The sequence below is a fragment of the Streptomyces sp. NPDC059166 genome (assembly GCF_042755185.1).
Classification (GTDB): Bacteria; Actinomycetota; Actinomycetes; order Streptomycetales; family Streptomycetaceae; genus Streptomyces.
In genome coordinates this window covers 1-112,819 of record NZ_JBHZCI010000016.1, presented here as the reverse complement: position 1 = coordinate 112,819, position 112,819 = coordinate 1, and the positions used below count along the sequence as shown (strand labels likewise).

97 protein-coding genes, 1 pseudogene and 1 riboswitch are annotated in these 112,819 nt (G+C 71.4%); of the genes and pseudogenes, 42 read left to right on the top strand and 56 right to left on the bottom strand.

What is annotated here, in order from left to right:
* Window positions 1–65: 65 nt before the first annotated feature.
* Window positions 66–1,664, bottom strand: a complete 1,599-nt coding sequence (locus ACFXOA_RS14700; protein ID WP_385027000.1) for an ABC-F family ATP-binding cassette domain-containing protein — start codon at window positions 1,662–1,664, stop codon at window positions 66–68.
* 243 nt (window positions 1,665–1,907) lie between these two features.
* Between ACFXOA_RS14700 and ACFXOA_RS14695 the strand changes: the two genes are divergently transcribed.
* The gene (locus ACFXOA_RS14695) at window positions 1,908–2,318 is read left to right on the top strand and encodes a VOC family protein (protein WP_385026997.1); all 411 of its coding nucleotides are present in this window, start codon (window positions 1,908–1,910) and stop codon (window positions 2,316–2,318) included.
* Window positions 2,319–2,342: 24 nt separating this feature from the next.
* Here ACFXOA_RS14695 and ACFXOA_RS14690 read toward each other — a convergent pair whose 3' ends face one another.
* The 3 genes from ACFXOA_RS14690 to ACFXOA_RS14680 form a co-directional block, all read right to left on the bottom strand.
* Complete coding sequence (locus ACFXOA_RS14690; protein WP_385027153.1) at window positions 2,343–3,641, bottom strand: hypothetical protein; 1,299 nt, start codon at window positions 3,639–3,641, stop codon at window positions 2,343–2,345.
* 185 nt (window positions 3,642–3,826) lie between these two features.
* A complete protein-coding gene (locus ACFXOA_RS14685) occupies window positions 3,827–4,966 on the bottom strand; it encodes an alpha/beta hydrolase (protein ID WP_385026994.1) in 1,140 nt (379 codons plus the stop codon).
* Between the two features lie 56 nt (window positions 4,967–5,022).
* Window positions 5,023–5,682 (bottom strand): class II aldolase/adducin family protein, encoded by a 660-nt coding sequence (locus ACFXOA_RS14680; RefSeq protein WP_385026991.1) that lies wholly within the window; start codon window positions 5,680–5,682, stop codon window positions 5,023–5,025.
* Between the two features lie 247 nt (window positions 5,683–5,929).
* Between ACFXOA_RS14680 and ACFXOA_RS14675 the strand changes: the two genes are divergently transcribed.
* The 7 genes from ACFXOA_RS14675 (at window position 5,930) to ACFXOA_RS14645 (ending at window position 14,302) form a co-directional block, all read left to right on the top strand.
* Window positions 5,930–7,180, top strand: coding sequence for an anion permease (locus ACFXOA_RS14675; RefSeq protein ID WP_385026989.1), 1,251 nt, complete (start codon window positions 5,930–5,932; stop codon window positions 7,178–7,180).
* Between the two features lie 12 nt (window positions 7,181–7,192).
* Complete coding sequence (locus ACFXOA_RS14670; RefSeq protein WP_385026986.1) at window positions 7,193–7,414, top strand: hypothetical protein; 222 nt, start codon at window positions 7,193–7,195, stop codon at window positions 7,412–7,414.
* 148 nt (window positions 7,415–7,562) lie between these two features.
* Window positions 7,563–7,692, top strand: a riboswitch (cobalamin riboswitch).
* Window positions 7,693–7,820: 128 nt separating this feature from the next.
* A complete protein-coding gene (locus ACFXOA_RS14665) occupies window positions 7,821–8,765 on the top strand; it encodes a cobalamin biosynthesis protein (RefSeq protein WP_385026983.1) in 945 nt (314 codons plus the stop codon).
* Window positions 8,762–10,330, top strand: a complete 1,569-nt coding sequence (locus tag ACFXOA_RS14660) for a cobyric acid synthase (protein WP_385026980.1) — start codon at window positions 8,762–8,764, stop codon at window positions 10,328–10,330. The genes ACFXOA_RS14665 and ACFXOA_RS14660 overlap by 4 nt, the downstream gene beginning before the upstream one ends.
* Window positions 10,327–12,363 carry a putative cobaltochelatase gene (locus ACFXOA_RS14655; RefSeq protein WP_385026977.1) on the top strand — a complete coding sequence of 679 codons (2,037 nt, stop codon included), beginning with the start codon at window positions 10,327–10,329 and terminating at the stop codon, window positions 12,361–12,363. The genes ACFXOA_RS14660 and ACFXOA_RS14655 overlap by 4 nt, the downstream gene beginning before the upstream one ends.
* Complete coding sequence (gene cobO, locus ACFXOA_RS14650) at window positions 12,363–12,962, top strand: cob(I)yrinic acid a,c-diamide adenosyltransferase (RefSeq protein WP_385026973.1); 600 nt, start codon at window positions 12,363–12,365, stop codon at window positions 12,960–12,962. The genes ACFXOA_RS14655 and cobO overlap by 1 nt, the downstream gene beginning before the upstream one ends.
* Window positions 12,956–14,302: a cobyrinate a,c-diamide synthase gene (locus ACFXOA_RS14645; RefSeq protein ID WP_385026970.1), complete on the top strand. Its 1,347-nt coding sequence runs from the start codon at window positions 12,956–12,958 to the stop codon at window positions 14,300–14,302. The genes cobO and ACFXOA_RS14645 overlap by 7 nt, the downstream gene beginning before the upstream one ends.
* Before the next feature lie 2 nt (window positions 14,303–14,304).
* Here ACFXOA_RS14645 and ACFXOA_RS14640 read toward each other — a convergent pair whose 3' ends face one another.
* Complete coding sequence (locus ACFXOA_RS14640) at window positions 14,305–15,027, bottom strand: ZIP family metal transporter (protein WP_385026967.1); 723 nt, start codon at window positions 15,025–15,027, stop codon at window positions 14,305–14,307.
* 89 nt (window positions 15,028–15,116) lie between these two features.
* Between ACFXOA_RS14640 and cobC the strand changes: the two genes are divergently transcribed.
* Entirely contained in the window at window positions 15,117–16,628 is a 1,512-nt protein-coding gene (gene cobC, locus ACFXOA_RS14635) for an Rv2231c family pyridoxal phosphate-dependent protein CobC (protein ID WP_385026964.1), read from the top strand.
* Window positions 16,629–16,699: 71 nt separating this feature from the next.
* Here cobC and ACFXOA_RS14630 read toward each other — a convergent pair whose 3' ends face one another.
* The gene (locus ACFXOA_RS14630) at window positions 16,700–17,821 is read right to left on the bottom strand and encodes an SCO1860 family LAETG-anchored protein (protein WP_385026961.1); all 1,122 of its coding nucleotides are present in this window, start codon (window positions 17,819–17,821) and stop codon (window positions 16,700–16,702) included.
* A gap of 321 nt (window positions 17,822–18,142) precedes the next feature.
* Window positions 18,143–19,243, bottom strand: coding sequence for an amidohydrolase family protein (locus ACFXOA_RS14625; RefSeq protein ID WP_385026958.1), 1,101 nt, complete (start codon window positions 19,241–19,243; stop codon window positions 18,143–18,145).
* A 103-nt stretch (window positions 19,244–19,346) separates the two neighbouring features.
* Here ACFXOA_RS14625 and ACFXOA_RS14620 point away from each other — a divergent pair, with 103 nt between their 5' ends.
* The 6 genes from ACFXOA_RS14620 (at window position 19,347) to ACFXOA_RS14595 (ending at window position 25,221) form a co-directional block, all read left to right on the top strand.
* Entirely contained in the window at window positions 19,347–20,453 is a 1,107-nt protein-coding gene (locus ACFXOA_RS14620) for a pyridoxal-phosphate-dependent aminotransferase family protein (RefSeq protein ID WP_385026955.1), read from the top strand.
* A 339-nt stretch (window positions 20,454–20,792) separates the two neighbouring features.
* Entirely contained in the window at window positions 20,793–21,317 is a 525-nt protein-coding gene (gene ectA, locus ACFXOA_RS14615; protein WP_385026952.1) for a diaminobutyrate acetyltransferase, read from the top strand.
* A 158-nt stretch (window positions 21,318–21,475) separates the two neighbouring features.
* Window positions 21,476–22,738 (top strand): diaminobutyrate--2-oxoglutarate transaminase, encoded by a 1,263-nt coding sequence (gene ectB, locus ACFXOA_RS14610; protein WP_385026949.1) that lies wholly within the window; start codon window positions 21,476–21,478, stop codon window positions 22,736–22,738.
* Between the two features lie 65 nt (window positions 22,739–22,803).
* Window positions 22,804–23,202 carry an ectoine synthase gene (locus ACFXOA_RS14605; RefSeq protein ID WP_073747901.1) on the top strand — a complete coding sequence of 133 codons (399 nt, stop codon included), beginning with the start codon at window positions 22,804–22,806 and terminating at the stop codon, window positions 23,200–23,202.
* 4 nt (window positions 23,203–23,206) lie between these two features.
* Window positions 23,207–24,100, top strand: coding sequence for an ectoine hydroxylase (gene thpD / locus ACFXOA_RS14600; protein ID WP_385026946.1), 894 nt, complete (start codon window positions 23,207–23,209; stop codon window positions 24,098–24,100).
* 113 nt (window positions 24,101–24,213) lie between these two features.
* The gene (locus ACFXOA_RS14595) at window positions 24,214–25,221 is read left to right on the top strand and encodes a VOC family protein (RefSeq protein ID WP_385026943.1); all 1,008 of its coding nucleotides are present in this window, start codon (window positions 24,214–24,216) and stop codon (window positions 25,219–25,221) included.
* Window positions 25,222–25,224: 3 nt separating this feature from the next.
* Here the strand turns inward: ACFXOA_RS14595 and ACFXOA_RS14590 are convergent, their stop codons facing one another.
* Window positions 25,225–26,784 (bottom strand): arabinogalactan endo-beta-1,4-galactanase, encoded by a 1,560-nt coding sequence (locus ACFXOA_RS14590; protein ID WP_385026940.1) that lies wholly within the window; start codon window positions 26,782–26,784, stop codon window positions 25,225–25,227.
* Window positions 26,785–26,836: 52 nt separating this feature from the next.
* Window positions 26,837–28,882 carry a beta-galactosidase gene (locus ACFXOA_RS14585; RefSeq protein WP_385026937.1) on the bottom strand — a complete coding sequence of 682 codons (2,046 nt, stop codon included), beginning with the start codon at window positions 28,880–28,882 and terminating at the stop codon, window positions 26,837–26,839.
* Window positions 28,883–29,071: 189 nt separating this feature from the next.
* On the opposite strand from ACFXOA_RS14585, the gene ACFXOA_RS14580 reads away from it, so the two are divergent.
* From ACFXOA_RS14580 to ACFXOA_RS14565, 4 genes are read left to right on the top strand one after another with little or no spacing between them, the layout of a single operon-like run.
* Window positions 29,072–30,385 (top strand): extracellular solute-binding protein, encoded by a 1,314-nt coding sequence (locus tag ACFXOA_RS14580; RefSeq protein ID WP_385026934.1) that lies wholly within the window; start codon window positions 29,072–29,074, stop codon window positions 30,383–30,385.
* Window positions 30,382–31,308 (top strand): carbohydrate ABC transporter permease, encoded by a 927-nt coding sequence (locus ACFXOA_RS14575; RefSeq protein WP_385026931.1) that lies wholly within the window; start codon window positions 30,382–30,384, stop codon window positions 31,306–31,308. Before ACFXOA_RS14580 ends, ACFXOA_RS14575 begins: the two co-directional genes overlap by 4 nt.
* On the top strand, window positions 31,305–32,165 hold the full coding sequence (locus tag ACFXOA_RS14570) for a carbohydrate ABC transporter permease (RefSeq protein ID WP_385026928.1): 861 nt from the start codon (window positions 31,305–31,307) through the stop codon (window positions 32,163–32,165). Before ACFXOA_RS14575 ends, ACFXOA_RS14570 begins: the two co-directional genes overlap by 4 nt.
* 42 nt (window positions 32,166–32,207) lie before the next feature.
* Window positions 32,208–33,242, top strand: a complete 1,035-nt coding sequence (locus ACFXOA_RS14565) for a LacI family DNA-binding transcriptional regulator (RefSeq protein WP_385026925.1) — start codon at window positions 32,208–32,210, stop codon at window positions 33,240–33,242.
* Between the two features lie 117 nt (window positions 33,243–33,359).
* Here ACFXOA_RS14565 and ACFXOA_RS14560 read toward each other — a convergent pair whose 3' ends face one another.
* From ACFXOA_RS14560 to ACFXOA_RS14545, 4 genes are all read right to left on the bottom strand, one after another.
* Window positions 33,360–33,821: a GNAT family N-acetyltransferase gene (locus ACFXOA_RS14560; protein ID WP_385027150.1), complete on the bottom strand. Its 462-nt coding sequence runs from the start codon at window positions 33,819–33,821 to the stop codon at window positions 33,360–33,362.
* 131 nt (window positions 33,822–33,952) lie between these two features.
* On the bottom strand, window positions 33,953–35,014 hold the full coding sequence (locus ACFXOA_RS14555) for an aminotransferase class V-fold PLP-dependent enzyme (RefSeq protein ID WP_385026922.1): 1,062 nt from the start codon (window positions 35,012–35,014) through the stop codon (window positions 33,953–33,955).
* 70 nt (window positions 35,015–35,084) lie between these two features.
* Window positions 35,085–35,825: a DsbA family oxidoreductase gene (locus ACFXOA_RS14550; protein WP_385026918.1), complete on the bottom strand. Its 741-nt coding sequence runs from the start codon at window positions 35,823–35,825 to the stop codon at window positions 35,085–35,087.
* A 105-nt stretch (window positions 35,826–35,930) separates the two neighbouring features.
* The gene (locus ACFXOA_RS14545) at window positions 35,931–37,397 is read right to left on the bottom strand and encodes an MFS transporter (RefSeq protein ID WP_385026915.1); all 1,467 of its coding nucleotides are present in this window, start codon (window positions 37,395–37,397) and stop codon (window positions 35,931–35,933) included.
* A gap of 172 nt (window positions 37,398–37,569) precedes the next feature.
* Here ACFXOA_RS14545 and ACFXOA_RS14540 point away from each other — a divergent pair, with 172 nt between their 5' ends.
* Complete coding sequence (locus ACFXOA_RS14540) at window positions 37,570–38,217, top strand: TetR/AcrR family transcriptional regulator (RefSeq protein ID WP_385027147.1); 648 nt, start codon at window positions 37,570–37,572, stop codon at window positions 38,215–38,217.
* A gap of 114 nt (window positions 38,218–38,331) precedes the next feature.
* On the opposite strand, the gene ACFXOA_RS14535 is transcribed toward ACFXOA_RS14540, so the two are convergent.
* The 3 genes from ACFXOA_RS14535 to ACFXOA_RS14525 form a co-directional block, all read right to left on the bottom strand.
* Window positions 38,332–38,529 carry an ATP-binding protein gene (locus ACFXOA_RS14535; RefSeq protein ID WP_385027144.1) on the bottom strand — a complete coding sequence of 66 codons (198 nt, stop codon included), beginning with the start codon at window positions 38,527–38,529 and terminating at the stop codon, window positions 38,332–38,334.
* 91 nt (window positions 38,530–38,620) lie between these two features.
* Entirely contained in the window at window positions 38,621–39,235 is a 615-nt protein-coding gene (locus ACFXOA_RS14530; RefSeq protein WP_385026912.1) for a DUF1349 domain-containing protein, read from the bottom strand.
* Entirely contained in the window at window positions 39,232–40,752 is a 1,521-nt protein-coding gene (locus tag ACFXOA_RS14525; RefSeq protein ID WP_385026909.1) for an aldehyde dehydrogenase (NADP(+)), read from the bottom strand. Before ACFXOA_RS14525 ends, ACFXOA_RS14530 begins: the two co-directional genes overlap by 4 nt.
* Before the next feature lie 155 nt (window positions 40,753–40,907).
* Here ACFXOA_RS14525 and ACFXOA_RS14520 point away from each other — a divergent pair, with 155 nt between their 5' ends.
* A complete protein-coding gene (locus ACFXOA_RS14520; RefSeq protein WP_365522816.1) occupies window positions 40,908–41,678 on the top strand; it encodes an IclR family transcriptional regulator in 771 nt (256 codons plus the stop codon).
* Between the two features lie 172 nt (window positions 41,679–41,850).
* Window positions 41,851–43,302 carry a peptidoglycan D,D-transpeptidase FtsI family protein gene (locus tag ACFXOA_RS14515; RefSeq protein WP_385026906.1) on the top strand — a complete coding sequence of 484 codons (1,452 nt, stop codon included), beginning with the start codon at window positions 41,851–41,853 and terminating at the stop codon, window positions 43,300–43,302.
* Window positions 43,303–43,361: 59 nt separating this feature from the next.
* Here the strand turns inward: ACFXOA_RS14515 and ACFXOA_RS14510 are convergent, their stop codons facing one another.
* Window positions 43,362–44,906: an NCS2 family permease gene (locus ACFXOA_RS14510; RefSeq protein WP_385026903.1), complete on the bottom strand. Its 1,545-nt coding sequence runs from the start codon at window positions 44,904–44,906 to the stop codon at window positions 43,362–43,364.
* 319 nt (window positions 44,907–45,225) lie between these two features.
* On the opposite strand from ACFXOA_RS14510, the gene ACFXOA_RS14505 reads away from it, so the two are divergent.
* The 3 genes from ACFXOA_RS14505 to ACFXOA_RS14495 all read left to right on the top strand — a co-directional run bounded on the left by ACFXOA_RS14505 (window position 45,226) and on the right by ACFXOA_RS14495 (window position 47,490).
* Complete coding sequence (locus ACFXOA_RS14505; protein ID WP_385026900.1) at window positions 45,226–45,798, top strand: SigE family RNA polymerase sigma factor; 573 nt, start codon at window positions 45,226–45,228, stop codon at window positions 45,796–45,798.
* Complete coding sequence (locus ACFXOA_RS14500) at window positions 45,798–46,508, top strand: hypothetical protein (RefSeq protein WP_385026897.1); 711 nt, start codon at window positions 45,798–45,800, stop codon at window positions 46,506–46,508. Before ACFXOA_RS14505 ends, ACFXOA_RS14500 begins: the two co-directional genes overlap by 1 nt.
* A gap of 124 nt (window positions 46,509–46,632) precedes the next feature.
* Complete coding sequence (locus ACFXOA_RS14495) at window positions 46,633–47,490, top strand: pectate lyase (RefSeq protein ID WP_385026894.1); 858 nt, start codon at window positions 46,633–46,635, stop codon at window positions 47,488–47,490.
* Window positions 47,491–47,671: 181 nt separating this feature from the next.
* On the opposite strand, the gene ACFXOA_RS14490 is transcribed toward ACFXOA_RS14495, so the two are convergent.
* The gene (locus tag ACFXOA_RS14490) at window positions 47,672–49,882 is read right to left on the bottom strand and encodes an arylsulfatase (protein WP_385026891.1); all 2,211 of its coding nucleotides are present in this window, start codon (window positions 49,880–49,882) and stop codon (window positions 47,672–47,674) included.
* Window positions 49,869–51,386, bottom strand: a complete 1,518-nt coding sequence (locus ACFXOA_RS14485; protein WP_385026888.1) for a sulfatase — start codon at window positions 51,384–51,386, stop codon at window positions 49,869–49,871. The genes ACFXOA_RS14490 and ACFXOA_RS14485 overlap by 14 nt, the downstream gene beginning before the upstream one ends.
* A gap of 140 nt (window positions 51,387–51,526) precedes the next feature.
* On the opposite strand from ACFXOA_RS14485, the gene ACFXOA_RS14480 reads away from it, so the two are divergent.
* The 3 genes from ACFXOA_RS14480 to ACFXOA_RS14470 all read left to right on the top strand — a co-directional run bounded on the left by ACFXOA_RS14480 (window position 51,527) and on the right by ACFXOA_RS14470 (window position 54,330).
* Window positions 51,527–53,005, top strand: a complete 1,479-nt coding sequence (locus ACFXOA_RS14480; RefSeq protein WP_385026886.1) for an MFS transporter — start codon at window positions 51,527–51,529, stop codon at window positions 53,003–53,005.
* Between the two features lie 57 nt (window positions 53,006–53,062).
* On the top strand, window positions 53,063–53,809 hold the full coding sequence (locus ACFXOA_RS14475; protein WP_385026883.1) for a GntR family transcriptional regulator: 747 nt from the start codon (window positions 53,063–53,065) through the stop codon (window positions 53,807–53,809).
* A gap of 161 nt (window positions 53,810–53,970) precedes the next feature.
* A complete protein-coding gene (locus tag ACFXOA_RS14470; RefSeq protein ID WP_385026880.1) occupies window positions 53,971–54,330 on the top strand; it encodes a hypothetical protein in 360 nt (119 codons plus the stop codon).
* Window positions 54,331–54,408: 78 nt separating this feature from the next.
* Here ACFXOA_RS14470 and ACFXOA_RS14465 read toward each other — a convergent pair whose 3' ends face one another.
* From ACFXOA_RS14465 to ACFXOA_RS14395, 15 genes are all read right to left on the bottom strand, one after another.
* Entirely contained in the window at window positions 54,409–55,497 is a 1,089-nt protein-coding gene (locus tag ACFXOA_RS14465; RefSeq protein ID WP_385026877.1) for a dienelactone hydrolase family protein, read from the bottom strand.
* On the bottom strand, window positions 55,494–56,609 hold the full coding sequence (locus tag ACFXOA_RS14460) for a pectinesterase family protein (RefSeq protein ID WP_385026874.1): 1,116 nt from the start codon (window positions 56,607–56,609) through the stop codon (window positions 55,494–55,496). Before ACFXOA_RS14460 ends, ACFXOA_RS14465 begins: the two co-directional genes overlap by 4 nt.
* Before the next feature lie 168 nt (window positions 56,610–56,777).
* Window positions 56,778–58,103: a polysaccharide lyase family 1 protein gene (locus tag ACFXOA_RS14455; protein WP_385026871.1), complete on the bottom strand. Its 1,326-nt coding sequence runs from the start codon at window positions 58,101–58,103 to the stop codon at window positions 56,778–56,780.
* A gap of 83 nt (window positions 58,104–58,186) precedes the next feature.
* On the bottom strand, window positions 58,187–59,014 hold the full coding sequence (locus ACFXOA_RS14450) for a rhamnogalacturonan acetylesterase (protein ID WP_385026868.1): 828 nt from the start codon (window positions 59,012–59,014) through the stop codon (window positions 58,187–58,189).
* A 163-nt stretch (window positions 59,015–59,177) separates the two neighbouring features.
* Window positions 59,178–60,512 (bottom strand): ABC transporter substrate-binding protein, encoded by a 1,335-nt coding sequence (locus tag ACFXOA_RS14445; RefSeq protein ID WP_385026865.1) that lies wholly within the window; start codon window positions 60,510–60,512, stop codon window positions 59,178–59,180.
* Window positions 60,513–60,793: 281 nt separating this feature from the next.
* On the bottom strand, window positions 60,794–62,344 hold the full coding sequence (locus ACFXOA_RS14440) for a family 43 glycosylhydrolase (RefSeq protein WP_385026862.1): 1,551 nt from the start codon (window positions 62,342–62,344) through the stop codon (window positions 60,794–60,796).
* Entirely contained in the window at window positions 62,341–63,165 is an 825-nt protein-coding gene (locus ACFXOA_RS14435) for a PmoA family protein (protein ID WP_385026859.1), read from the bottom strand. The genes ACFXOA_RS14440 and ACFXOA_RS14435 overlap by 4 nt, the downstream gene beginning before the upstream one ends.
* A complete protein-coding gene (locus ACFXOA_RS14430; RefSeq protein ID WP_385026856.1) occupies window positions 63,162–64,334 on the bottom strand; it encodes a Gfo/Idh/MocA family protein in 1,173 nt (390 codons plus the stop codon). Before ACFXOA_RS14430 ends, ACFXOA_RS14435 begins: the two co-directional genes overlap by 4 nt.
* A gap of 67 nt (window positions 64,335–64,401) precedes the next feature.
* The gene (locus ACFXOA_RS14425) at window positions 64,402–65,319 is read right to left on the bottom strand and encodes a carbohydrate ABC transporter permease (RefSeq protein WP_385026853.1); all 918 of its coding nucleotides are present in this window, start codon (window positions 65,317–65,319) and stop codon (window positions 64,402–64,404) included.
* Complete coding sequence (locus tag ACFXOA_RS14420) at window positions 65,316–66,254, bottom strand: carbohydrate ABC transporter permease (protein WP_385026850.1); 939 nt, start codon at window positions 66,252–66,254, stop codon at window positions 65,316–65,318. The genes ACFXOA_RS14425 and ACFXOA_RS14420 overlap by 4 nt, the downstream gene beginning before the upstream one ends.
* Window positions 66,255–66,375: 121 nt before the next feature.
* Entirely contained in the window at window positions 66,376–68,127 is a 1,752-nt protein-coding gene (araD, locus tag ACFXOA_RS14415; RefSeq protein ID WP_385026847.1) for an L-arabinonate dehydratase, read from the bottom strand.
* On the bottom strand, window positions 68,124–69,026 hold the full coding sequence (locus ACFXOA_RS14410) for a dihydrodipicolinate synthase family protein (protein WP_385027141.1): 903 nt from the start codon (window positions 69,024–69,026) through the stop codon (window positions 68,124–68,126). Before ACFXOA_RS14410 ends, araD begins: the two co-directional genes overlap by 4 nt.
* A 50-nt stretch (window positions 69,027–69,076) precedes the next feature.
* Window positions 69,077–69,733 carry a GntR family transcriptional regulator gene (locus tag ACFXOA_RS14405; protein WP_385026844.1) on the bottom strand — a complete coding sequence of 219 codons (657 nt, stop codon included), beginning with the start codon at window positions 69,731–69,733 and terminating at the stop codon, window positions 69,077–69,079.
* Window positions 69,734–69,978: 245 nt separating this feature from the next.
* Entirely contained in the window at window positions 69,979–71,163 is a 1,185-nt protein-coding gene (locus ACFXOA_RS14400; protein ID WP_385026841.1) for a hypothetical protein, read from the bottom strand.
* Complete coding sequence (locus tag ACFXOA_RS14395) at window positions 71,160–72,119, bottom strand: 5-dehydro-4-deoxyglucarate dehydratase (protein ID WP_385026838.1); 960 nt, start codon at window positions 72,117–72,119, stop codon at window positions 71,160–71,162. The genes ACFXOA_RS14400 and ACFXOA_RS14395 overlap by 4 nt, the downstream gene beginning before the upstream one ends.
* A 336-nt stretch (window positions 72,120–72,455) precedes the next feature.
* Here ACFXOA_RS14395 and ACFXOA_RS14390 point away from each other — a divergent pair, with 336 nt between their 5' ends.
* From ACFXOA_RS14390 to ACFXOA_RS14375, 4 genes are all read left to right on the top strand, one after another.
* Entirely contained in the window at window positions 72,456–73,265 is an 810-nt protein-coding gene (locus ACFXOA_RS14390) for an NAD-dependent epimerase/dehydratase family protein (protein ID WP_385026836.1), read from the top strand.
* Window positions 73,266–73,417: 152 nt separating this feature from the next.
* Entirely contained in the window at window positions 73,418–73,990 is a 573-nt protein-coding gene (locus ACFXOA_RS14385) for a dihydrofolate reductase family protein (protein ID WP_385026833.1), read from the top strand.
* A 66-nt stretch (window positions 73,991–74,056) separates the two neighbouring features.
* The gene (locus ACFXOA_RS14380) at window positions 74,057–74,290 is read left to right on the top strand and encodes a hypothetical protein (protein ID WP_385026830.1); all 234 of its coding nucleotides are present in this window, start codon (window positions 74,057–74,059) and stop codon (window positions 74,288–74,290) included.
* 65 nt (window positions 74,291–74,355) lie between these two features.
* Entirely contained in the window at window positions 74,356–75,564 is a 1,209-nt protein-coding gene (locus ACFXOA_RS14375) for a TerD family protein (RefSeq protein ID WP_385026827.1), read from the top strand.
* 111 nt (window positions 75,565–75,675) lie between these two features.
* Here ACFXOA_RS14375 and ACFXOA_RS14370 read toward each other — a convergent pair whose 3' ends face one another.
* The 7 genes and pseudogenes from ACFXOA_RS14370 to ACFXOA_RS14340 form a co-directional block, all read right to left on the bottom strand.
* Window positions 75,676–75,906 (bottom strand): hypothetical protein, encoded by a 231-nt coding sequence (locus ACFXOA_RS14370; RefSeq protein WP_356736297.1) that lies wholly within the window; start codon window positions 75,904–75,906, stop codon window positions 75,676–75,678.
* A 79-nt stretch (window positions 75,907–75,985) separates the two neighbouring features.
* Window positions 75,986–76,256 (bottom strand): annotated as a pseudogene (locus ACFXOA_RS14365) (TROVE domain-containing protein); the annotation flags it as partial.
* A gap of 94 nt (window positions 76,257–76,350) precedes the next feature.
* Window positions 76,351–77,835 carry an alkaline phosphatase PhoX gene (locus ACFXOA_RS14360; RefSeq protein WP_385026824.1) on the bottom strand — a complete coding sequence of 495 codons (1,485 nt, stop codon included), beginning with the start codon at window positions 77,833–77,835 and terminating at the stop codon, window positions 76,351–76,353.
* A 251-nt stretch (window positions 77,836–78,086) separates the two neighbouring features.
* A complete protein-coding gene (locus ACFXOA_RS14355) occupies window positions 78,087–80,402 on the bottom strand; it encodes an esterase-like activity of phytase family protein (protein ID WP_385026821.1) in 2,316 nt (771 codons plus the stop codon).
* 142 nt (window positions 80,403–80,544) lie between these two features.
* Window positions 80,545–82,011: a hypothetical protein gene (locus ACFXOA_RS14350; protein WP_385026818.1), complete on the bottom strand. Its 1,467-nt coding sequence runs from the start codon at window positions 82,009–82,011 to the stop codon at window positions 80,545–80,547.
* A 332-nt stretch (window positions 82,012–82,343) separates the two neighbouring features.
* Entirely contained in the window at window positions 82,344–82,979 is a 636-nt protein-coding gene (locus ACFXOA_RS14345) for a DUF4232 domain-containing protein (RefSeq protein ID WP_385026815.1), read from the bottom strand.
* Window positions 82,980–83,167: 188 nt separating this feature from the next.
* Window positions 83,168–88,096 (bottom strand): hypothetical protein, encoded by a 4,929-nt coding sequence (locus ACFXOA_RS14340; RefSeq protein WP_385026812.1) that lies wholly within the window; start codon window positions 88,094–88,096, stop codon window positions 83,168–83,170.
* A gap of 389 nt (window positions 88,097–88,485) precedes the next feature.
* Between ACFXOA_RS14340 and dapA the strand changes: the two genes are divergently transcribed.
* The gene (dapA, locus tag ACFXOA_RS14335) at window positions 88,486–89,370 is read left to right on the top strand and encodes a 4-hydroxy-tetrahydrodipicolinate synthase (RefSeq protein WP_385026809.1); all 885 of its coding nucleotides are present in this window, start codon (window positions 88,486–88,488) and stop codon (window positions 89,368–89,370) included.
* Window positions 89,371–89,417: 47 nt separating this feature from the next.
* On the opposite strand, the gene dapD is transcribed toward dapA, so the two are convergent.
* From dapD to ACFXOA_RS14320, 3 genes are all read right to left on the bottom strand, one after another.
* A complete protein-coding gene (gene dapD, locus ACFXOA_RS14330) occupies window positions 89,418–90,416 on the bottom strand; it encodes a 2,3,4,5-tetrahydropyridine-2,6-dicarboxylate N-succinyltransferase (RefSeq protein WP_385026806.1) in 999 nt (332 codons plus the stop codon).
* Between the two features lie 122 nt (window positions 90,417–90,538).
* A complete protein-coding gene (locus ACFXOA_RS14325) occupies window positions 90,539–91,087 on the bottom strand; it encodes a TetR/AcrR family transcriptional regulator (protein ID WP_385026803.1) in 549 nt (182 codons plus the stop codon).
* A complete protein-coding gene (locus ACFXOA_RS14320) occupies window positions 91,087–91,407 on the bottom strand; it encodes a DMT family transporter (protein WP_385026800.1) in 321 nt (106 codons plus the stop codon). The genes ACFXOA_RS14325 and ACFXOA_RS14320 overlap by 1 nt, the downstream gene beginning before the upstream one ends.
* Window positions 91,408–91,644: 237 nt before the next feature.
* Between ACFXOA_RS14320 and ACFXOA_RS14315 the strand changes: the two genes are divergently transcribed.
* Window positions 91,645–92,703, top strand: a complete 1,059-nt coding sequence (locus ACFXOA_RS14315; protein ID WP_385026797.1) for a hypothetical protein — start codon at window positions 91,645–91,647, stop codon at window positions 92,701–92,703.
* Between the two features lie 36 nt (window positions 92,704–92,739).
* Here ACFXOA_RS14315 and ACFXOA_RS14310 read toward each other — a convergent pair whose 3' ends face one another.
* The 10 genes from ACFXOA_RS14310 to ACFXOA_RS14265 form a co-directional block, all read right to left on the bottom strand.
* On the bottom strand, window positions 92,740–93,105 hold the full coding sequence (locus tag ACFXOA_RS14310; protein ID WP_385026795.1) for a VOC family protein: 366 nt from the start codon (window positions 93,103–93,105) through the stop codon (window positions 92,740–92,742).
* A 56-nt stretch (window positions 93,106–93,161) separates the two neighbouring features.
* Window positions 93,162–94,556 carry a hypothetical protein gene (locus tag ACFXOA_RS14305; protein WP_385026792.1) on the bottom strand — a complete coding sequence of 465 codons (1,395 nt, stop codon included), beginning with the start codon at window positions 94,554–94,556 and terminating at the stop codon, window positions 93,162–93,164.
* 140 nt (window positions 94,557–94,696) lie between these two features.
* A complete protein-coding gene (locus ACFXOA_RS14300) occupies window positions 94,697–95,050 on the bottom strand; it encodes a metal-sulfur cluster assembly factor (RefSeq protein ID WP_385026789.1) in 354 nt (117 codons plus the stop codon).
* Window positions 95,047–95,502 (bottom strand): Fe-S cluster assembly sulfur transfer protein SufU, encoded by a 456-nt coding sequence (sufU, locus tag ACFXOA_RS14295; RefSeq protein WP_385026786.1) that lies wholly within the window; start codon window positions 95,500–95,502, stop codon window positions 95,047–95,049. The genes ACFXOA_RS14300 and sufU overlap by 4 nt, the downstream gene beginning before the upstream one ends.
* 17 nt (window positions 95,503–95,519) lie before the next feature.
* On the bottom strand, window positions 95,520–96,788 hold the full coding sequence (locus ACFXOA_RS14290) for a cysteine desulfurase (RefSeq protein WP_385026783.1): 1,269 nt from the start codon (window positions 96,786–96,788) through the stop codon (window positions 95,520–95,522).
* Window positions 96,785–97,576 carry a Fe-S cluster assembly ATPase SufC gene (gene sufC, locus ACFXOA_RS14285; protein WP_385026780.1) on the bottom strand — a complete coding sequence of 264 codons (792 nt, stop codon included), beginning with the start codon at window positions 97,574–97,576 and terminating at the stop codon, window positions 96,785–96,787. Before sufC ends, ACFXOA_RS14290 begins: the two co-directional genes overlap by 4 nt.
* 7 nt (window positions 97,577–97,583) lie before the next feature.
* Window positions 97,584–97,901, bottom strand: coding sequence for a bifunctional 3-phenylpropionate/cinnamic acid dioxygenase ferredoxin subunit (locus tag ACFXOA_RS14280; RefSeq protein WP_014156911.1), 318 nt, complete (start codon window positions 97,899–97,901; stop codon window positions 97,584–97,586).
* A 1-nt stretch (window position 97,902) separates the two neighbouring features.
* Window positions 97,903–99,084 (bottom strand): Fe-S cluster assembly protein SufD, encoded by a 1,182-nt coding sequence (sufD, locus tag ACFXOA_RS14275; protein WP_385026777.1) that lies wholly within the window; start codon window positions 99,082–99,084, stop codon window positions 97,903–97,905.
* Between the two features lie 60 nt (window positions 99,085–99,144).
* A complete protein-coding gene (gene sufB, locus ACFXOA_RS14270) occupies window positions 99,145–100,566 on the bottom strand; it encodes a Fe-S cluster assembly protein SufB (protein WP_385026774.1) in 1,422 nt (473 codons plus the stop codon).
* Complete coding sequence (locus ACFXOA_RS14265; RefSeq protein ID WP_385026771.1) at window positions 100,563–101,321, bottom strand: helix-turn-helix transcriptional regulator; 759 nt, start codon at window positions 101,319–101,321, stop codon at window positions 100,563–100,565. Before ACFXOA_RS14265 ends, sufB begins: the two co-directional genes overlap by 4 nt.
* Before the next feature lie 289 nt (window positions 101,322–101,610).
* Here ACFXOA_RS14265 and ACFXOA_RS14260 point away from each other — a divergent pair, with 289 nt between their 5' ends.
* The 3 genes from ACFXOA_RS14260 (at window position 101,611) to ACFXOA_RS14250 (ending at window position 104,368) form a co-directional block, all read left to right on the top strand.
* Window positions 101,611–102,537 carry an ABC transporter ATP-binding protein gene (locus ACFXOA_RS14260; RefSeq protein ID WP_385026768.1) on the top strand — a complete coding sequence of 309 codons (927 nt, stop codon included), beginning with the start codon at window positions 101,611–101,613 and terminating at the stop codon, window positions 102,535–102,537.
* The gene (locus ACFXOA_RS14255) at window positions 102,534–103,301 is read left to right on the top strand and encodes an ABC transporter permease (protein WP_385026765.1); all 768 of its coding nucleotides are present in this window, start codon (window positions 102,534–102,536) and stop codon (window positions 103,299–103,301) included. The genes ACFXOA_RS14260 and ACFXOA_RS14255 overlap by 4 nt, the downstream gene beginning before the upstream one ends.
* An 80-nt stretch (window positions 103,302–103,381) precedes the next feature.
* Entirely contained in the window at window positions 103,382–104,368 is a 987-nt protein-coding gene (locus tag ACFXOA_RS14250; RefSeq protein ID WP_385026762.1) for a heme A synthase, read from the top strand.
* An 83-nt stretch (window positions 104,369–104,451) separates the two neighbouring features.
* On the opposite strand, the gene ACFXOA_RS14245 is transcribed toward ACFXOA_RS14250, so the two are convergent.
* Together ACFXOA_RS14245 and ACFXOA_RS14240 are read right to left on the bottom strand one after the other, a co-directional pair.
* A complete protein-coding gene (locus tag ACFXOA_RS14245; RefSeq protein WP_385026759.1) occupies window positions 104,452–104,814 on the bottom strand; it encodes a hypothetical protein in 363 nt (120 codons plus the stop codon).
* 101 nt (window positions 104,815–104,915) lie between these two features.
* Window positions 104,916–105,869 (bottom strand): heme o synthase, encoded by a 954-nt coding sequence (locus ACFXOA_RS14240; RefSeq protein ID WP_385026756.1) that lies wholly within the window; start codon window positions 105,867–105,869, stop codon window positions 104,916–104,918.
* 285 nt (window positions 105,870–106,154) lie between these two features.
* Here ACFXOA_RS14240 and tkt point away from each other — a divergent pair, with 285 nt between their 5' ends.
* The 5 genes from tkt to pgl are packed head-to-tail and all read left to right on the top strand — an operon-like array spanning window position 106,155 to window position 112,740.
* Window positions 106,155–108,242 (top strand): transketolase, encoded by a 2,088-nt coding sequence (tkt, locus tag ACFXOA_RS14235; RefSeq protein WP_385026753.1) that lies wholly within the window; start codon window positions 106,155–106,157, stop codon window positions 108,240–108,242.
* Window positions 108,243–108,276: 34 nt separating this feature from the next.
* Complete coding sequence (gene tal, locus ACFXOA_RS14230; protein ID WP_385026751.1) at window positions 108,277–109,395, top strand: transaldolase; 1,119 nt, start codon at window positions 108,277–108,279, stop codon at window positions 109,393–109,395.
* A gap of 5 nt (window positions 109,396–109,400) precedes the next feature.
* On the top strand, window positions 109,401–110,933 hold the full coding sequence (gene zwf / locus ACFXOA_RS14225; protein ID WP_362542840.1) for a glucose-6-phosphate dehydrogenase: 1,533 nt from the start codon (window positions 109,401–109,403) through the stop codon (window positions 110,931–110,933).
* The gene (gene opcA / locus ACFXOA_RS14220; protein WP_385026748.1) at window positions 110,930–111,961 is read left to right on the top strand and encodes a glucose-6-phosphate dehydrogenase assembly protein OpcA; all 1,032 of its coding nucleotides are present in this window, start codon (window positions 110,930–110,932) and stop codon (window positions 111,959–111,961) included. Before zwf ends, opcA begins: the two co-directional genes overlap by 4 nt.
* Complete coding sequence (gene pgl / locus ACFXOA_RS14215) at window positions 111,958–112,740, top strand: 6-phosphogluconolactonase (protein WP_385026745.1); 783 nt, start codon at window positions 111,958–111,960, stop codon at window positions 112,738–112,740. Before opcA ends, pgl begins: the two co-directional genes overlap by 4 nt.
* The last annotated feature ends 79 nt before the right edge of the window (window positions 112,741–112,819 follow it).

Below are 112,819 nucleotides of genomic sequence, written 5' to 3'. Positions count from 1 at the left end.
CGATGGGCCGAATGATCCAGACCCGCTGGATCACCGGGCCGGGCGAGAGGGCCGCGGGCCGTGGATCAGGCGAGGGCGACCAGGTCCCGGTAGTCCGCACCCCAGAGGTCCTCGACGCCGTCGGGCAGCAGGATGATCCGCTCGGGCTGGAGCGCCTCCACCGCGCCCTCGTCGTGGGTGACGAGGACGACGGCGCCCTTGTAGGTGCGCAGGGCGCCGAGGATCTCCTCGCGGCTGGCCGGGTCGAGGTTGTTCGTCGGCTCGTCGAGCAGCAGCACGTTCGCGGACGAGACGACCAGCGTCGCCAGGGCGAGACGGGTCTTCTCACCACCGGAGAGCACTCCGGCGGGCTTGTCGACGTCGTCGCCGGAGAACAGGAAGGAGCCGAGGGTCTTGCGGACCTCGACGAGGTCGAGGTCGGGCGCCGCGCTGCGCATGTTCTCGAGGACCGTGCGGTCCGGGTCCAGGGTCTCGTGCTCCTGGGCGTAGTAGCCGAGCTTGAGGCCGTGGCCCTCGATGACCTGGCCGGTGTCGGGCTTCTCGGCGCCGCCGAGGAGCCTCAGCAGTGTGGTCTTGCCCGCACCGTTGAGGCCGAGGATGACGACGCGCGAACCCTTGTCGATGGCGAGGTCGACATCGGTGAAGATCTCCAGCGAGCCGTAGGACTTGGACAGCCCCTCGGCCATCAGCGGGGTCTTGCCGCAGGGGGACGGTTCGGGGAAGCGGAGCTTGGCCACCTTGTCGGAGACCCGCACCGCCTCCAACCCGGAGAGCAGGCGCTCGGCTCGCTTGGCCATGTTCTGGGCGGCGACCGTCTTGGTGGCCTTGGCGCGCATCTTGTCGGCCTGGGAGTTGAGGGCGGCGGCCTTCTTCTCCGCGTTCTGGCGCTCGCGCTTGCGGCGCTTCTCGTCGGCCTCGCGCTGCTGCTGGTAGAGCTTCCAGCCCATGTTGTAGATGTCGATCTGCGCGCGGTTGGCGTCGAGGTAGAACACCTTGTTGACCACGGTCTCGACGAGCTCGACGTCGTGGGAGATCACGATGAAGCCGCCGCGGTAGCTCTTGAGGTAGTCGCGCAGCCAGACGATCGAGTCCGCGTCGAGGTGGTTGGTGGGCTCGTCGAGGAGCAGGGTGTCGGCGTCCGAGAACAGGATCCGGGCGAGCTCGACACGGCGGCGCTGACCACCGGACAGGGTGTGCAGGGGCTGGCCGAGCACCCGGTCGGGCAGGCTGAGCGCGGCGGCGATGGTGGCGGCCTCGGCCTCGGCGGCGTACCCGCCCTTGGTGAGGAACTCCGTCTCCAGGCGTTCGTACTTCTTCATCGCCTTCTCGCGGGTGGCGCCCTTGCCGTTCGCCATCCGGTCCTCGTTCTCCCGCATCCTGCGCAGGATCTCGTCGAGGCCGCGGGCCGAGAGGATCCGGTCGCGGGCCAGGACGTCGAGGTCGCCGGTGCGCGGGTCCTGCGGGAGGTAGCCGACCTCACCGCCGCGGGTGATGGTGCCGCCGGCCGGGGCGCCCTCGCCCGCCAGGCACTTGGTGAGGGTGGTCTTGCCCGCGCCGTTGCGGCCGACCAGGCCGATGCGGTCGCCCTTGGCGATGCGGAAGGAGGCGGACTCGATGAGGATGCGGGCGCCGGCGCGCAGCTCGATGCCGGAGGCGGTGATCACGGAAGTACTCCAGGGCGGAATGGACGGCGGAGGGACACGGGGCTCACGACTCGACGCCGTCTAGTGCACAAGGAGATTTGCCATGGGACTCAGTCTACTGGCGGTGTCCACCTGCTTTTCCGCGCGCACCGGGCGCCGCACCCCTGGCCTGCGGCGTCGGTGGCCGGGCGGCGGCGACCGGTGGAAGACTGAGACGCACATCACAGCGAAGTGGTGCGAGTCGCAGGAAAGAGGGTGAGCGCGATGGCACCGTCAGGCGGCCTTCCCACGGTCTTCCCGGCGCTGGTCTACGACGACGCCCGGGCCGCGATCCGGATGCTGACCACGGCCCTGGGCTTCACCGCGGAAGCGGTGTACGAGGGCGAGGACGGTTCCGTGGTCCACGCCGAGCTGTCCTGCGGCAACGGAAGGGTGATGCTCGGCTCGAAGGGGCACGGCGGCGCGTTCGCGGAGGCGATGGCCTCGGCGGGGCCCGCCGCGGTGTACGTGGTCGTCGAGGACGTGGACGCGCATCACGCGCGGGCCGCCGGGCACGGGGTGGAGATCCTGATGCCGCCCACGGACCAGGACTACGGCTCGCGTGACTACACGGCGCGGGACGCCGAGGGCAACGTGTGGAGCTTCGGGACGTACGCCCCGGGGGCTTCGGGCTGAGGGCCCCCGGGGCGGCGCGAGCGGTCAGACCCCGCCGGTGTGCACCTGGAACGCGGCGCGGCGCACCGCCTTGGCGAGGGCCGGATCGGGGTGCGCCGCGGCCAGGGCCACGAGGACCTGGACGGTGCGGGGGTGGCCGACGGCCCGGACCTCCTCCAGGAGCGCGGGGACCGTGCCCTGGACGGCGGAGTCGAGATGGCGCACCAGCAGACCGGTCTCACCGTGGTCGGCCACGGCGGCGGCGGTGTCGACCCACAGCCAGGTGGCCTCCTCACGGCTGAGGACGTCCTGGGCGTCGTCGGGGTCGGTGCCCTCGTACTCGGCGAGCCAGAGCAGCGCGTAGGGGCGCAGCGGGGTCTCTGTGACGACGGAGCGGACGACGGGCTCGGCGGGGGCTCCGACGACGCGCAGGGCCTCGAAGGCGAGTCCGCGCAGCAGGGCGTCCTCGCCCCGGGCGACGGCCAGCAGTTCGGCCACGGCGGTGCCGACGGTCCGGGCGGCGAGCCAGGCGCGGTACTCGGCACGGGCCGGTCCGGGGGTGAGGCGGGCGCAGCCGAGCAGCATGTCGGCGGCCGGCTGTTCGATGTTGCCCGCGGGGCTCTGGGCGGCGACACAGATCTGTTCGAGTTTGACCCAGACCGCCCAGTTGCCCAGCGGGGTGAGGGTGGCGTGCCCGGCGCCCAGGGTGAGGGCGCCGACCGAGGCGAGCCCTTCCAGGGCCCAGTCGAGCAGCAGGGCGTTCAGGCCGTCGGACCGCTCGCCCGCACGGGCGGGCCGCTCCTGCGGGCCGAACGGCACCTCGCACCGCTCCTCGTGGAGTTCCGCGACGCGCTGGCCCAGCAGGTCGAGGAGCGCGGGCACGGTGACGGGCCCCGCCGAGAGCTGGAGCAGGGAGAGGACCTGCGGTACGGCCTCGATGGCCTCAGCGACGGCGGTCGCCTCCACGCCCTCGGGCGAGGGGTGGACGAGCGACCAGGCGTCGAAGAGCGCGACCCAACCGCGGAGGACGGCGGAGTCGTCCCGGTCCCAGGCTCTCAGCCGCCAGCCCGGGCGGGCGGTGGTGCCGTGGATCTCGACCAGCCCGGCCAGCCTGGCACGGTCCCAGCCCGCCCGGACCTGGGCCGGGGAGAGTTCCAGCGCGGTGGCGGCGCGCTCCAGGGCCCGGGCGGCGAGCGGGGCGGAGCCGGGGCCCGTACCGCCCGCGGCCCAGTGGGCGATGCGCACGGCGTCGGCGAGCACCGTCCTGGCCTGGCGTGCCAGCTCCGCCGGGGGCGGTGTGCCCTCGGGCGGGCGGGGAGCCGGCCTGGTGCGCCGGGTCGTCACGGCCTTTCGGGCGGTCGCCTGGGGTCGCGGGCGGACAAGTCGCAGCCTGGAGTCGCGCGGGGTACGGGACGTCACGAGGAGCAGTCTTGCCTCTGACGGGCCGAAAGCCCAAACGGAAGCCGTGTCACCAGCGTTCGCGGCACCGCGGGGCCGGGTGACCAACCGGGCGGTTCCGTGCCATCAGCTCACATCAGGGGCGTGAGGAAGCGGCGGAGGGCCTCCTCGTATCCCGCCGGGTCGGCGTTCCACATCGCCGCATGCGGAGCGTCTTCCACGGAGTGCAGGGTCACCAGGTCGGGCCGGCGTTCGGCGAGCTCCCTGGACGGCCCCCAGGGCGCCAGGCCGTCGCCGGGTCCGTGGAACAGGAGCGTGGGCACGCGGAGGGCGGACGGCACCGGCGTGTCCAGGAGCGGAGCTCCCTGCAGTCCGGTCCGGCCCTGGGCGGCGCGTACGGCGAGGGGCAGCATCGCGGCGGGGACGCCGCGGGCCGAGGCGAGCGCGCGCAGGGTGGCCCTCCAGTCCATGACCGGGGAGTCCAGGACGAGGCCGCTGACGCGGTCGCGGAGCGCGGAGTCGACGGACGCGTGCAGGGCCATCGAGGCACCGGTGGACCAGCCGTGGAGGATCACGTTCTCGGCCCCGTAGCGCACGGCGTAGCGGATGGCGGCGTCGAGGTCGCGCCACTCCGACTCACCGAGGTGGGAGAGCCCGTCGGGCGACCGCGGCGCCCCGGGGTCGCCCCGGTAGGTGATGTCGAGCACCGGCAGCTGCTGCTCGTGGAGGAACCCGATGACGTTCAGCGGGTGCTCCCTGGTGGTGCCCAGGCCGTGCACGGTGATCACCCAGGTGTCGCGGGCCCCCGGCACGAACCAGGCCGGCATGGGGCCGAGCTCGCCCGGGACCTCCACCTCCTTGTGGCCGAGGCCGAGGGCCGCGAGCGGGTCGCCCCGGTGGAGCTCCGGGGTGAGCCGGACCCTGGTGCCCGGCTTGAGACTGCCGAGGGTGACGCGCTCCAGACCGCGGACGACCGTGTCGGCGGAGAGCGTGCCGTGGTGCGGCCGTTCCTCGACCACGGGGCCCACGACCGCGTGGACGCCCTTGGCGGTCACCCCGTACACGCCGGGGCGCAGCGCGGGGAAGGACCGGGTGAGCGTGATCCGTCCCGCGTCGGTGGCGTGCACGGTGACACGGCGGTCGCCGGGGAAGGGGCGTGGCGACGGCGCCCCGAGGGCGGCGTCGCTGGCGTGGCGTCCGGCGGCGACCGCTGCCGCGCCGACGCCGAGGACCGAGGTGGCGGCCACTGCCGCCGCTGTTGCCGGGCGCACGGCCCCAGTCTCCCGGGCCGGGAGGGCACCGGCCAGTGGGCGGGGGCCGTACGGGCTCAGCCCGGCTGCCCGTATCCCTCCAGGGCCCGGGTCACCTCGTCGAGCTGGGTCTCGGTGAGGAGGCTGGGGCGGTGGCCGGGTACGGAGCTCGCGGTGAGCCAGAGCCTGCACATCCACTCCAGCTGGGCGGTGCGGTCGTAGGCCTCGTCGAGGGTGGCGCCGTAGGTGACGGTTCCGTGGTTGCGCAGCAGGCAGCCGGTGCGGCCGCGGAGCGCGAGGAGCACGTTCTCAGCCAGTTCGGGGGTTCCGTAGCGGGCGTAGCCGGCGGTGCGTACGGGGCCGCCGAGCAGGGCGGCGGCGTAGTGGATCAGCGGCACCTCGGGGACGAGGGTGGAGACGGCCGTGGCGTGCACGGCGTGGGTGTGGACGACGGCGGCTGCGTCGGTGCCGCGGTAGACGGCGAGGTGGAGCGGGAGTTCGCTGGTGGGTACGAGGCCGCCCAGGACCTGGCGGCCTTCGAGGTCGACTCCGACGGCGTCCTCCGGGCCCAGCCGGTCGTAGGGGACCCCGCTGGGGGTGACCAGCACGATCGGGCCCACCCGCGCCGACACGTTGCCGGAGGTGCCGACGACGAGGCCCTCGGCCGTCGTCCTCCGGGCCGTCGCGACGACACCGTTCCACGCCTCTTCGATCGCCCTGCGTTCCGCTTCACCCATACGGCGATCCTAGGGCGGGTGACCGAAGTCTCCTCAGTGGGGCATTTCGGGCAGGAGCGGGCGCGGCGCACCCGGGCCGGGGCCAGGCCCCCCACCGGCCGCGAGGCATGCGGAGCACCGGTTGCGGACACAAGCGGAACCGACGCACACGTTTGGGGTCACCCTGCCGCCCTGCCCAGTTCATCTTCCGTTCACCAAGGTTGCCTACGTTCCACGTGCCAATGACGTCGAACGATTGCCTGGGTAAATGGAACACATCACGCTGCTGCTCGCGATCGTGATCGTGACAGCTCTCGTGTTCGATTTCACGAACGGTTTCCACGACACCGCCAACGCGATGGCCACCACCATCTCCACCGGTGCCCTCAAGCCCAAGACGGCGGTCGCCATGTCCGCCGTGCTCAACCTCGTCGGCGCGTTCCTGTCGGTGGAGGTCGCCAAGACGATCTCCGGCGGGATCATCAACGAGGACGGCCTCAGAACCGAGGTCATCTTCGCCGCGCTCGTCGGGGCGATCCTGTGGAATCTGCTGACCTGGCTGGTCGGCCTGCCCTCGAGTTCCTCCCACGCCCTCTTCGGCGGCCTCATCGGCGCGGCGGTCATGTCGGCCGGCTGGTCCTCGATCAACGGCGGCACGGTCGTGACGAAGGTCCTGCTGCCGGCGATCGCCGCTCCCGTGGTCGCGGGTCTCGCCGCCCTGCTGGCGACGAAGCTGACGTACCGCCTCAACCGGAAGATCACCGACGAGGCACAGCTGAAGTCGACCGCCAAGGGCTACCGGGCCGGCCAGATCGCCTCCGCCGGTCTCGTCTCGCTCGCGCACGGCACCAACGACGCGCAGAAGACGATGGGCATCATCACCCTGGCCCTGGTCACCGGGGGTGTCCTCTCCCCCGGCTCCAACCCGCCGGTCTGGGTCATCGCCTCCGCCGGTGTCGCGATCGCGCTGGGCACCTACCTCGGCGGCTGGCGCATCATCCGCACCATGGGCAGCGGCCTCACCGATCTCCGTCCCCCGCAGGGCTTCGCGGCCCAGACGAGCGCGGCGACGGTCATCCTGGCCTCCTCGCACCTCGGCTTCTCGCTGTCCACCACGCAGTCCTGCTCCGGCGCCGTGATGGGCGCCGGTCTCGGACGCAAGGGGGGCGTGGTCCGCTGGTCCACCGCCACCCGGATGTTCGTCGCCTGGGGTCTGACGCTGCCTGCGGCGGGCCTGGTCGGCGCCGGCGCCGAGTTCCTGACCAAGCAGGGGGCCTGGGGCGTCGCGGTGGTCGCCGTGCTGCTCGTCGCGGGTTCCGGTGCCATCTGGATGCTGTCGCGCCGCAAGCCTGTCGACCACACCAACGTCAACGCGACCGAGGCGGAGCCGGCGGGCGTGATCACGACCGCCATCGCGGCCGTCACCCCGCCGCCCGTCGGTGTGGCCCCCTCGGAACTCAAGACCACCATTCCCGCTCCGGAGACCCAGGCCGACCCGGCCCGGCCGGCCACGGTGTAAGGACGGAACCGCATGAACATCGACTGGGCGGCACTCGCCTCCGTCTTCGGCGTCAGCCTCGTGGTCACCGTGGCGCTGGTCGGCCTCTTCACTCTCGGCATCACCGGCCTCGCCAAGCTGGTCCCGTCGGCACAGGGCGGTGGTGGCGGCGTCCTCGCACGCACCGGCGCGTACGCCTGCTTCGCGCTGTGCGCGGGGGCGGTCGCCTACGGGATCCATCTGATCGTGGCCTGACGGCCTCACCCGACGCACCGGGCCGGGACACACTTCGGGGGTCCCGGCCCGGTGTGCGTCCGCGCACACCGAACCCTCGCAGGTCAATGGCAGGTTGACGGGTATTCGCGGCGCGTGGTGGACTGCCGGAGCCATTCACGGCGACAGGAGAGGAAGCCGGTGCGAATCCGGCGCGGTCCCGCCACTGTCACCGGGGAGCAGCCTCCACACGGAAGTCACGGCCCGCACACGCGGACTGGAAGGCCGGAGGAACTGCGGATCCGGGAGCCAGGAGACTCTCGTCGCCGGTCACGTCGAACCAGGGCGCGGACCCTGAGTGAGGACATACGCCATGCCTGGCTGCCCTGCGTCGGTCGCCGTACCACCTGTCCCCCGGCCCCTCCGAGGCACGAGCGCGGGCTGAGCGGTGAGAGCCGACCGCGTCTTCGCGTACGGCGCCGCCGCCGGTCTGATCGGCGACCTGCTGCTGGGGGACCCCCGGCGGGGACACCCGGTCGCCGGTTTCGGGCGCGCCGCGGCGCGCGCCGAGAGCCTGCTGTGGCGTGACCACCGCGGCTGGGGCGCCCTGCACACGCTCGTCTGCGCGGGCGGCGCCGCGGGCACGGCCGCGCTGGCGGCCCGTGCCGTGCGCGACCGCCCCGTCCTGGCCGTCGCGCTGACCGCGGCCGCGACCTGGTCCGTCGTCGGGGGTACCTCGCTGGCCCGTGAGGCCCGTGCCGTCGGCGGCGCGCTGGCCGCGGGTGACATCGAGGCCGCCCGGGAGCGGCTGCCCCATCTGTGCGGCCGTGATCCGCAGGCGCTCGACGGTCCGGGGATCGCCCGCGCCGTGGTGGAGTCGGTCGCCGAGAACACCTCCGACGCCGTGGTGGGGGCGCTGGTGTGGGGTGCGATCGGCGGGGTGCCCGGACTCGTCGGTTTCCGGGCCGTGAACACCCTGGACGCGATGGTGGGGCACAGGTCGCCCCGTTACCTGCGCTACGGCTGGGCGTCGGCCCGGCTGGACGATCTCGCCGGCTGGCCGGGCGCCCGGCTGACCGCCGTCCTGGCGGTGGCGGCCGGCGGGCGCCCGCGCGAGGCGGTACGGGTCTGGCGCTCGGACGCGCCGAGGCATCCCAGCCCCAACGCGGGCCCGGTGGAGGCCTCGTTCGCGGGGGCGCTGGGTGTACGCCTCGGCGGGACCCTCGCCTACGGCGGGCGGGTCGAGCACCGGCCGGTGCTCGGCGGGGACACGGGCCGGGAGGTGCGCGTCACCGACATCGAACGCGCGGTGCGGCTGTCGCGCCGTGTGAGTGTGCTGGCCCTCGCGGTGTGCGCGGCGGGCCGGATCGCCATGGGACGGAGAGCGGGATGAGCGGCGGGCTGCTGGTCGCCGGGACCACGTCGGACGCGGGCAAGAGCGTCGTCACGGCCGGCATCTGCCGGTGGCTGGTGCGCCGGGGGGTGAAGGTCGCACCGTTCAAGGCGCAGAACATGTCGCTGAACTCCTTCGTCACCCGGGAGGGTGCGGAGATAGGCCGCGCCCAGGCGATGCAGGCACAGGCCGCCCGCGTCGAGCCGACGGCCCTGATGAACCCGGTGCTGCTGAAGCCGGGCGGCGACCGCTCCAGCCAGGTCGTCCTGATGGGGAAGCCGGTCGGCGAGATGAGTGCCCGCGGATACCACGGGGGACGGCAGGAGTCGCTGCTGGGCACGGTCGTGGACTGCCTGGAGCAGCTGCGGAGCACGTACGACGCGGTGATCTGCGAGGGCGCGGGCAGCCCGGCGGAGATCAATCTGCGGCGCACGGACATCGTGAACATGGGCATCGCCAGGGCCGCGGGCTTCCCCGCCCTGGTGGTCGGGGACATCGACCGGGGCGGGGTGTTCGCCTCGTTCTTCGGCACGACGGCCCTTCTCGCCCCCGAGGACCAGGCGCTGATCGCCGGATACCTCGTCAACAAGTTCCGCGGTGACGTCTCGCTGCTGGAACCCGGCCTCGACATGCTGCTCGGGCTGACCGGCCGGCCGGTGTACGGGGTCCTGCCGTACGCGCACGGGCTCGGCATCGACGAGGAGGACGGGCTGCGGGTCTCGATGCGCGGAACCGTACGGGAGTCGGTGGTGGCTCCCCCGCACGGCGAGGACGTGCTGCGGGTCGCCGTGTGCGCGGTGCCGCTGATGTCGAACTTCACCGATGTGGACGCGCTGGCCGCCGAGCCGGGTGTGGTGGTGCGGTTCGTGGACCGGGCGGAGGAGCTCGTCGACGCGGACCTGGTGATCGTGCCGGGGACGCGGGGCACCGTGAAGGCGCTGGCGTGGCTGCGGGAGCGCGGCCTCGCCGACGCTCTGCTGCGCCGGGCCGCCGAGGGGCGGCCCGTGCTGGGGATCTGCGGCGGGTTCCAGGCGCTGGGCCGGTGGATCGAGGACGACGTGGAGTCACGGGCCGGTCTGGTCGAAGGGCTCGGGCTGCTTCCGGTGCGGGTCCGCTTCGGCCGCGAGAAGGTCCTGGCGCGCCCGGCCGGTACGGCACTGGGGGAACCGGTGGAGGGGTACGAGATCCACCACGGGGTCGCCGAGGTGGACGGCGGCGAGCCGTTCCTCGACGGCTGCCGGGTGGGCGAGGTCTGGGGGACGCACTGGCACGGGTCGCTGGAGAGCGACGCGTTCCGGCGGGCGTTCCTGGGCGAGGTCGCCCGGGCCGCGGGGCGGCGGTTCGTCCCCGCGCCCGACACGAGCTTCGGGGCGCTGCGGGAGCAGCAGCTCGACAGGCTGGGCGATCTGGTCGAGGAGCACGCGGACACCGACGCGCTGTGGCGGCTGATCGAGCACGGTGCCCCCGCCGGGCTGCCGTTCATCCCGCCGGGGGCACCGCCCGCGCCCGGGAGACCCGCCGGGCGCGACCGTACATCTGTGATCGCCACCGAGGAGGCTTCGTGAGCACGCCCTATCCCTTCACCGCGATCGTCGGGCAGGACGATCTGCGGCTGGGACTCCTGCTGAACGCCGTCAGTCCCGCCGTCGGCGGGGTGCTGGTCCGGGGTGAGAAGGGGACAGCCAAGTCCACCGCCGTCCGGGCGCTGGCCGCGCTGATGCCGGAGGTCACGGTCGTGGCCGGGTGCCGGTTCTCGTGCGACCCGCAGGCGCCCGATCCCGCGTGCCCGGACGCCCCGCACGAGGCGGGAGGGGGCACAGCGCGACCGGCGCGGACCGTGGAGCTCCCGGTAGGCGCGTCGGAGGACCGCCTGGTGGGTGCGCTCGACATCGAGCGGGCGCTCTCGGAGGGGGTGAAGGCCTTCGAACCGGGCCTTCTCGCCGACGCCCACCGGGGGATCCTCTACGTCGACGAGGTCAACCTCCTCCACGACCATCTGGTGGACCTGTTGCTCGACGCGGCGGCCATGGGTGCCTCGTACGTGGAGCGGGAGGGCGTCTCCGTACGGCACGCGGCCCGCTTCCTGCTGGTCGGGACGATGAACCCGGAGGAGGGCGAGCTCAGGCCGCAGCTGCTGGACCGCTTCGGGCTGACCGTCGAGGTGACGGCCTCCCGGGACACCGACGAGCGCGTCGAGGTGGTGCGCCGCAGGCTGGCGTACGACGACGATCCGGAGGCCTTCGCCGCACGGTGGGCCGGCGAGGAGTCCGCGCTGCGGGAGCGGATCACCGCGGCGCGCGCCCTGCTGCCGCGGGTGGTGCTCGGTGACGGGGTACTGCGCCGGATCGCGGCGACCTGTGCGGCGTTCGAGGTCGACGGGATGCGCGCGGACATCGTCATGGCCCGTACGGCGACGGCGCTGGCCGCGTGGGCGGGCCGCGACGAGGTCGTCGCGGACGACGTACGGCAGGCAGCGCTGCTGGCACTCCCCCACCGGCGCCGGCGCAACCCGTTCGACGCCCCGGGGCTGGACGAGGACAAGCTGGACGACACTCTGAGGGACGCGGCGGACGAGCAGGGCGGGGGCGACGACGACCCCGACCCGGGTCCCGACGGTCCCGGCGGCGGAGTTCCCCCGCAGGGCACCGGCCCCGACGACGACGGCGGCGGCGCGACAGATCCGGGCGGTGCCGGCGACGGTGTCTCCGGCGGTCAGGGCTCCGGCGAGGGGGACGCTCCCCCGGCGGGCGGCGGAGCGGGTGAGCAGCAACCCGTGCGGGCCGGCGAGCCGTTCCGTGCGAAGGCGCTCAGCGTCCCCGGTCTCGGTGACGGCGCCGCGGGGCGGCGCTCCCGGGCCCGGACGGAGCACGGCCGGACCACCGGGTCACGGCGGCCCGAGGGGCCGCTGACCAAGCTGCACCTGGCGGCGACCGTGCAGGCCGCGGCCCCGCACCAGCGGGCGCGCGGGCGGTCGGGCCGGGGGCTCGTCGTACGCAGGGACGATCTGCGTCAGGCCACGCGTGAGGGGCGTGAGGGGAACCTCGTGCTGTTCGCGGTGGACGCTTCGGGTTCGATGGCGGCCCGCCGGCGGATGGGCGCGGTGAAGGGGGCGGTGCTGTCGCTGCTGCTGGACGCCTACCAGCGGCGCGACAAGGTCGGCCTGGTCACCTTCCGGGGTGGCGGCGCCGAGGTAGCGCTGCCGCCGACCTCATCGGTCGACGCGGCGGCCGCGCGGCTGGAGTCGCTGCCCACCGGCGGGCGCACCCCGCTGGCCGCCGGACTGCTGAAGGCGCACGACGTGCTGCGGGTCGAGCGGCTGCGCGATCCGTCGCGGCGGGCCCTGCTCGTCGTGGTGACGGACGGACGGGCGACCGGGGGCGTCGATCCGGTGGCGCTGGCGGCCAGGGCGGCGCGGCTGCACGCCTCGGAGGGCACCGCGTCGGTCGTCGTCGACTGCGAGTCGGGATACGTGCGCCTCGGTCTCGCCGGACAGCTCGCCCGGGATCTAGGGGGCTCCGCGGTCACCCTGGACGAGCTGCGCGCCGACTCGATCGCCGGACTGGTCAAGGACATCACCGCTACGCGAAGGGCCGCTTGATGCCACAGGGACAGCCGGTATCCGTACCGGACGACGGACTGACGACCAGGCAGCGGCGCAACCGGCCGCTGCTGTGCGTCCACACCGGCACGGGGAAGGGGAAGTCGACGGCGGCCTTCGGGCTGGCGCTGCGGGCCTGGAACCAGGGGTGGCCGATCGGGGTGTTCCAGTTCGTGAAGTCGGCGAAGTGGAAGGTCGGCGAGGAGAACGCGCTGAGGGTCCTCGGCGCGAGCGGCGAGGGCGGCACCGTCGACTGGCACAAGATGGGCGAGGGCTGGTCGTGGGTCCAGCGGGACGATCAGCTGGACAACGAGGCGAAGGCGCGCGAGGGCTGGGAGCAGGTCAAGCGAGACCTGGCGGCCGAGACGTACAAGCTCTACGTGCTCGACGAGTTCGCCTATCCGATGCACTGGGGATGGATCGACACCGACGAGGTCGTCGAGGTGATGCGGAACCGCCCCGGGACCCAGCACGTGGTGATCACGGGCCGCAACGCGCCGGCCGGGCTGATCGAGGCCGCCGATCTGGTGACCGACATGTCGAAGGTGAAGCACCCGATGGACGCGGGCCAGAAGGGCCAGAGAGGCATCGAGTGGTGAGCGTCCCCCGTCTGGTCGTCGCCGCGCCGGCCTCGGGCAGCGGCAAGACCACGGTCGCCACGGGCCTGATGGCGGCGTTCGCCGCACGCGGCCTCGCGGTGTCCCCGCACAAGGTGGGGCCCGACTACATCGACCCCGGCTACCACGCGCTCGCGACCGGCCGCCCGGGGCGCAATCTCGACGCGTACATGTGCGGGCCGGAGCTGATGGCCCCGTTGTTCGCCCATGGCGCGCGGGGCTGCGACCTGGCCGTGGTCGAGGGGGTCATGGGGCTGTACGACGGAGCCTCCGGACAGGGCGAACTCGCCTCCACCGCCCAGGTGTCCGAGCTGCTGCGGGCGCCCGTGGTGCTGGTCGTCGACGCCTCTTCCCAGTCCCGCTCGGTGGCCGCCCTGGTCCACGGTTTCGCCTCCTGGGACCCGCGGGTGCGGATCGGCGGGGTGATCCTCAACAAGGTGGCGTCCGACCGTCACGAGGCCTTGCTCAGGGAAGCGCTCGACGAGTCGGGGCTGCCGGTTCTCGGGGTGCTGCGGAGGGCGCCGCAGGTGGCGACGCCCTCGCGCCATCTGGGGCTGGTTCCCGTGGCCGAGCGGCGGGCCGAGGCCCTCGACGCCGTACGCGCGATGGGCGACCGGGTGCGGGAGGGCTGCGACCTCGACGCCCTGCTGGCCCTGGCCCGTTCGGCTCCGGACCTGCCCGGCGAGGCCTGGGAGCCCGCATCCCACCCGGCGCCGCCGGCCCGTCCGGTGATCGCCGTGGCGGGCGGCCCGGCGTTCACCTTCGCGTACGCGGAGCACGCCGAGCTGCTGACCGCGGCGGGGGCGGAGGTCGCCGTCTTCGACCCCCTGCGCGACGAGAAGCTGCCCGCCGGTACCGCGGGGCTGGTCATAGGGGGCGGCTTCCCCGAGATGTACGCGCCGGAGCTGTCGGCCAACGAGCCGCTGCGCCGGGCGGTGGCCGAGCTGGCCCTGTCGGGCGCGCCGGTGGCGGCGGAGTGCGCGGGCCTGCTCTATCTGGCCCGTGAGCTGGACGGACGCCCGATGTGCGGGGTGCTGGACGCGGCCGGGCGGATGTCGGAGCGGCTGACGCTCGGTTACCGGCAGGCGGTCGCGGTGGCGGACAGCTCGCTGGCGGCGGCGGGCACCCGGATGCGCGGGCACGAGTTCCACCGGACGGTGCTGGAGCCCGGCGCCGGTACGACGCCCGCCTGGGGGCTGCACCAGCCGGAGCGGCGGGTGGAGGGCTTCGTGCAGCAGGGTGTTCACGCGAGCTATCTGCACACGCACTGGGCGGCGGCGCCCGGGGTGGCGAGGCGTCTCGTGGAGCGATGCGGGGCGTGAGGTCACTCGGCGATGCCGACGACCAGCCAGATGAAGCCCACTCCGGCGACGGTGCACATCAGCGTGGAGCGGGCCGGGTGGTCGTGGTGTGCCTCGGGAAGGATCTCGGCGGCGGCGAGGTAGAGGAGCGCCCCGCCGAAGAATCCGAGATAGCAGCCGAGCAGTTCCTCCGGAAGGGTGAACACCAGCGTGGTCGCGGCGCCCACGATCGGCGCCAGGGCGTCCGCGTACAGCATCAGGAGCGCCTTGCGGCGGGCGTTCCCGTAGAGGCTGGTGATCGTGTAGGTGTTGAAGCCGTCGGCGAAGTCGTGGGTGATGACGGCGAGCGCGACGGCGGCTCCCATGCCGCCGCCGATCTGGAAGGCGGCGCCGAGCGCGATGCCGTCCATCAGGCTGTGGCCCACCATCGCGGCCGCCGCCGTCAGTCCCACCTGCGGCACCCGTTCCTCACCCGCCCCGTGTGCCGCCTGGCGTACGGCGAGGGAGCGTTCCACGAGATGGGCCGTCAGGAAGCCGCCCACGAAGAGCAGGAGTGCGGCCGGGACCCCGAAGACGATGCCGCCCGCCGCCTCCATCGCCTCGGGGAGCAGGTCGAGACCGACGACCCCCAGCATCAGTCCGCCGGCGAAGCCGAGCACGAGGTGACGGCGGTCGCTGACGCGTTGCGCTACCCAGCCGCCCGCCAGGGTCATCAGGAACGCGCCGAGCGCGACGAATACCGCCATGGCCCCTTGCTAGCGGATCGACCCGCCACCGCGCACCTCAGGCGCGCCCTGCCCGCCTTTCGCCCGAGCCCTCCGGAAGGACCTCCCTCATGACCCGATCCGCCCTCGTCGTCGGCGTCGGCGCCCGCAGCGGCGTCCCGGCCGGGGAGGTGCTGGGGCTGATCCGCACGACTCTGGAGGCGGCCGGGCTCGCGGAGGGAGACGTGGCCGAGCTGGCCACCCTCGACACCAGAGCAGGTGAACCGGGGATCGCCGGGGCTGCCGCGGCGCTCGGGGTGCCGCTGCGGACGTACCCCGCGAGGACGCTCGCCGCGACGCCCGTACCGCATCCCTCCGGGGCGGCGAGGGCGGCCGTGGGCACGGGATCCGTCGCGGAGGCCGCGGCGCTCGCCTCGGGCGCCGAACTGCTCGTACCCAAGCGGAAGTCGGCGTCGGCGACCTGTGCGGTGGCCCGGCTGACCACAGTGGGAGGTGACCGGGCATCGACGAATGGCTCCGGGCCGTCCACCATGGCTGCCATGCTGCCCCCCACTGAGCACATCGAGAACGCCGGGCCCGACCTGCGGCACCACGGCGACGCGGAAGTACGCGGTCTGGATCTGACCGATCTGGCCGTGAACGTACGGACCGGTACTCCCCCTGACTGGCTGCGGAAACGCATATCCGCTTCGCTGGGCTCGCTCGCCGCCTATCCGGACGGCCGGCAGGCGCGCGCCGCGGTCGCCGGACGGCACGGGCTGCCCGAGGAGCGGGTCCTCCTCACGGCGGGCGCGGCCGAGGCCTTCGTCCTGATCGCGCGGGCGCTGCCCGCCCGGCGTCCGGTCGTCGTGCACCCGCAGTTCACCGAACCGGAGGCGGCGCTGCGCGCGGCGGGGCACGAGGTGGGGCGTGTGGTGCTTCGCCCGGAGGACGGTTTCCGGCTGGATCCCGCTGCGGTGCCCGAGGAGGCGGATCTGGTGGTGGTCGGCAATCCGACCAATCCGACGTCCGTGCTCCATCCCGCGGGTGTGCTGGAGAAGCTGGCGCGGCCCGGGCGGACGCTGGTGGTGGACGAGGCGTTCATGGACGCCGTCCCGGGCGAGCGCGAGGCGCTGAGCGACCGCCAGGACGTCCCCGGGCTCGTGGTCCTGCGGAGCCTGACGAAGACCTGGGGTCTCGCGGGTCTGCGGATCGGTTACGTACTCGCCGAGCCGGGGACGGTCGCTCTGCTGCAGGAGGCGCAGCCGCTGTGGCCGGTCTCCTCCCCCGCGCTGGCGGCGGCCCAGGCGTGCATGGAGCCGCGTGCCCTGGTCGAGGCGGCGGACGCGGCGGACCGTGTCGCGGTGGACCGGGCCCATCTGCTGGCCGGGCTCGCGGAGTTCAGCGAGGTACGGGTGGTGGGACCCGCGGCGGGCCCGTTCGTGCTGGTGCGGCTCGAACGGGCCGACGAGGTGCGGGAGCTGCTGCGATCGCGGGGCTTCGCCGCGCGGCGGGGTGACACCTTCCCCGGGCTGGGCAGCGAGTGGCTGAGGCTGGCCGTACGCGACCGGGTGACGACCAACCGGTTCCTTCAGGCCCTCGATCTCGCCCTGCAGGGGCTGCCCCGGCGAGCCGCCGGCTGACGCGTCCTCACGCTCCTCACACCGCGAGCGGCGCCCGCACCCCGGGTGCGGGCGCCGCTCACGGCCGGGGATCAGCCCCGGGCGCGCTTGCGCGCGACGACCGTGGCACCGGCGCCGAGCGCCAGCAGGACTGCCGCGCCACCCGCGATGTACGGGGTCGAGGAGCTGGATCCGGTCTCGGCGAGGTCCCCGGTGGAGGCCTGGACCGGGTCGGTCCCGGTCTGCGGCTTCACGTCGACGGGCTCGGCGCCGGAGCCCTTGTCACCGGAGCCGGCGTCGCCGCCCGTGCCGCCGGATCCCGTGTCACCGCCGGTCGACCCCGCGGTCCCGGAGGAGCCGCCGTCGCCGGACCCGCCGTTCCCGCCGTCACCGCCGCCGTTGCCGGAGCCTCCGTCCTCGCCGTCACCGCCGCCGTTGCCCGAACCTCCGTCCTCCGAACCGCCGTTGCCGGAACCACCGTGGCCGCCACCGCGCCGGGGCGTCTCACAGGTGGCCTCGGCGAGGGTGACCTCTCCCTCCACCTCGGCGACGTTCAGGTCGCCCGGGTTCACCGACACGCCGAGCCGCAGGGCCGTCGCCGCCGCCGTGCGCGAGGTGGTCTCGGTCTTGGAGATGTCCAGGGTCACATCGCCGACCCCGGGAACCTCGACCTTCGTCGTGCCGCCCGAGGTGAGGCGGATCCGCTTGCCGAGGACCGACACGTGCCCCAGGACGTTCGACTCGGCGACCGGCTTGCGCCCCACCTCGCACACCGCCTTGGAGGTGACCTCCTGGACCTCGATCAGCGAGAGCAGCGGCAGACCGGGGACGTGGACGCGTGCCTTGGCGAGGTTGCTGTAGCCCTCCGCCTTGTGGGCGTCCACCGTGGCGTTCGCGGTGGCCACGTCGGCCTTCAGCACACGGACGGGGCGGCCCCTGTCGACTCCGTCGAGCTCCACGCTGAGCGCGGTCCGCTCGGCACTCGCCGGCGCGTGCACCTCGTTGAGGGTCGCCTTGAGCGGGACCTGGACCTTCTTGTTCAGGAGCGAGACGTCGAGCCCGGCGCGGAGGACGACCGCGCTCGCCTTTCCGTGGCCGCCGGACGGGGTGGCCGGGGTCGTCGCGGTGGCTGCGTGCGCGGGGACGGCGACGAGCAGGGCGACGGGAGCGGCGGCGATCGCCAGGGCTGCCGCACGGAAGGTGTTGCTGTTCAAGATGGTGGAACCCCCACAAGAGACATGGAGCCACCCGGCGCCGTCCAATGGGGGACATCGCGGGCACCGGTGGCCTCGACTCCGTGAATCTTTACGCACGGAGAGTGAACTGGCGGATTACTTAAGCCAGTTCACTCCAAAGAGGGGTTTCCGCGTGCACATTCGAATCCAACGGCACAGGCGTTCCCCGGAATCACCCGTTTCACGGTGCGCGTGACCTCCCCGCGCCCCTTCCGGCCTGGGGTCGGGATACTCCAACGAGAACCGGGAGTTCAGGTCACTCGCGGTCAACAAGGCGCCCGCACCCGGGTCAACAGACCTTCAGGCCGTCACCCTTCCCCTCAGGACCACCCGCCGCGGCGACGCCAGCACCCGCACGTCCTCCCTCGGGTCGGCGTCGTAGACCACCAGGTCCGCGGGCGCGCCTTCCTCCAGCCCCGGACGGCCCAGCCAGCGGCGCGCGCCCCAGGCCGTCGCGCCGAGGGCGTCCAGGGCCGGGATGCCCGCCTTGACCAGTTCGGCGACCTCGCCGGCGATGAGGCCGTGGGCCAGCGAGCCGCCGGCGTCCGTGCCGGTGAACACGGGGATGCCCGCGTCGTAGGCGGCACGCACGGTCTCGTAGCGGCGTTCGTGCAGCCTTCGCATGTGCGCGGACCAGCGGGGGAACTTGGCCTCGCCGCCGGCCGCGAGAGCCGGGAAGGTGGCGATGTTGACGAGCGTCGGCACGATGGCGACGCCGCGTTCCGCGAACAGCGGGACGGTGTCCTCGGTCAGCCCGGTCGCGTGCTCGATGCAGTCGATCCCCGCCTCGACGAGGTCGCGCAGCGCGGCCTCCGCGAAGCAGTGCGCGGTGACCCGGGCGCCCAGCCGGTGCGCCTCGGCGATCGCGGCCTCCACCTCTCCGCGCGGCCAGCACGCCGTCAGGTCGCCGGCGTCCCGGTCGATCCAGTCGCCGACCAGCTTCACCCAGCCGTCGCCCCGGCGGGCCTCCTGGGCGACGTAGGCGACGAGGTCGCCCGGCTCGATCTCATGGGCGTAGTTGCGGATGTAACGACGGGTCCTGGCGATGTGCCGGCCCGCCCTGATGATCTTCGGCAGGTCCTCGCGTCCGTCGACCCACCGGGTGTCCGACGGGGATCCGGCGTCCCGGATGAGCAGGGTGCCCGCCTCCCGGTCGGCGAGGGCCTGCTGCTCGGCCGTCGCCGCGTCCACCGGCCCCTGGTGGCCGAGGCCGACGTGGCAGTGCGCGTCCACGAGTCCGGGCAGCACCCAGCCCTCCAGCGTCACCGCCGCGTCCGCGCCGGGCGGCCGCTCGTAGGTGATCCGCCCGTCGACCGCCCAGAGCCCGTCCCGCACCTCGTCGGGCCCGACGAGTACCCGCCCCTTGATCCGCAGCACCGGTGCCGCCTCGTGATCACTCATGGGCAGCACTGTACGAGGCGGGCCCGGAGGGCGGTCGTGAGCCGCTGGGTACCCTCGACGTCGGCGCTGACCGCGCACCCACCGACCCGAAGAGAGCACCGCCGTGACGCACCCGTTCCTCGACCTCACCCCGCTCACCGCCGCACGTTTCGCGGAGATCGAGAGGCGGGTGGCGGCACTCCTCGACACCGGGCAGGACGTCGTCATCATGCAGGGGGAGGCGCTGCTGCCCCTGGAGGGCTGTATCCGCGGCGGCGCGCGGCCCGGCTCGACGGCGCTGAACGTCGTCACGGGGCCGTACGGGCAGACCTTCGGCAACTGGCTGCGTGACTGCGGCGCCGAGGTGGTGGACCTCGCGGTCCCCTTCCACCGCGCGGTCACCGCCGAGCAGGTCGAGCGGGCCCTGGCCGAGCACCCGGAGATCGACTTCGTGTCCCTGGTGCACGCCGAGGCCGCCACGGGCAACACCAACCCGGTCGGCGAGATCGGTGAGGTGGTCCGGGCGCACGGCGCGCTCTTCATGGTCGACGCGGTCGCGTCCGTCGGCGCGGAACCGCTGCTGCCGGACGCCTGGGGCGTCGACCTGTGCGTGATCGGCGCGCAGAAGGGCATGGGCGGCCCCGCCGGGGTGTCCGCGGTGTCGGTGAGCGCGCGGGCCTGGGAACGCATGGCGGCCAACCCGCAGGCCCCCCGGCAGTCCTACCTCTCGCTGCTGGACTGGAAGGCCCGCTGGATCGACGGCGGCCGCAAGGCCCTCCCGCACGCCCCCGCCCAGCTGGAGATGCTGGCGCTCGACGCCTGCCTGGAGCGGATCGAGGCGGACGGCCTGGACACGGTCATGGCGCGGCACGCCTCGGCGGCCGCCGCGACCCGGGCGGGGGCCACGGCCCTGGGCGGCGGGCTGGAGCCGTTCGTCCACGAGAGCCGTGACGCGGCCCCGGTCGCCACGACGCTCCGGGTGCCGGCGGACGTCGACGCCTCGGAGCTGGTGGCGCGGGCCCTGGCGGCGGACCCGTCGCTGCCGCTGATCGCCGGCGGCGGGGCCCTGTCCAAGGAGATGGTGAGGGTCAACCACTACGGCGCGGACGCGACGCGTGACGCCGTGCTGTCCTCGCTGGAAGCCCTCGGCGGCGCGCTGGCGGACGCGGGCCGCCGGACCGATCCCGATGCTGCCCGCGCCGCCGTGACGGAAACCTGGAAGACGCAGTGAATTCATCGGGCTCACACGAACGGCCCAATTAATTCGACGCAAAAGGGGAGCTGCTTTATGCTGAGCAGCTCCCCGCATTCTTCTTCCCGCTCCTCCCATCCTTAAACACCTTGATCACAGGCGGATGGCCCAGCGCAATCCCGACAGGTGTCACGAGAGTTACAGCCCTGTGACCGACCCCACAGAGGCGACCGTTATGACCCATAAATTCGGGACAAGTTGGTGGAAATTTTTGTCTTACAGGGGTCGATCCGCGCCCGCGTGATAACACAGCGGGCAGGATTACCCAACCCCTTCCGGCGATGCAATTTTGATTTTTGCTGGGTAAATTCAATTCACATGAGCGCCGCACCAGCAGATTTTGCAAGTGCCCGAAGCGAATTCATCAGACTCGACGCCCCGCGAGTGGAGGACGGAGCCTCGATCTGGCGCATAGCCCGCGACTCCGAGGTCCTGGACCTGAACTCCTCGTACAGCTACCTGCTGTGGTGCCGTGACTTCGCGGCGACCTCCGTGGTCGCCCGCGACGAGAACGGCGACCCGGTCGCCTTCGTGACCGGCTACATCCGCCCGGACCGCCCCGGCACCCTCGTCGTCTGGCAGGTGGCCGTGGACCGGGCCCACCGCGGCAAGGGCCTCGCGGCCCAGCTGCTGGACGCGCTGACCGCCCGTATCGCCTCCGAGCAGGGGCTGGCCGGCGTCGAGACGACCGTCACGCCGGACAACACCGCCTCCGACCGGCTCTTCACCTCGTTCGCCCAGCGTCACGACGTACCGCTGGAGCGTGAGGTGCTCTTCGACGGGTCGCTGTTCCCCGAGGGAACGCACCTGCCGGAGGTGCTGTACCGCATCGGCCCGTTCTAGGGCCTCCACCGGCCCGTTCCAGGACCCGGCCCGCTTCCGCGCGGGACCCCTGGTCCGTCCAGGGCCTTCACACCCCCTTCCGCGCCCCGCCCGGGCGCGGTGTCCCGGGGCACGCATGACCCGCCGTCCGTCACACCCCCTCACGTAGGAGATCCGCTGTGACCATCACCCCGCCCGCACTGAGTGTCTTCGAGAGCCTCGAGTCGGAAGTACGCAGCTACTGCCGTGGCTGGCCGGCGGTCTTCGACCGCGCGCAGGGCGCCCGGCTCACGGACGAGGACGGACACTCGTACCTGGACTTCTTCGCCGGTGCCGGCTCGCTCAACTACGGCCACAACAACCCGGTGCTGAAACGCGCGCTGATCGACTACATCGAGCGCGACGGCATCACCCACGGCCTGGACATGGCCACGACGGCCAAACGAGCGTTCCTCGAGACCTTCGAGAACGTGATCCTGCGCCCGCGTGACCTGCCGTACAAGGTGATGTTCCCCGGCCCCACGGGCACCAACGCCGTCGAGTCGGCGCTGAAGCTCGCCCGCAAGGTCAAGGGCCGCGAGTCGGTCGTCTCGTTCACCAACGCCTTCCACGGCATGTCGCTCGGCTCGCTCGCCGTGACCGGCAACGCCTTCAAGCGGGCCGGTGCCGGCATCCCGCTGGTCCACGGCACCCCGATGCCGTTCGACAACTACTTCGACGGCCAGGTCCCGGACTTCCTGTGGTTCGAGCGGCTCCTGGAGGACCAGGGATCCGGCCTCAACCAGCCGGCCGCCGTGATCGTGGAGACCGTGCAGGGCGAGGGCGGCATCAACGTCGCCCGTGCCGAGTGGCTGCGCGCGCTCCAGGACCTGTGCCACCGCCAGGACATGCTCCTGATCGTCGACGACATCCAGATGGGCTGCGGCCGGACCGGCGGCTTCTTCTCCTTCGAGGAAGCCGGCATCGTCCCGGACATCGTCACCCTCTCGAAGTCCATCAGCGGCTACGGCCTGCCGATGTCGCTCTGCCTCTTCAAGGGCGAGCTCGACATCTGGGAGCCGGGCGAGCACAACGGCACCTTCCGCGGCAACAACCCGGCGTTCGTCACCGCCGCCGCCGCGCTGGACGCCTACTGGGCGGACGGCCAGATGGAGAAGCAGACCCTGGCCCGCGGCGAGCAGATCGAGCAGACGATGCTGGCGATCTCCGCCGAGGAGCCGGAGGCGCACTTCCGCGGCCGCGGCCTGGTCTGGGGCCTGGAGTTCACCGACCCGAAGCGCGCCGCCGCCGTCTGCGCCCGCGCCTTCGAGCTGGGCCTGCTGCTGGAGACCTCCGGCCCGCAGTCCGAGGTCGTGAAGCTGCTGCCGCCGCTGACCATCACCCCCGAGGAACTGGACGAGGGCCTGCGCACGCTGGCCCGTTCCGTCCGCGAGACCGCCTGAGCGGGGCACCGCACCCGCGCCGGGCACCACTGAGCAGGACCAGAAGAGAAAGGCACCATCCCACCGTGATCGTCCGATCTTTCAGTGACATCGAGAACACCGACCGGCACATCAGGTCCGCTTCAGGTACCTGGGAGAGCAAGCGCATCGTGCTCGCCAAGGAGAAGGTGGGCTTCTCGCTCCACGAGACCGTGCTCTACGCGGGCACGGAGACGTCGATGTGGTACGCGAACCACATCGAGGCCGTTCTGTGCACCGAGGGCGAGGCCGAGCTCACCAACGACGAGACCGGCGAGAAGCACTGGATCTCCCCCGGGACGATGTACCTGCTGAACGGGCACGAGCACCACACGCTGCGGCCGAAGACCGACTTCCGCTGCGTGTGCGTCTTCAACCCCCCCGTCACCGGACGGGAGGACCATGACGAGAACGGTGTGTACCCGCTGCTGACAGAGGAGGGCTGAACCCATGACCACCGATGTACGCGCCGACCTGTACCCCTCGCGCGGCGCCGCCGAGATGACCACTCCCCGCCAGGACCCGGTCGTCTGGTCGGCGCCGGGCGCCCCGGGGCCGGTCACCGCGAAGGATCTCCAGGGATTCGAGGAGAACGGCTTCCTGACGGTCGACCAGCTCATCACCCCGGACGAGGTCGCGGTCTACCGCGCCGAACTGGACCGGCTGGTCTCCGACCCGCGGGTCCGCGCCGACGAGCGCTCGATCATCGAGCCCCAGTCGCAGAGCGTGCGCTCGGTGTTCGAGGTGCACAAGCTCAGCGAGGTGTTCGCGAACCTCGTACGCGACGAGCGCGTGGTCGGAAGGGCACGTCAGATCCTCGGTTCCGACGTCTACGTCCACCAGTCCAGGATCAACGTGAAGCCGGGCTTCGGTGCCTCGGGCTTCTACTGGCACTCGGACTTCGAGACGTGGCACGCCGAGGACGGTCTGCCGAACATGCGCACGGTGTCCGTCTCGATCGCGCTGACCGAGAACTACGACACCAACGGCGGGCTGATGATCATGCCCGGTTCGCACAAGTCGTTCCTCGGCTGTGCGGGCGAGACGCCGAAGGACAACTACAAGAAGTCCCTGCAGATGCAGGACGCCGGCACCCCGTCCGACGAGGCGCTGACGAAGATGGCCGACCGCCACGGCATCAAGCTCTTCACGGGCGCCGCCGGTTCGGCGACCTGGTTCGACTGCAACTGCATGCACGGCTCGGGTGACAACATCACCCCGTACGCCCGCAGCAACGTGTTCATCGTGTTCAACAGCGTGGACAACCTCGCGCAGGAGCCGTTCGCGGCTCCGATCCGCCGGCCCGAGTTCATCGGGGCGCGGGACTTCACCCCGGTGAAGTAGGCGCGGTACGGCAAGGGGTGGGGCGCTTCCGGCGTCCCACCCCTTCCGCGTGCCGGGGGACCGGTGCCGAACTCGGTGGACCGGCCGGCCGTCCGGCGGGGAGAGTGGCGGCCATGACCTCACTCGTGCAGCACATCACCGTCGACTGCTCCGACGCCTACGGACTGGCCGGGTTCTGGGCGCGGGTGCTCGACTCGTCCGTGTCGGACGACGACGAGCCCGGCGATCCCGAGGCCCTGGTGGAGACCCCGGCCGCCGCCCTGCTCTTCGTCACGGTTCCCGAGCCCAAGCGCGCCAAGAACCGGGTGCATCTGGACGTACGCCCCGACGACCGCACCCGGGACGAGGAGGTCGAACGGCTGCTGGGACTGGGCGCCACCCTGGTCGCCGACCACCGGAGGCCGGACGGCCGGGGGTGGGCGACGCTGGCGGATCCCGAGGGCAACGAGTTCTGCGTGGAGTGCGGGGCCGCGGAACGCGCGGCACTGACCGGTTCCCGTCTGCCCGTCACCGCCGACGACGTGGCTCTGGCGGTGCGGCTCGCGGCCGACACCCTGGCCGGGGCGGCCGGCGCGGACTGGGAGGTACCGGCCGGCGGCCTGACGTGGAGCTGCTGGGAGACGGTCGAGCACCTGGGCGACGACCTCTTCGCGTACGCCGTGCAGTTGGGACCGCGCCGGCCTCCGCAGGACCGCGAGGTGCCCTTCCGGTACGCCGCCGACCGCGAGGGCGGGCCCGGGAACTCGGTCTTCGCGGACCGGGGGGCCGGTGTCCACGGGCTGCTCCAGACGCTGGAGGCGAGCGGTGCCCTGCTCACCGCGATGGTGCGTACGACCCCGCCGAAGGTGCGCTCCCACCATGTGTTCGGGCTCTCCGACCCCGAGGGATTCGCCGCGATGGGCGTCGTCGAGACCCTCGTGCACGCCCATGACGTCGCCGCCGGTCTGTCGCTCCCCTGGACTCCGCCCCGGGATCTCTGCGACCGGGTGCTGGCCCGGCTCTTCCCGGACGCCCCGGACGACGAGGACCGGTGGACCGTCCTGCTCTGGTCCACCGGCCGCGCGGATCTGCCGGGCCGCGACCGTGTCACCTCCTGGAAGTGGCACGGCGCGCCGCTGTAGCCGTCACCTGTGCGAGAACCAGGCGGCGGCCGGGAGCAGCTTGCCGTCGAAGTCGAACACCGCCTGGTTCTCCCAGGCGTTGCCGGAGGACGGGTCGGCCGGGTCCCAGCCGCTGCCGGCGGCGGCGGTCCAGGCCGGCTCCCAGTAGACGGCGCCGAGGCCCCGGCCGTTCGGGACGGCCTCGACGACGTTCATGACGTCCCGGAGGTTCGCCGCCTGGCCGGCCGGGGTCGCCGGGTAGCCGGCGACCAGCTGACTCGCCGTGGCCACGTTGTTCTCCAGGCCGTCGTCGTTCGCCAGCGTGTGGGCGTAGGCGGTCTCGGCGACCATCACGGGCTTCCCGTAGCGCGCGGCGGCGTCGTCGAGGTTGGTCTGGAGCTCGGAGAGGGAGCCGTGCCAGTATCCGTAGTAGGAGAGGGCGATGACGTCGAAGGGGATCTTCCGGGCGACGGCGTTGTCGAACCACCAGCGGGTGCCGGCGTTGTCGCCGCCCTCGGCCAGGTGCAGGACGACCTTCGTGCCGGAGGAGACGGCCTTCGCGGCGTTCGCCCCGGAGGTGAGCAGGCCGGCCAGCTGGGACCAGTTGTCGGTGGATCCCTCGGGCCAGAGCATCCCGGCGTTGATCTCGTTGCCGATCTGCACCATGTCGGCCGTGGTGCCCTGGGCCTTGAGGGCGTTCAGGACGTCGTAGGTGTGGTTGTAGACGTCCGTCCGGAGCTGGGTGTAGCCGTGGCCGGCCCAGGCGGCGGGCTTGTTCTGCTTGCCGGGGTCGGCCCAGGCGTCGGAGTAGTGGAAGTCGACGAGGGTCTTCATGCCGAGCGCCTTGGCGCGCTTGGCCATGGCGAGGACGTGGGCCTTGTCGTTGTAGCCGTCGGCCGGGTTCACCCACACCTTGAGGCGTACGTAGTTCATCCCGGAGTTCTTGAGGATGGTCATGGCGTCGCGTGCGGTACCGCTCGCGTCCCGGTACGTGGCGCCGTGGGCCTCGTTCTTGGGAAGGGTGGAGAGGTCACCGCCGCGGATGCTCAGCCCGGTGCTCCCGGGGGTGAAGGCGATGTCGTCGAAGTTGGCCCACTCCCCCGCGTGGGCGTCGGAGTTGAGGCTGATGGTGCACGCCCCGCCGGTCACCTTGACCGAGGTGACGAGCCGGACCCAGGCCCCGTCGGCGGTCGGCGGCAGGTCGGTCCGCTGTTCGGCGGAGCCGCAGTTGCGCAGAGCGATGTAGGCCGAGTTCTGGCCGCCGCCGGAGCGTACCCAGGCGCTGAGGGTGTAGGTGCCGTCGGTGAGGCCGCTGAGGTACTGGTACGTCTCGACCTTGTACGCCGAGGCTGACCAGTGGCTGAGCCGGGTGCTGCCGCCGTGGCCGCCGGCCTCGGTGAAGGAGGCGGCGTTCTGCCCTCCGGCGGAGTACGTGGACCAGCCGGTGGCCCCGGACTCGAAGCCGGTGTTGACCGGGGCGGTGGCCGCGTGGGCGGCCTGGGCGGGGAGCGCGGCGAACGCGAGGCCGGAGAGAGCGGCCACGGCCCCGGCCGCCTTCACGCGGTTGAGCGTCGTTCCGTACATCGTCGATGTCCCTTCGACAGTTGTGCGGGGTGGGGTGTGCGGGATGAGTCCCTCAGCCGTCGAGCCGTACGACGCGGACCTCGCCCGCCGGGACGGCGAGCTTGTCCATGGCGTGCTCACCGGTGAGGAGTTCGGTGCCGGGAGCGTCGAGTGCGACGGCGGCCTCGGTGTCGGTGTGGTTGATCAGGAAGAGGTAGCTGCCGGAGTCACCGCTGCGGCGTACGGCTTCCACGTCGCGGGGCAGGCCGGTGCGGGGTTCGATACCCGCGTCGGCGGCCGCGCGGTCGAGGACCGCGTCCAGGCCGGGGCCGGAGAGCCGGGTGGAGAGGTACCAGGCGGTGCCCTCGCCGAGCCGGTTGCGCGTGACGGCGGGACGGCCGGCCGGGATGCCGCCGGCGTACGACCAGGCCGTCTCCGCTCCGCGCGGGATCACGACCTCCGACCAGAGGTCGCCGGTCAGCTCCGGTCCCTCGGGGGCGCCCTCGGGGGTGATCAGGCGGACGGTGCCGCCCTCGTCGAGCGGGGCGAACTCCTCGACCGTCAGGCCGAGCACGTCCCGGAGCGCGCCCGGGTAGGCCCCGGGGTGGACCGCGTCGTCGGTGTCGACGATGCCGGAGAAGTACGAGACGACGAGGGTCCCGCCCTGCTCCACGTATCGGCGCAGGTTGCGGCCGGTCTCCTCGGTGGCGAGGTAGAGGGCAGGGACGACGACCAGCGGGTAGCCGGAGAGGTCCGCGTCCGGGTGGGCGAAGTCCACCGTGAGGTGGCGGTCGTAGAGCGAGGCGTAGAAGGTGTCGGCGCGCTCGCGGGCGTCGTGCTCCTCGCTGGGCCGCCACTCCAGGCGCTGGGCCCACCAGGACTCCCAGTCCCAGACCATCGCCACGTCGGCGACGGTCCGGGTGGACCGGAGGTCCCGCAGCAGGCCGAGCCCTTCGCCGAGCGCGCTCACCTCACGCCAGATCCGTGAGTCGGTGCCGGCGTGCGGGAGCATCGCGGAGTGGAACTTCTCGGCGCCCCGGCGGGACTGCCGCCACTGGAAGAACATCGCGCCCTCCGAGCCGCGGGCGACATGGGCGAGGCTGTTGCGGGCCATCTCGCCGGGGCGCTTGGCGGGGTTGCGGGGCTGCCAGTTGACGCCACTGGTGGAGTGCTCCAGCAGCAGCCAGGGTGCGCCGCCCGCGACGGAGCGGGTGAGGTCGGCGGCCATGGCGAGGTTGACGTGGGTACGGCGTCCGTCGGTGATCAGGTAGTGGTCGTTGGTGACGATGTCGACCTCCCGGCCCCAGGCCCAGTAGTCGACCGACTCGCACTGGCTGAGCGCGGTCATGAAGTTCGTGGTGACCGGGATGCCGGGGGCGAGGCGGTGCAGGATGTCGCGCTCGGCGGTGAAGTTCTCCCGCATGGTGGCGTCGGCGAAGCGGGCGTAGTCCAGTTGCTGGGCGGGGTTGCCGACGGTCGGGGTGGTGCGGGGCGGGTCGATGTCGTCCAGATCCCGGTAGCGCTGGCCCCAGAAGGCGGTGCCCCAGGCCTCGTTGACCGCTTCCGCCGAGCCGTGCCGGGCGGCGAGCCAGCGGCGGAAGTGTGCGGCGCAGCTGTCGCAGTAGCAGGCGCTGACCGGGACGCCGTACTCGTTGTGGACGTGCCACATCGCGAGTGCGGGGTGTTTCCCGTAACGGCGGGCGAGCTGCTCGGTGATGTTCGCCGCCGCCGCGCGGTAGGGGGCCGAGCTGTGGCAGATGGCGCCACGTGATCCGAAGGCGTACCGGACCCCGTCGCGGGTGACGGGCAGGGCGTCGGGGTGTGCCCGGTAGAACCAGGCGGGCGGGGCGACGGTCGGGGTGCCGAGGTCCGCGCGGATGCCGTTGACGTGCAGAAGGTCCAGGAGGCGGTCGAGCCAGCCGAAGTCGTAGGTGCCCGGCTCGGGTTCCAGCAGCGCCCAGGAGAAGATCCCGACGCTGACCATGGTCACGCCCGCCTCCCGCATCAGGCGCACGTCCTCGTGCCACACCTCCTCGGGCCACTGCTCGGGGTTGTAGTCGCCGCCGAAGGCGAGCCCTCGCAGGCCGGCCGGGTAGGGGGCGGATTCTGAGTGCGGCATGGACAGCTCCTGGCTCTTTCGGACAGTTTCTGGGAACGTGCACACACACTCTCGGCGGCGCAGGGCCCACATAACCGCACAGCAACAACCATTGACAAGTGTCGGTTTCGTTTCTCTACTGTGAACGCTCACAGCGCCTCTTCCGGCCAGCCCGCCGACGCGTCTGTTCATCTCGTCAGGGGAGAAATCATGAAATACCGCACCGTCGCGGTGACCACCGCCGCCGCTCTCGCCGCCACCGCCCTGCTCTCGGGGTGCGGTTCGGACGACGGCGGGGACGAGCCCGCGGCCTCCGGACCCGCCTCGCTCACCTACTGGGCGTGGGCGCCCGGGCTGGACAAGGTCGCGGACATCTGGAACAAGGGGCCGGGCAAGGAGGCCGGCATCACCGTGACGGTCAAGAAGCAGGCCTCGGGCGACGACCTGGTCACCAAGATCATCACAGCGGCGAAGGCCCACAAGGCCCCTGACCTGGTCCAGGCCGAGTACCAGGCCCTCCCCACCCTGGTCTCCAACGACGTCCTCGCCGACATATCCGAGGAGGCCGGAGACGCGAAGGGCGACTTCGCCGAGGGGATCTGGCAGCAGACGACGCTGGGTTCCGACGCCCTGTACGCCCTGCCCCAGGACTCCGGCCCGCTGATGTTCTACTACCGCGAGGACCTCTTCGAGCAGTACGGCCTGTCCGTGCCGGCCACCTGGGACGAGTTCGCCGAGACGGCGCGCGCGCTGAAGAAGAAGGCGCCGGACAAGGACCTCACCACCTTCTCCTCCAACGACTCCGGTCTCTTCGCCGGCCTCGCCCAGCAGGCGGGCGCCAAGTGGTGGACGACCGGCGGCGACAAGTGGAAGGTCGCGATCGACGACCCCGCCACACAGAAGGTCGCCGACTTCTGGGGCGGGCTGGTGAAGGAGGGCGCCATCGACAACCAGCCGATGTACACCCCGGCCTGGAACAAGGCACTCGACACCGGCAAGCAGATCGCCTGGGTCAGCGCGGTCTGGGCGCCGGGCACCCTGACGACCGCCGCGCCGGGCACGAAGGGCAAGTGGGCGATGGCCCCGCTCCCCCAGTGGACCGCGGGTGAGAACGTGACCGGCAGCTGGGGCGGTTCCTCCACCGCGGTCACCAACGACTCCAAGCACAGGAAGGCCGCCGCTGCCTTCGCGAAGTGGCTGAACACGGACCCGGCAGCACTCACCGCGCTGGTGAAGGAGAGCGGCGTCTACCCCGCCGCGACGGCCGCCCAGACCGGTGGCGCCCTGTCGAAGGCGCCCGACTACTTCTCCAACCAGCCCGGCTTCTACACCGAGGCCGCGAAGATCGCGAAGGGCACCGCGCCCGCCGCGTGGGGACCGAACGTCAACGTCGCGTACAGCGCCTTCAAGGACAACTTCGCCGCTGCGGCCAAGGACAGGTCGGACTTCGGCGCCGCGCTGACCGCGATGCAGGACGCCACCGTCGCGGACCTGAAGAAGCAGGGCTTCGGAGTCTCGGAGTGACACGCGCACCCCGCGGGAAGGCGTACGGGGTCCGGAGCGCCCCGTACGTCTTCCTGGTCCCCGCCGCCCTCCTGTTCCTGCTCTTCTTCGCCCTGCCCATCGGCTACGCCGGGTACCTCAGCTTCCGCAGGACCGAGGTCAGGGGCCTCGGACTCGGCAAGGGCGCCCGGGACGAGATCTGGGCCGGTCTGTCCAACTACACCGACGCCCTCTCCGACTCGGAGCTGCTCCACGGCGCGCTGCGCATCCTCGGCTACGGCGCGATCGTCGTCCCGGTGATGCTCGGACTCGCGCTGCTCTTCGCCCTGCTGCTGGACACCGACCGGTTGCGGCTGCGCGGATTCAGCAGGCTGGCGATCTTCCTGCCGTACGCGATCCCGGGCGTCGTCGCCGCGCTGATGTGGGGTTTCCTCTATCTGCCCGACGTCAGCCCCTTCCTGTACGTGCTCGACGCGGCGGGGCTCCCGCGGCCCGATCTGCTGGACGGCGGCCCGCTGTACCTCTCGCTGGCGAACATCGCGGTCTGGGGCGGCACCGGCTTCAACATGATCGTGATCTACACCTCGCTGCGGGCGATCCCCGCCGAGATCTTCGAGGCGGCCAGGATCGACGGCTGCTCGCAGCTCCAGATCGCGCTGCGGATCAAGATCCCGATGGTGGCGCCGTCGCTGGTCCTGACGTTCTTCTTCTCGATCATCGCGACACTCCAGGTGTTCAGCGAGCCCACCACGCTGAAGCCGCTGACCAACTCGCTCTCCACCACCTGGAGTCCCCTGATGAAGGTGTATCAGGACGCTTTCGTCAACAACGACATCCACGCGGCCGCCGCCCAGGCGGTCGTCATCGCCCTGGCCACCCTCGCCCTCTCCTTCGGCTTCCTCAGGGCGGCCAACTCCCGTACGAAGCAGGGAGACTCACGATGAGCACCCAGCCCCTCGCCCCGGCCGGCCGACGGCACCTCGCGCTCGTCCCGACCGCCGCGCTGCTGCTCGGCGCCGTGTACTGCCTGCTGCCCGTCCTCTGGGTTCTGGTCGCGTCGACGAAGTCCGGCAGCGAGCTGTTCTCCACCTTCACCTTCCTGCCGGGCTCGGGGTTCGCGGACAACGTCGCCGACCTCACGGACTACCGCGAGGGGGTCTACTGGAGGTGGATGGCCAACTCGGCCTTCTACGCCGGGGTGGGGGCGCTGCTCTCGACCGCGGTCTCCGCGGTCTCCGGGTACGCACTCGCCGTGTACCGCTTCCGGGGCAGGGAGACGGTCTTCAACATCCTGCTCGCCGGGGTGCTGATGCCTCCGGTGATCCTGGCCGTACCGCAGTACCTGCTGCTGGCCGAGGTGGACATGACCGACTCCTACCTCTCGGTGCTGCTGCCGCTGATCCTCTCCCCGTACGGGGTGTACCTCGCCAGGATCTACGCGGCGGCCGCCGTCCCGGCCGACGTGATCGAGGCCGGGCGGATGGACGGCGGCGGGGAGTGGCGGATCTTCCGGACGATCGCGCTTCCGATGATGCTGCCGGGGCTGGTGACGGTGTTCCTGTTCCAGTTCGTCGCGGTCTGGAACAACTTCCTGCTGCCCTACATCATGCTCGGCGACGACGAGAAGTTCCCGGTGACCCTGGGCCTCTACACGCTCCTCCAGCAGGGCTCGAACACTCCGGCGCTCTACACACTGGTCATCACGGGAGCGCTCCTCGCGATCATCCCGCTGATCGCCCTGTTCCTCGTCATCCAGCGGTTCTGGAGCCTCGACCTGCTCTCCGGCGCCGTAAAGTCCTGACAGCTCGCCGACAGGGCACACCTTCATGAAAGATCAAGCACCATGAGCCGCACAGAACCCAACGGCGCGGGCCGCCGCAGGCCGCCGACGATCCACGACGTGGCCCGGGAGGCCGGAGTCTCCCGGGGCACCGTCTCCCGGGTGCTCAACGGCGGCCACAACGTCAGCCCGGCGGCGCTCGACGCGGTTCAGTCCGCCATCCGGCGGACCGGGTACACCGTGAACCGGCACGCCAGGTCCCTGATCACCGGCCGTTCCGACTCGGTGGCCTTCCTCCTGACGGAGCCTCAGGAGCGCTTCTTCGAGGACCCGAACTTCAACGTGCTGCTGCGGGGCTGCACCAGCGCGCTCGCCGCGCACGACATCCCGCTGCTGCTGATGATCGCGGGCACGGAGGCGGAGCGCCGCCGCAACATGCGGTACATCGCCGGCCACGTGGACGGGGTGCTGCTGGTGTCCAGCCACTCCGGGGACCCGGTGGCCGCCCAGCTGCACGAGGCCGGTGTGCCGCTGGTGGCGTGCGGGAAGCCGCTCGGGCAGCGGTCGCGGGTCAGCTATGTGGCGGCGGACGACCGGGGCGGCGCCCGGGACATGGTGCGCTACCTGCACGAGTCGGGGCGCCGCAGGATCGCCACGGTCACGGGGCCGCTGGACACCCCGGGAGGCGTGGACCGGCTGGCCGGGTACCGCGAGACCCTGGCCGAGTGCGGACTGCCCGTGGACGAGTCCCTGATCGTGCCGGGCGACTACAGCCGGGCCGGCGGTGAGGCGGCGGCCACGCTGCTGCTGGAGCGGGCGCCCGACGTGGACGCGGTGTTCGTCGCCTCCGACCTCATGGCTCAGGGGGTGCTGAGCACCCTGGAGCGGGCGGGCCGGCGGGTGCCGCAGGACATCGCCATCGGCGGGTTCGACGATTCGCCGGCAGCCCTCGCGGCACGCCCCGAGCTGACGACGGTCCGCCAGCCGTGGGACCGGATCAGCGCCGAGATGGTACGGGTGCTGCTCGCGCAGATCGGCGGCGAGGACCCGTCCGCGGTCATCCTCCCCACGGAGCTGGTCCGCCGCGACTCGGCGTGAGCGCCGGCCGGTGCTGTGCCCGTGCGGCCCCGGCGGGAGCCCGCGGGGCGGGGCTCGTCCGGCCCCGGCGTGAGCGGCCGGGCGGGGCCGGCCGTGGCACGACCCGCCGGGCCGGGCTCATCCGGTCCGGCGGGCGAGCACCTGGCCGGGCCAGGTACCGGAGAGGAAGCGGTCGGTGGCGGTGAACCCGTTGCGCTCGTAGTAGGCGACCAGTTCACCGCCCCCGCCGGCCCAGCAGTCGACCCGCAGCAGATCGATCCGGGCCCGCCTGGTCTCCTCCACCGCGTGCGCCAGGAGCGCCGCCCCGATGCCCAGCCCGGCGTGGCGCCGGTCGGACACCAGCAGCCGGACGTACCGCTCGGGTTCCTCCGCGGCCGGGATCGGCATCTTCGGGCTCGGACCGCTGTCCAGCACCAGCGCCCCGGCGGGGACGCCTTCCAGCTCGGCGATCCAGGGCCAGTTCCGGGTGGTGTAGCCCTCGACCCGTTCGGCGCCGCCGGGGATCCTGGAGTAGGGGACGGTGCCCCACTGCTCGGTGTTGCCCCGGGCGTTCATCCAGGCCACCGCGGCGTCCAGCATCTCCAGGATGGCCGGCGCGTCGGCCGGCCCTCCCGGCCTGATCCGTATGCCGTGGGCGGCGGGAGTGTTCGCGTCGTTCACCCGGGCAGTCTCCCACGGCCGCCGCGGTCCGTCCGGGGCGTGGGGTGAGATCAGCCGGACAGCACCTCCAGGGCCCGGTCGACGTCCGCCTCGGTGTTGTACAGGTGGAAGGCGGCCCGCAGGTTTCCGGCACGGGCGGAGACCATCACCCCCGCGGCCGCCAGGTCGGGTTCCCGTCCGCCGAGCCCGGGTACGGCGACGATCGCGGAGGCGCCGGGCACCGCCTCGTGGCCGATCGAGGCCAGGCCCTCCCTGAACCGGCGGGCGAGCCCGGTGGCGTGGTCGTGCACGGCATCGATCCCGATCCCCGCCAGCAGGTCCAGCGCCTGCTCGGCACCGTGGTAGGCGAGGAAGGAGACGGGCTCGTCGAAGCGCCTGGCATCCGCGGCAAGGCGTTCGACCGGCCCGTAGACGTTGCCCCAGGGGTCCTCGGCGGCCGCCATCCCCGGGGCCAGGAGGGGCAGGGTCTCCTGCGCCTCCTCGGTCACGGTCAGGAAGGACGTGCCCCTGGGGCACATCAGGAACTTGAAGGCTCCGGTGACCGTGAAGTCGTACGCCCCCGCGTCCAGCGGGAGCCAGCCGGCGGACTGGCTGGCGTCGGCCAGCGTGCGGGTACCGTGCGCGGCGGCGGCCTCCCGGACCGCGTCGAGGTCCGCGACCCGCCCGTCGGAGGACTGGACCGCGGAGAGGGCGACGAGCGCGGTGCCGGGGCGGATCGCCCCGGCCAGCTCGTCGAGCGGCACGTACCGCGTCTTCAGGTCGCCCCGGGCGGCGAAGGGGGTGACGACGGAGCTGAACTCGTTCTCCGGCGCCAGCACTTCGGAGCCCGGCGGGAGGGAGGCCGCGATCATCCCGACGTGGGAGGCGACCGATCCGCCCACGGCGACCCGGCCGGGGGCGACACCGACGAGACGTGCGAACGTGTCCCTGGCGGCTCCCACCGCCTCCCAGCTCCCCGCGCCCTGCCTGCGCCCGTTCGCGTTGTCGTCGGCCAGCGCCTTGACGGCGTCGGCCGCCCCGCGGGGCAGCAGCCCGCAGGTCGAGGTGTTGAGGTAGGTGGTCTCGGAGGCGAATTCGGTGGCCCGGGCCCGGTCGATCGCGGAGTTCTCCATGCGGGCAAGCCTGACGGCCGCTCAACTCCCCGTCAATCAGTAATGGTCGAGCGGCGCGCCCAAGGCATCCTTATACGCGCTGGTCGGAAGCGTTCGTCGTCCCGGGCACTTCGCAGGCCCCGTCGGCGTCGCAGGCCGCTCCGTCCTCCCCGACCTGGGTGAGCGCCGTGACCTGGCGGTCCTTCCACGCCTGTTCCAGTGCCTGGACGAAGACCTCGGCGGGCTGCCCGCCGGAGATGCCGTAGCGCCGGTCGAACACGAAGAACGGAACCGCGTTGGCGCCCAGTTCGGCGGCCTCGCGCTCGTCCGCCCGCACGTCGTCGGCGTACGCCTGCGGGTCGGCCAGCACGGTGCGCGCCTCGTCGGCGTCCAGCCCCGCCTCGACCGCGAGGCCGACGAGCACCTCGTCGTCGAACACGGAGCGCTCCTCGGCGAAGTTCGCCCGGTAGGCGAGGGTCAGCAACTGGTCCTGGCGTCCCCGCGCCTTGGCGAGGTGGAGCAGGCGGTGGATGTCGAAGGTGCTGCCGTGGTCACGCCCCTCGGTGCGGTAGCCGAGCCCCTCGGCCTGGGCGTTGGCCGCGACGTTGGCCTCCATGCCCCGGGCCTCCTCCGGGGTGCGCCCGTACTTCTGCGCGAGCATGTCGATCACCAGCTCGGTGTCGCCCTTGGCGCGGCCCGGGTCCAGCTCGAAGGAGCGGTGGACCACCTCGACCTCGTCCCGGTGCTCGAACCCGGCGAGCCCTTTCTCGAAGCGGGCCTTCCCGACGTAGCACCACGGGCAGGCGATGTCGCTCCATATCTCGACGCGCATGACTCTTCTGCTCTCCACCTCTGCTGCGACCTGCGGCGGAGGGGGTCTCCGCCGCCCGTTCAACGCGGGACCCGCCCGGGTGATTCCCACAGGCCGCAGGGCTTGTCAGTCCTCCTCGCCCGCGTGCTCGTCGACCGTGCGTGAGTCGGTGAGGCTCAGCGCTCCGCCCGCCGCGATCAGACCGACGACGACGGCGAGGAGCGCGTAGGCCACGCGCTCGCCGTGGAAGAAGGATTCGACGAGGCCGCTGCTCCAGGTCCCGGCGGGGAGCTGGGTGGTGACCAGGGCGGCGATCAGGGTGCCGACGACGGCCGTACCGGCGCTGGTGCCGACCTCCTGGGCGGTGTCGTTGAGGGCGGCGCCCATGGAGGTGCGGTTCTCCGGCATCGCGTCGACGAGTGCGACCGCGCAGATCGTCATGACGGTCCGCAGCCCCACGGTCATCAGGACCATGCAGCCGGCGATGGCGGCGTACCCGTGGCCGACGGCCCAGGAGAGGCCGGCGAGCGCTCCGGCCAGGCATGCGGCGCCCACCAGGCAGGCGACGCGGTGGCCGAAGCGGCGCGCGAGCCACTCGGACAGGGGCGTGGCGGCCAGCATCGTGACGATGATCGGCAGGTTGGCCAGCCCGGCCCGCACGGGGCTCCATCCGTAGGCGTACTGGAAGTGCAGGATCAGCCCGAACATCACGCCGGCCATCGCAATGGACGTACCGATCTGCGCGACTGCCGCGCCTCGGACCGTGCCGACGGAGAAGAGCCGCAGGTCGAGCATCGGGGCCTTGCTGCGGCGCTCGTGCCGGACGAACGCGACCGCCGCCGCGACGGCTCCGGCGGCCGACACGAGGGTGGCGGCGGAGAGCCATCCGTGCTCGACACCGCTGGTCAGCGAGTAGCAGGCGAGCCCGATGGCGGCGACGCTGAAGACGGCACCGGGGATGTCGAGGGCGTCCCCCGTGAGGTCTTCGCGCCGGTCCGCCGGTACGCCGAGCCGGACGCCGAGGCACGCGATCACGGCGATGGGGGCGTTCACGACGAGCAGCCACTCCCAGCGGACGTGCGCCAGGGCCGTGCCGCCGAGGAGAGGTCCGAGGACGAACCCGGACATGCCGACGACGATCATCACCGTCATGGCGCGCATCCGCAGGGCCTTGTCGTCGAACAGTCGGAAGACCAGCGAGTTCGTGATCGGGGCCATCGCCGCGGCGGCTATGCCGAGGGCGGCTCTCAGGGCGATGAGCTGTCCGGCCGTGGTGACGAGGACGACGCACAGGCTGAGCGCCCCGAACACGGCGAGTCCGATGAGCAGGACACGGCGCCGGCCGAACCGGTCGGCCATGGATCCGGCCGTGAGCAGCAGTCCGCCGAAGGTGAGCGAGTAGGCGCCGGTCACCCACTGCAGGGCGGTCGTCCCGCTGCCGAGGTCGCGGCCGATCGTGGGCAGGGCGATGGACAGGAGTGTGTTGTCGACCATCTCGACGAAGAAGGCGAGACAGAGGGCGGCCAGGGGAATCCAGGCCGCCCGCAGGGACGGATAGGTGCGCGCGAGGGCGTGCGGCGGTGCGGTGGTCATGACGGGCCTCCGATCGAACGTCGTACGAGTATCAAACGATGTACGAACATCGAACACCGTTCGGTGCGCTACGGTAGAACAACGTTCGATACGATGCAAGGAGCGAAGGGATGAGGCCGTGAAACCCCAGCGGAACCGCGCCACCGGGGGGCGCCGACGGGCTTCGCACTCGATGGAGTCGGTGCTCGAAGAGGCGGTGGCGCTGCTCGACGAGGCAGGAGCCCCGGCCCTGACCTTCCGGGCGCTCGCCCAGCGCCTGGGGGGCGGCGTCGCCAGCATCTACTGGTACGTCGCCAACAAGGACGAGCTGCTCGACCGTGCGGCCGACCACGCCATCGGCCCCGTCCTGGCCGACTTCGAGAAGCTCCCCCCGAGCGACGACCCGATCGACGACCTCCGCGCCATGGCCCTCACGCTCTTCACCGCGATCATGCGACGCCCCTGGCTGAGCTCGTACTTCATGCGCAACCCCGGCATCCAGGACAACACCCTCGGCGTGTACGAGCGGCTCGGCCGGCAGACCCTCCGCCTGGACCTCACCGCACTCCAGCGGTTCCACGCCGTCTCCGCGGTCATCGGGGTCGTCGTGGGCTCGGCCGCCGACCTCGGCCTGGAACTGACCGAGGGGATGATCGACGGCTCCGTGGACCGCGACAAGTACCTCGGCGACGTGGCTCAGGAATGGCGGGAGCTCGACCCCGGGGAGTTTCCGTTCGTGCGGGAGATCGTGGAGGAGTTCGCCGGCCACGACGACGTGGAGCAGTTCCGCTCCGCCCTGGAGCTGACCCTGGCGGGCCTCCGTCAGCAGGCCGGGACGTGACGCCGGGATCCGACGGCACCACCGCCGGGGTCCGCGCCTGATCCCTTCTTCCACGGCACCGGGGGCTCCGGGCGGCACGGCGCCGGGGTGCGCGGGTGTACCGGGACCCGGAGTTCAGCCGGTTCGGTCCGGGAGGAGCAGGCGGAAGACACATCCTTCGCCGGGGCCGGTGTCGAGTTCGAGCCGCCCCTGATGGGTCTCGGCGATCGTCGAGGCGACGGCGAGGCCGAGCCCCGGGCCGCCGGCGGAGGCACCGCCACAGGGGGGTCTGCGGACGGGCGCACCCCGGCGGAAGCGCTCGAAGGGGTGCAGCGCGTCGGTGGTGGAGGCCGGCGCCCCACAGCGCCCCGGGGCCCGGATCCTGTGATGGATCCGGGCCCCGGGGCAGATGCGCGTACGGTCCTCAGCCGCCCGCCCGCAGGTCGCCCGGGCCGGCCGTGCGGTACTCGATGTGGTCGAAGGCCGCGGTGCAGCCGTCGCCCGTGGGTGACTGGACGAGGAAGCCGACGCGGGCCGCCGCCCGCTGCTCCTCGGTGCCGAGGGTGAACACCCGGACGAAGGTCCAGCGCTCGCCGTCCGCCGAGGCGTGGAAGGCGAAGGAGCTTCCCACCCGGCTGATGCGCATCCAGTGGCTGTCACCGTCGATGACGGCGGAGTTGACGTCGTCGGAGTGGCCCCGGGTGACCACCGTGCACACCGTGGGACGGTCCGGGGAGAGCTCCAGGCAGAGCTTCGCCCAGTCGCGTTCGCCGACGTGGAGGTAGAGGACCCCCGCGTCGAAGGCGGCGGCGAATCCGACCTTGACCCGGGCGATCAGCTGGAAGTCGCCCTCGGGTGCCGTACCCAGCAGGCGCGGCGCGTCGGAGGCTGGCTCGAGGGAGTCACCGCCGGGCGGGACGAAACGGTCCTGCTTCGCCCCGGCCGAGCCGGTGAGCACCCCGTCCGCGTACGTCCACTCCCCCTCGGGCCCGGCCGGGTCCAGCGGGAAGGGCAGCTCGGGGACGCGTACCGCCGTCACGCCCGGCGCCCGTCGACGCGGCGGGGCAGGTTCTGCGGGTTGTCCTCCCGCAGCTCGGGCGGGAGGAGCGCCTCGGGGGTCGACTGGTAGCTGACCGGGCGCAGCCAGCGCTCGATCGCCGTGGCGCCGACCGAGGTCGAGGTGGAGGTGGTGGCCGGGTAGGGGCCGCCGTGGTGCTGGGCGGGCGCGACGGCGACACCGGTCGGCCACCCGTTGACCAGGACGCGGCCGGCCACCGGGGTGAGCTCGGCCAGGATTCCGGCGGCGCCGCCGTCGGCCTCGTCGGTGGCGATCTGCAGGGTGGCCGTGAGGTTGCCCGGCAGGCGGGAGAGCACGGCGGTGATCTCTTCCGGGGAGTCGTAGCGGGCGACGACGGTGACCGGGCCGAAGCACTCCTCGAGGAGCGCGTCGTGCGGTCCCTCCTGGGCGAGGCGCTGGGCCGGGACGGTGAAGAAGCCCGGGGAGACGGTGTGTTCGCCGCCGGCGCCCGGGGTGACGGGGGTCTCGACGTCCGGGAGGGCCGCCCGCTCGCCCACTCCGTGGATGAAGGCGTCCCGCATCCGGTGGTCGAGCATGACTCCGGCGCCGGTGCCGCTGACCGTCTCGGTCAGCGACTTCAGCAGCTGGTCGCCGGCCTCGCCCGACGGGGCGAACACGAAGCCGGGCTTGGTGCAGAACTGCCCGGTGCCCATGGTCATCGACCCGCCGAGTCCGGCGCCGATCTGCTCACCGCGTTCGGCGGCGGCGGCCTCGGTGACGACCACCGGGTTGAGCGAGCCCAGCTCGCCGTGGAAGGGGATGGGCGCGGGGCGGGCGGCCGCGGCGTCGAAGAGGGCGCGGCCACCGCGGATCGAGCCGGTGAACCCGGCTGCGGACACCAGCGGGTGCTTCACCAGCTCGACGCCCGCGTCGAAGCCGTGGACCACGGTCAGGACGTCCTCGGGCAGACCGTTCAGCGCCGCGGCCCTGCGCAGGATCGAGGCGCAGATCTCCGAGGTCGCGGGGTGGTCGGGGTGCGCCTTGACGACGACCGGGCAGCCCGCGGCCAGTGCGCTGGCGGTGTCGCCGCCGGGGACCGAGAAGGCGAGCGGGAAGTTGCTCGCGGCGTAGACGGCGACGACGCCGAGGGGGATCTTGTAGCGGCGCAGGTCCGGCCAGGGCGGGGTCCTGCTGCCGTCCTCGTGGTCGATGTGGATGTCGAGGTAGGCGCCCTCGTCGACGACCTCCGCGAACGCGCGGAACTGCGCCGCCGTGCGGGCGAGTTCACCGGTCAGCCGGGTGGGGCCGAGCGCGGTCTCCGCGTCGGCCGCCTCGACGACCTGGTCCTGGGCCTCGGCGAGGAGGTCGGCGGCGGAACGCAGGAAGGCGGCGCGCACGGCGCGGTCGGCCAGAGCCCCGCGCACGGCGTGCGCCGCCCGGACCGCACGGTCGACCTCCTCCGCTGTAGCCTCCACCGCAACCTGCTCACGCGGGTTCCCCGTACGGGGGTCGACGCTCCAGACTGGTGCTGCTGCCACCGTGTTTCCTTCCGGTTCCGCTGCCACACAGGACGAGTTGTTCGGTATTCTGAACAGCGTTCCTGAACGTGAATACACGGGAACTCTATTTCCGGGCGCTCCGTGTTGGCAAGAAGTCACAGGGTCGTGCGACAACGCTGGAAGGGGCATGAGGGATGTCGGTTGGCGAGCCCGGTGGGGCGCAGGTCAAGTCCGCGGTACGGACGGTGGAGCTCCTCGAATACTTCGCGGGGCGCCCCGGCATGCACTCGCTGGCCGCCGTGCAGGAGGCCGTCGGCTACCCGAAGTCCAGCCTCTACATGCTGCTGCGCACCCTGGTCGAGCTCGGCTGGGTCGAGACGGACGCCACGGGCACCCGGTACGGGATCGGGGTGAGGGCCCTGCTCGTGGGGACCTCGTACATCGACGGCGACGAGGTCGTGGCCGCCGCCCGGCCGACCCTGGACCGCCTCTCGGACGACACCACCGAGACCATCCACCTGGCCAGGCTGGACGGGACGAACGTGGTGTACCTGGCCACCCGGCAGTCCCAGCACTACCTGCGCCCCTTCACCCGCGTCGGCCGGCGGCTGCCCGCCCACTCGACCTCGCTCGGCAAGGCGCTGCTGGCGACGCACAGCGACGAGCAGGTCCGCAAGATGCTGCCGGAGACCCTGCCCGCACTGACCGAGCACACCCTCACCGACCGCGAGAAGCTCATCGAGGAGCTGCACGTGATCCGTGAGCAGGGATACGCCGTGGACCGCGAGGAGAACACCCTGGGGCTGCGCTGCTTCGGCGTGGCGGTCCCCTACCGCACCCCGGCGAGGGACGCGATCAGCTGCTCGGTCCCGGTGGCCCGGCTCACGCCCGCGCACGAGCAGATGGTCAAGGACGCGCTCTTCGACGCCCGGGACCGCCTCACCCTCGCGACCCGCAGGCTCTGAGCCCTCCGGCAGCCGGAGTGCGGGCGGCCGTGAGGAGTGCCGGCCGTGAGGAGTGCCGGCCGTGATGCTCCGCCGTGACGCGCCCCGGCCGTGAGGAACGCCGGCTGAGAATCCGGTGAGAAGGAACACGGACGGGAACGCCCCGGGTGTCCCCGTTCGTCCCACCAGCGGGATGAACAAGACGATCAGGCGCGCCTCGGTCTTCTGCCTGCTGATGGTCCTCGCCCTGCTGGTGCGGGTGACCTGGGTGCAGGCGTACGACGGCCGGGCGCTCGCAGAAGACGAACACAACCGGCGGAACACGATCGCGCGCTACGCGCAGCCGCTCGGTGACATCATCGTGGCCGGGTCCCCGGTCACCGGTTCGAAGGAGACCGGAGGGGACGACCTCCGTTACAAGCGCACCTACACCCAGGGCGGTCTGTACGCCCCGGTCACCGGGTACAGCTCGCAGGCCTACGGCGCCACACAGCTCGAAGGCATCTACGGCGACGTCCTCGACGGCACCGACGACCGGCTGAAGAACCCGGCCGACCTGATCACCGGGAAGCAGACCGCCCCGGGGGACGTGCTGACGACCATCGACCCCGCTGTCCAGAAGGCCGCCTCCGAGGCGCTCGGGGACGACCGGGGCGCGGCCGTCGCGATGGATCCGGAGACCGGGCGGATCCTCGGGATGGTCTCCTCACCCTCGTACGACCCCTCCGCCATCAGCGGGACCGGGGACGGGGACGCCTGGCAGAAGCTGCTGGACGATCCGGACAAGCCGCTGGTCAACCGGGCGCTGCGGCAGCCGCTGCCGCCCGGATCGACCTTCAAGCTGGTGGTGGCGTCGGCCGCCCTGGAGAACGGCCTCTACGACTCCGTCGACGAGCCCACGAAGAGCCCGGATCCGTACACCCTGCCGCACACCAGCACGGTCCTGAGGAACGAGAACGCCTCGGCGCCCTGCGAGAACGCCACACTGCGCACCGCGCTCCAGTACTCCTGCAACAACGTCTTCGCCAAGCTCGCGGCCGATCTCGGCCAGGACAAGCTCAAGGCCATGGCGGACGCCTTCGGCTTCGACACGGAGAAGCTGGACGTGCCGGTGCGGGCGTCGCAGAGCGTCTACCCGCGGGGCATGGACGACGCGCAGACCGCGCTGACCGGCATCGGGCAGTTCGAGGTGACCGCCACCCCGATGCAGATGGCCATGGTCTCCGCGGCCCTCAGCAACGGCGGGGAGCTGGCCTCGCCGCACATGGTCTCCAAGGTGACGGACTCCGACGGGTCCACCCTCCAGGAGTACCCGGACGGCGACACCGAGCGGGTCGTGAAGGAGTCGACGGCGCAGCAGCTCCGCAGCGCCATGGTCACCGTCGTGGACAAGGGGACCGGCAGCAACGCGAAGATCGACGGCGCGGAGGTCGGCGGCAAGACGGGGACCGCGCAGAACGGCGTGGACAACAGCAACACCCCGTACGCCTGGTTCACCTCGTACGCGAAGGACGGCTCCTCGGGGAAGCAGGTCGCGGTCGCCGTGGTGGTCGAGGACTCCGGGGCGGCCCGGTCCGAGGTCAGCGGCAACGGCCTGGCCGCCCCGATCGCGCAGAAGATGATGAAGGCGGCCCTGGAGGACTGACGGCCCGCACGGCCGCCGAGGGGCCGGAGCAGCCCCTCGGCGGCGGACACGCACCGGGTCTACCGCACCCCGAGGAGCTGCTCGACCGGGTCGATCGCGAAGTACACCGCGAACAGGGCCGCGGTGCCCCACAGCAGCCAGTGCACCTCCCTGGCCTTGCCGAGGACGGCCTTGATCACGACGTAGGCGAGGAATCCGGCGCCGATGCCGTTGGTGATCGAGTACGTGAACGGCATCACGGCGATCGTGAGGAACGCCGGGATGGCGACCTCGTACCTCTCCCAGTCGATGTGCCGCACCTGGGACATCAGCATGAAGCCGACCGCGACGAGGGCGGGGGCGGCGGCCTGGGCGGGCACGATCGTGGCCAGCGGGGTGAGGAAGAGTGCCACGGCGAAGAGGGCGCCGGTGACGAGGGAGGCGAAGCCGGTACGGGCGCCCTCGCCGACGCCGGCGGCGGACTCGACGTAGCTGGTGGCGGAGGAGGCGGAGGCGGCGCCGCCGGCCACGGCCGCCGCACCGTCGATGAGCAGCACCCGGCCCAGGTTCGGGACCTTGCCGTCCTCGTCGAGGAGCCCCGCCTCGTGGGAGACGCCGACGACGGTGCCCATGGTGTCGAAGAAATCGCTGAGCAGCAGGGTGAAGACCAGCAGCACGATGGTGATCACACCGACGTGCTGGAACGCTCCGAAGAGGCTGAAGGACCCGATCAGACCGAAGTCCGGGGCGGCCACCAGGTCGTCGGGGACCGCGGGCACGGTCAGGCCCCAGGCGGTGGGTGCGATGTCGGCGATCTCGTCGATGATCACCGCCACGGCGGTCATCACGACGATGCTGATGAGGATCGCGCCCTTCGCCTTGCGGGCGAGCAGGGCGATCGTGAGCAGGACCCCGAGGCAGAAGACCAGGACGGGCCAGCCGGACAGCTGGCCCGTGGCGCCGAGCTGTACGGGGACGGAACCCGTCTCGCCGGGGATGCGGGAGACGAAGCCGGCGTCCACGAAGCCGATGAAGGCGATGAAGAGCCCGATGCCGACGCTGATGGCCTGCTTCAGGGACGGCGGGATGGCGTGCATGATCGCCTCGCGGAGCCCGGTGACCACCAGGACGCAGATCAGCAGGCCCTCGATGACGATGAGTCCCATGGCGTCGGGCCAGCTCATCAGGGGGGCGAGCTGGAAGGCGGCGACCGCGTTGAGTCCCAGACCCGCGGCGAGCGCGAGCGGCAGATTGCCGCCGACCCCCATGACGACGGTCATCACCGCGGCCACCAGGGCCGTGGCGGTGACGAGTTGGGGCCCCGAGAGCTGGTTGCCGAACTTGTCCTCCGCGGAACCGAGGATGATCGGGTTCAGCACCAGGATGTAGGCCATGGTGAAGAAGGTGGCGAAGCCGCCCCGTATCTCACGGCCGAAGTCCGAGCCCCGGGCGCTGATGGAGAAGTACCGGTCGACGCCGGCCAGGCGTGAGCCGGCCGGGCGGGGGGCGGCCTCTGGGGACGCCGAGGGCCCGGGGACCGTGGCCGCCGGGGACTTCGCGGGTGGCCGGCCCACGGGCTCGTCGGCCCCGGCCTCGGGTGGTGCGGAATCCGGTCTGTCCGTCATGGCACTCCTCCTTGTGTACGGTTCACGCGTCGGTCAGCCGGATTGTTCACCGGTCACGGGGTTTTCAGGTTTTCCCCGTGTTACGTCTCGCGTGGTCACGCACCCGCGAGGAGGGCTCCTCGCGCATCCGGGGCGCCTGCGTCCCGTTCCGTCCGGCGCAGGGGGTTCAGCTTTTCGCCGCGTTACGCCTTACTGGGAGGCGCACATGCGTCGAAGCGCTTCCGGACCACGCGTTGGTACGCTCTCGCCCCGCAGGCGGAACTGGGAACGTACACAACCCGTCCGAGCGCGCAGGATCCCGTGCAGAGGAGAGGTACCCGTGGGCACAGTCGTGGACGATGCCGCTGCCGCCGAGTTCCAGGCGTTCTTCGAGGCGCACTACGCCGAACTCGCCAGGCTGGCTCATCTGCTGACGGGCGAGGCCGACGCGGCGGACGACCTCGCCGCGGACGCGCTCATGGCGCTCTGGCACCGCTGGGACCGCGTCCGGGGCGCCGACCACCCGGCGGCGTACGCGAGGGGTGTCGTCGCCAACCTGGCCCGTACGCGCATCCGCAGCGCGGTCCGCGAGCGCCGCAGGATCGCGCTGTTCTGGACCCCGCGCGGGTCCGGCGAGGGCTACGAGGCGGACGGGCCCGACGTGTCGGCCGTGGTGGACGTCCAAGGGGCCCTGCGGCGGCTGCCGTTCCGCAAGCGGGCCTGCGTGGTGCTGCGCCACGCCTTCGACCTCTCCGAACGGGACACGGCTCTCGTCCTCGGGGTGTCGGTCGGTACGGTGAAGAGCCAGACCTCGCGCGGTGTGGCGGAACTCCAGCGGTTGCTCGGGCCCGAGACACCGGCGGCACAGGTACAGGTGGCGGCAGCCGCGCAGCGCACCGGAGGAAGAGCTTGATGGACGAGGATCTGCGGGAGCGGCTTCGTACGGCCGCCGCTTCGCACCGCCCCGACCGGGCGCGGATGCTGGCCAGGATCGAGCGGGGCATGGCGCAGGAGCCGCCGGCCCGGGTGCCGCGCGCGCCACGGTCCCCGATGCCCTGGCTGCGGGTCGCGGGCGCGACGGTCGCGGTGTGCGGGGTGCTGACGGCGGGGGCCTTCGCGGTCACGTCGGCGGGAGGCCACGGCGAACGGGCGGCGGGGCGCAAGGTGTCACCCGCCCCCGCCGCACCCGGCCCCGCCTCCTCGTCCCCTGGCAGGGATTCCGGACCGGCGGAGGACGGCCCGCTGTCGTCGGCGAGCTCGGTGAACCCGAACAGCAACGCCTACTGGGCGCAGAGCGAGGTGATGGTCAGGACGACCCGCCCGCTGTCGGAGCTCACCGTGGAGCTGCGGATCGCGCAGACCGGCGGGGTGAACACCACCGGCTCCTGGCGTTCCCTGCCCGAGGCGGACTTCTCGGTCTCGGTACGCGAGGAGGGCGGCTTCCTCGTCTACCGGTGGACGCTCGAGCCGGGCCGCAGCGTGCCGGCCGGCACGCACACCTTCGCGGGGCAGTACAACCACGCGGAGGGGGCCCGTGACCCGGGGCGGGACGAGTACACGGCGCGGGCGCGGGAGGCGGACGGGCCGGCCTCCGTGAAGGGCGGTTTCAGCGGCGCGCGCTGAACGGCCCGTCATGATCCGTGGCCCTGGAAGAAACAATTCCGAAACCCGGCAACCCTTTCGGTGACGGTGGCGACACAGGAGTGCAAGACATTCCCCCCACCTTCTAGGAACGGGATCAGCCAACATGAGTGAACGCGCGCACACGCACCGCCGCCCCACCGGCAAGCGCCGGATGGCCGCGGCGCTCACCGCGGCGCTGAGCCTCACCGGCGCCGCCCTGGCGACGAACGTGATGCTCCAGCCCGCCGGCGCGGCGACCGTCGACGCGACGACCGCCGCGGCTGCCACCGCCGCCGAATGGCCCTCCCCCACGGGCCGGCAGGCGGTCTCGGAGTCGATCGAGGTCTCCGGCACCTACGACGGCGACCTCAAGGAGTTCTACGGCGAAGGAGACCTCGGCGGCGACGGCCAGGAGGAGGGCCAGGACGCCCTCTTCGAGCTGGCCGACGGGGCGACGCTGAAGAACGTCGTCCTGGGCTCCCCCGCCGCCGACGGCGTGCACTGCGCGGGGAGCTGCACGCTGGAGAACGTGTGGTGGACGGACGTCGGTGAGGACGCCGCGACCTTCAAGGGCAAGTCGTCGAGCTCCGTCTACACGGTGAACGGCGGTGGCGCCAAGGGCGCGGAGGACAAGGTCTTCCAGTTCAACGGGACGGGCAAGCTGACCATCTCGGGCTTCCAGGTCGAGGACTTCGGCAAGCTCGTCCGCTCCTGCGGCAACTGCTCGACGATGTACAAGCGCGACATCGTCGTGAAGGACGTCGACGTCACGGCCCCGGGCAAGTCGCTGGTCGGCATCAACAGCAACTACGGCGACACCGCCACGCTGAGCTCGATCCGGATCCACGGCGACGACAGCAAGAAGATCAAGCCGTGCGTCCGCTACGAGGGCAACGACGACGGTGACGAGCCGGAGGAGATCGGCAGCGGCCCCGACGGGAAGTACTGCCTCTACTCGGAGTCGGACATCAGCTACGAGTAGGCACTCCCGGGGGTGACCCATGGACCAGGGGCCCGGTCCGGCGCGGCGGCGCCGGACCGGGTCTCTGCCTGTACGCCCCGCGTGCCACGGGGCGTCGGGCGGGCTGGCTGCCCGCCCACCGGTGGCAGGGTGCCGGGGCCACGGATCCGGGGCGGGCTCCGCGGCACGGGCCCCTGTCAGCTCATTCGACCGCTTCGATGGTCCCGGCGACGTCCTCGACGTCCTCCGGTGCCGTGAAGTCGAGGTCGACGTGCACCAGCGCGCCCTCGGGCTGCGGGAACTCACCGGAGTACGCCGTCGACACCTGGCTGAGGGTGTCCCTGCCGACGTCGAGGCCGTAGCCGGAGAGGCGTCCCGCGGTCGTCGGGATACCGGCGTGGGCGAGCGGCACCGCGCCCGCCTCGATGATCACGCGCGCCGAGCGGTCCGCCCGGCACAGCAGGCGGAAGCCGGCCGTCTCCGTCCCCGCCGGCAGCGGGCCGGGCGAGGCGCAGACGACGTGGTCGCCCAGCAGGTTGTGCTCGAAGACCAGGTGCCCGTCCTTGATGTAGAGCACGTAACCGCCCGCCGCCGTGCCACTGGCGAGCAGGACTCCGTCGGCCGTACGGCGCAGGAGCGCCGTCGCCCTCATCGACCTGTTGCTCCCGGTGATCCGGGTCGGCGCCGGCACATGGCAGGCTCCGGCTTCCAGCCGCACATGGGTGGCGCCGTGCATGCCCTGGCCGGTGCGCAGCGCGAGCAGCGCCTTCAGAGGCCTGTCGTCCAGGGGGAAGACCCCGTGCCGCTCGGCCTCCCTCTCCCAGATGCTTCGGAGGCCGGCGAGCCGTTCCGGCTGCTCGCCCGCCAGGTCATGGCATTCGGAGAAGTCCCGCCGGGTGTCGTACAGCCGCCAGACGTCGTCCTCGTACGGGGTGCCGGGGAGGTGTGTCGTCACGGCCTTCCACCCCTGGTGCCACAGTGCGCGGTGGCCCAGCATCTCGAAGTACTGGGTGTCCCTGGGTGCGGGGGCGGTGGCGTCCGCGAGCACGGCGAGCATGCTTCCGCCGTCGAACCGCGACGCGTCGACGGGGACGCCGGCCGCCTCCAGGATGGTCGGCGCCACATCGACGGCGTGGACGAACTGGTCGCGGATCCCGCCGCGTTCGGGGATGCCGAGGGGCCAGTGCACGACCAGCGGCACCCGGACCCCGCCGAGGTCGGTGTACTGCTTGTAGAGGCGGAACGGGGTGTTGCTCGCGGTGGCCCACCCCTCGGGGTAGTGCGCGGGCCCCCGGGGGCCGCCGAGGTCGTCCAGGCGGGACAGTTCCTGCTCCACGGTCTGGGAGATGCCGTTGTAGGGGGCGTTGACGTCGACCGCGCCCTGCGGGCCGCCCTCCCTGCTGGCTCCGTTGTCGGAGAGCACCATGACGAGGGTGTTGTCGAGTTCGCCCCAGTCCCGGAGGGCGGCGACCACGCGGCCGATCTGCTCGTCGGCGTGCTCCAGGAATCCGGCGTAGACGGCCTGCAGGTGGGTGTGGAGGGTCCGCTGGTCCTCGGTCAGTTCGTCCCAGGGGGCGACACCGGGGTTGCGTTCGGTCAGTCCGGTTCCCTCGGGCACCAGGCCTTCCTCGGTCTGGCGGCGCAGCCGGTCCACGCGGGTCCGGTCCCAGCCCTTGGTGAACGTCTCGAGGTAGCGCTCGATGTACGCGCGGGGCGCCTGGAGCGGCGCGTGCGTGGCCCCCAGTGCCAGGTTCAGGTAGAAGGGGCTGCCCGCCCGGTAGGTGCGGTGCTCGCGCAGGTAGGAGATGGCGCGGTCGGCGAGGTCCTCCGAGAGGAGGTAGCCGGGCCCGGCCGGGGGCTGGACGGGGTGGTGGTCCTCGAAGAGTTCCGGAGCCCGCTGGTCGGTGGCACCGCCCATGAAGCCGTAGAAGCGGTCGAAGCCGCGGCGCAGCGGCCAGTTGTCGTAGGGGCCGGCGGGCGTGATCTCGTGTCCGGGGGCCAGGTGCCACTTGCCCACCTGGTAGGAGCCGTAGCCGTGCGGCCGCAGGTGGTCCGGGAGCAGCGGCACGCCGGGGTCGATCCTGCCGCGGGAGTTGTCGAAGCCGGTGTCGGTGTCCGCGATGAAGCGCATGCCGAGGCTGTGGTTGTTCCGGCCGGTGAACAGACTGGCGCGGGTCGGGGAGCACATCGGGTTGACGTGGAAGTTGGTGAAGCGGAGTCCGCCGGCCGCGAGCGCGTCGATGGCGGGCGTGCGGATCTCGGAGCCGTAGCAGCCGAAGTCGGACCAGCCGGTGTCGTCCAGGACGACGGTGAGGACGTTGGGCAGGCCGGGGCGGGGCGGGTCCGGCCACGAGGGGACGCACTCGGCGGCGGTGCGGCCCGCCGGGGCCTGGGCGGCGTCAGTGGTGCTCATGGCTGTCTCCGTCGGTGGTCACGGTGGTGCCGGGGCCGGTGTCTTCGGCGGCGCGCGTCTGCCGGCGCCGCTCCTGGATGCTCTCCTCCAGGTTCTCCAGCCACTGGCTGGACTCGACGAGGACGGGCGGCCGGTCGTCGCGCCAGGCCTCGTCGCCGTTGTGGCGTGGCTGGTCGAGCACGTGCGTGCCCGCCCTGTCCGCCTCCTCGTACGTGGCGAAGTACTGTGCGAGCGCCTCGTCCAGTTCGGTGCGGCGTTCCCGGAGACGAGGGTCGTCGATGACGTCGGTGGTCTCGCGGGGGTCGCGCCGCAGGTCGAACATCTCGTGCGGTCCGTCCGGGAAACGGCGGACCAGCTTGAACCGTTCCGAGCGCACCATGCGGAGGTTTCCGTACTCCGCGAAGACCAGGTCCGGCGCCTCGGGCAGGGGCCTGCCGAGCAGGGCGCCGCGGTAGCTGCGGCCCGGGTACGGGCTGGTGGGCCCGTCCGGTGCCGGGGCGCCGGCGGACTCCAGGAGCGTGCGGAAGGTGTCGACGTGGGAGACGTTCTCCCTGCGGCGCTGGCCGCCGAGGACCGAGCCGGGGTGGTTGACGATGAGCGGTACCCGGATCGACTCGTCCACGACGTTGTAGGGCAGGGTGCCGTTGCCCTTGCCCCAGATGCCGTGGTGGCCCGTGTTGAGGCCGTGGTCACTGGTGTAGATCACCAGGGTGTCGTCGCGGAGGTCGAGGGTGTCGAGGGTGTCCAGGACCCGGCCGACCTGCTCGTCGATGTCGGTGACGGCGGCGTAGTACTGGGCGAGTGCCTCGCGGGGATCGTTCCGGCTGGGGTAGAGCGATTCCGACCGCAGGCGTCCGAAGGGGTGGGTGACGTCCTGGGGTATGTCACGGAAGGTGGCGCGGCGGTAGCGGCTGACCAGCCGCTCGGGGGCGCCTGTCCACGGGCTGTGGGTCGCGAGGTGGCCGACGAAGAGGAAGAAGGGCTTCTCGTCGCCTTCGAGGGACCGGTTGCGCAGGAATTCGATGGCGCGGTCGGTGATGGCCTGCCGGTCGTAGCGCTTCTCGACGGGCTCGGTGCGCTGCCAGGGGGTGTGGTAGCCCTCCGCCTCGGAGACCGGCGCGCTCCGCGAGTACCAGAAGTCGAAGCCGCGTGCCGGGCGCTCGCCGCGGCCGAGGTGCCACTTGCCGGTGAGCCCGGTGACGTAACCCCGCTCCTGCAGCACCTCGCTGATCAGGCGCTCGCCGGAGAGCCAGTCGGTGGAGCGCACCTCGGGATCGGCCTCGGCGAGGTAGTCGTGCACTCCGTGCTGCGAGGGCAGTCGCCCGGTGAAGAAGGAGGCACGGGCCGGCGAGCAGACCGGTGAGGGGGTGTAGGCGTTGTCGAAGACCACGCCCGTCTCCGCGAGGTGATCGAGGTTGGGGGTCTGCACCTCGGAGTTCCCGTAGCACCCGGCGGCCCACTGCGCGTGGTCGTCGGTCAGGAAGACGAGGATGTTCGTGGTCATGTGCGGCTCCAGCTCTCTCGACCCTCGAAAGTAGAGGTTGGACCTCTGGATGTCCATCCCTTGACAGGGGATGAATCAGACCTTTACATGGACCAAACCTTGGACCCTCAGAGGTCCGATCTCCATTGAGGGAGCCCCGGATGACCCCTGTCGACCACTCGTCGAGACGCCGCGCGCCGGTGGGGAGAACGCCTGCCACGGCCTGGCTGGTGACGGCACTCCTGCTTGCCGTCGGGAGCTACCAGCTCAACAACACGATGATCGCGCCCGCGAACCCCCAGATCATCGAGAGCCTGCACACGGACACCGCGACGGTCGGCCTCGCGCAGACCCTCTTCGCGATGATCGGGGCGATCTCCGCCATCGTCGTCACCCGGATCAGCGACTGGACGGGCCGCCGCAGGGCCCTCCTGTTCAGCCTCGGTGTGCTCGTCGTCGGCAACGTGGTGGTGGCACTGGCGCCGGGCGTCGGGTTCTACCTGGCCGGCCGCGCGCTCTCGGGCATGTGCGGCGCGGTCTTCGCCTTCGCCTTCCTGATCCTGCACGACCTGCTCGACCTCAAGACCTTCAGCAAGGCACTGGCGGTCATCGCGGCGATCAAGGCGGGGCTCGGCGGGGCGGAGGCCGTCGTCAGCGGGAGCATCGTGGACACCTTCGGCTACCGGGCGGTGTTCTGGTGCATGGTCGCCTTCACCGCGACCGCGTTCGTCTGCGTCTACTTCGTCGTGCCGGAGACCGCCGCCTCCGAGAAGCGGCGCCTCGACTGGAAGGGCTCGCTCACCGTCGCGGTCGGTCTGACCGGGCTGTCACTGACCCTCTCCCAGGGCGGCAAGTGGGGTTGGACGACCCCGGGCACCCTTGTCGCCCTCACGGTGGGCATCGTGTTCCTCGCCGCCTTCCCGTTCGTCGAGAAGCGGGCCGCGGAACCTCTCATCCGGCCGAGCGAACTCGGCTCCCGCCGGGCCTGGCCGCTGCTCCTCACCAATGTCCTCACGCTCGCCGGGGCGGGTGCGGCGACCCTGTTCGTGCTGCCCCTGCTCGCGCAGAACGCGGGCGGCGGCTTCGGGATGAGCGCCACCACGGCGGCGCTGCTGTACACCATGCCGGTCTCCGTGGTCGGCTTCGCGTTCGCCCCCTTCGCCGGCTCCCTCGCCCCCAGGATCGGCTGGCGTGTGATCCTCAACACCGGCCTGGTCGTCACGGTCGCGGGCCTCGCCGTACTCGCGGCGTTCAGCGACAGTCCCGAGATCGCGTTCGCCGTGACCCTGGTGCTGGGCGCCTGCTACACCGGGCTGGTCCTCACCGCCCTGGACGGCCTGGGAGTGCTCCTGTCGTCGCGGGAGGCACCCGGTGCGCTGACCGGTTTCAACACCGCCGCCTTCGGTATAGGCGCCTCGCTCGGTGTCGCCGTGAGCAGCGGGATCATCACCCAGCTGCAGGACGGCGGAGCGCCCACCCACCACGGGTACGCCACCGCTCTGTGGACCTGCACGGGCCTTGCGTTCCTGGGGCTGCTGGTCTCCTTCCTCATCCCCCGGACCGACGTCGGAGAGGTGGAGCGGGACGGTACCGAGGCCGCGACGGCAGGCGTCGCCTCGTCGCCCTCCGGCGCCCGTTAGGTTTCACCCAGACGCCCGAACCACCGGCCGCGGGCGGCTGACGAGGATGGAGATCCCTTGACACGGCTACGCACGCTCCGAGCACAGGCGGCAGAAGAGCTCCGCGCGCTGATCGCCGCGGACTACCGGCCGGGTGACCGGCTGCCTCCGGAGGCGGAACTCGCCCGCCGGATCGGCCTGAGCCGCAACACGGTCCGGGAAGCCGTGGCCATCCTCGTCACCGACGGCCTCGTCGAGCGGCGCTGGGGTGTGGGCACCACCGTGCTCGCCCCGGCGCCGCCGGCGTCGTTCAGCGTGACCGACGTCATCCCCGTCAAGGAGATCATCAAGAGCTCGGGGCGCGAGCCCGGCCTGTCCCACTGGCACCTCGCCTCCGTGAGGCCCGGCCCCGAGGTCGCGGCCGGCCTGGACCTGCCCGGGGACGACTCGGAGACCTGGTACGTCGAGCGTGTCTTCACGGTGGACGGACAGCCGGCGGTCCGTCTCCGGGACTGGTGCCTGAAGACGATCGCCGGGCGCACGGTGGACCTCACCCCCCTGCGGGACGTGGAGGTCGACTTCATCGGGCTCATCCGCGACCAGTCCGGAGAGACACTGCACCGCATGGAGGGAAAGATCCAGGCGGCCCTCGCCGGGGACGCCTTCGGGATCCGACCGGACGACCGGCCCGTCCCCCTGGTCCAGATCACCCAGACCTGCTTCACCGGCTCCGGGTCGGCGATCGGCTACTCGGTCGTGCAGTTCGACACGGAGATCGTCGACCTGACGCTCCGTCGGGCCTTCAACAGCGCGGGACTCCAGTAGGAGCGCCGCTCCGGACCGGTCGGCCGAGGCGGGTAACGCCTCAGTAACGCCTGCTCCCTAGCTTCCATGGCGATCACTGATCGACGGGCAACTCGCCGTCGGCAGAACACAGTTCGGGACGCGCGGTCATGAGCCGCGCCCAACCGCAGGAGAAACCCCCAATGTTGCGACACAACGCCTGGCGCGGAGTTCTCGTCGGCACCACCATGGCCGCCCTGACCGTCTTCGGCGCGGGCGCGGCGGGCGCGGCCGGCGCGCAGACCGCCGCCGCGGGCTGCCATGTGGACGGATACGTCTGCATGACCGTGAACGACATCTACGAGCCGACCGTGTACGTCGCCGACGGTGACTCCTACACCTTCCTGCGCGCCTCCGAGGTCACGAGCATCTCGAACGACACCTCGGTGACCTACTGCGTCGACGCCGAGTACGGCTTCTCGGTGGCACCGGGGCAGTCCGTCGAGGTCTCGCACACGGTGACCGCGATCGAGGCGTCCCCGAGCGGCCGCTGCCTGTCGTAGCCGGCCTGGTACGGCGGGGGGCTCCGGGACCACCGGTCGGGGAGCCCCCTCGCCCTGTCCGTGGGAGGTGCCGGGGCCCTACGGCGCGTCGGCCTCTCCCACCCACCGGTCCAGCCACTCGTACGCCGCGTCCTGCATGCCCCTGCCGAACGCGTGCCCCTGGCCGGGCCAGATCTCGGTCGTGAGACGGTCGCCGGCTCCCTGCGAATCCCAGACCGCGCGCAGCTTCCGGTAGGCGGCGGTGACCCCCGCGAGCGGGAAGAGGCGGTCGGCGCCACCCGCCTGGAAGAGCGCGGGTTTCGGCGCCGCGACCGACGCCACGTCCGGGATGTCCAGGTACCGGTTGAGACCGGGGTGCAGCATGAAGTAGGCCGACTGGCCGCGCAGCGTGTTGTCGCCCGGGACGAGCATGTGGTGCAGGCAGGTCATCCAGCAGACGGCCGCCGCCGCGCGGACGTCGTCGGAGAGGGCGGAGAGCTGCCAGGCGCGGTAGGCGCCCATGGAGAAGCCGAGCGCCCCGACCCGGCGGCTGTCGACCTCGGGGAGCGAGGCGAGGAAGGCGGCGGCGCGGATGTCCTCGTGGGCGGTCAGGCCCGCGAGCGAGGTGCCCAGCTGGAGCAGGTTGGCGGCGAGGGCCTGCTGGTCCTCGTAGGCGAGCGGGCCCCGGTCGCCCCAGCCGAGGGTGTCCACGGCGAGCACGGCGTAGCCCCGGGCGGCCAGCTCGTCCCCGATGAAGCGGCCTCCGTAGTGCCGGTCCGCCCATGCCCGCGCGCGGCCTCCCCGCTCCGGGCCTCCGGAGCGGGGACGCACGGCCTTCTCCCTGCCGATGGTGAACTCGCCCCCGTGGTCGTGCAGGACGAGCACCGCCGGGAAGGGGCCCGTACCGTGCGGCACCAGCAGGGAGCCGAGGGCGCGCCCGTGGCGACCGAGGGCGAACTCCACGGTGCGCGAGGTGTACGCGCCTTCGGCGTGCTCGTCGACGGTCACCGGGTCGAAGGGTCCGGAGAAGGGCGGCTGCAGCAGCGTCTCGCGGACCCTGGCGCGCGCCTCCGCGCGCCAGGCCGGGAAGTCGCCCGCGTACCGCTCCCAGGCGAGCGGGAAGGTGAGTCCTTCCCTCAGCCGCTCGTGGAAGGAGGGCAGCACCCGCCCGGTGATCCCCGAGTTCACACGCAGGGGTGCCAGTCGCCGAGGTAGTCGGCCGGGGTGTGGGTGCGGGCCTCGGCCCGCGTGAGCTGCGGCCGGTCGGCGGGGACGGTGACACGGGCGCCGGGGCCGGTGTTGCGGTACTCGGCGAAGCGCTGTTCCTGCCAGGGGAAGCCTGCGGACATCGTGCCGTACGGTTCGGCGGCGTCGATGCCGGCGCCGAGGTGGCTCTCCCGGACGGTCAGCATCGGGTGCGCGGTGAGGTCGGAGGACGGAACCCAGGGGCGGGCCAGCTTGTAGTAGCCGTCGGGGGCGGTGCTGGTGACCCGTGAACGCAGCACCAGGTAGCCGTGCGGGTTGGCTCCGGCGGTGCTGGGGGCGAACACGAAGCCGTAGGGGGCGGCGGCCAGGTCGGTGCGGGTCAGGGTGCGGAAGTGGCAGCGGTCGAACACCGCGGTGGCGCGGCCGAAGACGAAGTCGACGTCGCCTTCCATGTAGCAGTCGCGGTAGTACTGGCGGGCGAAGGCGGTGAGGGCCAGGGTGTCGGCGTACAGGGTGTCCTGGTGGCCGAGGAAGCGGCAGCCGTAGAACGCCGAACGGTCGCCCTGCACCTTGATGGCGACGGCCTGGGTGCCGGTGTACTCCGGGTTGTCGGAGCGCAGCCAGTCGTTGGCGAAGGTCACGTCGCGGGCGGTGAAGCCGGCCGCCTGGACGGTGACCGAGGCGGAGCCGCTGGTGCCCAGGGTGCCGGAGCCGTCGGGCTTCGGGGTGCCCGCGGCGTCGCCGTGGACGATGACGGTGTCGCGCGGGTCGCCGCTCGCCCCGATCAGAGTCAGGTCCGCGCGGTCGGCGGGGACGGAGAGCTTGCCGCGGTAGGTGCCGGGGGCGATGACCAGGGTCCGGCCGGTGCCGGTGGCCGCGTCGAGAGCCGTGCGTACGTCGGTGAAGTCCCCCCTGCCGTGCGGGTCGACGTAGAGCGTGAGGGCGTCGCGACGGTGCGAGGGCGAGCCGTGGCGCCCGAAGGGGCTGCCGGGGCGCGTCGGCCGGCCGGGTGCCGCCTGGGCGGCGGGAGCCGCCAGGGCGAGGGCCGCACCGGCGCCCGCGAAGAGGGACAGGGCACTGCGTCTGCTGGGCATGCGGTACTCCTTGCGGGCTGTGCGGGTGCTTGCGGGGTACGGGGAAATAGGCCGGAGCGGCGCCTTCCGGGGTGCTGGAAGGCGTGCGGTGCCGCTCCGGCCGGTCTGGGGCGGGCAGGCCGACCGACGGGTCAGCCGACCCGTCGGTCAGCGCACCGGTGAATCAGGTCAGCGCACCAGCGGCTTGCCGGCGCCCGCGCCGAGACCCACCAGGAGCGGGACGACGAGCGGGTGGTTGACCTTGGTGCGCAGGGTCGGGGTCCAGCCGGCGCCCGTGGTGAGCTGCTCCTCGGGCACACCGGCGTTGTGCACGGCGATCAGGTCGGTCTTGCGGCCGTTGACGTAGTTGTTGCCCGCCGTGAGGGAGGACTCGGACCACTTCTTCAGGATCTTGGCCTTGTCGAAGCCCGAACCGAGGGTGAAGGCGTTGGACTCGGCGACGAGCTTGGACTCCTTGCCGATGCCGTAGCTGTAGCCGTAGACGCTGCCGGTGGTGGCGACGAAGTGGTTGTTGTACGAGTCGACCTGTCCGAAGCGGACGCGGGGCGCGCGCTCGTTGACGTTCTTGAACAGGTTGTGGTGCAGCGTCACACGCAGGTGACCGCTGTCGGTGGCACCGGCGCTGTCGCTGTTGCCGATGAGCATCGTCTTGTCGTGGTCCTTGAGGACGTTCCACGAGGCGGTGACCAGGTCGGCGCCGCGCACGATGTCGAAGAGCCCGTCGTGCTGCTGGTAGAGCTCGCCGAAGTAGCGGGGCTGCTCGGAGTCGGGACGGTCGCCGTCGCTGAAGGTGTTGTGGTCGACCCAGACGTGGCTGGAGCCGTAGACGACGAGGTTGTCGTACTCGGAGTTCCAGTGGCCGGTCTCCCCGTCGGTGGGGTCCCACTGCGGGAAGCAGTCGTAGGTGTCCTCGAAGGAGATGTTGCGGACGATGACGTTGGAGACGCCCCTGATCTGGAGGCTGGCACCGATGACCGTGGCGTCCTTGCCCACACCGACGAGGGTGGTGTTGGAGGGGACGTTCACGTTGACAGCGGCGGCCTGGAGCTTGGCGGAGGCCAGCCGGGCGTCCTCGAGGGGGCCCGAGGGGACCTCTTCCATGCCCCAGACCGCCGGGTCGTAGGCCGCGAGGTACTTGTCCAGGGTGTAGCCGTCCTGGTGGTACGCCTCGCAGCCGATGGGGTTGCCCTCGGCGTCGGAGTTCCCGTGGATGGTGCCGGCGATCCTGACGATCTTCGGCGCGTCGCCCGCGTCCTCGAAGGCCGCGATGAGCTCGGCCCGGTTGGTGACGGTGTAGACGTGGTCGGGGGTGGCGTTCGCGCCGCCGGTGGTGGACCCCTCGGCGGAGGCCCAGCCGTCACCGGCCGGGAGCACGGAACGCTCGATGCCCTTCCCGTGACCGGTCGCCTGGGCGGGCACGGTCACGGCGAGGGCGAGCGAGGCGGTTCCCAGCACCACGGCGATGGCGCGGATGTTTCTCATACGTGCGGGCATGGCTGATCCCTAACTGTCGTACGTGAAGGAAGAAGTGGGGGAGATCCAGGGGTGCGCGGGCGGGCCCGCGGTGGGGCGGAGGGTCAGGCCTGCGGCCAGGTGATCCGTTCCGCGGGGATCGGGTCGTCGAGGCGGCGCAGATCGCGAGGGGCGAGTACGCGCCGTTCGAGCAGGGCGCGGGCCGTCATCCTGGCCACCTCGATGGCGCCCTCGGGCCGGAAGTGGGTGTTGTCCTGGCGGCCGTCGGGGTAGTTCGGCGACTCGCCGGGCTCCAGCCAGTTGAAGTACGCCTCGGTCCCGTCGGGGCCGAGTTCCTGCCAGCGGGCGAGCGAGACCGCCTGCATGTCGAGCAGGGCCACGCGGTCCTCGGAGGCGAGGGCGCGCATGGCGGCGGGGTATTCGCCGTGGGTGGGCGACGCCGTGCCGTCCGCGGCGAAGCGCCGCCGCTCGACGGGTGTGATCAGCACGGGTTCGGCGCGCCGGGCGCGGGCGCCCTTGACGTACTGGCGCAGGTACTCCTGGTACGTGGTGTACGGGTCGGTGCCGCGGGCGGGGTCCTCGGTCTTCTCGTCGTTGTGGCCGAACTGGATGAGGACGAGGTCGCCCGGGCGGACACCCTCCAGGAGGGCGGTGAGCCGGCCCTCGTCGATGAAGCTCTTGGAACTCCGGCCGTTCATGGCGTGGTTGGCGACGGTGAGGCCCTGTCCGAGGAAGAACGGGAGGGCCATGCCCCAGCCCGTCTCGGGTGCGGCGTCGGCGTACTTCTGTGCGGCCGTCGAGTCACCGGCGATGTGGATCGTCCTGGGGCGGGGCCTTCCGCCCCCGCCGCCGTGGGCGAGTGCGGGGGTGGCGCTGAGCGCGAGCGGCAGCGCGAGGAGAGCGGCCGCCGTCCTTCTGCGGGTGAGTGACACGGGCGTTACTGCCTCTCCGGGAGGACATGTGACGAAGGAGGAGCTTCGGGTGACGCCGGGGAGACCCGGACGGCACCGGTGGTGCGAGGGACCGGCGGCGGGGTGCGACCCGGACCGCCGCCGGTCCCCCGGTCTTGGGGGGCGTCCCTGCCGGGACGGCCGGTCAGCCGTTGCCCAGTTCCTTCCACTCCTTCTGGGCGGCGTTCAGCTCGTCGGCCATCTTGTCGAGGAAGGCCTTGGCCGTGATCTTGCCGAGGAGCAGCTTCTGGAACTCGGGCTCGTTGTCGGCCTTGCTGATGTTGTTCCAGTCGGGCAGGTAGTACGGCAGGTCGACGATCTTGGTGGAGCCGTCGGTCAGGGCCTTCGCGGCGAGCGCGGTGGGCTCGGTCTTCGAGATCCAGGGGTCGTTGGCCGCCTCGGTGTTGGCCGGGATGGCGCCCGCGGACTCGTTCCACTTGCTGTTCGACTCGTGCGACGCGGCGAACTCGATGAACTTCCAGGCGGCGTTCTTGTTCTTGCTGGAACGGAACAGCCCGAGACCGTCGACGGGGTTGGAGACCTGGACGCGGGTGCCGCCCTCCCCGATCGGGGCGGGTATGCCACGGAACTTGCCCTCGCCGAGGGCCTTCAGGTGGTCCTGGTAGGAGCCGAGGTTGTGGCTGAGCATCCCGATGGTGCCGGAGTCCCACTGGGCGACCATCTTGGTGAAGTCGTTGTTGACGTCGGCGGACGGCGTCGTCTTCTTGAAGAGGGCGGCGTACTTCTCCAGCGCCGCCACGTTCTTCGGGTCGTTCAGGGTCGTCTTGTCGCCGTCCCAGAACTCCGTGATGCCGGTCTGGCCGTACATCGCGTCCAGGGCCTGGGCGATGGAGCCCGCGCCGCCGCGGATGGTGTAGCCGAACTTGTTGTTCTTCGCGTCCGTCAGCTTCTCGGCGGCCTCGTAGAACTTGGGCCAGGTGGCGGGCTCGTCCAGGCCGGCCTGCTGGAACAGGTCGGTGCGGTACCAGAGCGCGCCGTTGTTCGCGGAGGTGGGCACGGAGTACAGGTCGTCACCACGGCCGGCGGCCGCTCTGACGCTCTCGACCATGCCCTCGACGAGCTTGCCCTTCAGCGGGGACTCGTCCAGGCGGTCGTTGACCGGCTCCAGGGCTTCCTGGGAGACCATGTTGGCCAGGTAGGCGGTACCGACGCCGCCGACGTCGGGAAGGCCGCCACCGGCGATGGCGGTGTCGTACTTGGACTGGACGTCGGCGATCGGGATCGGGACGTACTTGACCTTGATGTCAGGGTTCTCCTTCTCGAAGTCCTTGATGATCTCGGTCCAGATCGCCGTGCGGGGGCCACCGTTGTTGTCCCAGAAGGTGATCTCGCCCTTCCCGCTGCCCTCCGTGCCGGAGCTGCTGCCGTCGTCGCCACAGGCGGTGGCCCCGAGGGCCAGGACCGCCGTGAGGGACACCGCGGTCGCGGCACGCCCCCGGAGCGTCTTCGAGATGTTCATGTCGGCTCTTCTCTCTCGGATCTTTACGCGTGCGTGGGGGGAGGTCAGTGGTACGTGCGGTGCGGTGCCGGTGTGCCGGTCCGCGCGGGGCCGGCTCGCACGTGGCGACGGCCCGGCGGGGACGCCGGCAGCCCCTGTGGCGGCTGTTTCCGACGGCCACCGTCCTGGCCCCACGCCCGCCGGAAGGCCGCGGCGGGGATGAAGGCGGTGAAGGGTGTTCTGGCTCTGGTGCGCTCGGTACGGAGGTGCGTCATTGCGGCTCCCATACAGCGGTGCGGAGATCAGACGGTGAGGGGTCTTCCGGTGGTGCTGAACTCGGTGAAGCAGGCTGTTCCGGAGGGGCCGTCGCCGGCCGGTGCGGTGGCGAAGAGGCCGAGCAGGGCCCCGACCCAGCGCCAGGGGGTGGCGGCGAAGACCTGGCCGGAGGGCTGGAATCCGGACCCGTCGCCGGTGTCGGCCCAGAACCGGCAGCGTGCCCCCCGGGTGACCTCGATCCGGACCCGGACGCCGGGCCCGGGGGCGGGCCGGGAGTACTCGGCGTCCCGCTCGTGCTCGGCGACCGATTCGGCGTACCGGTGGACGAGCCTCGGCCGGCCGTCGGTCCCGGCCTCCAGGCCGATCCATGAGAAGGCGTCCCCGAGGACGGCGAGGCCGGCCTTGGCGCCGGGTTCGGCGGAGTCCAGGGTGATCCCCACCTCGGCGGTGAACTCCTCGGCGGGCAGCCGCTGCGTCAGGACGCTGGGCAGGGCCCGCAGGTCGTGGGCGTACGCGGTGCGTACGCAGCTCAGGCGCAGCCCGTCGCCCTCGTGGTCCGCCGTCCAGCCCGGCCGCGGGTTGGCGGTCCACTGCCACTGGGGGCCGTGCCGCCCGCCGGGGAAGAGGTCGCCGGACGCGGGAGCACAGGCGGGCTGCTCCGGGGCCTTCGGACGGCGGTGGGTGAGGACGGGCTCGCCCTCGTCGCCGATGACCGGCCAGCCTTCCTCGTCCCAGCGCATCGGCTGGAGGTGCACGACCCGGCCGTAGGCTCCGCGCTCCTGAAAGTGCAGGAACCAGTCCTCACCGGCGGCGGTCCTGACCCAGCCGCCCTGGTGCGGGCCGTTGACGTCGGTACGGCCCTGGGCGAGGACCACGCGCTCCTCGTAGGGGCCGTCGAAGGTCCTCGACCGGAAGGCTCCCTGCCAGCCGGTCTCCACTCCCCCCGCGGGTGCGAAGATCCAGAACCAGCCGTCGTGCCGGTAGAGCTTGGGGCCCTCGAGGGTGAACCAGCCCGGGATCGTGTCGGCGTCGATCAGGGTGGTGCCCTCGTCGAGGAGTTCGCGCCCGTCGGGGCTCATCCGGTGGCCGGTGAGACGGTTCTTGATGCCGGAGCGGGACTTCGCCCACGCGTGCACCAGGTACGCCTCGCCCGTCTCCTCGTCCCACAGGGGGCAGGCGTCGATCAGGCCCTTCCCCGCCTTGAGCAGGTGCGGCTCGCTCCAGGGGCCCTGCACGGACTCGGCGTTGATCTGCTGGATCCCGTGGTCGGGGTCCCCCCAGAAGATCCAGAAGCGTCCCGCGTGGTGGCGCAGCGAGGGGGCCCACACCCCGCAGTCGTGGCGCGGCACCGCGAAGTCCGTCTCCGGTGCGAGCCGGTCGAGCGCGTGGCCCACGAGGGTCCAGTTGACGAGGTCGCGGGAGTGCAGCAGCGGCAGACCCGGGACGCGGCCGAAGCTGGACGCGGTCAGGTAGTGGTCGTCTCCGACGCTGACGACGTCGGGGTCCGACCAGTCCGCGTTCAGGACCGGGTTGCGGTAGGTGCCGTCACCGAGGTCGGCTCTCCAGGGGGGTGTCATCCGGCGACCGCCTTGCGGACGAGGGCGGCGGCCTCGTCGCGTGCGAGGCGTCCGTCGGCGACGACGGTGACGACGCGGCGTACGACGGTGTCTCCGGCGGCGACGGCGAGGCGCCGCTCGGCGGCGAGGGAGGAGCCGACGCCGGGGTACTCGGCGGTCCGTACGAACCAGGGGTCCCGCCGGGTCTCGTCGGTCGCCCCGGCGAAGACGAGGGTCCAGCCGTCGCCGGCGAGGGCCAGCCAGTCGGCCGCCCTGCCGTGCACGGCCTCCTCGCCGTCGAGCTCCGTGCTGAACACGTCGGGGGCCTGCGGCTCCTTCGGCGCGCGCCAGAAGAAGCCGCCGTATCCGGCGCCGGGCCGGCCGTTGGTGGCGGGGCTGCCGATGGACAGGTCCCGGCCGCTGCGGTTGGTGAGGGAGAAGGAGAAGTCCAGCGCCCAGGCGGTGTCGGAGACCGCTGTGGTGGCCACGGTGCGGTGCTCGCGCAGGAGTTCGGCGCCGTCGGCCTCCCAGCTGAGCTCCTCGACGAAGCCGTCGGGGTCGCGGAGCTTCCAGCCGAGGTGGCGCTGCGTGCCGTGGTTGTCGAGCTCGGTGGGCCCCTGGTCGCGGACGAAGGTGCGCCCGCCCCAGAAGTTGTACCCGGCCACGTCGGGGACGGCGACGGAGGCACCGAGGTGGTGGATGTGGTCGGCCGGGCGCTCCTCGGTGACGGGGGTGCCCGCGAGGGTGGTGACGGGGTGGAGGTAGGGGCGCCCGTCCGTCCCGTTCCGGTGGTTGTAGCGGCCGACGGGGCGTCCGGCGCAGCTGAGGAGTGCGGTGGTCATGAGGTGCTCACCTCGCTCGGTCGCGCCCAGGAGGCGCCCAGTTCGGAGTAGAGGGTGAGGGTGTCCGCCGCGGCTGCGACGGCCCCGTCGATGCCGCGCACGATGCGCCGGACGCCGTCGCCGCGGTCGGCCTGCCGGGTGTACCAGGCGCTCTCGGGCAGCGGGGTGGGGTCGGGGGCGGTGCGGACGGCCTCGAGGACGCGCATGAACGCGCCGGTGCGCGCGGGCGGGACCAGGAGCGGGGTGCCGTGCTCCAGGTGGTCGACGAGGTTCTCCAGGAGGTCGGTCCTGCCGTGCACCGCTTCCTCGGGACCGTGTCCGGCGCGCTGCACGAGGACCCGGTCCTGCTTGTACCAGAAGGTGATGCGTCCGTGTTCGCCGTGGACGATCACATACGGTTCGCCGGCCTCCTCGGCGCAGAGGGTGACCGCGATCGTCACCGGCATCCCGTCGGTGGTGGTGATCCGGACGCAGCTGGTGTCGTCGGACTCGATGTCGTGGGCGCGGAACAGCTCGGTCTCGATGGTGGCCACGTCGTCGGCCGTACCCCGGCCGGCGAGTTCGAGCGCGGTGGCGACGGCGTGGGCGAGCGGGTTGGTGAGTACCCCGTCGACCACGTCGGTCGTGCCCATCCTGCGCCGGCCCGCCCACGGCGCACGCCGGAAGTAGACGTCGTCGCGGACCCAGGCGCCGGCCGCGCCGATCCCGCGGACCGCGCCGATCGCACCGGAGGCCACGAGTTCCTTGATGGCGGCCACGGCGTGCGAACCGAACGACTGGAAGCCGATCTGGCAGGCGATGCCGGCCTCCCGGACCCCGTCGGCCATCCGGGAGTAGTCGTCCCAGGTGGCCGCGGGGGGCTTCTCCAGGAGGAGGTGGACTCCCCGGGCCGCTGCCGTGAGGGCGAGGGCGGTGTGGGTCGGGATGGGCGTGCAGATCACTGCGGCTCTCGCGCCGGTCGAGTCCAGGAGCGCCCCGAAGTCCGCGGACTGCGCGGGCATCTCCCCGGCGAACATGTCGAGTTCGTCGTCGGACAGCGGCTCCAGTTCGCAGATCCCGGCGAGCCTGACGAGCCCCTGGTGCTGGAGCCGGCGGATGTTGGCGAGGTGCCAGCGGCCGTGGCCGCGGGCGCCGGCCAGGACGATCGGCACGGGTGTGGCGGCACTCATCGGTCCGCCCTCCCCGCTCCGGCCCCGAGGGGCGCGGTACGGGTACGGAAGTCGGGGGCCATGTCCGTCATCCCTTCACGGCGCCGGCGCTGAAGCCGGTGATGAGCCACTTCTGGATGAAGGCGAAGACGATCACCACGGGCACCGCGGCGATGACTCCGCCGGCGGCCAGCGCGCCCAGGTCGACGCTGTCCGCGCCGATGAGGGTGTTGAGGCCGACCGGGATCGTCTGCTTGTCCTGTTCGCTGAGGAACATCAGGGCGAAGAGGAAGTGGTTCCAGCTGTGGACGAAGGCGAACGACCCCACCGCGATCAGCCCGGGCCGCAGCAGCGGCAGGACGACGGCGCAGAACGCCTTGAAGCGGGAGCAGCCGTCCACCCAGGCGGCCTCCTCGAGGGAGACCGGGACGTTCTTGATGAAGCCGCTGATGAGGATGATCGACAGGGGCAGCTGGAAGACGGTCTCCGCGATGACGACGCTCCCGAGGGAGTTGATCATCTGGAGGTTCTTGAAGATCTCGAAGAGCGGCACGAGCATCAGGGCGCCCGGGATGAACTGCGAGCAGAGCAGCGCGAGCATGAAGCCGCTCTTGATCTTGAAGTCGAACCGGGCCAGCGCGTAGCCGCCGGCGAGCGCGACCAGGGTTGTGGCGATCAGGGTCGCGACGCCGACGATCATGCTGTTCTGGAAGAAGACCGCGAAGCTGCGCTCGTTCCAGACCTTGGAGAAGTGCTCCCCCGTCATCGGCCAGGGCACCAGCGAGGTGGAGCCGGCGGGCCGGACGGCGAAGAGGAACATCCAGTAGAACGGGATGAGCGTGAAGAGCAGGTAGATGCCGAGCGGCAGGTAGATCTGCCAGCGCGGTACGTCGTCGAAGGCACGCTCGCGCTTGGTGCGCCGGGACGAGGAGGGCGGCGGGGTGTCGTTCCCGCGGGACGCCCCGGAGGTGCGGGCGTCGTTCTTCTCTACGAGTGCGGCAGTCACTTGTGGTCGCCTCCGAACTTGCTCAGGCGCAGATAGACGATCGAGCAGAAGAGGAGGATCACGAAGGCGACGGTGGTGAGCGCGGACGCGTACCCGAAGTCGTGGCCCTCGATGCCCGTGTTGGCGACGTAGAGCGGGAGTGTGGTGGTCTCCCCCGCGGGCCCGCCGCCGGTGAGGGTGTAGAGCAGGTCGACGTTGTTGAACTCCCAGACCCCGCGCAGCAGGGTCGCCAGGATGATCGCGTCGCGCAGGTGGGGCAGGGTGATGTGGAAGAACTGCCGCATCCGGCCCGCCCCGTCGACGGCGGCCGCCTCGTAGAGCTCCTTGGAGACGGACTGCAGGTCGGCCAGGATGAGGATGGCGAAGAAGGGCACACCGCGCCAGAGTTCGGAGACGGTCGCCGCCCAGAAGACGGTGCCGGTGTCGGAGAGGACCGAGGTGCCGTACTCACCGATGCCGGCGTCCGCCAGGTAGCGGCTGAAGCCGGTCGAGGAGTTGTAGAGCAGGATCCAGATGGTGCTGGTCAGCACGCCGGAGACGGCCCAGGGTGAGAAGACCATCGCGCGGGATATGCCGCGGCCGATGAAGGTCTGGTTCACGATCAGCGCGAGCGCGAGGCCGAGCGCGAGCTGCAGCGTCACCTGGGTGAAGACCCACTGGGCGCTGAAGCCGAGCGTGGACCAGAACTGGTCGTCCTCGGTGAAGATCCGGGTGAAGTTGTCGAAGCCGGCGAAGCCGTTCCGCCAGGGCTTGGTGACGTTGTAGTTCTGCAGGCTGTAGTAGAAGACGCTGACCACCGGGTAGGCGATGAAGCCCAGCATCAGCAGGCCCGCGGGCGCGATCAGCAGGTACGGCAGGCGGCGGGAGCCTGCCGAACGGCGCCTGGGCGCCTTCCCCTTCGGGGGCGGTGTGGCCACGGCTACGGATTGGGCCATGACGCGTCTCCGATCTCTGGAAGTGCTGGATGTGCCGTGCGTTCGGTGCATGGCGCAAGCGCTTGCCGCATGCCGTTCGGTATCCCGGACGAGGCGGTGCGCGGAATTCTCTTCGCCCGGTTCAGCCCGCGTAGGGGTCGGGCACCTCTCCCGGCCTGGCCAGGAACGTGAAGTCGCATCCCGTGTCGGCCTGGGTGATCTGGTCCTGGTAGAGCGCCCCGTATCCGCGCCCGTAGCGGGCGGGTGGCGCGGTCCACTCGTTCCTGCGGAGCTCCAGTTCCTCGTCGGAGATCTCCAGGTGGAGCAGCCGTGCCTCCACGTCGAGGGTGATGAGGTCGCCGGTGCGGACCAGGGCGAGCGGCCCTCCGACGAACGACTCCGGTGCGATGTGCAGGACGCAGGCCCCGTAACTGGTGCCGCTCATCCGTGCGTCGGAGAGCCGCACCATGTCGCGTACGCCCTGCTTCAGCAGGTAGTCCGGGATCGGCAGCATGCCGTACTCGGGCATCCCGGGTCCGCCCTTGGGGCCGGCGTTGCGGAGCACCAGGACGTGGTCGGGGGTGAGGGCCAGCGCCGGGTCGTTGATGGTGCGCTGCATCTCCTTGTAGTCGTCGAAGACGACCGCGGGTCCGGTGTGGCGCAGCAGGTGCGGTTCGGCGGCGATGTGCTTGATGACCGCGCCGTCCGGGCAGAGGTTGCCGCGCAGCACCGCGACGCCGCCCTCCTCGGCCAGCGGGTTGTCGCGCTCCCGGATGACCTCGGAGTTGTGGACGAGCGCCCCGTCGAGCTGTTCGCGCATCGTGGTGTGCGTGACGGTGGGGCGGTCGAGGTGGAGCACGTCGGTGAGGCGGGCCAGGAATCCGGGCAGCCCTCCGGCGAAGTGGAAGTCCTCCATGAGGTACTTGCCGCCGGGGCGGAGGTTGGCGAGGACGGGCACGGTGCGTGCGATGCGGTCGAAGTCGTCCAGGGTGAGCTTCACCCCGGAGCGGCCGGCCATGGCGATCAGGTGGATGACGGCGTTGGTCGATCCGCCGAGCGCGAGGACCGTGGCGACGGCGTCCTCGTAGGCGTCCGCCGTGAGGATCTTCGAGAGCTTCAGCTGCCGCCACACCAGGTCGACGATCCGGATCCCGGACTGCGCGGCCATCCGGTCGTGCCCGGAGTCGACGGCGGGGATGGACGAGGCACCGGGCACGGTGACGCCGAGGGCCTCGGCGGCGGCGGTGAGGGTGGATGCGGTGCCCATCGTCATGCAGTGGCCCGGGGAGCGGGCGAGCCCGTTCTCCAGTTCGGCCATCTCGCAGTCGCCGATGAGTCCGGCCCGCTTGTCGTCCCAGTACTTCCACATGTCCGTGCCGGAGCCCAGGACCTCGTTGCGCCAGTGACCCGGGAGCATCGGTCCGGCCGGCACGAAGACCGTCGGCAGGTCGACGGAGGCCGCGCCCATCAGCAGGGCCGGTGTCGACTTGTCGCAGCCGCCGAGCAGCACGGCCCCGTCGACGGGGTAGGAGCGCAGCAGCTCCTCCGTCTCCATGGCCAGCATGTTGCGGTAGAGCATCGGGGTGGGCTTCTGGAAGGTCTCCGAGAGGGTGGAGACCGGGAACTCCAGCGGGAAGCCGCCCGCCTGCCAGACGCCCCGCTTGACCGCCTGCGCGCGGTCGCGCAGGTGGACGTGACAGGGGTTGATGTCGGACCAGGTGTTGAGGATCGCGATGACCGGCTTGCCCAGGTGCTCCTCGGGGAGGTAGCCCAGCTGCCGGGTGCGGGCGCGGTGGCTGAACGAGCGGAGCCCGTCGGTGCCGTACCACTGGTGGCTGCGCAGGTCCTCGGGGGCGATGCGGCCGTCCGCGCCGTCGGCGTGGATGTCCGTCATATCGACCACCCGGCGACCAGGCCGGCGACCTCGGCGCGCTGCTCCTCCGGCAGCACCCGGCTCGGCGCCCGTACGTCGCGGCGGCAGAGGCCGAGCGCGGCGAGGGCTTCCTTGACGACCGTCACGTTGTTGGCGCTCTGCCGGTCGGCGCGCAGGTCCTCGAAGCGGCGGATCTGGTCCCAGACCTTCATCGCCGCGAGGTAGTCGCCCGCGCGCAGCGCCTCCAGCATGGCGAGCGAGACCTTGGGAGCGACGTTGACGAGTCCCGAGGTGAAGCCGGTGGCGCCGGTGGCGAAGTAGGAGGGGGCGTAGAGCTCGGCGAGCCCGGCGATCCAGACGAACCGCTCCAGGCCGGCGTCCCGGGCGAACGCGCCGAATCGGGCGGCGTCCGGGACGGCGTACTTCACGCCGATGACGTTGGGGCAGCTGTCGGCCAGCTCGGCGAGGCGCTCGCCGGCGAGCAGCGGGTTGCGGATGTACGGGACGACCCCGAGCCCGGGCACGGCCTCGGCGATGGCCCGGTGGTAGTCGACCCAGCCGTCCTGCGAGACGTAGGGGTGCACGGGCTGATGCACCATCAGCATCTGCGCGCCGTGGTCCCTGGCGTGCTCGGCGGCCGCCACGGCGGTCGGTACGTCGTGGCCGACGCCGACGAGGACGGCGGCCCGGCCGCCCGCCTCCTCGATCGTCAGTTCGGTGACGGTGCGCCGCTCGTCGGGGGTGAGTGCGTAGAACTCACCGGTGTTGCCGTTCGGGGTGACGATGCGGACGCCGCCGTCGAGCAGCCTTCGCAGCAGGGCGCGGTGCGCCGGGATGTCGATGCTCCCGTCCTCGGTGAACGGGGTCACCGGGATCGCGACAACGTCTGCGAGGGCCGCCTTCAGCGGTGAGAAGTCCATGCGGACCGACCTTTCGTCGAGGTGCTGGTGATCCATGGCCAGCTGATGGTTCACGCCGCCCCGCCCCCGTCGACGTCGTCGGGGAAGGCGCGGCGTACGAACGATGCGATGTGGTCGTGCAGGGCCGCCACGGCGGCGGCCGCGTCGTCGGTGAGGGCGAGCCGCAGGATCTCGCGGTGCTCGGCCGCCTCGCGCTCCCAGCTCGGGATCGTCGACCAGGCGACGGTCGACACGAGGGCGGCCTGGTCGCGGATCTCGTCGAGCATCCGGGCGAGCAGCGGGTTGCCGCAGGGGATGTACAGGGCGCGGTGGAAGTCCCGGTTGGCGAGCGATCTGTCGGCCTTGTCGATCGCCGAGTCGGCACGCTCCAGGGCCTCCTGGGCCGCCTCCAGCGACGCCTTGCGGGTGATGGTGCGGCGCAGCGCCTCGGGCTCCAGGAGCAGGCGCACGTCGTACACCTCGCGGGCCATCGTCGCGTCGACGAGCCGGACGGTGGCGCCCTTGTACTGGCTCATGACCACGAGTCCGGTGCCGGCGAGCGTCTTCAGCGCCTCGCGTACGGGGGTCTTCGACACCCCGAACTGCGCGGCGAGTTCGGTCTCCACGAGCGCCTGACCTGGCTTCAGCTGCGCGGTGAGGATCGCGTGCTTGATCGCCTCCAGCACGTACTGGGTCCTGGAGGGAATGGGGGCGGGCGCAAAGGTCATGGGTGAAGAGTTCTCGCATCTCGCGTATCGCGTCTCATATATGACGTACGAAGTACGACGCGATGAAGCTAGAGCGGTACGAATGTTTCGTCAACGCTTCTGGCAAAAGAAGTTCACGCGATCCCGTACGGACGGGCCGGGCCGGCGGCGGTTCGGGCGCCTGGGTGCCGGCGGGAAACGGCATGCGGCGCAGGCCCCCGGCGGTGTGCCGGGGGCCTGCGCTCCGCGTGCCGGGTGGCTCCGGGTCAGCCTCCGCGGACGGCCGACAGGGCGTCCCGGACGGCGCCCAGGTCCGGATCCGAGGCCAGTCCCGCGTGGTAGAGGCGTAGTTCACCGGCGCCGAGCGAGGCGGCGTGCGCGGCGTCCCGGGCCAGCGTGGAAGGGCTTCCGCCCATGCCGGTGACCACGTTGAAGTTCGCCGCGACGACGCCGGGCAGCCCGGCGTACGGGCCGAGCACGGCCTCACGGGCGGCGTCACCGCCGGTGCAGGGCAGGACGACTCCGTCGGCCGTGGACAGGATGTGCGCGGGGTCGGTGCCCACGTTGGCGCCGGTCCGGTAGGGGGCGGGATCGGCGTGCAGCAGGACCTGGAAGCCCGGCCCGGGCGCCGCGTCCCGCACGGCGGCGACAGCGGCCTCCTGGAAGCCCTTGGCGACCTGGAGGCGCCATCGCAGGGTGGCGTCGGCGAGGCCGGCCCCCAGGAGCTTCTCCACACCGGTCCAGCCCTGCTCGCCGGAGCCGCTCCCGGCCCACACGGGTTCCAGGGCGCGGCGCACACCGGCGCGCAGTTCGTCCGGGTCCAGGTCCACGGTGGCGTACCCGGCCCGGCAGTCGGCGCAGAAGCAGAGGGACATCAGGTACTGCGCCGCGTCCCCGAGGGTGACCCCGGAGACCTTGTCGTGGGCGTGCAGATGGGCGAAGCCGTACCAGCCGCAGGACTCCAGCTCGGTTCCGGACGCCCCGGGGCGCGCCGCCGCCTCGGCCGCCAGGTCCACCAGGTAGTCGTGGACCGCGGGCCGCGCGATGCAGGGCGCCCAGGGGTAGCGGTCGCCGTAGGCGTTGACCACCGAGGTCTCCGGGTGCTCCGCGCCCAGGCGGGAGCTGTGCGCGAGGACCACCCAGGAGTGCACCTGGAGCCCGGCGTCCGCGAGGAGTCCCGCCGCCTCGGCGAACGGGTCGTCCCCGCTCACCCAGGTCTGCCGGCAGGGGCGCAGCCCGCGCCCTTCCCAGCGGCCGGGGTCGGGCGGGTAGAGGACCGCCGCGTGTTCGGCGGTGACGATCCGGTGGCCGGGGTGGCGCGGGGTCAGGGCCCGGGTGGAGTGGTAGGCGGAGGCGAGCGTCACCTGCTCGACGCCGAGGTCGGCGATGCGGGCGGCGGCTGCCGGGTCGCCGACGACGTCCCAGGGGTACAGGAAGGCGGAGGCCTTCACTTCGCCTCCCCCGCACGGTACTTCTCCAGCAGCGCGCGGCCGTCCGCGATGATCGCGGTCAGCTCCTCGACGTGCTCGGCGGGGGGTTCGGTGAGCGGGGTGCGGACCGGTCCGACGTCCAGGCCCTCCAGGCGTACGGCCGCCTTCACCAGCGACACCGCGTAACCGTGCCCCTTGGAGCGCAGTTCGACGAGCGGCCGGTAGAAGTGGTCGAGCAGCGCGTTGACCTGGTCGTCGTCGCCGCTCTCCAGCGCGCGGTAGAACGCGAGGGCGATGTCGGGGGCGAAGGCGAAGACGGCCGAGGAGTAGAGGGTGACCCCGATGCCCCGGTAGGCGAGCCCGGTGAGCTCGGCGGTGGGCAGCCCGTTGAAGTACAGGAAGTCCTGCCCCGGCAGACCGGTGCGTACGGCGCTGACGATGCGCTGCATCAGGTCGAGGTCGCCGTACCCGTCCTTCAGCCCGATGATCCCCGGCGTCCGCGCCAGGGCGACGACGGTCTGCGGGGTGAAGACCGCGTTGTCGCGCTGGTAGACGATGGTCTCGAGGGAGGTGGCCGCGGCGAGCGCGGTGTAGTGCGCCAGCAGCCCCTCCTGGCCCGCGACCACGAGGTAGGGAGGCATGGCGAGGAGCCCGTCGGCACCGGCCTCCTCGGCGAGCTTCGCGTACCGGATCGCGAGCGCCGTGCCGTAGCCGGCTCCCGCGACCACGGGCACCTGTCCCGCGGTCTCCTCCACGGCGGCCTCGACGACGAGACGGAACTCGTCAGGGGCGAGTGCGTGGAACTCGCCCGTGCCGCAGCAGGCGAAGACGGCGGCGGCGCCGGCGTCGACGCCCTTGCGCACGTGTGCGCGGAAGGCGTCGAGGTCGACGGCGCCGTCCGGCCCGTAGGCGGTGACGGGGAAGAAGAGCGGCCCGGCGGTCTCGGTGAGCCGGGCGGCGAGGGGGGCTGAGGTCACGGGCGCTCCCTGAGCAGATTCAGGCGTGCACAATTATGATCGGTGTCCATATTTCTGAACGTTGCCACGCTAGGGCAGCCTCGCACCGCCGGTCAAGGCGCGAACAGCCGACCGTGGACGAACCCGGCGATCACGCACGACACTTGACGTGATCCACGGAAACTTCCTAGCGTGTCCACGCATGTGAATGCGGTCCACGGATTTGACGTACCGGGCGGCTGTCCGGCTCCCGCGCACCACGCGTACCTTGCTGTCCGTACGCACTCGGCCCCGCAGCACCGCATCCGTCCGCACGCCGCGCCCCGCGCCCCGCGCCCCGCACCGAGGAGAACCCGTATGCCCGCTCCCCGCACCGTCCTTCTCACCGGCGCAGCCGGCGGCCTCGGCACCCTGATGCGGGGGCTGCTCCCCGCGTACGGCTACGACCTCCGGCTCTTCGACGTGACCCCCATCGAGGGCGAGCCGGACGCCTTCACCGCCGACCTCGGCGACAAGGCCGCGCTGCGGGAGGCCGTGCGGGGCGTGGACGCGGTCGTCCACCTCGCCGGCATCTCCCTCGAGTCCTCGTTCGACAAGATCCTTCGCTCCAACATCGAGGGCACGTACAACCTCTACGAGGCCGCCCGCGAGGAGGGCGTGAAGCGGATCGTGTTCGCCTCCTCCAACCACGCCATCGGCTACACCCCGCGCCCCCTCCCCGGCGACCCGCTGATCCCGGTGGACACACCCCACCGCCCCGACACCTTCTACGGCCTGTCGAAGTCCTTCGGGGAGGACCTCGCGCAGTTCTACTGGGACAAGCACGGCGTCGAGACCGTCTCCGTACGCATCGGCTCCTGCTTCATGGAGCCGACGTCGGTGCGGATGCTCTCGGTGTGGATGAGCCCCGGCGACGGTGCCCGCCTCTTCCACGCGGCCCTCACCGCCGAGGACGTACGGCACACCGTGGTCTACGGCTCCTCGGACAACACCCGGCTGTGGTGGGACCTGACCTCGGCGCGCGCCCTCGGTTACGACCCGCAGGACGACTCCGAGCAGTACGCCGAGAAGCTCGTCGCCGAGCACGGCGAGCTGGACCCCGGGAACCCGGAGCACGCCAACCTCGGCGGCCACTTCGTCACGAACCCCCCGATCTGGCCCTACTGACCGCCCCCGCCCGCGCGGGGGGGGCGGGCGAGGACCGATGAGTTTCCCCGGCCACCGGGGTCGACACCCGAGACCGGCGCTACGGCGTCCGCGTGAGCGGCCGCCGTAGCATCACCGTCGGACCTGTCGGCAGCGAGACCCGGGGAACCGTCATGCGCACTCTGATCAGCACCGCCTTCATCTCCCTCGACGGCGTCGTCGAGGCCCCGGGCGGCGAGCCCGGCTACCGCAACTCGGGGTGGACGTTCAAGGACGTCGAGTTCCTGCCGGAGGCGTACGAGATCAAGGGCCGGGAGCAGAAGGAGGCCTCCGCGATGCTGCTGGGCCGGGCCAGCTACGAGGCGTTCAGCAAGGTCTGGCCCGGCATGGAGGAGTTCACCGACTACAAGGCCATGCCGAAGTACGTCGTCTCCACCACGCTCACGGAGGACGCCCTGGTGAGCGACTGGGGCGACACCACGATCCTTCGGTCCCTCGACGACGTCGCCGCGCTGAAGCGGACGGAGGGCGGCCCGGTCATCGTCCACGGCAGCGCGACCCTCAACCAGGGCCTCTCGGACGCCGGGCTCGTCGACCGCTACCACCTGCTCGTCTTCCCGCTCCTGCTCGGCGCCGGCAAGCGGCTCTTCAGCGCCACCGACAAGGACACCCAGAAGCTCCGGCTCGTCGAGCACGAGACCTATGCCAACGGGCTGCAGAAGAACGTCTTCGACGTGGTCCGCTGAGTGCCGACGTTCCGGCGGGTCCGAAAAGCCCGCGACGGCCCGCCGCGGGCCGGGCACCATACGTCCATGCCGAGACCTTCCGGATTCGCGTACGAGCAGCACGGTGACGCGAGCGTCACCCTCACCCACCACGGCCGCCCCGCGGGGACCCTGCGCGGCGGCCGGGCCGAGAAGTTCCTGGCGGAGGTGGTCTCCGGCGACGCCCAGCTGGTGATGGCCCGCTGGACGGGGGCGTACCGGCACGGCAACGAGCGCACCGCCCGCGACCACCCCCGCAACCGGTCCCGCGGCCGGCGCTGAGCCGTCCGGGGCAAGCCCCCGAAAGGTAAGGGAACGGCAAAGCCGAGTCGTTCGTTACCCCGTGCATGACCGCAATGACCCCCGGCTCGAACATCCCTCTCTCCGCCGCCCGTGTGGCGGTGGACGTCGCCGCCCCCGTGCGGCTCGACGTCTCGGGCCTGCTGCTCACCGCCGACGGCAAGGTGCGCTCCGACGACGACTTCATCTTCTACAACCAGCCCTCGGGCCCGGGCGTGACCTACCGCGGGGGCGGTGGCGCCGCGCCCGACGCGATCGTCGTGGACACCACGGCCGTCCCCCCGGGCATCGAGAAGATCGTGGTCACGGCGAGCCCAGACGAGGCGGGGCGGACGTTCCAGGGCATCGAGCCCACCGCGACCGTGCGCAATGCGGACGACGGCTCCGCGCTGGCCACCTTCACCCCTCCCCGGCTGGGTGGTGAGACGGCGCTCGTGGTCATCGAGATCTACCTGCGCAACGGCGCCTGGAAGGCCCGCGCCGTCGGCCAGGGCTACGCGAACGGACTGGCAGGCATCGCCACGGACTTCGGCGTCTCGGTCGAGGAGCCCGCCGCGGCGGCGGCGCCCGCCCCTCTCGCGCCCCCGGCGGCTCCCCCGGCGTCCGCCCCGGTGGACCCCCGGATCGCCCCTCCGGCTCCGCCGGCTCCTCCCGCACCGGCCGCACCGGCCGGCAGCGGCAAGATCAACCTCGACAAGGGGAAGATCAGCCTCCAGAAGAACCAGACGGTGTCCCTGGTCAAGGGCGGCCGCCCGCTGCTCTCCCAGGTCAAGATGGGCCTCGGCTGGGAGCCCGCGTTCCGGGGCAAGGACATCGACCTCGACGCCTCGGTGATCGCCTACGGCCCCGACCGCAACCACCTGGACAGCTGCTACTTCGGCAAGCTCTCCATCCTGAACGGCGCGATCAAGCACTCCGGCGACAACCTCACGGGCGAGGGCGCCGGGGACGACGAGGTCATCGTCGTGGACCTCGGCAGGATCCCCGCCGAGGCGACCGGGCTGGTCTTCACCGTCAACTCCTTCACCGGGCAGAAGTTCACCGAGGTCGCCAAGGCCTACTGCCGGCTCATCGACGCGGCCACCGGCGAGGAACTGGTCCGCTTCGACCTGACCGGGGCGGAGCCGCAGACCGGCGTGATGATGGCGAAGCTGATCAAGCAGTTCTCCGGCGAGTGGGAGATGACCGCCATGGGCGAGTTCGTGAAGTCCCGGACCGTGCGCGGCATGGTCAAGCCGGCCGCGAAGGCCCTGTAGCGCCTCACCGTCCAGGAACGACGTCCGGGGCACCAGACGGATGCTTCCGTCGGTGCCCCGGGTCGGTCCGGAGGGTCTCCGGTGTGACGCGATGCGTGCTCGGCCGCTCCCTCAGAGCTTGGTCAGTTTCGAGTACGGGCTCAGGATCCTTCCCTGGCGCCCGGAGAAGTCGATGAGCACCGCGTCGTTGTCGCCCTCGACGGCGAGGACCCGTCCGAGTCCGAACTGGTCGTGCGACACCCTGTCGCCCACATCGAAGCATTCGACCGGTGGGGCCTCCTGGGCCGGGCGGTTGAAGGGACTGGACGGCAGGTGACGCCGGGAACCGGCTGACTGTTTCATTACGGTCGAGTATGCGCCCTGTAAGCGTCCGACGCCATGCCCGACCGCTCCGGAGCGGTCAGTAGTGCCGCATTCGTAATCAGCCGTTCCAGGGCCAGTCCGCGCTCCTGCCCGCCTCCAGCAGCGGCACCATGCGGAACGCCGCGTCGGAGAGTCCACCGAAGGTGTGACGGTTCTCGCTGCCCGACGGCGCGTGCCCGACCCGGTAACCGCACCAGGTCCGCGTCCGCCGCCCGCAGGGCCGGCGCCGCGCCGAAGACGGCGGCCGCGTCGGCCCGATTCAGCTGGGAGCGGTCCGAGAGCGGCGCCCACATCGAGCCCGAGCGGTCCACCAGGACCAGGGTGCGTCCGGACCCTTCGCACCGGGAGGTGCATGGCCATGACTTCAGGGGGGCAACCGCGCGGTGCGCGAAGGGATTCCCCCGCACACCGCGGGTACGGTCCTCAGCGCTTGTCGGACTGGCGCTTCCAGGGGCCCGTGATGGCGAGCATGATGCCGGGGGTCTGGATGTTGGCGAAGAGCGTCTTTCCGTCCGGCGAGAAGGTGACTCCGGTGAATTCGCTGTAGGAGGGGTCCTCCTCCGTTCCGCCGTTCAGTTCGTTGCGGGCGATCGGGTAGGTGCGGCCGCTGTCCGTCGCGCCGAAGAGGTGCTGGATGCCCTCGCCGTCCTCGGCGATGACCAGGCCGCCGTAGGGCGAGACCGTGATGTTGTCCGGACCGTCGAAGGCGCCGTCCACGGACGGGTCGGCGTTGACGCCGAGCAGGACCTTCAGGGTCAGCGTGCGGCGCTTGGGGTCGTAGAACCAGACCTGGCCGTCGTGGGCCACGGGGCTCTCGTCACGGGCGAACGAGGAGACGATGTACGCCCCGCCGTCGCTCCACCACATGCCTTCGAGCTTGCGGGCCCGGGTGACCTGGCCGTCGGTGAACTGCTTGCGCACGGAGACGGTCTTCGCGTCGCGGTCGGGCACGTCCACCCAGTCCACGCCGTAGACGGTGCCGACCCGGGTGGCGCGGGACAGGTCGTCGACGAAGGCGCCGTGCCGGTCGAAGCACTTGAACGCCTGGAGCACGCCGGCGTCGTCGGCGAGGGTGCGCAGCTTGCCGCGGCCGTGCCGGAAGCCGTGCGGCGGAACCCAGCGGTAGAGCAGGCCGTTGGGGCCGGAGGCGTCCTCGGTCAGGTAGGCGTGACCCTGCTTCGGGTCGATGACGACGGCCTCGTGCGCGTACCGGCCGAAGGCCTTGACCGGGCGCGGGTCGCGGTTGGCGCGCTTGTCGTACGGGTCGACCTCGAACACGTAGCCGTGGTCCTTGAGGAGGCCGTTCTTGCCGGCCTTGTCCTCGGTCTCCTCGCAGGTGAGCCAGGTGCCCCAGGCGGTGCTGCCGCCGGCGCAGTTGGTCGACGTGCCCGCGATGCCGACCCACTCGGCGGTGCGGCCGTCGCGGCGGGTCTCCACGACGGTGCAGCCGCCGGCCGCGACCGGGTCGTAGACGAGGCCCTCGGTGAGCGGCACGGGGTGTTCCCAGCCGGTCCGGACGCCGCTCAGCTCGTGGTTGTTGACGAGCAGGGTCACACCGCGGGCGCCCTCGAATGCGGCCGTGCCGTCGTGGTTCGAGGGGGTCGGCTCGCCGGTCTCCAGCTTGGTGACGCCGCTGTGGGTGATGACGCGGTACGAGAATCCGGCGGGCAGCGCGAGGATCCCCTTCGGGTCGGGGAGCAGCGGCCCGTATCCCAGCTCCCTGTCGTGCCCGTGGCCGTGGCCGTGGTCGTGGTCGTGGTCGTCGTGTCCGCCGCCGTGTCCGTGCCGCGCGTCCTCGGCCGCCAGCGCGCCGGGCGCCGTCGCCAGGGTGCCGACGGCGCCGGTCAGGGCTATGCCGGCGCCGGTGAGGGCGGACTGTCTGCTGAATTCCCTGCGCGTGAGCGACATGGCGGGCTCCTGGTGAGGCGAGGCCGGGTGGTTGGCGCGATCACGTTCCCCGCCCCGCACCAACTCCGGCTGAACTCCACGCGGCGTGCGGAGGTCCTGCGTCCCAAGCCCATGCCGGGTTCGGGACAGACCCGTACGTAAGACAGGACGCAACCGGCCACGCCTGGCTTGAAGCCGTGGGTCCGCTCCCGACGGGGACGGGTGCGGCCGCCTCCGGGGGAGCGGACCGGGGGCGGCCGCGCCCGGGGAGATCAGTCGCGGCCGAACATCTTCCGGGCGGTTCCGAGGTCGAGGAAGACGGTCTCGCCCGTGGAGTCCTCCAGGCCGTCGTTGTCCGTGACGGCGTAGACGTGGCCGTCTCCGGCCACGGTCAGGCCCTCCAGCTTCTCCTGCGTCCAGCCCTTCGTGGCCCGGAGCTCGGGCAGCACGTCGTGGGCGAGGGTCTTGGGCAGCACGGTGAGCGCCCCCTGCGGAGCGGCGGTCCTGGGCAGGTCGACCGTGTAGATCCGCTTGACCCTGGCGGCAGGGCCGTTCAGCTTGTCGCGCTCGACGACGGCCAGCTCGTCCCCCACCACGGTGATCTCCGACAGGCCGATCCAGTCGCCGGGAGTGCTGGTGGTGCCGAGCCGGTAGCCGTACCAGCTCCAGGTTCCGGCGCCGACGTCGTAGCGACCGAGGCGGACCACTCCGGCGGGGTCGGTGGAGGCCGGGCGCTGGAGGGTCGCCCAGAGGATCTCCCGGCCGTCGCGGTCCGTGGTGGCGGTGACGCCTTCGAAGCCCTGTGAGCCGAGGCCCGCGGCGACGCCGGCGGGGAGGTCGACGACCTGCTGGGTGACACCCTGACGGTCCAGACGGACCAGTCGGTTGCCGGCGCCCGTCTTCCCCTCGACGGCCAGCCAGAAACCGCCCCGCGGCCGGGCGTGGATGCCCTCGGCGTCGTAGCCGACGGGCTCACCCGAGGCGTCGCGGACGGTCAGTTCCCGCTTGATGACGGCGGGCCCCCGGCCCGTGTCGATCGTGAGGATGCGGGTGGTGGAGTAGGCGGCGTCGGTGACGGTGTACAGCTCGTCGGGACGTCCCGGCACCGCAGACAGGGCACCGAGCGCGCCCCAGCCGATGGGGGCGCCCGCGGGGCCGTCGGCCGAGACCAGCGACGGGAAGGAAGGCGTACCCCTGCCGAGGCGGAACAGGCTCACCGAGGCGCGTACACCGGCCTCGGCGTCGTCCTCCTCGCTGGAGACGGCGAGCAGCCCCCGCGAGGGGATCGGCAGCAGGCCCTCGGGGCCGTTGGTCGCCGGCAGCACCTGGAGGAAGTCCGGCCTGGTGGGGTCGGTGAGGTCGTAGACGGCGACGAAGTTGCTGCGCTCGGAGCCGACGAAGGCGTACCGCACCCCGCCGTACGTGGCGATCGCCAGTCCCTCGGGCTCGGTGCCCTTGTTCTCGGAACGGTCCTCGTTCAGCAGGCCGTGGCGCGCCGCGATGTGCTCGAAGGAGTTTCCGGCCTCCCACACGACCCTGCCGGTACGGCTGTCGAAGACGGTCCAGCCGCGGGTGCCGCCCTTCCAGTCGCCTTCGTCGGCGGTGGCCAGGTAGCGGTCGTCGATCCAGCCGAGTGCGTCCGGTTCACGCGGCACCCCGGTGAAGGACCCGGTCTGGTCGATGACGCCGTCCTCGACGGTGTCGATGCCCCGGACCGACGCGGTCCCGGCGCTGAACGCCTTGGTGAGACGGCCCGACGCGAGGTCGATGAGGACGACGCCGTTGTTCTCCTGGAGGGTCACGGCCAGCTGCCCGCGGCTGTTGACGGAGACGTACTCCGGCTCGGGGTCGGTGGGCTCGGCGATCCCGGCGGCCACCAGTGCGGGCAGCGCGGAGCCGTCCGCGCCGGTCAGCGGCACCGCCCGGGTCGACCAGCGGGCGGGCGAGGGGCCCTTGAGGTCGATGATCCGCACGAGACCGGCGGGGGCCTGCGGCAGGTCGCCTTCCTCGCCGCCCGCGGGGGTGGCCTCCTCGTCGCGCTCGTTCTCGATGGCGACGGCGGCGTACCGCTTGTCCTTGCTGACCGCGATCGAGTCGGGCTGTCCGCCGAGGTCGTGGCCGGCCACCCGCTCCCGGGTACGCAGCGAGATGACGTCGAGCCTGCCGGACGGGTGTGAGTGACTCTCGCTGGTGTTCACGACGACCAGCACGTACGGGCCGACGACGGTCACCGAGGTCGGTTCGTCCTCGGCGTCACCCAGCTCGGCCAGGGAGAGTGTGCCGAGCCCCTCCGGCCGGCCGGGGTCACTGATGTCGAGGAAGCCTATGCGTCCGGCAGCGGCGTCCGTGTAGACGAGGGTGCGGCCGTCCTCGCTGGTCGCGGAGATCTCGGCGACGGTCTGCGCCGAGGCGTCCTCGCCGGCCGGCCGGTTCTGGAAGACCGGGTAGGTGGCGGCACGTTCGAAGGCCACCGGCTTCGGTCCGCGGCCGCCGTGCGACTGGCCGGCGGCGGCCGCGCCCGCGCCCGCCAGGGTGCCCGCGGTCACGGCCAGAACCGCCAGTGCGGCACAGGTTCTCTTCGGGAGCATCGTTCCTCCGGATCGGTTCACTGAGGAGGCGGATGCTCGCAGCCGCGGGCCATGGCCGCATGACCGGGCGGTGAACGGAAGGCGAAGGCCAGGAACAACGCGGGGGCGGCGGGGCAGGCAGCGGCTGCCCCGCCGCCGGGGCCTACTGCCGGGACCGGGCCTTGTAGGCGGCCTTGCGGGCGGCCTTCGCCGCACCGCGGTCGCTGTGGAGGCGGCCCATCGCCTCCAGCACCTCCGCGGTCGCGGGGTGCTCCACCCGCCACGCCTCGTCGAAGAAACCGCTGTGCTGGCCCGAGAGGCCCTCGACCAGCCCTCGCAGCTCGTCCAGGTCGCCGTCCGCGTCCAGTTGGGCGGCGATGGTGTCCACGGCGAGCCAGAAGATCATCGCCTCGTCGGGTGCCGGTACGTCCGCCGAGCCGCGCTCCGCGAGCCATACCCGTGCCAGACCGCCGAGTTCGGGGTCGCCGAGCACCGCGCGCACCGCAGGTTCGGCCTCCGGGCCCACGAGGGCGAGGGCCTGCTGGCAGTGGAGCCTGCGCAGCGGCGCGCGCCGGTCGGAGCCGCGCGCCGCGGCCAGGAGCTCCGTCGCCGCCTGGTCCGCGGCGTCCGCTCCTCGTGTGCCGAGCCACAGACCGACCTCGGTGCGTGCGGCCTCCTCGGGGTAGTAGGCGATCCCGTCGAGGAGGACGTCCGCCCCCTTGTCCCGGAGGTCGCCGACGGCGGGCGCGTCCACGCCGGCCTCCAGCATCCGTTCGCGGATGCCGTAGAGACCGAGCGGCGTCAGCTTCACCATGCCGTAGCGGGTGACGTCCTCGTCGTCGGCGGGGGGTGTCGCGTCCCCGCCTTCCTCGGTGAGCAGGCTCTCGTCCACGGGACGGTATTCGACGATTCCGATGGGTTCGAGCACCCGGAACTGGTCGTCCAGCCGCATCATGGCCTCCGACACCTGCTCGAGGACGTCGTCGGTGGGTTCCTCCATGTCCTCGGGCACCACCACGGACGCGGCGAGGGCGGGCAGCGGGATCGGTGCGTCCGCGGGGCCGGCGTCGGCGAGGGTCAGCAGGTAGAGGTTGCCGAGCACTCCGTCGAGGAAGTCCGCCTCCTCCTCGGGGTCCCAGTCCAGGGCGTCGAAGTCGACGCTGCCGTCCTCGCCGATGAGGTCGGCGAAGTCGTCGAAGGCGGGCGCCGTGGCGTCGGCGTGCACGGCGTCCAGGCCGTCCAGCCAGATCGCGAGGACGTCGGCCGGGGATCCCGAGGTCAGCAGGGCGAGGTTCTCACCCGCGGTGACGGTGCCCTCGGCGTCCTCGCCCTCCGTGCCGTCCTCGTCCTGCGGGTCCTCGACGTCGACGAGTCCGGTGTCGACCGCGAGGCGCCACGCCTCACTGGCGTACGCGGCGCCGTCCTCGTCGTCGGCGAGCCCCAGATACCGGGCAGCGTCGGGCAGTTGGGCCTCGACGAGCTCGCCTCCGGCGCCCACCCTGGTCTCGGGCCCGGCCCAGCGGGCGAGGCGGGCGGCACGGGCGAGCAGCGGCGCGGACAGCGCGTCCCGTGCCAGCTCGGCCTCGGTGTGCAGCCGCACCGGCGGCAGGGAGGGGCGCTCTGCGGACATCTGGGGGGTCTCCTCGGGGCGTGCGCGGGCTGTGTCCAGGGGGCCGTCCCGGTGTGTTCGGGCCTCGGCCGCCGCCCCAGCGTAGACGCATTTCGTCCCGTGCCGCCCGGGTTCTCCCGCGGGCCCGACGCGGGGCCGGGCGCCGGGGCGACCGGGTCGCGCCACCGCCCGTCACGCCGGGCCCGTCCGGGCCCCGCCGCCACCCGCGACGCCCGGGGTTCCGGTTCCGTCCCCCAGGGCTGCGGGTGCGGTCCCCGGGGCCCGCGCCGACGCCCCCGAGGGGCCGCCCGACGCGTCGTCTCCCCCGGGACCAGGCTCGTCGGGCCGTACGGTCACCCGGCCGCCGGCTCACGCCAGGCCGTCGTGTTCAGCTCGTCCATCAGCCGGATGTCGTGCCCCTCCAGCGGGAAGATCCGCGCCCCCGTGTCCGGTGCGGCGGAGATCTCCAGGGCGTCGCCCTCGATGAGGTCGCCGCCCTCCTTGGTGGAGACCCAGGCCAGCGTGGAGGTGACGCTCGCGCCGGGCTTCAGCTGGATCTCCCGCGGCCCCTCGTCGTTGCCGAACATCGATCCCCCGGCGTTCACCGGGACGGGAATGCGTTCGCCGTCCTCCCCCAGCGCGCGTACGGACGGATAGCCGTGGACGCGGTAGGGCTTCTTCCCGCAGTTGGTCAGTGTGAGGGTGACCGCCCGGGCGAACATGGCCGTCTGCACGGGGCCCATGTCCACGGCGACGCCCGCGGCGGGGCAACCGCCCACCGGCGCCTCGGTGGTGGGCGCTCCCTGTGCGGGCGCGTCCGCGACCGGCCCGGAGTCCGGGGCCTGGGCGGAGAGGGCCGGGCGCGGCGTGGCGGAGACGCGCGGCACCGGATCCCCCTCACCCGCGGGCACGAGGAATCCGGCACAGCCGGAGAGGGACAGTGCTGCCGCCGTGACGGCCGCGGCCGTGATCGGTCTCCGTACGCGCATGCCGTTGTACCCCACCCCTGGAACGGTCCGTCACATGTCTGTTCGATCATGCCAGACGGTGGGCGCGCCCTCAGGGCGGCGGCCTCGCCGCCCACGACGGCGGGCGGGGCCGGCGCCCGGAACCGGGAGGATCGCGACGGGGGGCGGCGGTGACACCGCACCCCCTGCCCGCGTCCTCTCGGTGCGGCTCAGTCGTTCGTGATCAAGGTGCCGAGGATGAGCAGGTCACCGGGCACGTAGGCCTTGGACAGGCGCATGCGGTTGCCAGCGGGGAACAAGAGGTTCCGCAGCGCGAAGACGGATGCCTGCCCGAACGAGATGTTCCTGACGGCGGTCTGGACCGCTTCGGGGAAGACCCGCTCGATCTCATCGGCCAGATACTGCTTCTGCCAACCGCCCGCCCGGTCGCACGGGCCCTTCCCCGAGATGCCGTGAGCGGTGACGGTGGGTGTGGCCTTCGGGTCCCTGACGGCGATCGCCTGGTTGTCTCCTTCCCCGGTCACGGTGACTTCGTAACCGCCTTCGATCGTGAGGGAGGAATCCACGCTCCCCGAGAGCGGCGGGGTGCAATGGCTGTTGGCGCAGACCCACCATTCGAAAGTGAGCCTCTTGCTGAGATCCAGGTGGATCTTGAGGGCTCCGGTCGCGCTGGGCTGGAAGAGCATGCCGTCCAGCGGGAGCGTCATCCGGTCGCTGTTGTTCTCGTCGAAGCGGAAGGTGTGGCTGATCCACTCACCGTTGCTCCAGCCGTCCAGGTTGTCCGGCCATTTGATGGTGGCCTCGACCGACCCCGAGACCCTCGCCTTCCAGGTCTTGCTCGGATCTCCCGGGTCGACGGCCGCCGCTGTGAGTCCCTCTCCCTTGAACCCTCCGACCAGGAGGGCCTGGAACACGATCCTGGTGTTGATCATCAATGAGACGTCGTACCCGCTCGGCAACGGTTCGCCGACCATGACCGTTCTGTCGTTGCAGGGCTGTCCGTCGGTGGTGATGAACAGTTGCAGCAGGTCCCTGTCGCCGTTGGTCTTCCGTGTCCGCGCGGAGAACCGGGACGGCTTCAGCTCCTGGAGCAGGCTGGTCCGGCTGCAGTCGATGGTGTTGATGCGGTAGACGACGCCCTTCCGCGAGAACACGTCCTTCAGCTTCTTGTCGAGCATCTCGACGTTGTCGCCGTGGACGTATTTCGCCTGGAAGTCACCGCTGCTCAGCTCCAGAGCCACTGCGAGGGTCTTCGCTTCGGGATCATGCGGTTTCACGGTTCCCGCAACCACCGCGAGCGGGAGTGTGCACTCCACACGCGGGACCCTGCCGCTTCCCTCGCTCTCCAGGGACTCCCAGTCGTCCCAGTCGACGGCCCCCGAGCGGGCCTCGTAGTCGAGGCTCGTCACCCTTGTCCCCTTGGGAACCTCCAGGGATCCGCTCCTGGTCTTCCCGGATTCGACTTCCTGGACGATCCTGACCAGGCTTTCCTGGCCGTCCAGGAACGTCAACTGGGGCTTACCCAGGGTGATCTCGACATCCAGGGCGGGCGCGTAGTACTTCGGCCCGCCCTTGTGGACCTCGCCGCTCCACCCGGCGTAGGCCACGAGCATGGTCCCGCCGGGATTGTCCTTCTCGTAGAGGGCGTGGAGGATGCTGTTGACCTTCACCCGGTCCATGTTCAGCACGGCGTCCCAGCCGCGCAGCGCGCTGCCACTGTTGTACATGTCCTGCACCAGGGCGTTCTCGCTGCCCATGGGCATGCAACGCGCCCCGAGAGACACCGCTTCGTCCGGGTACTGGGCCGTGATGTGGAAATCGAGCTCCACCGTGGCGTGAGGGTCCGCGAATTCCAGCCCTTTGTTGGCCTTCAGCCGAGCGGGTACGCCGACCCTCCATGTGCTGAAAGGCGTCACGCGGGTGATGCTCGTGTCGAACGGCCCGTCCTCGCCGCCGAAGTTCAGGCTCCCGGTGCGGCGGTCGTATTCGTAGGGGCCGAAGTGCCGTTCGACGGTGCGGAAGGCAAGTGCGCGCTTCGCCTTGTCCCGGTCGTGGAAGGGCGAGCCCTCGTAAACGAGTTTCAGCACGTAAGCGCCTTCGGCGCTCCTGACTCCCTTCACCCGGGCGATCACCTTGTCCACCCGGACCATGGCGTAGTTCTCGAACTCCCTGGCATCGGAGGGAATGGTGAAGGCGTACTCTCCGTCCAGGAGCGCCTTGACCGGCACACCTTCCAGTCGGTAGGTGATGGGCGCGGGAACTCTCTGCGGCCTCGGCTGGAGAAGGCGGATCCCGTTGATGACGGCGGCCTGCTGGTCGGCGATCACCTGGATGAGGCCGGCGATGTCGAAGGACGCCGGACGGGTCGGCACGCCCAGGTACTCGTACTGCACGGCCCCGTCCTGCTGTACGAGGACCCGGGCCAGGGCGGAGAGCGTCTGCTTGAGCTGGAACTCGGCCTCGCCCGTCAGGCCGATCAGGTCGATGTGCTCCACCTCGGGCGGTCGGGGATTGCCGCTGTTCAGTCCTAGGTCGAGCCGCCCCAGTCGCTCCTTCTGCCTTGTGTTGAGGTCGGCGGCCAGAACCGCGGCGTCGGCCTCCTGCCGCAGGTGTGTCATCCGGACCCCGGCCTCCACCCATGCCTTGCCCCGGCGCGCGAGCGCCCCGAAGGCGGTCAACAGCGGCTGGGCCAGCAGCTTCAGGTCTTCGCCGGATCCGGCCGGGAGCAGGGTCTCCCGGAAGTGGACCTCCATCTCAGCCCACTCGTGCGGCGCGGGGAGTTCCAGCTTGCCGTCGACCCTTTCCAGGGCGTCCTGCACTTCCTTGATGTTGGCAGCGGTCTCGTACATGTTCCCGGCGATCTTCGCCAACGCGTTGATCACCTCTTCGAGCCTCTTCAGCTTCGACCCGGTGAAGGCGAGCCTCATCGCCGCGTCGGGGCCCTGGACCGGGGCGATGATGCTGCGGCCGAGGTCGAAGAGCGCCTGGGCCACCTCGATACCGAACTTCACCCACTGGTCGGTCTGCCAGTCCTGCGCCTTGCCCTTGAACACCTCGATCTCGTTGTTGACCCTCTGCGACTGCTCGATGACCGCACGGTGCAGCGCGTCGACATCGGTGACGGCCTTCTCGTACTCCTTCTGCCTCTGCCTGACGATCAGTTGATGCTGCGCGGTCACATCCCCCCGGTGCTCATGGAGCGCCTTGAGGTACCCGCTGAGGAGCTTGCCGGTCGCCTTGATGTTCTCGTTGACCTCCTCCTGGTTCCTGGCCAGCAGTTCGGCCTGCTTGCGCTGCTCGATCCGCTCCTGGAGATCGCGGAGATCGCCGCGGACCAGCCTGGCTTTCTCCAGCAGGGTGCCGACCAGGGGCCGGTACGCCTCGTACGTCAGGTACGGCACCTCGACGGCGCTCTGCTCCAGGACACCGTCCGTCTTGGCCAGGAACAGCGCACGAGCGCGCATGGCCGCCAGCCCGGCGTCGGTGGCCTCCTTCGGGATGATCCGCGCAAGCCACCCGAGGTGACGTCGCCCCAGCTCCCGTACGCCCTCGCCGTCCGCTCCCCGGGCGGCGAGCATCGTCTCCGCGGTGACGAGCGAGAACTGGAGGCTGCTCGCCGCCGCGGTCACCAGGCCGTTCGGCGGGACATCGGTGACGGACGCGTCCACCCTCACCCAGGGCCGCCGGGTGGACGGCTCCACCGAGGCCGAGTCGGCGAACCTCAGGCCGTCGAGCAGGGTGTAGTGGGCCGCGGTCGGGTCGTCCGTCGCGAGCCGCAGCGCACCGAACATGTGCCCGCAGTGCATCCTCAGTGAGTCAAGGCCCTGCTTCGTCAGCCGCAGCTCGGGAAGTCCCTCGTGCTCCGAGGTGTCGAGCACATGTGTCAGCAGCTGCACCGAAGTGCCCGGCACCGATGCCGGTTCCGCCCCGGACACCTGAAGGACATGGGTGGTGACCCGGAAGTTCTCGACGTCGGCGGGGCGGCCGATGCTCACCGCGCCGAGGTCCGTCCGCTCCTGATAGACGTCCACCGTCGGGGTGGCCAGGGTGGAGAGCCAGCTGCCGCCGGACTGCGGCCGGTGCGTGGCCCAGTGCGGCCGCTCACGGCTCACCGCCAGCCTCACCCCGGGCGCGTACTTGTGCAGCAGCCCTCCGCGGAGCAACCGGTCGGCGGTCAGGGTCAGACCCCGCTCGGGCAGCAGCGTGGGCAGTCCCGCGAACGTCAGCGCGGTCGGTACCACCGCCGTACAGGTGTCGACGAGTTCGTCACCGTCTTCGAGGTTGGCGGCGAAGATGCTGTCGTGGTCCCCCGCGTACGCCTTGTCCCGCCACCTGCCGGCTGCGACGGTGGCGGCCAGGGCCGGGTCACGGCTGTAGGCGAGGACGTTGCCGTGTTCCCGCACCCCTCCGTTGGAGCCGTAAGGCTCCGACGTCACGGCGCGGAAGTCCAGGGCCCGATGTCCCGTCACCTGAGGTGCACCCTTGGCCAGTCGGTCGAACAGCTTCTTGACCGTGGCGTCGTAGAACGCCGACTCGTAGCTGAACGCCTGATGGATGACGTCGCCGTAGGTGATCTCCGACAGGAAGTGCGTGCCGTAGGTCTCGAAGAAGTCCAGGTACTTCTGGACCTGTTCGAGTGTGGGGGCCTCACCGGGGGGCACCACGGGCAGAGCATCGGCTGCGGCCCGGGCGCCGGGGGTGAGATACGCACTCGCCTCCTTGGGCGTCGCCGCTGCCGCCAACGGATGCCTCCTGTGTCCCGCGGTGCGCTGGTGCCGCACCAGGAGATACCCGCGCCCCGGCGTCAGGCTGACGCCCAGATACCCGCCCAGCGTCCTGGCCGATGCCGGGGCGTCCGAGTCGTGGAGCACCAGCGGCCCGGCCGGCACCTCTCCCTTCTCCCCCGCGCTCAGCTCGACCCGGTATCCGTAGAGGGCCGAGACCAGCGAAGCGGCGTCAGGATGAACGGTGACGACCGGCCCCGACCATTCGTTCGCACCGTCGGTCAGGTCCGGGACCTGCCGGTGGGCAGGCGCCTGGGGAGGCCGGAAGTACGCCGGTGAGGAGTCCGACGCACTCCATGGCCGGTATCCGAACAACAGGTTGGCGCCGTCTCCGACGGCAGGCTCAACAGTCACGACATACCTCTCCGCACCACAGGGAATCCGTTCGGCCCCACCCTGCTCGAGCGAATTCCCGCAACCTGGAGAGGTCCGACCAAGATCACTCCTCCGGGGGTGCCCGATCACCCCTGGGAGCGGAGGAGTCGGCTTCGCGTTGCCGGGCACCGGACCGCACGGCGGGCCGCAGGGGTTGTACGAGGGTTGCCTCGCCGCCGGGTGGGGTGAAGTCCTCAGCCGCTGCCGTGCTGTACGCGCATACCGTGCACCCCGCCCCTGGAACGGTCCCCCTCGCATCTCGTTCGATCCTGCCGGACGTCGCGCGTGCCCATCCTTCAGCATCGCTTGCCCGTCACCCCGAGCAGATCTAAGTGGACCGGCGCGACCGGACGGCCGAGACTGCGGGGATGACATCCCACACGTCCGGACCCTTCGGCCGCGCCCTCTGCGCCATGATCACCCCCTTCACCGCCGACGGTGAGCTGGACCTGGGCGCCGCCCGCCGCCACGCGGCCGCGCTCGTCGCCGACGGCTGCGACGGCCTGGTGCTCAGCGGCACCACGGGTGAGTCGCCGACCACGACGGACGGGGAGAAGACCGCTCTGCTGAGGGCGGTCCGGGAGGCCGTGGGCGACGGCGTCCCGCTGGTCGCCGGGGTCGGTACGTTCGACACACGGCACACGGTCCGGCAGGCACGGGAGGCGGAGGACGCGGGGGCCGACGGCCTGCTGGTGGTCACCCCGTACTACAGCCGTCCGCCGCAGGCGGACGTGGAGGCGCACTTCCTCCGGGTGGCGGAGGCGACCGGCCTCGGGCTGATGCTGTACGACATCCCGGGTCGCACCGGCACCAGGATCGAGCCGGCCACGATGCTCCGGCTGGCGGAGCACCCCCGGATCGTGGCGGTCAAGGACTGCTCGTACGACCTGCTCGGCGCGGCCAGGGTGATGGCGGGTACGTCACTGGCGTACTACTCGGGCTGCGAGGAGCTGAATCTCCCGCTGTACGCGCTGGGCGGGGCCGGTTTCGTCAGCACGGTCGCCAACGTGGCCCCGGGCCCGATGCGGGCCGTGCTGGACGCGTTCGACGCCGGTGACACGGCGGAGGCGGCCCGGCTCAACGGGCTCACCATGGGGCTGGTCGAGGCCATGATGGCCTCCGGTCTGCCCGGCACGGTCACCGCGAAGGCGCTGCTCGACGCGGGACCGGTCCGTGAACCGCTGCGGCCCGCCGGCCGCGAGGCGGTCGACGGGCTGCGCGCGGTGTACGAGGAACTCCTCGCCGCCGGCTGAGGGCTGTCCCGCACTTCCCGGCGGGCGCGCGAATTGCGGTACGGCTCTCAGTCGTTGCTGTGCAGGACGTCGTTGAGCCCGTCCCAGACCGCGTTGTTCGGGCGGGCCTCGACGGCGCCGGTGACCGAGTTGCGGCGGAAGAGGATGTTCGAGGCGCCGGAGAGTTCGCGCGCCTTGACGACCTGTCCGTCGGGCATGGTGACCCGGGTCCCCGCCGTGACGTAGAGACCGGCCTCGACGACGCACTCGTCGCCGAGCGCGATCCCGATGCCCGCCTCGGCTCCGATCAGGCAGCGCTGCCCGATGGCGATGCGCTCCTTGCCGCCGCCGGAGAGCGTGCCCATGGTGGAGGCGCCACCACCGATGTCGGAACCGTCGCCGATGACGACGCCCGCGGAGATGCGGCCCTCGACCATGGAGGTCCCGAGCGTGCCGGCGTTGAAGTTGACGAAGCCCTCGTGCATCACGGTCGTGCCGGACGCGAGGTGGGCGCCGAGCCTGACCCGGTCGGCGTCGGCGATGCGCACGCCCTTGGGCGCGACGTAGTCGGTCATCCGGGGGAACTTGTCCACGGAGGTGACCTGGAGGTGCAGGCCCTCGGCGCGGGCGTTCAGCCGGACCTTCTCCAGGTCGTCGACGGCCACCGGGCCGAGCGACGTCCAGGCCACGTTGGCGAGGAAGCCGAAGATGCCGTCCAGGTTCTGCCCGTGGGGCTGGACGAGACGGTGCGAGAGCAGGTGCAGGCGCAGGTAGGTGTCGTGGGCGTCGAGCGGCTTGTCGTCCAGCGAGGAGATGACCGTGGACACGGCGACGACCTCCACGCCGCGGCGCGCGTCGACCCCGACGGCCCGGGCGGCGCCCTCACCGAGGCGGTTCACCGCCTCTTCGGGGCTCAGGCGCTGCGTGCCCGCGGGACCGGGCGCGGCGGCGAGCTCGGGGGCGGGGAACCAGGTGTCGAGGACGGTGCCGTCACCGGCGATGGTGGCGAGGCCGGCGGCGACGGCGCCGGTGGTGCGGGCGGAGCCCTGGGAAGTCGTGTCGGTCATGCACAGAACCTAACGTTCCGAGCCCCGCGCGGGCGAACCGGTCTCAGCTGCCGGAGCGTGTCCCGCACCGGCGGGGACACCGCGCGTCCCGGGCCCGGGGCCGTCCGGGCGCCCGGGCGGCCTCAGCGGCCGGCCCCGTCGACGATCCTCGCCATCATCTCCCTGGTGTACCGGGCGTCGAACTCGCCGCCGGTGAGGAGCACCTGGAGGCTGATGCCGTCCATCAGCGCGGCGAGCGCGCGCGCGGTGACCGGGTCCGTGCGGCAGGTGAGGAGCTCGGTCAGGCCGTCGGCCCACTCCGCGGCGACGGGACGCAGTGCGGGCCTCCGCAGTGCGGCGAGGTAGAGCTCGTACTCCAGCTCCATCGGCCCGCGCCCTCCGGCGAACCACTCCCCCAGCAGCCGGGTCAGCACGTCGGCGAGCGGCACACCGGGGTCGGAGAGTCCGGGCCTCTCCCGCACCAGGCGCGCGAAGTTCTCGTTGCACCGGCGCAGTGCCGCGACGAGGAGTTCGTCGAGCGAGGCGAAGTGATACGTCGTCGACCCCAGTGGCACATCGGCCTCGGCCGCGACGGTGCGGTGGCTGAGACCCGCGATCCCGCGCGCCGCGACGACGCGGATCGCCGCCTCGATGAGGCGCTCGCGCCGCTCGGGGTCGTACCTCCGGACCATCAGTGGGCTCCTCCGAGGTTGAGGACCACGACGCCCGCGATGACGAGCGCGATGCCCGCGAGTTTGACGAGGTTCGCGGACTCCCCCATCCAGATGATGCCTATGGCGGCGACGGCCGCCGTGCCGGCGCCCGCCCATATCGCGTAGGCGGTACCGATCGAGAGCGTCTTGAGGGTCTGCGCGAGCAGCGCGAACGCCAGGACGTAGCCCACGACGGTCACGAGGGAGGGCCAGAGCCGGGTGAACCCCTCGCTGTACTTCATGGCCGTCGTCCCGGCCACCTCCGCCGCGATCGCCGCGGCAAGCATCCCGTATCCCATGCGTACAAGCGTACACAACGTTGTGTACGGGCGTACGCAACGGGGTGGCCCAAGCGGCCCGGACCGGGTGTCCGCCCGAGGCGCTACCGTGTCCGCACCGGCACGACCGGATGATGATCCGAACATACGAATGACGGGGCAGTGGTGGCACAGGACGCAGGGTGGGGCGGGGGCGCCCACGGGGGCGCGTCGTACGGCGGGGCACCTCATGGGGGCCCGCCGGGATGGGGCGGGTGGATGCCGCCGCCGAGGCCGGGGGTGATACCCCTCGCCCCGCTGGGACTGGGGGACGTGCTGGGCGGGGCGTTCTCGACGATGGGCCGGTACTTCAAGCAGCTGTTCGGCATGGCCGCCGCCCTCTACGGCGGCGCGGCACTGCTGATGACGGCAGCGGTCACGGTCGCCTGGTCGGCGGTCTCCGACCACCTGGAGCGGGTGGTCTCCCTGGACCAGGGGGAGTCCGCCGCCTCCGGTGACGTCGCTCCCCTCGTCATCGCGGGAGGCGTCCTCGTGATCCTGGGCATCGCCACCCTGGCGATCGTCTCCGGGCTGATGTACGCGGTGGTCCCTGCCGTGCTGCGGGAGGCGGTCCTCGGCAGGCCCGTCACGTTCGCGACGGTGTGGCGCGGGGCCTGGTCCCGTGTACTCCCCATGATCGGCACGCTGTTCCTCACGGCCCTGATCGCGATGGTGCCGGGCGCCCTGATCATGGCCGCCTTCCTCGGCGTGATGGTCAGCCTCGTCACCATGGACGGCGGTGGCGGTCCCTCGGTGGCCATCACCGTGGGTGTTCTCGGCGCGCTGATCGCCGGTCCGCTGGCGACCTGGCTCTGGATCAAGGTGTGCCTGGCGCCCGCGGCCGTGGTGTTCGAGGGCTGCGGGGTCACCGGCGCGCTGCGCCGCTCCTCACACCTGGTGCGCGGCGACTGGTGGCGGATCTTCGGCATCGTCCTGCTGGCCGGGCTGATGGCGGGGGTGGCGGCCTACGTCGTCCAGATACCGTTCACCGTCCTCGGCGTCTTCCCCAGCATGATCGGGACCGCCTCGCTCGGCGACGACCCGAGCACCGCCGCCGTGCTGGTCGCCATGAGCGGCTACTTCGTGGCGACCCTGCTGGGACAGCTGGTCGGCCAGATCATCTCGGCGACGTTCCCGCAGCTGGTGACCGGCCTGCTCTACGTCGACCGGCGCCTGCGGACGGAGGACCTGGGCCCCGCGCTCGCCGAGGCGGCCGGGGGCCCGTACCAGGGCGCCCCGCCGTACGGCACGCCCTGGTACGGCGGCATGCACCGCTGACCCGCCAGGGCGCCCGCGCACCGGCGGGCACCGGGCTCAGTCCACGAGCGTGCTCTTCGGCCTGAGCACGCAGAACTCGTTGCCCTCGGGGTCGGCGAGCACCACCCAGGTGATGCCGGTGCCCTGTCCGACGTCCACCCGCCTCGCCCCGAGCGCCAGTACCCGCGCGACCTCGGCGGCCTGGTCGTCGGGGGCGAGATCGATGTGCAGACGGTTCTTGACCGACTTCCCCTCGGGCACCGGGAGGAAGCAGATACCGGGCCGGGCGGTCTCGTCGGCGCCGATGACGATCTCGTCCTCGTCCTCGAACAGCACCTTCCAGTCGAGCACCTCGCACCAGAAGCGGGCCAGGGACGGCAGGTCGTGGGCGTCGACGGCGATCTGATGGAAGCTCAGGGTCATGCGCCTCAGTGTGCTGAGGGTCCCCCCGGCCCGCAAGGGCAGGGGGGACCGGCCGCTCAGCCGCCCACGGTGAACCAGGTGGCGCGGGACTTCTTCCACTCCGCGTGGTCCAGGTCCTTCGCCTCGGTACCGTCGCCGTACAGGTCCGCGGCGCCGGCGTCCGTGACGACCTGGGCGCGCGTACCCGCCACCGTCAGGTCCGGTACGGAGACGACGGCCTCCCAGCCGCCCGGGTCGCTGGTGGGCAGCGTGGCCCGCTTCACCGGCGCGTGTCCGGCCACACCGTCCCAGCTGTAGAGGGCGTACGGGTCGGAGTTGTCGTCGGCCACCCAGGATCCGGCCACGATCAGGTACTGGTCGGCGGCGTTCTTGCGGATGTCCCGGATGGTCAGCCCGCCCAGGTCGAGTTCGATCGGCGTGCCGAAGACCGCCTTCGCCCCGCTGCCGGCGACCTTGTCGAAGTTGGTCACGGGCACGATCAGCGCCTTGCCGCCCGACTTCGGCGGGACGAGCGGCGCGCGGAAGCCGACGTACGCGGTGCTCGTCGAGCCCGGTGCGAACTCCAGGCCCTCCACGTTGAACCCGTCGATCTGCTTGGGCGCCTCGCCGTCCTCCGTGCCCTCGGCGAACCCGTAACGGTCGCCGTTGGCCTCGTCCCAGGCCACCAGGTCGTCACGGAGCTTCCTGTACGAGCCTCCGACGGTCAGCTGCGTGGAAGCTCCCGAGCCACTGACGGTCGTGGTGAAGACGGTGTTGCGGTCGGCCTTGTACTCGCCGTCCTTGTTGTTGCCGAGCGAGCCCGTCCAGTAGACGGTGTTCCCGACCCGGGCCGCCCCCTCGATGTCGATCTCCTTGCTCACACCGAGCTTCGAGGCGACGTCCCAGGTGCGCACGGGCGCGCCGGATGCCGAGAGGTCGTACAGGCGCAGGGTGTTGGACTCGTCGTCGGCCACCACCGCGTAGCCCCCGCCCACGTCGACGGCGGCGGAGGCGTCCGACGAACCGGTCAGGTAGCGGGTGTCCGCGGCGTTCTGCACGGCGGCGGACGCCGCGTAGTACAGCTTCTTGGTGGCGGTCTTGCCGCCGAGCCCGGTGACCTTGACGGTGAGGTCCGTGTACCCGCGGGCGCGCGCGGCCACGGAGAGGGTGCGCGTCGTCCCCGTGCCCGTGACGGTGACGTCGGAGGTGGCCGCGACGGAGGACTTCGAGCTGGCGGAGGCCGCCACCGTCAGGGCGGAGGCGTCGGCGCCGCTCTGCGCGATCGTCACCTTGACCACCGGGTCGCCCGTCGCGCCCACGGCGCCGGACAGGTAGGACGCCGACAGGGTGATCGTCGGGGTGCCGTAACTCGCCGCGTGGGCGGGCACGTTGCCGCCCAGCGCGGTCAGGGCGATGATCCCGGCCGCGGCGACGGCCGCCCGGCGGTTCTGGAGCGGAAGCTGATGCAGCACTGCGTGCCTCTCGTCGGCGTGATGTCGAGGAGCAGGCTCCGGTTCCTTCACCAACGAGAGGCGCACGGCGCGGGTACGGCACACGAACAACGCACGACGGCCCCCGGCTCGATGCCGGGGGCCGTCGTGGACGGGCTCGGTCAGACGTTGAAGCCGAGCGCACGGAGCTGCTCACGGCCGTCGTCGGTGATCTTGTCCGGGCCCCACGGCGGCATCCAGACCCAGTTGATCCGCAGCTCACTGACGATGCCGTCGGTGGCGGACTTCGCCTGGTCCTCGATGACGTCGGTCAGCGGGCAGGCCGCGGACGTCAGCGTCATGTCGAGCGTCGCGATGTTCGCGTCGTCGATGTGGATGCCGTAGATCAGGCCCAGGTTGACGACGTCGATCCCCAGCTCGGGGTCGACCACGTCGTACAGCGCCTCACGGACCTCCTCCTCGGAGGCCGGCTTGGTCGTGAGGCCCTCGTCGGATGTCACAGTGTTCTCGCTCATGCGGTCTTCCCTTCGGACAGCGCCTGCGCCGTCGCGTCCTTCCACGCCATCCAGCTCAGCAGCGCGCACTTGACCCGGGCCGGGTACTTGGAGACACCGGCGAACGCGACCGCGTCCTCCAGCACCTCCTCCATCGCGTCGTCCGGCTCCAGCTGACCCTTCGACTGCATCAGTTCCAGGAAGGACTCCTGGATCTTCCGCGCCTCGCCGAGCTGCTTGCCGACGAGCAGCTCGTTGAGGACGGAAGCGCTGGCCTGGCTGATGGAGCAGCCCTGGCCCTCGTAACTGACGTCGGCGACGGTCTCGCCGTCGTACTTCACGCGGAGCGTGATCTCGTCGCCGCACGTCGGGTTGACGTGGTGCACCTCGGCGTCGCCGTCCCGCAGGCCACGCCCATGGGGGTGCTTGTAGTGGTCCAGGATCACGTCCTGGTACATGGAATCAAGCTTCACCGGTCGACCCTCTGCCTCTACCCGAAAAAGTTCCGCACGTGTTCCAGCCCGTCCACCAGGGCGTCGACCTCGGCGGGCGTGGAGTACAGATAGAACGACGCTCGCGTCGTCGCAGGAATTCCGTACCTCAGGCAGACCGGTCGCGCGCAGTGGTGTCCGACCCGGACGGCGATGCCCTGCTCGTCGAGCACCTGGCCCACGTCGTGGGGGTGGATGTCGCCGAGCGTGAAGGAGATCGTCGCACCGCGGTCCTCGGCCGTCGCCGGACCGATGATCCTGAGATCGGGGACCTCCAGCAGACGCCTCACCGCGTACTCGGTGATGGCCTGCTCGTGGCGGTGGATGTTCTCCATGCCGATCGAGGTCAGGTAGTCCACGGCCGCGCCGAGGCCGACGGCCTGCGCGATCGGGGGCGTACCCGCCTCGAACTTGTGCGGAGCGGGGGCGTACGTGGACGAGTGCATCGACACCGTCTCGATCATCTCGCCGCCGCCGAGGAAGGGCGGGAGGTCCTCCAGGAGCTCCTGCCGTCCCCACAGCACGCCGATGCCCGTCGGGCCGACCATCTTGTGACCGGTGAAGGCCACGAAGTCGGCCTGCAGCGCCTGCACGTCCAGCACCATGTGCGGGGCGGCCTGCGAGGCGTCGATGCAGACCAGCGCCCCGACCTGCTGGGCACGCCGGACGATCGTCTCGACCGGGTTGTGGGTGCCCATGATGTTGGAGACCAGCGTGAAGGAGACGATCTTCGTCTTCTCCGTGATGATCTCGTCGATGTTCGACAGGTCGAGGCGGCCGTCGTCCGTGATGCCGAACCACTTCAGCTTCGCGCCGGTGCGCTGCGAGAGCAGCTGCCACGGGACGATGTTGGAGTGGTGCTCCATCTCGGTGGTGACGATCTCGGTGTCGCTGTCGACCCGGTAGGGCTCGTCCGCCCAGCCCAGCATGTTGGCGACGAGGTTGAGCGACTCCGAGGCGTTCTTGGTGAAGATCACCTCGTTGCGGCTGGGTGCGTTGATGAAGGCCGCGACCTTGTCACGGGCGCCTTCGTACAGCGCGGTGGCCTCCTCCGCGATGGTGTACACACCGCGGTGGACGTTGGCGTTGTGCCGCTCGTAGTACGCACTCAGCGCGTCGAGCACCTGGCGCGGCTTCTGCGACGTCGCCGCGCTGTCCAGGTACACGATCTTCTTGCCGTCGTGGACCGTGCGGTCCAGGATCGGGAAGTCCTTGCGGATCGCCTCGGTGTCGAGGAGGCCGGAGAGCCCCTGTCGGGCGTCAGTCACGCGACCGTACCTCCCGAGTTCGCTCCGCTCACGGGGCCACTCTTCACGTACGCCTCGTAGCCCTCGTTCTCCAGCTTGTCGGCCAGCTCGGCGCCGCCGGACTCGGCGATGCGGCCGTTGGCGAAGACGTGCACGAAGTCGGGCTTGATGTAGCGGAGGATCCGCGTGTAGTGCGTGATCAGCAGGGTGCCGACCTCGCCGCCCTCACGGACCCGGTTGACGCCCTCGGAGACGACGCGCAGGGCGTCGACGTCCAGGCCTGAGTCGGTCTCGTCGAGGATGGCGATCTTCGGCTTGAGCAGCTCGAGCTGGAGGATCTCGTGGCGCTTCTTCTCACCGCCGGAGAAGCCCTCGTTGACGTTGCGCTCGGCGAAGGCGGGGTCCATCTGGAGCTCGGCCATCGTCTCCTTGACCTCCTTGACCCACGTCCGCAGCTTGGGGGCCTCACCGCGGACGGCGGTGGCGGAGGTGCGCAGGAAGTTGGAGACCGAGACACCGGGGATCTCGACGGGGTACTGCATGGCGAGGAAGACGCCGGCGCGGGCGCGCTCGTCGACGGACATCTCCAGGACGTCCTCGCCGTCCAGGGTCACCGTGCCGCTCGTGATCGTGTACTTGGGGTGACCCGCGAGCGAGTAGGCGAGGGTGGACTTGCCGGACCCGTTGGGGCCCATGATGGCGTGCGTCTCGCCCTGCTTCACGGTCAGGTCGACGCCCTTGAGGATCTCCTTCGTGGCGTTGTCGGCCTCGACGGAGACGTGCAGGTCGCGGATTTCAAGCGTTGCCATGGGTGACTCAGGACTCCTGGGTGACGGAGACGAGCACATCGTCCCCTTCGATCTTTACGGGGTATACGGGGACGGGGCGCGTCGCGGGAAGACCGGACGGCTTGCCGGTGCGGAGGTCGAAGCTCGATCCGTGCAGCCAGCACTCGATCGCGCAGTCCTCCACCTCGCCCTCCGACAGCGAGACGTTCGCGTGCGAGCAGATGTCGTTGATCGCGAACACCTCGCCCTCGGTGCGGACGACGGACACCGGCGTGCCGTCGAGCTCCACCCTCTTGGGGGTGTCGTCCTCCAGCTCGCTCAGCGCACAGGCTTTGACGAAGGCCATGTCAGACCGACGCCTTCAGCTCGGCCTCGATCTTGTCGAGAAGCCGGGCCTCGACGTCGGGCAGGCCGATCTGCTGGACCAGCTCGGCGAAGAAGCCGCGCACGACGAGTCGGCGGGCCTCCTCGGCCGGGATACCGCGGGACTGCAGGTAGAACAGCTGCTCGTCGTCGAACCGGCCGGTCGCCGAGGCGTGGCCCGCGCCGACGATCTCACCGGTCTCGATCTCCAGGTTCGGCACGGAGTCGACCCGGGCACCGTCGGTGAGAACCAGGTTGCGGTTCATCTCGTAGGTGTCGGTGCCCTCGGCGGCGGCCTGGATGAGCACGTCCCCGATCCACACGGCGTGGGCGTCGTCGCCCTGGAGCGCACCCTTGTACACCGCGTTGGACTTGCAGTGCGGGGTGTTGTGGTCGACCAGGAGGCGGTGCTCCTGGTGCTGGCCCTTGTCGGTGAAGTACAGACCGAAGAGCTCCGCCTCGCCGCCGGGAGCCGCGTAGGAGACCCGGGGGTGCAGGCGGACGAGGTCGCCGCCGAAGGTGACGACGACGGACTTGAAGGAGGCGTCGCGGCCGACCAGCGCGTTGTGCTGGCCGACGTGGACGGCCGTGTCGTCCCAGTCCTGGACGGAGACCACGGTCAGCTTCGCGCCGTCACCCAGGACGTAGTCGACGTTGGCGGCGAGCACGGCGTCACCGGTGTGGTCGATGACGACGACGGCCTCGGCGAAGGCTCCCAGCTCGATGACCTGGTGGCCGTAGGCCACCCCGCCCTCGCCGTGCACGGCGATGCGGACCGGCTCGCTGAGCACGGCCTCCTTCGCGACCGTGATGACCGAGGCCTGCTGGAAGGACGAGTACGCCTGGGCGGCGACCCGGTCCACCGGCGTGCCGGCCTTGCCGAGCCGGGCGTCGTCGCGGCCGACGGTCTCGACCGTGACGCCGGACGGCGCCTCGACGACGACCTTGACGCCGTCACCGGTGGCGACCGCGGTGCCGTCGTGCAGGCCGCGCAGCCGCTCCAGCGGGGTGAACCGCCATTCCTCCTCGCGGCCGTGCGGGACGGGGAAGTCCGCGACGTCGAAGGACGGGGGCGCGCTCATGCGCGTGGCGACGGTGGACTCGGCCGCCACCGCGATGGAACCGGCGGTGGTGGAACCCACCGGGGAAGTCTGAGCCTCAGCCATGGCTGTCGTGGTGCTCGCTTTCTCAGTCAAGATCTCTTCGGGACGCGGTCGGCCGGCCTGCTAGCCGACCGAACCCTCCATCTGCAGCTCGATCAGCCGGTTGAGCTCCAGGGCGTACTCCATGGGCAGCTCCTTGGCGATCGGCTCGACGAAGCCGCGCACGATCATCGCCATGGCCTCGAACTCGGTCATGCCGCGGCTCATGAGGTAGAAGAGCTGGTCCTCGGAGACCTTGGAGACGGTCGCCTCGTGGCCCATCGACACGTCGTCCTCGCGGACGTCGACGTACGGGTAGGTGTCCGAACGGGAGATGGTGTCCACGAGCAGCGCGTCGCACAGCACGTTGGACTTGGCACCCGGCGCACCCTCGCCGATCTCGATGAGACCGCGGTAGGAGGTGCGGCCGCCGCCTCGCGCCACCGACTTGGAGACGATGTTGGAGGAGGTGTTGGGGGCCATGTGGACCATCTTGGCGCCGGCGTCCTGGTGCTGGCCCTCGCCCGCGAAGGCGATGGACAGGGTCTCGCCCTTGGCGTGCTCGCCCATCAGGTAGACGGCCGGGTACTTCATCGTGACCTTGGAGCCGATGTTGCCGTCGACCCACTCCATCGTCGCGCCCTCGTAGGCCACGGCGCGCTTGGTCACCAGGTTGTAGACGTTGTTCGACCAGTTCTGGATGGTCGTGTAGCGGCAGCGGCCGCCCTTCTTCACGATGATCTCGACGACCGCGGAGTGCAGCGAGTCGGACGAGTAGATCGGCGCGGTGCAGCCCTCGACGTAGTGGACGTAGGCGTCCTCGTCGACGATGATCAGCGTCCGCTCGAACTGGCCCATGTTCTCCGTGTTGATGCGGAAGTAGGCCTGGAGCGGGATCTCGACGTGCACGCCCTTCGGCACGTAGATGAAGGAGCCGCCGGACCACACGGCGGAGTTCAGCGAGGCGAACTTGTTGTCACCGACGGGGATGACGGTGCCGAAGTACTCCTTGAAGAGCTCCGGGTGCTCCTTGAGGGCGGTGTCGGTGTCCATGAAGATGACACCCTTCGACTCCAGCTCCTCGTTGATCTGGTGGTAGACCACCTCGGACTCGTACTGCGCGGCGACACCGGCGACCAGGCGCTGCTTCTCCGCCTCGGGGATGCCGAGCTTGTCGTACGTGTTCTTGATGTCCTCGGGCAGGTCCTCCCAGGACTCCGCCTGCTTCTCCGTGGACCGCACGAAGTACTTGATGTTGTCGAAGTCGATGCCCGACAGGTCCGAGCCCCAGTTCGGCATGGGCTTCTTGTCGAACAGCTTCAGGCCCTTGAGCCGGAGCTTCAGCATCCACTCGGGCTCGTTCTTCTTCTCCGAGATGTCGCGGACGACAGCTTCGGACAGGCCGCGCTTCGCCGCCGCGCCTGCCTCGTCGGAGTCGGCCCAGCCGAATTCGTACGTGCCCAGGCCCTCGAGCTCAGGGTGGGCAGTCTCCGTAGGGAGCGTCATGCGGGGTTCCTCCCGGCCGTACTTGCAGATGCTGATGGATCGGTCTGTCGGTTCTGTCGAGCCTGTGGTGCTGTGGGGCTGCTGCGCGGAACGTACGTCGTGCACACCCCGTCGCCGTGGGCGAGGGTGGCCAGACGCTGCACGTGGGTCCCGAGCAGGCTGGAGAAGAATTCCGTCTCCGCCTCGCACAGCTGCGGGAACTGTTCGGCGACGTGCGCGACCGGGCAGTGGTGCTGGCAGAGCTGCTCGCCCTGCTGCGGGCCCGGCGCGCTTCGCGCCGTAGCAGCGTACCCGTCGGCGGACAAGGCCTTGGCCAGCGCCTCGGTCCGCTCCTCGGGGGCGGCGGCCTCGACCGCGGCACGGTACGTCTCGGACTGGGCCGCCATCCTGGCGCGGGCGAAGGCGACGAGCGCCTCGTCCCCCGCCGTCTCGGCGATCCAGCGCAGGGCGTCGGCGGCGAGCTTGTCGTAGGACTGGTCGAAGGCGTCCCGGCCGCAGTCGGTGAGGGCGAAGACCTTCGCCGGGCGGCCGCGGGTCCGCGCGCCGTACACCCGCTGCTCGCGGGCCTCCACGACGTCGTCGGATACGAGGGCGTCCAGGTGCCTGCGCACGGCGGCCTGGGTGAGACCGACACGCTTGGCCAGGTCGGCGGCGGTGGACGGGCCGTGGTCCAGGATGGAGCGCGCGACCCGGTTGCGCGTCGAACGCTCACCGGTCGCGAGTTCCTCCTGGGGAGCCTCGCCAACGTATTTCACAACGCCATTGTTGCGTAATTCCTCCGGGCGTGACAAGCCGCCCCCGGAGCGGACACGGTGCCCTTCATCACTTAGGCAGACCTAAGTTGACCTGCGAAAACGCTCCGCCCGAGCGGGCCTGTGCAGGTGAGGGCCGTAGCGGCGGGACCCTGGGCCCACCCGGACCGGAGCGCTCCGAGGAGCCTGACGGGCCCGGCGCGCCGCGCCCCTCCAGGGGCCGGTCCGAGGGCCCGCCCGCGGTGCCACGCGCCTGCCTGGCGTCGTGGGGCAGCCCTTAGACTTGCCCGCCATGAGCAGCGAGCCCGTCGTGAAGGCCAGGGGCCTTGTCAAGCGGTACGGCACGAAGACCGCGGTCGACGGCCTCGACCTGGAGATCGCGGCAGGCACCGTGACCGCGGTACTCGGCCCCAACGGGGCCGGCAAGACGACCACGATCGAGACCTGTGAGGGCTACCGGAGGCCGGACGGCGGGACCGTACGCGTCCTGGGCCTCGACCCGGTCGCGGACGCCGCGGCGCTCCGCCCCCGTATCGGAGTGATGCTCCAGTCCGGCGGCGTCTACTCCGGCGCCCGGGCCGAGGAGATGCTGCGCCACGTGGCGAAGCTCCACGCCCACCCCCTCGACGTCGGCACGCTCGTCGACCGCCTCGGGCTCGGCGGCTGCGGCCGCACCACCTACCGCAGGCTCTCCGGCGGGCAGCAGCAGCGCCTCGCCCTGGCCATGGCCGTCGTCGGCCGGCCCGAGCTGGTCTTCCTGGACGAGCCGACGGCGGGCCTCGACCCGCAGGCGCGCCGCTCAACCTGGGACCTCATCCGGGAGCTCCGCTCCGACGGGGTGTCGGTGGTCCTCACCACGCACTTCATGGACGAGGCCGAGGAGCTCGCCGACGACGTCGCCATCATCGACGCCGGGCGGGTGCTGGCCCAGGGCAGTCCCGAGCAGCTGCGCCGGGGCGGCGCCGAGAACACCCTGCGCTTCACCGGCCGCCCCGGCCTCGACCTCGGCTCGCTGCTGAAGGCGCTGCCCGACGGCAGCGAGGCGCTGGAGCTCACCTCGGGCGCCTACCGGATCACCGGGCAGATCGACCCCGAGCTGCTCGCGACCGTCACCTCCTGGTGCGCCCAGCACGGTGTGATGCCGGACGGCATAGCGGTCGAGCGGCACACGCTCGAGGACGTCTTCCTGGAACTGACCGGCAAGGAGCTGCGCGCATGAGCGCCGGTACGTACACCCCCCGCCCGGGCGCGGCGCCGCTGCCGCGCATGATCGCGGCGCAGGCGGCGCTGGAGACCCGGATGCTGCTGCGCAACGGCGAGCAGCTGCTGCTGACGGTGGTCATCCCGACGCTGCTGCTCGTGCTGTTCAGCGCGGTCGACATCGTGGACACGGGCGCGGGCGAGCCCGTCGACTTCCTCGCTCCGGGCGTCCTCGCGCTGGCGGTGATGTCCACGGCCTTCACCGGCCAGGCCATCGCGACCGGCTTCGAGCGGCGCTACGGCGTGCTCAAGCGCCTCGGCGCCTCTCCCCTGCCCCGGTGGGGGCTGATGACCGCCAAGACGCTCTCCGTCCTGGTCACGGAGGTGCTCCAGGTCGTCCTGCTGACCGTGATCGCCTTCGCCCTGGGCTGGTCGCCCGAGGGCAGCCCCTTCGCCGTCCTGCTGCTCCTGGTCCTGGGGACCATGGCCTTCTCCGGTCTCGGGCTGCTGATGGCGGGGACTCTGAAGGCGGAGGCGACGCTGGCCGCGGCCAACCTGGTCTTCCTGCTGCTCCTGGTGGGCGGCGGGGTGATAGTGCCGCTGGACCGGTTCCCCGACGCGGCCGCTTCGGTCCTGGGGCTGCTGCCGATCGCGGCGCTCTCCGACGGGCTCAGGGACGTGCTCCAGCACGGCGCGTCCATGCCCTGGGGCGACGCGGCGGTACTGGCCGTCTGGGGGGTCCTGGGGCTGGGCGCCGCGGCACGGTTCTTCCGCTGGGAGTGACCGGGCAGGCCGGGAAGATGTCCAATCTCACCCGGTAATGACCGACCCCTCGTGAAAACTTGCACAAGCCGGTGCCTACGATGGGGCGCGTGGAAACCCCCCTCTCCTACATCGCCAAGCGCTGGACGCCGTCGATGAGGACAGCCAAGCGCGCCGCGCTCGCGGCGGTCGTGATGAGCGTCTTCATCATCGTCACCGGCGGCGCCGTCCGGCTGACCGGTTCCGGGCTGGGCTGCGACACCTGGCCCAAGTGCACCGACGACAGTCTCTTCGCCACCCCGGAACAGGGCCTGCACGGTGCCATCGAGTTCGGCAACCGGATGCTCACCTACGTGCTGTGCGCGGCCGTCGGATGGGCGATCATCGCGACCCGTTCGCTGAAGCCCCGGCGGCGGGGTCTGACCCGGCTGGCCTGGTCCCAGTTCTGGCTGGTGATGGGCAACGCCGTCATCGGCGGGATCACCGTCTGGGTGGGCCTCAACCCGTGGTCGGTGGCCGGGCACTTCCTGCTCGCCAACTGCCTGCTCACGGTGACCGTCCTCACCTGGGTCAGGATCGGCGAGGGCGACGCGGCCCCGCGCCCGCGCGCCCCGAAGCCGGTGCGCCGGCTGTCCTGGGCCGTCGTCGCCACCACGGTCGTGCTGATCGCGCTCGGCACCACGGTGACCGGTTCCGGCAAGCACGCCGGTGACAGCAGCGACGTGGCCCGGATGCCGTGGGACTGGACCGCCGCGGCCCACGTGCACGCGGTCGCCGCCTGGGTGGTCTGCGCCCTGGCCGTGGCGATGTGGTTCGCCCTGCGGGTCGTCGACGCCCCCGTGGACACCCGGGCGCGCGCCCGTGACCTGCTGGTCGTGCTGCTGATGCAGGGCGCCATCGGCTATGTGCAGTACTTCAACGACGTTCCGGAGATCCTGGTCGGCCTCCACATGCTCGGCTCGTCCCTGATGTGGATCGCGGTGCTGCGCCTGCTGCTGTCGATGCGCGAGCGTCCGGCGGCGGACAGCGCGGGCGCTGTGCCCGCTCCGGCGTCCGGGGAGCGCCCGGAGCCCGTGGCCGCGGGCTGACACCGGCCGGTACGTCCAGGAGCCTCCGGCTCCGGACCCTGAGGGGTCCGGAGCCGGAGGCTCCTGTCGTGTGCGGGACGGTTTCAGCCGTTGGACGGGCCGCCGACCTGGATGCCCGCCATCCGGGACCATTCGTACGGACCGGTGCGGACCTTGGCGGCGAAGTCACCGTCGAAGTCCTCGTGGACCGTGATGCCCGCCTTCTGCGCGGCCTTCTCGGCGACGGCGTAGGAGGGGGCGACCAGGTCGCCCCAGCCGCCGTCCTCGCCGACCAGCACGATCCGGGTGCCCATCTGGCCGAGGTGGGCGAGCTGCCCCTCGGCGCCACCGTGCGCCGTGGCGAAGGCATTGATCTGCTTGGCGAGCTTGGCCGCCCTGCGCTCCGCGCGGGCCGCCTGCTTGCTGTCGTCCGTCTGCTGGGTCTGAGGCTCTGCCGTCTCTGCCATGGACAGGATGCTACCGACGGGTAGAGGGAACGGCGACGGGCGGGGTCCGTGGCATCGGCCACGTCCCCCGCCCGGCGGCGGAGCTTCGGTACGTGCGGGGGCTACCTCAGGAAGGGGTCCACCGCGACGGCGACGAAGAGGAGTGAGACATAGGTGATGGACCAGTGGAACAGCCGCATCTCCTTGAGCTTGGCACCGGTCACACCGGACTTCGCCCGGTTCTGCAGGCCGTGCGCCTCCCAGAGCCAGAAGCCGCCGGTGATCAGCGCCACCAGGGTGTAGAACCAGCCGGTGTAGCCCAGCGGGGTCAGCAGCAGCGACACCGCGACCATCACCCAGCTGTAGATGACGATCTGCCGGGCCACGACCTTGTTGGAGGCGATGACCGGGAGCATCGGGACGCCGACCCGGGCGTAGTCGTCCTTGACCTTCATCGACAGCGGCCAGTAGTGCGGCGGCGTCCAGAAGAAGATGACGGCGAAGAGGACGACGGCGGCCCAGGACATCGAATCGGTCACCGCGGACCATCCGATGAGTACGGGCATGCAGCCGGCGATTCCGCCCCAGACGATGTTCTGCGAGGTACGGCGCTTGAGCAGCATCGTGTACACGACGACATAGAACAGAAGTGCGCCCAGGGCGAGCGCCGCGGACAGCCAGTTGACGAGCAGTCCGAACCAGACCGTGGAAATCACCCCGAGGGCAATTCCGAAGGCGAGGCACTCCCGCGGGCTCACCATGCCCGTGACCAGCGGACGCTGCGACGTACGGTCCATCAGCGCGTCGATGTCGCGGTCGATATACATGTTGAGCGCATTGGCACCGCCCGCGGAGAGATATCCGCCGATGGTGGTGGTCACCACGAGCCAAAGATCGGGCACTCCCTGAGCCGCCAGGAACATCACCGGAACGGTGGTGATCAGCAGCAGCTCGATGATGCGCGGCTTGGTAAGAGCCACGAATGCCTTGATGCGGGCCCCGAACGGGCGCTGGCCCACTGGGCTCGGAGTCAAGGCGACCCCTGCGGGTCGGGACTCGACGGCCGTCACGCACACCCCTGACAGAGAAATCCCAGCAAGCTCCAGGCATGAAAGCCCGGTGAAGACTTGCGCGAACCAGACCACTGTAGACGTTGCGCATACGCCCCTCTTCGCGGGGGTGGGGTCGTGTTGGGGTGGCGCAGAAGTGAACGGCGGCGCTCATACGGGAGGCGAACTCCGCAGGTCGCCCGCACTGTGGAAAGGGCAGAAGTACGGCCTTCCGGCGGGGGTAGGCTCGACAATGCCCGGTGCGGTCACAGTCACCGGTTTACGAACAGTGGAGAGGAGCCCTGACTCAGGGTGAGCACCAAGCCGACCACCACAGACCTCCAGTGGACCGAATTGGACCAGCGGGCCGTGGACACCGTCCGTGTCCTCGCCGCGGACGCCGTACAGAAAGTCGGAAACGGCCACCCGGGCACGGCGATGAGCCTCGCTCCTGCCGCGTACACCCTCTTCCAGAAGGTGATGCGTCACGACCCGGCGGACGCCGACTGGACCGGACGCGACCGGTTCGTGCTGTCCGCGGGCCACTCCAGCCTGACGCTCTACATCCAGCTCTACCTCGCCGGGTACGGCCTGGAGCTGGACGACCTCAAGGCCTTCCGCACCTGGGGCTCCAGGACTCCGGGGCACCCGGAGTACGGCCACACCACGGGCGTCGAGACGACGACCGGCCCGCTGGGCCAGGGCGTCGCCAACGCGGTGGGCATGGCGATGGCGGCCCGCTACGAGCGCGGCCTCTTCGACCCGCAGGCCCCGGCCGGCACCTCCCCCTTCGACCACACCGTCTGGGTCATCGCCGGTGACGGCTGCCTCCAGGAGGGCATCTCGGCCGAGGCGTCCTCGCTGGCCGGCCACCAGAAGCTCGGCAACCTGGTGATGCTGTGGGACGACAACCACATCTCCATCGAGGGCGACACCGAGACCGCCGTCTCCGAGGACACCCTGAAGCGGTACGAGTCCTACGGCTGGCACGTCCAGCGCGTGGACCAGCTGCCCAGCGGCGACCTGGACCCCGAGGGCCTCTACCGCGCGCTGCAGGCCGCCAAGGCCGAGACGGAGCGCCCGTCCTTCATCGCGGCGCGCTCGATCATCGCCTGGCCCGCCCCGAACGCCCAGAACACCGAGGCGGCGCACGGCTCGGCCCTCGGCGACGACGAGATCGCCGCCACCAAGCGGGTCCTCGGCTTCGACCCGGAGAAGACCTTCGAGGTCTCCGACGAGGTCATCGCGCACACCCGCGAGGCGCTGGACCGCGGCCGTGAGGCCAAGGCCGAGTGGGAGAAGTCCTTCGCCGCCTGGCGCACCGCCAACCCGGAGCGCGCCGCGGACTTCGACCGCATCGCCGCGGGCGAGCTGCCGGCCGGCTGGGAGGACGAGCTCCCGGTCTTCGAGGCGGGCCACGGTGTCGCCACGCGCGCTGCGTCCGGCAAGGTGCTGCAGGCGCTCGGCGGTGTCATCCCCGAGCTGTGGGGCGGTTCCGCCGACCTTGCCGGCTCGAACAACACCACGATCGACAAGACCTCGTCGTTCCTCCCGGTGGGCAACCCGCTGCCGGAGGCCGACCCGTACGGCCGGACGATCCACTTCGGCATCCGCGAGCACTCCATGGCCGCGGCCATGAACGGCATCGCGCTGCACGGCAACACCCGCGTCTACGGCGGCACCTTCCTGGTGTTCTCCGACTACATGCGCAACGCCGTGCGCCTGTCCGCGCTGATGCACCTGCCGGTGACGTACGTGTGGACGCACGACTCGATCGGCCTCGGCGAGGACGGCCCGACCCACCAGCCGGTGGAGCACCTGGCCTCGCTGCGTGCCATCCCGGGCCTCAACGTCGTCCGGCCCGCCGACGCCAACGAGACGGTCATCGCCTGGCGCGAGATCCTCAGGCGCGGCAAGAAGGACTTCGGCACGAGCGCCCCGCACGGTCTGGCGCTCTCCCGCCAGGGCCTGCCCACCTACGCGGCGAACGAGAACACGGCCAGGGGCGGTTACGTCCTCCTCGACGCCGAGGGCGGCGAGACCCAGGCGGTTCTGATCGCCACCGGGTCCGAGGTCCAGCTGGCCGTCGAGGCCCGCGACGAGCTCCAGGCGGTCGGCGTGCCGACCCGCGTGGTCTCGATGCCGTGCGTCGAGTGGTTCGAGGAGCAGGACCAGGCGTACAAGGACAGCGTGATCCCGCCGTCCGTGAAGGCCCGGGTCGCCGTCGAGGCGGGCATCGGCCTGACCTGGCACCGGTACGTGGGCGACGCCGGCCGGATCGTCTCGCTGGAGCACTTCGGTGCGTCGGCCGACGCCAAGGTCCTCTTCCGCGAGTTCGGTTTCACCGCCGAGCGCGTGGTGGAAGCCGCCCGGGAATCTCTCGCCGCCGCCGCGCGCTGACGCGGACATACGACTAGTAGGAGATGCATTTCTCATGACAGACGCACTCAAGCGCCTCTCCGACGAGGGCGTGGCGATCTGGCTCGACGACCTGTCCCGCACACGGATCACCTCCGGCAACCTGGCCGAGCTGATCGACCAGAGCCACGTCGTGGGTGTCACGACCAACCCGTCGATCTTCCAGAAGGCGATCTCCCAGGGCCACGGTTACGACCAGCAGCTCACGGACCTCGCCACCCGCAAGGTCACGGTCGACGAGGCGATCCGCATGATCACGACGGCGGACGTCCGCGACGCCGCCGACATCCTGCGCCCCGTCTTCGACGCCACCGACGGCCAGGACGGCCGGGTCTCCATCGAGGTCGACCCCCGTCTGGCCCACAACACCGAGGCCACGATCGCCGAGGCGAAGCAGCTGGCGTGGCTGGTGGACCGGCCGAACACCCTGATCAAGATCCCGGCGACCAAGGCCGGCCTGCCGGCGATCACCGAGGTCATCGGCAAGGGCATCAGCGTCAACGTCACGCTGATCTTCTCGCTGGAGCGCTACCGCGCGGTCATGGACGCCTACCTGGCGGGCCTGGAGAAGGCGAAGGCCGCGGGCCTGGACCTGTCCAAGATCCACTCCGTGGCGTCCTTCTTCGTGTCCCGTGTGGACACCGAGATCGACAAGCGCCTGGACGCGATCGGAAGCGACGAGGCGAAGGCCGCGAAGGGCAAGTCCGCCCTCGCCAACGCCCGTCTGGCCTACGAGGCCTACGAAGAGGTCTTCGCGGGCGAGCGCTGGGCCGCGCTGGACAAGGCGCAGGCCAACAAGCAGCGGCCGCTGTGGGCCTCCACCGGCGTGAAGGACCCGTCCCTCAAGGACACCCTGTACGTCGACGAGCTGGTCGCCCCCAACACGGTCAACACCATGCCGGAGGCGACATTGGACGCCGTGGCCGACCATGGTGAGATCACCGGCAACACCGTTGCCGGCGGTTACGACCAGGCGCGTGCCGACCTCGACGCCGTGAAGAAGCTCGGGGTCAGCTACGACGACGTCGTCCAGCTGCTGGAGGACGAGGGTGTCGAGAAGTTCGAGGCCTCCTGGATCGACCTGCTCAACTCGACCGAGGCCGAGCTCAAGCGCCTCGCTCCTTCGGAGGGCTGACCACCTTGTCTGGTGTTCCCGGAGCCAACCCGCTCCGTGACGCCCAGGACCGACGGCTCCCGCGTATCGCGGGGCCGTCGGGCCTGGTGATCTTTGGCGTCACGGGCGATTTGTCCCGTAAAAAGCTGATGCCCGCCGTCTATGACCTGGCCAATCGCGGCCTGCTTCCGCCGGGCTTCTCGCTCATCGGTTTCGCGCGCCGCGACTGGGAGGACGAGGACTTCGCCCAGGTCGTCCACGACGCGGTCAAAGAACACTCCCGTACCCCCTTCCGCGAAGAGGTCTGGCAGCAGCTCAGCCAGGGCATGCGCTTCGTCCAGGGCAACTTCGACGACGACGTCGCGTTCGAGACCCTCAGGGCCACGATCGAGGAGCTCGACAAGGCCCAGGGCACGGGCGGCAACTTCGCCTTCTACCTCTCGGTGCCGCCGAAGTTCTTCCCCAAGGTCGTCCAGCAGCTCAAGAAGCACGGGCTGGCCGACCAGAAGGAGGGCAGCTGGCGGCGGGCCGTCATCGAGAAGCCGTTCGGCCACGACCTGGAGAGCGCGCAGGAGCTGAACCAGCTCGTGCACGACGTCTTCCCGCCGAACGAGGTCTTCCGGATCGACCACTACCTCGGCAAGGAGACGGTCCAGAACATCCTGGCGCTGCGCTTCGCCAACACGATGTGGGAGCCGATCTGGAACAGGTCGTACGTCGACCACGTCCAGATCACGATGGCCGAGGACATCGGCATCGGCGGCCGGGCCGGCTACTACGACGGCATCGGCGCCGCCCGCGACGTCATCCAGAACCACCTGCTCCAGCTGCTCGCGCTCACGGCGATGGAGGAGCCCGGCTCCTTCCACCCGAAGGCGCTGGTCGCCGAGAAGCTGAAGGTGCTGACGGCCGTGGAGCTGCCCGAGGACCTGGGCAAGCACACGGTGCGCGGCCAGTACGCGCACGCCTGGCAGGGCGGCGAGGAGGCGCTCGGCTATCTGGAGGAGGACGGTATCGACCCCAAGTCGAAGACCGACACCTTCGCCGCGATCAAGCTGACGATCAACAACCGCCGCTGGGCGGGTGTGCCGTTCTACCTCCGTACCGGCAAGCGCCTCGGCCGCCGGGTCACGGAGATCGCGGTCGTCTTCAAGCGCGCCCCCTACCTCCCCTTCGAGTCCGGTGCCACGGAGGAGCTCGGCGGCAACGCCCTGGTCATCCGGGTGCAGCCGGACGAGGGGGTCACGGTCCGGTTCGGCTCCAAGGTGCCCGGCACCTCCATGGAGGTCCGGGACGTCACGATGGACTTCGCCTACGGCGAGTCCTTCACGGAGTCCAGCCCGGAGGCGTACGAGCGGCTCATCCTCGACGTGCTGCTCGGCGACGCCAACCTCTTCCCGCGCCACCAGGAGGTCGAGCTCTCCTGGAACATCCTCGACCCGATCGAGGAGTACTGGGACAAGCACGGCAAGCCCGCCCAGTACGAGGCCGGCACGTGGGGGCCGGCCGAGGCCGACGAGATGCTCGCACGCGACGGACGGAGCTGGCGCCGGCCATGAAGATCGATCTCACGGAAACCACGTCCAGCAAGATCAACCAGGCCCTCGTCGCGGCCCGCCGGGACATCGGCTCCCCCGCCGTCGGCATGGTGCTCACCCTGGTCATCGTCACGGACGAGGAGAACGCGTACGACGCCCTCAAGGCGGCGAACGACTCCTCACGCGAGCACCCCTCGCGGATCATCGTGGTGATCAAGAGGGTCAGCCGCTCTCCGCGGGCCCGCCGTGACGCGCGGCTCGACGCCGAGATCCGGGTCGGTTCCGACGCGGGCTCGGGCGAGACCGTGGTGCTGCGTCTGCACGGCGAGCTCGCCAACCACGCCCAGTCGGTCGTGCTGCCGCTGCTGCTGCCGGACGCCCCGGTCGTGGTGTGGTGGCCCGAGGACGCCCCGGCGGACCCTGCCAAGGACCCGCTGGGCGCACTCGCCCAGCGCCGTATCACCGACACCTACTCCGCCGAGCACCCGCTCGACGAGCTGTCGGTGCGCGCGGCGACCTACCGGCCGGGCGACACCGACCTGGCGTGGACGCGCATCACACCGTGGCGCTCGATGCTGGCGGCTGCGCTCGACCAGCAGCCCGCGCAGGTCGTCTCGGCGACGGTCGAGGGTGAGTCCGACAACCCGAGCTGCGAGCTGCTGGCCATGTGGCTCGCGGACCGGCTCGGTGTGCCGGTGGAGCGCACGCTCTCCGGCGGTCCCGGCCTGACGGCCGTGCGCATGGAGACCAAGAACGGCCCGATCGTCCTGGACCGGCCCGACGGTTCGCTGGCGACGCTGTGCATGGCCGGTCAGCCGGACCGCGCGGTGGCGCTGAAGCGGCGGGAGACCGCCGAACTCCTCGCCGAGGAGCTGCGGCGTCTGGACCCGGACAACATCTACGAGGCCACGGTGAAGTTCGGCGTGGAGCGCCTCGGCGGTCCCACCGAGGCGTCGTCCGTCGGTTCGGGGCAGAAGCGGGCGGAGCCCGCGGGTGCCGCGGCACCCGCGGCGAAGAAGACGGCGGCCAAGAAGGCGGCGTCGAAGTGAGCGCACCGCAGCTCGTCGTGCACCGCGACAAGGAGCTGATGGCCCAGGCGGCGGCCGCCCGGCTCATCACGAAGATCGTGGACGCCCAGGCGGCCCGGGGCTTCGCCTCGGTGGTCCTCACGGGCGGGCGCAACGGCAACGGCCTGCTGGCCGCGCTCGCCGGTTCGCCCGCGCGGGACGCCGTCGACTGGTCGCGGCTCGACCTGTGGTGGGGCGACGAGCGCTTCCTCCCCGAGGGCGACCCGGAGCGCAATGTCACGCAGGCCCGTGAGGCCCTGCTGGACAAGGTGGGCCTGGACCCGGCCCGGGTCCACGCGATGCCCGCCTCGGACGGGCCGTACGGCGGCGACGCCGACGCGGCGGCCGCGGGGTACGCCGAGGAGCTGGCCGCCGCCTCGGGGCCGGAGGACCACGGGTCCGTGCCGGCGTTCGACGTGCTGATGCTGGGCGTCGGCCCGGACACCCATGTCGCGTCGCTCTTCCCCGAGCTGCCGGCGGTGCGGGAGACCGAGCGCACCGTCGTCGGTGTGCACGGCGCGCCGAAGCCGCCGCCCACCCGGGTCTCGCTGACGCTGCCGGCCATCCGCGCGGCGCGTGAGGTGTGGCTGCTGGCGGCTGGTGAGGACAAGGCGGAGGCGGCGGAGATCGCGCTGTCGGGCGCCGGTGAGATCCAGGCGCCGGCGGCGGGTGCCTACGGCCGCGGCCGCACGCTGTGGCTGCTGGACGCCGCGGCGGCGTCGAAGCTGCCGCGCGCCCTGTACCCGCCGGCTTCGGCCTGACCGGAGTCGTGACGAGGCCCGGACCGCTCCCCCGCGCCCGGCCGGCCCCGGGTGAATTAAACAAAAACCAACCCCCCCG

Bases quoted from the DNA above. Each gene is read 5' to 3' on its own strand.
- ACFXOA_RS14695 (WP_385026997.1), top strand. From the start codon at position 1,908: ATGGCACCGTCAGGCGGCCTTCCCACGGTCTTCCCGGCGCTGGTCTAC.
- ACFXOA_RS14680 (WP_385026991.1), bottom strand. From the start codon at position 5,682: ATGGGTGAAGCGGAACGCAGGGCGATCGAAGAGGCGTGGAACGGTGTC.
- ACFXOA_RS14675 (WP_385026989.1), top strand. From the start codon at position 5,930: ATGGAACACATCACGCTGCTGCTCGCGATCGTGATCGTGACAGCTCTC.
- ACFXOA_RS14670 (WP_385026986.1), top strand. From the start codon at position 7,193: ATGAACATCGACTGGGCGGCACTCGCCTCCGTCTTCGGCGTCAGCCTC.
- ACFXOA_RS14660 (WP_385026980.1), top strand. From the start codon at position 8,762: ATGAGCGGCGGGCTGCTGGTCGCCGGGACCACGTCGGACGCGGGCAAG.
- cobO (WP_385026973.1), top strand. From the start codon at position 12,363: ATGCCACAGGGACAGCCGGTATCCGTACCGGACGACGGACTGACGACC.
- ACFXOA_RS14640 (WP_385026967.1), bottom strand. From the start codon at position 15,027: ATGGCGGTATTCGTCGCGCTCGGCGCGTTCCTGATGACCCTGGCGGGC.
- cobC (WP_385026964.1), top strand. From the start codon at position 15,117: ATGACCCGATCCGCCCTCGTCGTCGGCGTCGGCGCCCGCAGCGGCGTC.
- ACFXOA_RS14625 (WP_385026958.1), bottom strand. From the start codon at position 19,243: ATGAGTGATCACGAGGCGGCACCGGTGCTGCGGATCAAGGGGCGGGTA.
- ectA (WP_385026952.1), top strand. From the start codon at position 20,793: ATGAGCGCCGCACCAGCAGATTTTGCAAGTGCCCGAAGCGAATTCATC.
- thpD (WP_385026946.1), top strand. From the start codon at position 23,207: ATGACCACCGATGTACGCGCCGACCTGTACCCCTCGCGCGGCGCCGCC.
- ACFXOA_RS14595 (WP_385026943.1), top strand. From the start codon at position 24,214: ATGACCTCACTCGTGCAGCACATCACCGTCGACTGCTCCGACGCCTAC.
- ACFXOA_RS14590 (WP_385026940.1), bottom strand. From the start codon at position 26,784: ATGTACGGAACGACGCTCAACCGCGTGAAGGCGGCCGGGGCCGTGGCC.
- ACFXOA_RS14585 (WP_385026937.1), bottom strand. From the start codon at position 28,882: ATGCCGCACTCAGAATCCGCCCCCTACCCGGCCGGCCTGCGAGGGCTC.
- ACFXOA_RS14580 (WP_385026934.1), top strand. From the start codon at position 29,072: ATGAAATACCGCACCGTCGCGGTGACCACCGCCGCCGCTCTCGCCGCC.
- ACFXOA_RS14570 (WP_385026928.1), top strand. From the start codon at position 31,305: ATGAGCACCCAGCCCCTCGCCCCGGCCGGCCGACGGCACCTCGCGCTC.
- ACFXOA_RS14565 (WP_385026925.1), top strand. From the start codon at position 32,208: ATGAGCCGCACAGAACCCAACGGCGCGGGCCGCCGCAGGCCGCCGACG.
- ACFXOA_RS14560 (WP_385027150.1), bottom strand. From the start codon at position 33,821: ATGCTGGACGCCGCGGTGGCCTGGATGAACGCCCGGGGCAACACCGAG.
- ACFXOA_RS14555 (WP_385026922.1), bottom strand. From the start codon at position 35,014: ATGGAGAACTCCGCGATCGACCGGGCCCGGGCCACCGAATTCGCCTCC.
- ACFXOA_RS14550 (WP_385026918.1), bottom strand. From the start codon at position 35,825: ATGCGCGTCGAGATATGGAGCGACATCGCCTGCCCGTGGTGCTACGTC.
- ACFXOA_RS14545 (WP_385026915.1), bottom strand. From the start codon at position 37,397: ATGACCACCGCACCGCCGCACGCCCTCGCGCGCACCTATCCGTCCCTG.
- ACFXOA_RS14540 (WP_385027147.1), top strand. From the start codon at position 37,570: ATGGAGTCGGTGCTCGAAGAGGCGGTGGCGCTGCTCGACGAGGCAGGA.
- ACFXOA_RS14520 (WP_365522816.1), top strand. From the start codon at position 40,908: ATGTCGGTTGGCGAGCCCGGTGGGGCGCAGGTCAAGTCCGCGGTACGG.
- ACFXOA_RS14515 (WP_385026906.1), top strand. From the start codon at position 41,851: ATGAACAAGACGATCAGGCGCGCCTCGGTCTTCTGCCTGCTGATGGTC.
- ACFXOA_RS14510 (WP_385026903.1), bottom strand. From the start codon at position 44,906: ATGACGGACAGACCGGATTCCGCACCACCCGAGGCCGGGGCCGACGAG.
- ACFXOA_RS14500 (WP_385026897.1), top strand. From the start codon at position 45,798: ATGGACGAGGATCTGCGGGAGCGGCTTCGTACGGCCGCCGCTTCGCAC.
- ACFXOA_RS14495 (WP_385026894.1), top strand. From the start codon at position 46,633: ATGAGTGAACGCGCGCACACGCACCGCCGCCCCACCGGCAAGCGCCGG.
- ACFXOA_RS14490 (WP_385026891.1), bottom strand. From the start codon at position 49,882: ATGAGCACCACTGACGCCGCCCAGGCCCCGGCGGGCCGCACCGCCGCC.
- ACFXOA_RS14485 (WP_385026888.1), bottom strand. From the start codon at position 51,386: ATGACCACGAACATCCTCGTCTTCCTGACCGACGACCACGCGCAGTGG.
- ACFXOA_RS14480 (WP_385026886.1), top strand. From the start codon at position 51,527: ATGACCCCTGTCGACCACTCGTCGAGACGCCGCGCGCCGGTGGGGAGA.
- ACFXOA_RS14470 (WP_385026880.1), top strand. From the start codon at position 53,971: ATGTTGCGACACAACGCCTGGCGCGGAGTTCTCGTCGGCACCACCATG.
- ACFXOA_RS14460 (WP_385026874.1), bottom strand. From the start codon at position 56,609: ATGCCCAGCAGACGCAGTGCCCTGTCCCTCTTCGCGGGCGCCGGTGCG.
- ACFXOA_RS14455 (WP_385026871.1), bottom strand. From the start codon at position 58,103: ATGCCCGCACGTATGAGAAACATCCGCGCCATCGCCGTGGTGCTGGGA.
- ACFXOA_RS14445 (WP_385026865.1), bottom strand. From the start codon at position 60,512: ATGAACATCTCGAAGACGCTCCGGGGGCGTGCCGCGACCGCGGTGTCC.
- ACFXOA_RS14440 (WP_385026862.1), bottom strand. From the start codon at position 62,344: ATGACACCCCCCTGGAGAGCCGACCTCGGTGACGGCACCTACCGCAAC.
- ACFXOA_RS14435 (WP_385026859.1), bottom strand. From the start codon at position 63,165: ATGACCACCGCACTCCTCAGCTGCGCCGGACGCCCCGTCGGCCGCTAC.
- ACFXOA_RS14430 (WP_385026856.1), bottom strand. From the start codon at position 64,334: ATGAGTGCCGCCACACCCGTGCCGATCGTCCTGGCCGGCGCCCGCGGC.
- ACFXOA_RS14420 (WP_385026850.1), bottom strand. From the start codon at position 66,254: ATGGCCCAATCCGTAGCCGTGGCCACACCGCCCCCGAAGGGGAAGGCG.
- araD (WP_385026847.1), bottom strand. From the start codon at position 68,127: ATGACGGACATCCACGCCGACGGCGCGGACGGCCGCATCGCCCCCGAG.
- ACFXOA_RS14410 (WP_385027141.1), bottom strand. From the start codon at position 69,026: ATGGACTTCTCACCGCTGAAGGCGGCCCTCGCAGACGTTGTCGCGATC.
- ACFXOA_RS14405 (WP_385026844.1), bottom strand. From the start codon at position 69,733: ATGACCTTTGCGCCCGCCCCCATTCCCTCCAGGACCCAGTACGTGCTG.
- ACFXOA_RS14390 (WP_385026836.1), top strand. From the start codon at position 72,456: ATGCCCGCTCCCCGCACCGTCCTTCTCACCGGCGCAGCCGGCGGCCTC.
- ACFXOA_RS14385 (WP_385026833.1), top strand. From the start codon at position 73,418: ATGCGCACTCTGATCAGCACCGCCTTCATCTCCCTCGACGGCGTCGTC.
- ACFXOA_RS14380 (WP_385026830.1), top strand. From the start codon at position 74,057: ATGCCGAGACCTTCCGGATTCGCGTACGAGCAGCACGGTGACGCGAGC.
- ACFXOA_RS14375 (WP_385026827.1), top strand. From the start codon at position 74,356: ATGACCGCAATGACCCCCGGCTCGAACATCCCTCTCTCCGCCGCCCGT.
- ACFXOA_RS14370 (WP_356736297.1), bottom strand. From the start codon at position 75,906: ATGAAACAGTCAGCCGGTTCCCGGCGTCACCTGCCGTCCAGTCCCTTC.
- ACFXOA_RS14360 (WP_385026824.1), bottom strand. From the start codon at position 77,835: ATGTCGCTCACGCGCAGGGAATTCAGCAGACAGTCCGCCCTCACCGGC.
- ACFXOA_RS14355 (WP_385026821.1), bottom strand. From the start codon at position 80,402: ATGCTCCCGAAGAGAACCTGTGCCGCACTGGCGGTTCTGGCCGTGACC.
- ACFXOA_RS14350 (WP_385026818.1), bottom strand. From the start codon at position 82,011: ATGTCCGCAGAGCGCCCCTCCCTGCCGCCGGTGCGGCTGCACACCGAG.
- ACFXOA_RS14345 (WP_385026815.1), bottom strand. From the start codon at position 82,979: ATGCGCGTACGGAGACCGATCACGGCCGCGGCCGTCACGGCGGCAGCA.
- dapA (WP_385026809.1), top strand. From the start codon at position 88,486: ATGACATCCCACACGTCCGGACCCTTCGGCCGCGCCCTCTGCGCCATG.
- dapD (WP_385026806.1), bottom strand. From the start codon at position 90,416: ATGACCGACACGACTTCCCAGGGCTCCGCCCGCACCACCGGCGCCGTC.
- ACFXOA_RS14325 (WP_385026803.1), bottom strand. From the start codon at position 91,087: ATGGTCCGGAGGTACGACCCCGAGCGGCGCGAGCGCCTCATCGAGGCG.
- ACFXOA_RS14320 (WP_385026800.1), bottom strand. From the start codon at position 91,407: ATGGGATACGGGATGCTTGCCGCGGCGATCGCGGCGGAGGTGGCCGGG.
- ACFXOA_RS14315 (WP_385026797.1), top strand. From the start codon at position 91,645: ATGCCGCCGCCGAGGCCGGGGGTGATACCCCTCGCCCCGCTGGGACTG.
- ACFXOA_RS14310 (WP_385026795.1), bottom strand. From the start codon at position 93,105: ATGACCCTGAGCTTCCATCAGATCGCCGTCGACGCCCACGACCTGCCG.
- ACFXOA_RS14300 (WP_385026789.1), bottom strand. From the start codon at position 95,050: ATGAGCGAGAACACTGTGACATCCGACGAGGGCCTCACGACCAAGCCG.
- sufC (WP_385026780.1), bottom strand. From the start codon at position 97,576: ATGGCAACGCTTGAAATCCGCGACCTGCACGTCTCCGTCGAGGCCGAC.
- ACFXOA_RS14280 (WP_014156911.1), bottom strand. From the start codon at position 97,901: ATGGCCTTCGTCAAAGCCTGTGCGCTGAGCGAGCTGGAGGACGACACC.
- sufD (WP_385026777.1), bottom strand. From the start codon at position 99,084: ATGGCTGAGGCTCAGACTTCCCCGGTGGGTTCCACCACCGCCGGTTCC.
- sufB (WP_385026774.1), bottom strand. From the start codon at position 100,566: ATGACGCTCCCTACGGAGACTGCCCACCCTGAGCTCGAGGGCCTGGGC.
- ACFXOA_RS14260 (WP_385026768.1), top strand. From the start codon at position 101,611: ATGAGCAGCGAGCCCGTCGTGAAGGCCAGGGGCCTTGTCAAGCGGTAC.
- ACFXOA_RS14255 (WP_385026765.1), top strand. From the start codon at position 102,534: ATGAGCGCCGGTACGTACACCCCCCGCCCGGGCGCGGCGCCGCTGCCG.
- ACFXOA_RS14250 (WP_385026762.1), top strand. From the start codon at position 103,382: ATGGGGCGCGTGGAAACCCCCCTCTCCTACATCGCCAAGCGCTGGACG.
- ACFXOA_RS14245 (WP_385026759.1), bottom strand. From the start codon at position 104,814: ATGGCAGAGACGGCAGAGCCTCAGACCCAGCAGACGGACGACAGCAAG.
- tal (WP_385026751.1), top strand. From the start codon at position 108,277: ATGACAGACGCACTCAAGCGCCTCTCCGACGAGGGCGTGGCGATCTGG.
- opcA (WP_385026748.1), top strand. From the start codon at position 110,930: ATGAAGATCGATCTCACGGAAACCACGTCCAGCAAGATCAACCAGGCC.